Origin of the sequence: Sphingopyxis sp. (genome assembly GCF_035998965.1) — a bacterium.
In the GTDB taxonomy this organism is placed as follows: domain Bacteria; phylum Pseudomonadota; class Alphaproteobacteria; order Sphingomonadales; family Sphingomonadaceae; genus Sphingopyxis.
The window spans coordinates 1-91,965 of sequence record NZ_DASYHE010000093.1 but is presented as its reverse complement, the minus strand read 5'-3'; the positions used below and the strand labels follow the sequence as shown (position 1 = coordinate 91,965).

At 63.9% G+C, this 91,965-nt stretch carries 91 protein-coding genes, 3 tRNA genes and 1 other RNA gene; 43 read left to right on the top strand and 52 right to left on the bottom strand.

The annotated features are described in order from the left end of the window. Nucleotides 1-341 precede the first annotated feature (341 nt). The 3 genes from VGN68_RS16690 to aroA are packed head-to-tail and all read right to left on the bottom strand — an operon-like array spanning nucleotide 342 to nucleotide 2,826. On the bottom strand, nucleotides 342-971 hold the full coding sequence (locus tag VGN68_RS16690) for a d(CMP) kinase (RefSeq protein ID WP_327478176.1): 630 nt from the start codon (nucleotides 969-971) through the stop codon (nucleotides 342-344). Further along, a complete protein-coding gene (locus VGN68_RS16685; RefSeq protein WP_327478174.1) occupies nucleotides 971-1,501 on the bottom strand; it encodes a hypothetical protein in 531 nt (176 codons plus the stop codon). Before VGN68_RS16685 ends, VGN68_RS16690 begins: the two co-directional genes overlap by 1 nt. After that, entirely contained in the window at nucleotides 1,498-2,826 is a 1,329-nt protein-coding gene (gene aroA, locus VGN68_RS16680) for a 3-phosphoshikimate 1-carboxyvinyltransferase (protein WP_327478172.1), read from the bottom strand. Before aroA ends, VGN68_RS16685 begins: the two co-directional genes overlap by 4 nt. Nucleotides 2,827-2,950: 124 nt before the next feature. On the opposite strand from aroA, the gene VGN68_RS16675 reads away from it, so the two are divergent. After that, nucleotides 2,951-3,274, top strand: coding sequence for a TIGR02300 family protein (locus tag VGN68_RS16675; RefSeq protein ID WP_327478170.1), 324 nt, complete (start codon nucleotides 2,951-2,953; stop codon nucleotides 3,272-3,274). A 129-nt stretch (nucleotides 3,275-3,403) separates the two neighbouring features. Then, nucleotides 3,404-3,479: transfer RNA gene (locus tag VGN68_RS16670), tRNA-Ala, on the top strand. Between the two features lie 268 nt (nucleotides 3,480-3,747). Here VGN68_RS16670 and VGN68_RS16665 read toward each other — a convergent pair. The 4 genes from VGN68_RS16665 to VGN68_RS16650 all read right to left on the bottom strand — a co-directional run bounded on the left by VGN68_RS16665 (nucleotide 3,748) and on the right by VGN68_RS16650 (nucleotide 7,063). Continuing rightward, the gene (locus tag VGN68_RS16665) at nucleotides 3,748-4,149 is read right to left on the bottom strand and encodes a RidA family protein (RefSeq protein ID WP_327478167.1); all 402 of its coding nucleotides are present in this window, start codon (nucleotides 4,147-4,149) and stop codon (nucleotides 3,748-3,750) included. Between the two features lie 18 nt (nucleotides 4,150-4,167). Beyond that, nucleotides 4,168-5,319 carry an alanine racemase gene (locus VGN68_RS16660; protein WP_327478165.1) on the bottom strand — a complete coding sequence of 384 codons (1,152 nt, stop codon included), beginning with the start codon at nucleotides 5,317-5,319 and terminating at the stop codon, nucleotides 4,168-4,170. Next, nucleotides 5,316-5,948, bottom strand: coding sequence for an HAD-IA family hydrolase (locus VGN68_RS16655; RefSeq protein WP_327478163.1), 633 nt, complete (start codon nucleotides 5,946-5,948; stop codon nucleotides 5,316-5,318). Before VGN68_RS16655 ends, VGN68_RS16660 begins: the two co-directional genes overlap by 4 nt. Nucleotides 5,949-6,163: 215 nt before the next feature. Continuing rightward, nucleotides 6,164-7,063: a LysR family transcriptional regulator gene (locus tag VGN68_RS16650; RefSeq protein WP_327478161.1), complete on the bottom strand. Its 900-nt coding sequence runs from the start codon at nucleotides 7,061-7,063 to the stop codon at nucleotides 6,164-6,166. 191 nt (nucleotides 7,064-7,254) lie between these two features. Between VGN68_RS16650 and VGN68_RS16645 the strand changes: the two genes are divergently transcribed. Beyond that, nucleotides 7,255-9,336 carry a S9 family peptidase gene (locus tag VGN68_RS16645; RefSeq protein ID WP_327478159.1) on the top strand — a complete coding sequence of 694 codons (2,082 nt, stop codon included), beginning with the start codon at nucleotides 7,255-7,257 and terminating at the stop codon, nucleotides 9,334-9,336. 7 nt (nucleotides 9,337-9,343) lie between these two features. Here the strand turns inward: VGN68_RS16645 and VGN68_RS16640 are convergent, their stop codons facing one another. The 11 genes from VGN68_RS16640 to VGN68_RS16590 all read right to left on the bottom strand — a co-directional run bounded on the left by VGN68_RS16640 (nucleotide 9,344) and on the right by VGN68_RS16590 (nucleotide 22,833). Continuing rightward, a complete protein-coding gene (locus VGN68_RS16640) occupies nucleotides 9,344-10,738 on the bottom strand; it encodes an FAD-dependent oxidoreductase (protein ID WP_327478157.1) in 1,395 nt (464 codons plus the stop codon). Next, on the bottom strand, nucleotides 10,735-11,103 hold the full coding sequence (locus tag VGN68_RS16635; RefSeq protein WP_327478155.1) for a cupin domain-containing protein: 369 nt from the start codon (nucleotides 11,101-11,103) through the stop codon (nucleotides 10,735-10,737). The genes VGN68_RS16640 and VGN68_RS16635 overlap by 4 nt, the downstream gene beginning before the upstream one ends. Before the next feature lie 15 nt (nucleotides 11,104-11,118). Beyond that, complete coding sequence (locus VGN68_RS16630) at nucleotides 11,119-11,844, bottom strand: amino acid ABC transporter ATP-binding protein (protein ID WP_327478153.1); 726 nt, start codon at nucleotides 11,842-11,844, stop codon at nucleotides 11,119-11,121. Next, nucleotides 11,841-12,494 (bottom strand): amino acid ABC transporter permease, encoded by a 654-nt coding sequence (locus tag VGN68_RS16625; protein ID WP_327478151.1) that lies wholly within the window; start codon nucleotides 12,492-12,494, stop codon nucleotides 11,841-11,843. Before VGN68_RS16625 ends, VGN68_RS16630 begins: the two co-directional genes overlap by 4 nt. Then, nucleotides 12,494-13,273, bottom strand: coding sequence for a transporter substrate-binding domain-containing protein (locus VGN68_RS16620; RefSeq protein ID WP_327478149.1), 780 nt, complete (start codon nucleotides 13,271-13,273; stop codon nucleotides 12,494-12,496). The genes VGN68_RS16625 and VGN68_RS16620 overlap by 1 nt, the downstream gene beginning before the upstream one ends. Nucleotides 13,274-13,286: 13 nt before the next feature. Next, a complete protein-coding gene (locus VGN68_RS16615) occupies nucleotides 13,287-15,713 on the bottom strand; it encodes a penicillin acylase family protein (protein WP_327478147.1) in 2,427 nt (808 codons plus the stop codon). 21 nt (nucleotides 15,714-15,734) lie between these two features. Continuing rightward, nucleotides 15,735-16,931 carry a M20 aminoacylase family protein gene (locus VGN68_RS16610; RefSeq protein WP_327478145.1) on the bottom strand — a complete coding sequence of 399 codons (1,197 nt, stop codon included), beginning with the start codon at nucleotides 16,929-16,931 and terminating at the stop codon, nucleotides 15,735-15,737. A gap of 114 nt (nucleotides 16,932-17,045) precedes the next feature. After that, the gene (locus VGN68_RS16605; protein ID WP_327478143.1) at nucleotides 17,046-18,677 is read right to left on the bottom strand and encodes an AbgT family transporter; all 1,632 of its coding nucleotides are present in this window, start codon (nucleotides 18,675-18,677) and stop codon (nucleotides 17,046-17,048) included. A 76-nt stretch (nucleotides 18,678-18,753) separates the two neighbouring features. After that, nucleotides 18,754-20,130 (bottom strand): TonB-dependent receptor domain-containing protein, encoded by a 1,377-nt coding sequence (locus VGN68_RS16600; protein WP_327478141.1) that lies wholly within the window; start codon nucleotides 20,128-20,130, stop codon nucleotides 18,754-18,756. Next, a complete protein-coding gene (locus VGN68_RS16595; protein ID WP_327478139.1) occupies nucleotides 20,123-21,733 on the bottom strand; it encodes a TonB-dependent receptor plug domain-containing protein in 1,611 nt (536 codons plus the stop codon). Before VGN68_RS16595 ends, VGN68_RS16600 begins: the two co-directional genes overlap by 8 nt. Before the next feature lie 179 nt (nucleotides 21,734-21,912). Then, complete coding sequence (locus VGN68_RS16590) at nucleotides 21,913-22,833, bottom strand: LysR family transcriptional regulator (RefSeq protein ID WP_327478137.1); 921 nt, start codon at nucleotides 22,831-22,833, stop codon at nucleotides 21,913-21,915. 101 nt (nucleotides 22,834-22,934) lie between these two features. Between VGN68_RS16590 and leuC the strand changes: the two genes are divergently transcribed. The 5 genes from leuC (at nucleotide 22,935) to VGN68_RS16565 (ending at nucleotide 28,170) form a co-directional block, all read left to right on the top strand. Further along, nucleotides 22,935-24,371, top strand: coding sequence for a 3-isopropylmalate dehydratase large subunit (gene leuC / locus VGN68_RS16585; RefSeq protein ID WP_327478135.1), 1,437 nt, complete (start codon nucleotides 22,935-22,937; stop codon nucleotides 24,369-24,371). Beyond that, entirely contained in the window at nucleotides 24,371-25,000 is a 630-nt protein-coding gene (gene leuD, locus VGN68_RS16580) for a 3-isopropylmalate dehydratase small subunit (protein WP_327478132.1), read from the top strand. The genes leuC and leuD overlap by 1 nt, the downstream gene beginning before the upstream one ends. Then, complete coding sequence (locus tag VGN68_RS16575; RefSeq protein ID WP_327478130.1) at nucleotides 24,984-25,886, top strand: alpha/beta hydrolase; 903 nt, start codon at nucleotides 24,984-24,986, stop codon at nucleotides 25,884-25,886. The genes leuD and VGN68_RS16575 overlap by 17 nt, the downstream gene beginning before the upstream one ends. 26 nt (nucleotides 25,887-25,912) lie before the next feature. Beyond that, the gene (locus VGN68_RS16570; RefSeq protein WP_327478128.1) at nucleotides 25,913-26,716 is read left to right on the top strand and encodes an AraC family transcriptional regulator; all 804 of its coding nucleotides are present in this window, start codon (nucleotides 25,913-25,915) and stop codon (nucleotides 26,714-26,716) included. Nucleotides 26,717-26,964: 248 nt separating this feature from the next. Then, complete coding sequence (locus VGN68_RS16565; protein ID WP_327478126.1) at nucleotides 26,965-28,170, top strand: glycoside hydrolase family 6 protein; 1,206 nt, start codon at nucleotides 26,965-26,967, stop codon at nucleotides 28,168-28,170. A gap of 21 nt (nucleotides 28,171-28,191) precedes the next feature. On the opposite strand, the gene VGN68_RS16560 is transcribed toward VGN68_RS16565, so the two are convergent. Then, nucleotides 28,192-29,193: a LacI family DNA-binding transcriptional regulator gene (locus VGN68_RS16560; RefSeq protein WP_327478184.1), complete on the bottom strand. Its 1,002-nt coding sequence runs from the start codon at nucleotides 29,191-29,193 to the stop codon at nucleotides 28,192-28,194. A 178-nt stretch (nucleotides 29,194-29,371) separates the two neighbouring features. On the opposite strand from VGN68_RS16560, the gene VGN68_RS16555 reads away from it, so the two are divergent. The 6 genes from VGN68_RS16555 to VGN68_RS16530 all read left to right on the top strand — a co-directional run bounded on the left by VGN68_RS16555 (nucleotide 29,372) and on the right by VGN68_RS16530 (nucleotide 37,842). Next, nucleotides 29,372-31,882, top strand: a complete 2,511-nt coding sequence (locus VGN68_RS16555; RefSeq protein WP_327478124.1) for an exo 1,3/1,4-beta-D-glucan glucohydrolase — start codon at nucleotides 29,372-29,374, stop codon at nucleotides 31,880-31,882. A 23-nt stretch (nucleotides 31,883-31,905) separates the two neighbouring features. Continuing rightward, nucleotides 31,906-34,536 carry a TonB-dependent receptor gene (locus VGN68_RS16550; RefSeq protein ID WP_327478122.1) on the top strand — a complete coding sequence of 877 codons (2,631 nt, stop codon included), beginning with the start codon at nucleotides 31,906-31,908 and terminating at the stop codon, nucleotides 34,534-34,536. Between the two features lie 126 nt (nucleotides 34,537-34,662). Next, on the top strand, nucleotides 34,663-35,856 hold the full coding sequence (locus VGN68_RS16545) for an MFS transporter (RefSeq protein ID WP_327478120.1): 1,194 nt from the start codon (nucleotides 34,663-34,665) through the stop codon (nucleotides 35,854-35,856). A 117-nt stretch (nucleotides 35,857-35,973) separates the two neighbouring features. After that, the gene (locus tag VGN68_RS16540; RefSeq protein WP_327478118.1) at nucleotides 35,974-37,269 is read left to right on the top strand and encodes a sugar MFS transporter; all 1,296 of its coding nucleotides are present in this window, start codon (nucleotides 35,974-35,976) and stop codon (nucleotides 37,267-37,269) included. A 60-nt stretch (nucleotides 37,270-37,329) separates the two neighbouring features. Next, nucleotides 37,330-37,476 (top strand): hypothetical protein, encoded by a 147-nt coding sequence (locus VGN68_RS16535; RefSeq protein WP_327478116.1) that lies wholly within the window; start codon nucleotides 37,330-37,332, stop codon nucleotides 37,474-37,476. A gap of 24 nt (nucleotides 37,477-37,500) precedes the next feature. Continuing rightward, nucleotides 37,501-37,842 (top strand): glucokinase, encoded by a 342-nt coding sequence (locus VGN68_RS16530; protein WP_327478114.1) that lies wholly within the window; start codon nucleotides 37,501-37,503, stop codon nucleotides 37,840-37,842. Between the two features lie 593 nt (nucleotides 37,843-38,435). Here VGN68_RS16530 and VGN68_RS16525 read toward each other — a convergent pair. Next, nucleotides 38,436-38,876 (bottom strand): Rrf2 family transcriptional regulator, encoded by a 441-nt coding sequence (locus VGN68_RS16525; RefSeq protein WP_327478112.1) that lies wholly within the window; start codon nucleotides 38,874-38,876, stop codon nucleotides 38,436-38,438. Nucleotides 38,877-39,027: 151 nt separating this feature from the next. Between VGN68_RS16525 and VGN68_RS16520 the strand changes: the two genes are divergently transcribed. From VGN68_RS16520 to VGN68_RS16510, 3 genes are read left to right on the top strand one after another with little or no spacing between them, the layout of a single operon-like run. Beyond that, nucleotides 39,028-39,585, top strand: coding sequence for a hypothetical protein (locus tag VGN68_RS16520; protein ID WP_327478110.1), 558 nt, complete (start codon nucleotides 39,028-39,030; stop codon nucleotides 39,583-39,585). Further along, nucleotides 39,569-40,285, top strand: coding sequence for a hypothetical protein (locus VGN68_RS16515; RefSeq protein WP_327478108.1), 717 nt, complete (start codon nucleotides 39,569-39,571; stop codon nucleotides 40,283-40,285). Before VGN68_RS16520 ends, VGN68_RS16515 begins: the two co-directional genes overlap by 17 nt. 33 nt (nucleotides 40,286-40,318) lie before the next feature. Then, nucleotides 40,319-40,921, top strand: a complete 603-nt coding sequence (locus VGN68_RS16510; protein WP_327478107.1) for an HD domain-containing protein — start codon at nucleotides 40,319-40,321, stop codon at nucleotides 40,919-40,921. A 126-nt stretch (nucleotides 40,922-41,047) separates the two neighbouring features. On the opposite strand, the gene VGN68_RS16505 is transcribed toward VGN68_RS16510, so the two are convergent. The 4 genes from VGN68_RS16505 to VGN68_RS16490 all read right to left on the bottom strand — a co-directional run bounded on the left by VGN68_RS16505 (nucleotide 41,048) and on the right by VGN68_RS16490 (nucleotide 43,645). After that, nucleotides 41,048-41,851, bottom strand: coding sequence for an enoyl-CoA hydratase-related protein (locus VGN68_RS16505; RefSeq protein WP_327478105.1), 804 nt, complete (start codon nucleotides 41,849-41,851; stop codon nucleotides 41,048-41,050). An 88-nt stretch (nucleotides 41,852-41,939) separates the two neighbouring features. Then, on the bottom strand, nucleotides 41,940-42,392 hold the full coding sequence (locus VGN68_RS16500) for a cytidine deaminase (protein ID WP_327478103.1): 453 nt from the start codon (nucleotides 42,390-42,392) through the stop codon (nucleotides 41,940-41,942). A 2-nt stretch (nucleotides 42,393-42,394) separates the two neighbouring features. Next, nucleotides 42,395-43,144, bottom strand: coding sequence for a glycoside hydrolase family 25 protein (locus tag VGN68_RS16495; protein WP_327478101.1), 750 nt, complete (start codon nucleotides 43,142-43,144; stop codon nucleotides 42,395-42,397). A 3-nt stretch (nucleotides 43,145-43,147) separates the two neighbouring features. Further along, complete coding sequence (locus VGN68_RS16490) at nucleotides 43,148-43,645, bottom strand: UPF0262 family protein (protein ID WP_327478099.1); 498 nt, start codon at nucleotides 43,643-43,645, stop codon at nucleotides 43,148-43,150. 127 nt (nucleotides 43,646-43,772) lie between these two features. On the opposite strand from VGN68_RS16490, the gene VGN68_RS16485 reads away from it, so the two are divergent. Next, nucleotides 43,773-45,284, top strand: a complete 1,512-nt coding sequence (locus VGN68_RS16485; RefSeq protein ID WP_327478097.1) for a replicative DNA helicase — start codon at nucleotides 43,773-43,775, stop codon at nucleotides 45,282-45,284. A 127-nt stretch (nucleotides 45,285-45,411) separates the two neighbouring features. Here the strand turns inward: VGN68_RS16485 and VGN68_RS16480 are convergent, their stop codons facing one another. The 6 genes from VGN68_RS16480 to astD form a co-directional block, all read right to left on the bottom strand. Next, entirely contained in the window at nucleotides 45,412-46,290 is an 879-nt protein-coding gene (locus VGN68_RS16480; protein ID WP_327478095.1) for a phosphoadenylyl-sulfate reductase, read from the bottom strand. Then, nucleotides 46,283-46,696: a DUF934 domain-containing protein gene (locus VGN68_RS16475; RefSeq protein WP_327478093.1), complete on the bottom strand. Its 414-nt coding sequence runs from the start codon at nucleotides 46,694-46,696 to the stop codon at nucleotides 46,283-46,285. The genes VGN68_RS16480 and VGN68_RS16475 overlap by 8 nt, the downstream gene beginning before the upstream one ends. Next, a complete protein-coding gene (locus VGN68_RS16470) occupies nucleotides 46,689-48,320 on the bottom strand; it encodes a nitrite/sulfite reductase (protein WP_327478091.1) in 1,632 nt (543 codons plus the stop codon). Before VGN68_RS16470 ends, VGN68_RS16475 begins: the two co-directional genes overlap by 8 nt. A 1-nt stretch (nucleotide 48,321) precedes the next feature. Then, nucleotides 48,322-48,618, bottom strand: a complete 297-nt coding sequence (locus VGN68_RS16465) for a DUF2849 domain-containing protein (RefSeq protein ID WP_327478089.1) — start codon at nucleotides 48,616-48,618, stop codon at nucleotides 48,322-48,324. Beyond that, nucleotides 48,615-49,403: a uroporphyrinogen-III C-methyltransferase gene (gene cobA / locus VGN68_RS16460; RefSeq protein WP_327478087.1), complete on the bottom strand. Its 789-nt coding sequence runs from the start codon at nucleotides 49,401-49,403 to the stop codon at nucleotides 48,615-48,617. Before cobA ends, VGN68_RS16465 begins: the two co-directional genes overlap by 4 nt. Before the next feature lie 169 nt (nucleotides 49,404-49,572). Next, nucleotides 49,573-51,018: a succinylglutamate-semialdehyde dehydrogenase gene (gene astD / locus VGN68_RS16455; RefSeq protein WP_327478085.1), complete on the bottom strand. Its 1,446-nt coding sequence runs from the start codon at nucleotides 51,016-51,018 to the stop codon at nucleotides 49,573-49,575. A 157-nt stretch (nucleotides 51,019-51,175) separates the two neighbouring features. On the opposite strand from astD, the gene VGN68_RS16450 reads away from it, so the two are divergent. The 3 genes from VGN68_RS16450 to VGN68_RS16440 all read left to right on the top strand — a co-directional run bounded on the left by VGN68_RS16450 (nucleotide 51,176) and on the right by VGN68_RS16440 (nucleotide 54,723). Next, on the top strand, nucleotides 51,176-52,078 hold the full coding sequence (locus VGN68_RS16450) for an alpha/beta hydrolase (RefSeq protein WP_327478083.1): 903 nt from the start codon (nucleotides 51,176-51,178) through the stop codon (nucleotides 52,076-52,078). Between the two features lie 26 nt (nucleotides 52,079-52,104). Continuing rightward, the gene (locus VGN68_RS16445) at nucleotides 52,105-53,217 is read left to right on the top strand and encodes a glycosyltransferase family 4 protein (protein WP_327478081.1); all 1,113 of its coding nucleotides are present in this window, start codon (nucleotides 52,105-52,107) and stop codon (nucleotides 53,215-53,217) included. Nucleotides 53,218-53,319: 102 nt separating this feature from the next. Next, entirely contained in the window at nucleotides 53,320-54,723 is a 1,404-nt protein-coding gene (locus VGN68_RS16440; RefSeq protein WP_327478079.1) for an NAD(P)H-dependent flavin oxidoreductase, read from the top strand. An 88-nt stretch (nucleotides 54,724-54,811) separates the two neighbouring features. Here the strand turns inward: VGN68_RS16440 and VGN68_RS16435 are convergent, their stop codons facing one another. Beyond that, nucleotides 54,812-55,810, bottom strand: a complete 999-nt coding sequence (locus tag VGN68_RS16435) for a D-glycerate dehydrogenase (RefSeq protein WP_327478077.1) — start codon at nucleotides 55,808-55,810, stop codon at nucleotides 54,812-54,814. 137 nt (nucleotides 55,811-55,947) lie between these two features. Between VGN68_RS16435 and VGN68_RS16430 the strand changes: the two genes are divergently transcribed. After that, entirely contained in the window at nucleotides 55,948-56,409 is a 462-nt protein-coding gene (locus tag VGN68_RS16430; RefSeq protein ID WP_327478075.1) for an SH3 domain-containing protein, read from the top strand. A gap of 30 nt (nucleotides 56,410-56,439) precedes the next feature. On the opposite strand, the gene VGN68_RS16425 is transcribed toward VGN68_RS16430, so the two are convergent. The 4 genes from VGN68_RS16425 to VGN68_RS16410 all read right to left on the bottom strand — a co-directional run bounded on the left by VGN68_RS16425 (nucleotide 56,440) and on the right by VGN68_RS16410 (nucleotide 60,075). Then, nucleotides 56,440-56,832 carry a hypothetical protein gene (locus VGN68_RS16425; protein WP_327478073.1) on the bottom strand — a complete coding sequence of 131 codons (393 nt, stop codon included), beginning with the start codon at nucleotides 56,830-56,832 and terminating at the stop codon, nucleotides 56,440-56,442. 132 nt (nucleotides 56,833-56,964) lie between these two features. Continuing rightward, nucleotides 56,965-57,435, bottom strand: coding sequence for a DUF1090 family protein (locus tag VGN68_RS16420; protein ID WP_327478071.1), 471 nt, complete (start codon nucleotides 57,433-57,435; stop codon nucleotides 56,965-56,967). Nucleotides 57,436-57,746: 311 nt separating this feature from the next. Continuing rightward, the gene (locus VGN68_RS16415; protein ID WP_327478069.1) at nucleotides 57,747-58,934 is read right to left on the bottom strand and encodes an acetyl-CoA C-acyltransferase; all 1,188 of its coding nucleotides are present in this window, start codon (nucleotides 58,932-58,934) and stop codon (nucleotides 57,747-57,749) included. A 310-nt stretch (nucleotides 58,935-59,244) separates the two neighbouring features. Further along, nucleotides 59,245-60,075 carry a 23S rRNA (adenine(2030)-N(6))-methyltransferase RlmJ gene (locus VGN68_RS16410; RefSeq protein WP_327478067.1) on the bottom strand — a complete coding sequence of 277 codons (831 nt, stop codon included), beginning with the start codon at nucleotides 60,073-60,075 and terminating at the stop codon, nucleotides 59,245-59,247. A gap of 251 nt (nucleotides 60,076-60,326) precedes the next feature. On the opposite strand from VGN68_RS16410, the gene VGN68_RS16405 reads away from it, so the two are divergent. After that, entirely contained in the window at nucleotides 60,327-61,781 is a 1,455-nt protein-coding gene (locus VGN68_RS16405; RefSeq protein ID WP_327478065.1) for a coniferyl aldehyde dehydrogenase, read from the top strand. 121 nt (nucleotides 61,782-61,902) lie between these two features. On the opposite strand, the gene VGN68_RS16400 is transcribed toward VGN68_RS16405, so the two are convergent. After that, entirely contained in the window at nucleotides 61,903-62,994 is a 1,092-nt protein-coding gene (locus VGN68_RS16400) for an AI-2E family transporter (RefSeq protein ID WP_327478063.1), read from the bottom strand. A 119-nt stretch (nucleotides 62,995-63,113) separates the two neighbouring features. On the opposite strand from VGN68_RS16400, the gene VGN68_RS16395 reads away from it, so the two are divergent. Together VGN68_RS16395 and VGN68_RS16390 are read left to right on the top strand one after the other, a co-directional pair. Continuing rightward, a tRNA-Leu gene (locus tag VGN68_RS16395) sits at nucleotides 63,114-63,198 on the top strand. 344 nt (nucleotides 63,199-63,542) lie between these two features. Beyond that, a complete protein-coding gene (locus VGN68_RS16390; RefSeq protein WP_327478061.1) occupies nucleotides 63,543-64,157 on the top strand; it encodes a PilZ domain-containing protein in 615 nt (204 codons plus the stop codon). 14 nt (nucleotides 64,158-64,171) lie between these two features. On the opposite strand, the gene aguB is transcribed toward VGN68_RS16390, so the two are convergent. The 4 genes from aguB to rpsD all read right to left on the bottom strand — a co-directional run bounded on the left by aguB (nucleotide 64,172) and on the right by rpsD (nucleotide 68,565). Further along, nucleotides 64,172-65,023: an N-carbamoylputrescine amidase gene (gene aguB / locus VGN68_RS16385; RefSeq protein WP_327478059.1), complete on the bottom strand. Its 852-nt coding sequence runs from the start codon at nucleotides 65,021-65,023 to the stop codon at nucleotides 64,172-64,174. Nucleotides 65,024-65,030: 7 nt separating this feature from the next. Further along, a complete protein-coding gene (locus tag VGN68_RS16380; protein WP_327478057.1) occupies nucleotides 65,031-66,014 on the bottom strand; it encodes an agmatine deiminase family protein in 984 nt (327 codons plus the stop codon). Nucleotides 66,015-66,146: 132 nt separating this feature from the next. Continuing rightward, complete coding sequence (locus VGN68_RS16375; protein ID WP_327478055.1) at nucleotides 66,147-67,835, bottom strand: M28 family metallopeptidase; 1,689 nt, start codon at nucleotides 67,833-67,835, stop codon at nucleotides 66,147-66,149. Nucleotides 67,836-67,953: 118 nt separating this feature from the next. Continuing rightward, entirely contained in the window at nucleotides 67,954-68,565 is a 612-nt protein-coding gene (gene rpsD / locus VGN68_RS16370) for a 30S ribosomal protein S4 (protein WP_327478053.1), read from the bottom strand. Between the two features lie 212 nt (nucleotides 68,566-68,777). Here rpsD and VGN68_RS16365 point away from each other — a divergent pair, with 212 nt between their 5' ends. Further along, the gene (locus tag VGN68_RS16365) at nucleotides 68,778-69,092 is read left to right on the top strand and encodes a chorismate mutase (RefSeq protein WP_327478051.1); all 315 of its coding nucleotides are present in this window, start codon (nucleotides 68,778-68,780) and stop codon (nucleotides 69,090-69,092) included. 16 nt (nucleotides 69,093-69,108) lie between these two features. Here VGN68_RS16365 and VGN68_RS16360 read toward each other — a convergent pair whose 3' ends face one another. The 5 genes from VGN68_RS16360 to rpiB form a co-directional block, all read right to left on the bottom strand. Further along, the gene (locus tag VGN68_RS16360; protein ID WP_327478182.1) at nucleotides 69,109-70,242 is read right to left on the bottom strand and encodes a TrmH family RNA methyltransferase; all 1,134 of its coding nucleotides are present in this window, start codon (nucleotides 70,240-70,242) and stop codon (nucleotides 69,109-69,111) included. A gap of 101 nt (nucleotides 70,243-70,343) precedes the next feature. Next, nucleotides 70,344-70,808, bottom strand: a complete 465-nt coding sequence (nrdR, locus tag VGN68_RS16355; protein WP_327478049.1) for a transcriptional regulator NrdR — start codon at nucleotides 70,806-70,808, stop codon at nucleotides 70,344-70,346. A gap of 3 nt (nucleotides 70,809-70,811) precedes the next feature. Beyond that, on the bottom strand, nucleotides 70,812-71,030 hold the full coding sequence (locus VGN68_RS16350) for a hypothetical protein (protein ID WP_088441606.1): 219 nt from the start codon (nucleotides 71,028-71,030) through the stop codon (nucleotides 70,812-70,814). 4 nt (nucleotides 71,031-71,034) lie between these two features. After that, nucleotides 71,035-72,342, bottom strand: coding sequence for a serine hydroxymethyltransferase (gene glyA / locus VGN68_RS16345; protein ID WP_327478045.1), 1,308 nt, complete (start codon nucleotides 72,340-72,342; stop codon nucleotides 71,035-71,037). Continuing rightward, the gene (gene rpiB, locus VGN68_RS16340; RefSeq protein WP_327478043.1) at nucleotides 72,339-72,791 is read right to left on the bottom strand and encodes a ribose 5-phosphate isomerase B; all 453 of its coding nucleotides are present in this window, start codon (nucleotides 72,789-72,791) and stop codon (nucleotides 72,339-72,341) included. The genes glyA and rpiB overlap by 4 nt, the downstream gene beginning before the upstream one ends. A gap of 113 nt (nucleotides 72,792-72,904) precedes the next feature. Between rpiB and VGN68_RS16335 the strand changes: the two genes are divergently transcribed. After that, nucleotides 72,905-73,069, top strand: a complete 165-nt coding sequence (locus VGN68_RS16335) for a hypothetical protein (protein ID WP_327478041.1) — start codon at nucleotides 72,905-72,907, stop codon at nucleotides 73,067-73,069. A 141-nt stretch (nucleotides 73,070-73,210) separates the two neighbouring features. On the opposite strand, the gene VGN68_RS16330 is transcribed toward VGN68_RS16335, so the two are convergent. Beyond that, nucleotides 73,211-73,867, bottom strand: a complete 657-nt coding sequence (locus tag VGN68_RS16330; protein WP_088441609.1) for an alpha/beta hydrolase — start codon at nucleotides 73,865-73,867, stop codon at nucleotides 73,211-73,213. Between the two features lie 277 nt (nucleotides 73,868-74,144). Here VGN68_RS16330 and VGN68_RS16325 point away from each other — a divergent pair, with 277 nt between their 5' ends. The 12 genes from VGN68_RS16325 (at nucleotide 74,145) to VGN68_RS16270 (ending at nucleotide 84,889) form a co-directional block, all read left to right on the top strand. Then, complete coding sequence (locus VGN68_RS16325; RefSeq protein WP_327478180.1) at nucleotides 74,145-75,236, top strand: cysteine desulfurase family protein; 1,092 nt, start codon at nucleotides 74,145-74,147, stop codon at nucleotides 75,234-75,236. After that, the gene (locus VGN68_RS16320) at nucleotides 75,233-75,571 is read left to right on the top strand and encodes a 2Fe-2S iron-sulfur cluster-binding protein (protein ID WP_414713051.1); all 339 of its coding nucleotides are present in this window, start codon (nucleotides 75,233-75,235) and stop codon (nucleotides 75,569-75,571) included. The genes VGN68_RS16325 and VGN68_RS16320 overlap by 4 nt, the downstream gene beginning before the upstream one ends. Nucleotides 75,572-75,711: 140 nt before the next feature. Next, nucleotides 75,712-75,809: signal recognition particle sRNA small type (gene ffs, locus VGN68_RS16315), an RNA gene on the top strand. Between the two features lie 44 nt (nucleotides 75,810-75,853). After that, nucleotides 75,854-77,560, top strand: a complete 1,707-nt coding sequence (locus tag VGN68_RS16310; protein ID WP_327478034.1) for a DNA polymerase III subunit gamma/tau — start codon at nucleotides 75,854-75,856, stop codon at nucleotides 77,558-77,560. After that, on the top strand, nucleotides 77,557-77,892 hold the full coding sequence (locus VGN68_RS16305) for a YbaB/EbfC family nucleoid-associated protein (protein ID WP_327478032.1): 336 nt from the start codon (nucleotides 77,557-77,559) through the stop codon (nucleotides 77,890-77,892). Before VGN68_RS16310 ends, VGN68_RS16305 begins: the two co-directional genes overlap by 4 nt. Nucleotides 77,893-78,152: 260 nt before the next feature. Continuing rightward, a complete protein-coding gene (gene lon, locus VGN68_RS16300; protein ID WP_327478030.1) occupies nucleotides 78,153-80,549 on the top strand; it encodes an endopeptidase La in 2,397 nt (798 codons plus the stop codon). 166 nt (nucleotides 80,550-80,715) lie between these two features. Continuing rightward, a complete protein-coding gene (locus tag VGN68_RS16295) occupies nucleotides 80,716-80,988 on the top strand; it encodes an HU family DNA-binding protein (protein ID WP_327478028.1) in 273 nt (90 codons plus the stop codon). Nucleotides 80,989-81,165: 177 nt separating this feature from the next. After that, a tRNA-Val gene (locus tag VGN68_RS16290) sits at nucleotides 81,166-81,240 on the top strand. 88 nt (nucleotides 81,241-81,328) lie between these two features. Then, nucleotides 81,329-81,637, top strand: a complete 309-nt coding sequence (locus tag VGN68_RS16285) for a PepSY domain-containing protein (RefSeq protein ID WP_293697473.1) — start codon at nucleotides 81,329-81,331, stop codon at nucleotides 81,635-81,637. Between the two features lie 116 nt (nucleotides 81,638-81,753). After that, nucleotides 81,754-82,419, top strand: a complete 666-nt coding sequence (locus VGN68_RS16280; RefSeq protein WP_293697471.1) for a response regulator transcription factor — start codon at nucleotides 81,754-81,756, stop codon at nucleotides 82,417-82,419. A gap of 113 nt (nucleotides 82,420-82,532) precedes the next feature. Then, nucleotides 82,533-83,837 carry a HAMP domain-containing sensor histidine kinase gene (locus tag VGN68_RS16275; RefSeq protein WP_327478178.1) on the top strand — a complete coding sequence of 435 codons (1,305 nt, stop codon included), beginning with the start codon at nucleotides 82,533-82,535 and terminating at the stop codon, nucleotides 83,835-83,837. Between the two features lie 161 nt (nucleotides 83,838-83,998). Beyond that, nucleotides 83,999-84,889 carry an OmpA family protein gene (locus VGN68_RS16270; protein ID WP_327478025.1) on the top strand — a complete coding sequence of 297 codons (891 nt, stop codon included), beginning with the start codon at nucleotides 83,999-84,001 and terminating at the stop codon, nucleotides 84,887-84,889. A 51-nt stretch (nucleotides 84,890-84,940) separates the two neighbouring features. Here the strand turns inward: VGN68_RS16270 and VGN68_RS16265 are convergent, their stop codons facing one another. Beyond that, nucleotides 84,941-85,225, bottom strand: coding sequence for a chorismate mutase (locus tag VGN68_RS16265; protein ID WP_327478023.1), 285 nt, complete (start codon nucleotides 85,223-85,225; stop codon nucleotides 84,941-84,943). Nucleotides 85,226-85,333: 108 nt separating this feature from the next. Here VGN68_RS16265 and VGN68_RS16260 point away from each other — a divergent pair, with 108 nt between their 5' ends. From VGN68_RS16260 to VGN68_RS16245, 4 genes are all read left to right on the top strand, one after another. Then, on the top strand, nucleotides 85,334-86,347 hold the full coding sequence (locus tag VGN68_RS16260) for a polyprenyl synthetase family protein (RefSeq protein WP_327478021.1): 1,014 nt from the start codon (nucleotides 85,334-85,336) through the stop codon (nucleotides 86,345-86,347). A gap of 142 nt (nucleotides 86,348-86,489) precedes the next feature. After that, nucleotides 86,490-86,891 (top strand): DUF1801 domain-containing protein, encoded by a 402-nt coding sequence (locus VGN68_RS16255; RefSeq protein ID WP_327478019.1) that lies wholly within the window; start codon nucleotides 86,490-86,492, stop codon nucleotides 86,889-86,891. Then, on the top strand, nucleotides 86,891-89,353 hold the full coding sequence (hrpB, locus tag VGN68_RS16250) for an ATP-dependent helicase HrpB (protein WP_327478017.1): 2,463 nt from the start codon (nucleotides 86,891-86,893) through the stop codon (nucleotides 89,351-89,353). Before VGN68_RS16255 ends, hrpB begins: the two co-directional genes overlap by 1 nt. A 70-nt stretch (nucleotides 89,354-89,423) precedes the next feature. Then, entirely contained in the window at nucleotides 89,424-89,702 is a 279-nt protein-coding gene (locus VGN68_RS16245) for an ETC complex I subunit (protein ID WP_327478015.1), read from the top strand. 132 nt (nucleotides 89,703-89,834) lie between these two features. Here the strand turns inward: VGN68_RS16245 and VGN68_RS16240 are convergent, their stop codons facing one another. The 5 genes from VGN68_RS16240 to VGN68_RS16220 form a co-directional block, all read right to left on the bottom strand. Beyond that, nucleotides 89,835-90,050: a DUF4170 domain-containing protein gene (locus tag VGN68_RS16240; RefSeq protein ID WP_137753697.1), complete on the bottom strand. Its 216-nt coding sequence runs from the start codon at nucleotides 90,048-90,050 to the stop codon at nucleotides 89,835-89,837. Nucleotides 90,051-90,119: 69 nt separating this feature from the next. Further along, nucleotides 90,120-90,473 (bottom strand): hypothetical protein, encoded by a 354-nt coding sequence (locus tag VGN68_RS16235; protein WP_327478011.1) that lies wholly within the window; start codon nucleotides 90,471-90,473, stop codon nucleotides 90,120-90,122. After that, complete coding sequence (locus VGN68_RS16230) at nucleotides 90,457-90,864, bottom strand: DUF3618 domain-containing protein (protein ID WP_327478009.1); 408 nt, start codon at nucleotides 90,862-90,864, stop codon at nucleotides 90,457-90,459. The genes VGN68_RS16235 and VGN68_RS16230 overlap by 17 nt, the downstream gene beginning before the upstream one ends. Then, nucleotides 90,848-91,282 (bottom strand): phage holin family protein, encoded by a 435-nt coding sequence (locus VGN68_RS16225; RefSeq protein ID WP_327478007.1) that lies wholly within the window; start codon nucleotides 91,280-91,282, stop codon nucleotides 90,848-90,850. Before VGN68_RS16225 ends, VGN68_RS16230 begins: the two co-directional genes overlap by 17 nt. 37 nt (nucleotides 91,283-91,319) lie before the next feature. Continuing rightward, the gene (locus VGN68_RS16220; protein ID WP_327478005.1) at nucleotides 91,320-91,865 is read right to left on the bottom strand and encodes a hypothetical protein; all 546 of its coding nucleotides are present in this window, start codon (nucleotides 91,863-91,865) and stop codon (nucleotides 91,320-91,322) included. Between the last annotated feature and the right edge of the window lie 100 nt (nucleotides 91,866-91,965).

Sequence of the window (91,965 nt, the reverse complement as noted above, 5' to 3'; positions counted from 1 at the left end):
ACCACCAAGCGATTCATTGAGCATCGCGGCGAAATCGTCGCGCGTCGGAAAAGCCGTAGTGGCCATAGAGATATATTCCTTACTTCATTTGTTCCGGCCAAGCGGTTGGTTCCGCTGGTCTTAATGGCCGATCTGTCCTGCCCGCCGGATGCGATGCAGAACATCCTTCGAGCCAGTTCGGGCGGGGCAGGGGCAAAGCAAAAAGGGCGCGACGAGATCGCCTCGTCACGCCCGACGCCCGGTTGCGGGCGGCGGTTGTCCGTGCCTCGACCGGCTGAAAGGCCCGTCGGACGGGGCGCCTATAGTCCGCAAACCCCGCAAAGGCAAGGTCGAAAGCCCGTTTAGCCGCGGTCGTTCCGGCGCGCTTCGACAAAGGCGATGGCTGCGGCAATCGCGGCGTCGCGCGGCATGTCGCTGTTGTCGAGCAGCAGGGCGTCGGGCGCTTGCAGCAACGGGGCGTCGGCGCGCCCGGTGTCGCGGGCATCGCGGGCGTGAACGTCGGCGAGGACGGCGTCGAAGGTGACATCGACGCCGCGTGACAACATCTCGGCATGACGGCGGCGCGCGCGCACATCGGCGCTGGCGGTCACGAACAGCTTGGCATCGGCGTGGGGGGCGATGACGGTGCCGATATCGCGGCCGTCGAGGATCGCGCCGCCGGGCTGGTTGGCAAAGTCCACCTGCCGCTGCAACAGCGCCGCGCGCACCGGCGGGTGCACCGACACGCGGCTGGCGAGGCCGCCTGTCGTTTCATAGCGCAGTGCGGGATCGTCGAGCAGGCGATCCGGAAAATCACACGCGGCCAATGCATCAGCCGCATTGTCGGCGTCGCCATGGTTTAGCTGCGTCTGATAGCCGACCGCGCGATACAGCAAGCCGGTGTCGAGCACCGGCAACCCAAAATGTTCGGCGAGCGCGCGCGCGATGGTGCCTTTGCCCGATGCGGTCGGACCATCAACAGCAATGATCATCAGTTGATCTGGAACGCGTCGATGCGGGCGCTTGTCAGTCGGTTGTCGGGCCCGAACAGCAGTTTGATCCAGCCGCCTTTTTTGAAGGAGCCGCCGCAGGCGGCGATACCTTCGCCTTCACCGGCCTGCCCGGCTTCCAGGCAGTCGATCTTGATTTCCGGCAGGAAGGCGCGGACGCGGGTCAACACCGCCGAGCGGTCACGCGCCGTGCCGATGCCGAGCGCCGACAGCGCGCGGCGGTCGTCGGGGCGCACGGAAACCGACTTAATCGCCAGCAGCTTGCCGCCGAAACTGTGCGCAACCCCGGCCTTATCGACCCATTCGCATTCCCCGTCGAAACAATTGGCGGGCTTGCCGATCGCTTGCGGTCGAACAACGCGGTTGAGCCGGTGCGCCGAAAAACTGGCATCGGCACGCACAAATGGGTCCGCCGCGCGTTGCTGAGCCGCGACCGGCGACCCCGTTATCGCTGTAAAGGTCAGGGCAAGTGCGCCAAGCGCCATGATCCGGCGTCCGCGATGAGTCGTCATTTCTGGAGTTCCTCCAACAGGCGTTCAAAGTTCGGAAAGCTTGTCGCCACCGGCGCCATATCGTCAATCGTTACCGATGACCCGGTGACAAGTCCGGCGATGGCAAAGCTCATACAGATACGGTGGTCAAGGTGGCCCGCGACGGTCGCGCCACCGGGCAGCGGGTCGCCGCCGGTCCCGTCGATGATCAAGCCGTCCGCGGTCTCGGTGACGCGCACGCCTATGGCTTTCAAGCCTGCCGCCATCACAGCAAGGCGGTCGCTTTCCTTGACGCGCAGTTCGTCGAGGCCGGTGGTTGTCGTGCGCCCCTGTGCCAGCGCCGCGGCGACGAACAGGATCGGGAATTCATCGATCATGCTGGGAGCGACCGCGGGATCGACGTCGACGCCGGTCAGCGCGCTGTGGCGCACGTGCAGGTCAGCGACAGGCTCGCCGCCGACTTCGCGCGGATCGACCAGTTCGATGTCGCCGCCCATCTGGCGCAGTACATCGATCAGTCCGGCGCGGGTCGGGTTCAGCCCGACATTGGTGATGATGACGTCCGAGCCGGGTACGATCAACGCCGCGACGACGAAAAACGCCGCCGATGACGGATCGCCGGGGACGACAATCGTCTGCGGCTTCAGTTCGGCCTCGCCGACAATGCGGATATGGCGGGTGCCATCGGCATCGGTTTCGACCGTCAGCTCGGCGCCGAACCCGCGCAGCATGCGTTCGCTGTGGTCGCGGGTGGGAATAGGCTCGATGACCTCGGTGATACCCGGCGTGTTGAGGCCCGCGAGCAGCACCGCGCTTTTCACCTGCGCCGAGGCGACCGGCAGTCGATAGGCGAGGGGGATGGCAGGGGCGAGGCCGCGCACCATCAGCGGCAGGCGGCCGCCCGGCGACGACGTGATGTCGGCACCCATCTGCGCCAGCGGATCGATGACGCGGCCCATCGGGCGGCCCGACAGGCTGGCGTCGCCGATGAACGTCGCGATGATCGGATGGCTTGCGACCAGCCCCATCAGCAGCCGGGTCGAGGTGCCGCTGTTGCCCATGTCGAGCGCTTCGCGTGGCTGGAGCAACCCGCCGACCCCCACGCCATGGATGCGCCACTCGCCATCGGCCCCGCGCTCGATGGAGGCGCCCATCGCGCGCATCGCGGCGGCGGTGGCGAGCACGTCATGCCCCTCAAGCAGTCCGGTGACGCGGCTTTCGCCGACCGCGAGCGCCGACAGCATCAGCGAGCGATGCGAGATGCTTTTGTCGCCGGGAATCGCGATCCGGCCCTTGAGCGGAACGGAAGCGGAAAAGCTACGCGGGCGGGCGGTTTGATCGGTCATGGCGAGCGGCTTTTGACAGCGCCCTTACAATCTGGCAAGGCGCACGCCGATTTGATGGACGCCGCGCAGGCAGCTGTCGCTTTCCACACAATTTATTCTGTTTCCAGAAGGTTACGAGGAATTTATGATCAAGGCTGAATGGGGCACGAAACGCACCTGCCCGAAATGCGCCACCCGATTCTATGATTTGACCAAGGATGATCCGGTCAGCTGCATCAATTGCGGTTACAACTGGATTCCGGAATCGGTTTTGAAATCGAAACAGTCGACTCCGTTCGAAGCCGAAAAGCCCGGCAAGGTCGCCAAGGAAGAGGTCGTTGTCGACGAGGATCTGGATCTGGACGTCGATGTCGACGAGGATAATGACTCGCCGGACAATGACGTCGATCTGGGCGGCGACGACGATCTGGGCGTCGCGACGGCGGACGATGACGACGTCGAAACCTGATTTTTTGTTTCAGGGGGTCAAAAAGGCATCGTCCGATGCATTTGGCCCCTTGCATCGCCCGCCCGCACTGTTAAAGGCGGCAACCCGATCGCAGTAGCCACTCCGGTGAGCGCGATCGAATGAAGATGTGGGGCCTTAGCTCAGCTGGGAGAGCGCCTGCATGGCATGCAGGAGGTCAGCGGTTCGATCCCGCTAGGCTCCACCACTTCTTACCTAAAATATTGAAATTTTACATTTTTAATCATTCAGCCCCACATTATGGCCCACATTTGTAGCGGATTTTAGATGGGTAACGCTGATTTTTGATAAATGATTGTCTCCCGGAGATATGACCGCCGGTAAGATATGTCAGCTTTGCGCCTGATCCCTGCCGTTCCCGCCTTGATTGGCACGCGCCCGAAAGCGGTCATTCGGTTGATTCACGGATAGCGGTCGGTCCGCGCCTCGCTAATTGGCGTTCGGCCCTCCTCCCCTCAATGTTCGAGACCGACCGCCACGACAGCCTCGATCTCCACCAGCGCGCCGAAATGCAACGAGCCACATGGCACAATCGATCGGGCGGGTCGGTGCGTGCCGAAGAAAGCGGCGTAAGCCCGATTGACTTCGCTCCAATGCGCGACGTCGGTCACATAGATCGTGCATCGGACGACGTCGTCGAGCGAGGCACCCACGACGCGCGCGATCGCTTCGATATTGCCAAGCGCGAAGCCGACCTGATCGGCGATCGATCGGCTTTCGGGGTCTTGCGTCTCGCCGGTCACGCCGAGCTGACCCGAAACATAAAGGGTGTCGCGGTGTAATATCGCCTGGGCATAATGCCCGCCGGGCGGCGGTACCGCCGCGCACCGTATCTCCGTCATCTTATGATGTTTCATCTCGATCTTCCCTTGCGTTCACCAGCCGCCCGTTCGCGGCCATTCCTCGGTGATTTTCCCGCCGCGCAGCACATCGTAGGACGTGTAGGCCGCACAGGTCAGGCAGGCGTGATTGGGCAGGATGCGGACGACGCTGCCGATCGGGAGGCGTTTGAACCAGCTTTCGTCGGGCACGGGCACGCCGCCATGTTCCTGATGCACGGTCACGACCGTCAGCGACCCCAGCGCCTCGAGCGTCGCTGCATCGCAGACCAGGCCATATCCGGCGTTCGGCATGAAACGGTTGGCCCCGACATCCTTGGATAGCGCGAGCGCGCCCGCGTCGAGGATCAGGCTGGGGACAGCGCCGCGACGCTGGTGGCCGATGACGGTCGCCAACACTGAAACGGCAATATCCTCCGGCGCGCAGACGCCCCGCGACAATTGCGAAAGGTCGCAGAACAGGTAAATGCCCGCCCGCACTTCGGTGACACCGCGCAATTGCTCGGCGAACGCCAGCGTCGGGGTCGATCCGACGCTGACGATGGGGCAGGGGTAGCCGCCCGTGCGGAGCAATTCGGCCGATGCGACTGCGGCATGTCGTTCGACTTCGGCGAGGGCACGGATCGGCGCCGGGTCGTCGAATGCGTAGCTATGCCCGGCATGGGTCATCACGCCCATCAGTTCGAGATGCGGCGAACAGGCGGCAATCGCCCCGGCGATCGCGACAAGCTCCTCCGACGCGGGTTCAGTGCCGCTGCGGTGTTCGCCGCAATCGACCTCGATCAGGACGCCGAAGCGCGCGCCGAGCGCTGCCGCGGCTTGTCCCATGGCCGCGGCGGTCTTCGGGTCGTCGAGGACCAGCAGAAGCTGCGCGCCATGCTCGCGCTGGATATGATGGGCGCGCGCCAGTTTTGCGGGCGCGATCGCTGTCGTGTAGAGGATGTCGCGCCAGCCTGCTGCGGCGAAATATTCGGCCTCGGCCAGCGTCGACACGGTAATCGGCCCGCGCTCGCCGTTGGCCGCGACCAAGGCGACGTCGGTCGACTTTGCGGTCTTGAGGTGCGGGCGCAGCATGACGCCGAGCGCGTCGCAGCGGGCGCGCATGCGCGCGGCGTTGCGTTCCAGCCGGTCGGCGTCGAGAATCAGGCGCGGGGTGTTCAGTCCCGCGAACGTGGTGGTCGAACTCATGGGATTAACTCCCGGAGCGGATCGAGCGTGTCGGCAATCAGGAATGGCCGCGCCGCGTCAGCGATAAATGGCAGTCCGGCCCGGTTGTGCCAGAAAACCGGCATGCCGACGTCAGCCGCGCCGGGAATATCCGCCGGCGAGCCAGCCACGAAGAGCGTCCGCGCGGGATCGGTGCCGAGCCGGTCGAGGACCGCACGATATGCTTCGGGGCGTGGCTTGTAATATCCCGTTTCTTCGGAGGTCAGCATGACGGAAAAAGCCACTCCAACCCGCTCTGCCGCCTGCCGCCCCAGATCCGCCGAACAATTGGTTATGACACCGAGCGGGATGTTGCGCGCCGCGATCTCGGCGAGCACCCGCGGTGCCTCTGGCCAGGGCCGGAGCGTCTGCCAGTCCGCAACCAACGCGGCGGCGGCCGATGCAGCCACACCAGCTTTGGCGGTTGCCTCCCGGACAAGGTCTTCATAGGGGCGATAGGCGCCGCAGCCATAAGTCAGCTGGAGATAAGCGCGGCGCCAGCGCAGGCCGTCGGTTTCGGACCCCGCCGCACGGTTCCAGACCGACCATGAATCGAGAAGGGCCGTCAGAAGATCGAAGACCACGGCTTCGACGGGAGCTATTTGTTTCATCGATCGAGATCCCAATTTAGCAACTATGGCCAAGAACTGCCGCCAAGCGGCTTCCCGGACGGCAGCGATGCTGCTGTACGGCTAGAAGCGATTAGCAATCGCACGCTTCGGTCGGCAAATGCCCGTTGCGGATGGTTTCATGCCGCCCCGTATGAACATGGTGGTCAAAAATCCGCTCGGGCGATCGCGGTGTCCGATGCACCCGCCATGCTTCTCTACGCCTTCGCCAGACTCCAGAATATTTCGGCGGATGGAGATTGTCGGCCGCGCGGCCGATACAGTCTGACATCGACCGGAATGTCCCAGTGTGCATCGCCCGCCCGCACCAGCGCACCCTGTTGCAGATCATCAGCGACGATGCTCAGCGGCAACCAAGCCAGTCCTTTTGCGTCCTTTGCCATGCGCGCAAGGATCAGCGTGTGCGATGTGAACACCGTCGTAAAACGCCCGCGCGTCGCTGTTGCATCCAGCATCGCCGAAACGATGCGATCCATCCCTGATTCAGCGCCATAGGCTAACATATTGACCGGATGAGTGGCGTCATCCGTCAGCGCGTGCAGGGGAGCCCTGCCGGTTCCTCGTGGAGCGCTGACTGGTACCAGCGCATCGGACCTAAGCGAAATCGACTGGAAACCTGCGCCGTCGAGAACCGAGGGAGCGTCGGGATGGAAATAGCACAGACAAAATTGTGCTTTTCCGCTCAACATCATCTGTTCGGACGTCCCCATATTGTCAGCGGTGAGCTGGATCGGAATCTCGGTGTCGGTCTTTGTCTGAAGTGCCGCAAGCCATTGTGGAAAGAAGCTCAGCGTCAACGCGTGCGTAACGAGAATTTTGACCATCGACGCCGAAGTGCCGGCAATTTCCTGCACCTCGCGCCGACCATGCTCAATGTCGCGCAGCACCGTTTCTGCGATACTGGCGAAGCGTTTTCCGGCCGACGTCAGCACCATCTGATGCGTGCTGCGGTCAACAAGTTCGGCGCCGAGCCATTCTTCGAGCGCGCGAATGCGGCGGCTGAAGGCCGGCTGGGTAACGCAGCGTGCCGCGGCTGCGCGCGAGAAATTCCCCGCGTGGATCAGGGCGCCGAAATCCTCAAGCCACGCCAGTTCCATTTGCTTATGTTCCTTCGGCCGCTTGGAGCTTTTAACTCCGGGACACGCTGTGCCTACCCCTCCTGATCAGCATGGATTGATCCATATTGCGCATTGGAGCTGCGTTCGCCCAATTGGCAGGTTGCTGACAGCGCTGCGACTTGCATTGGCGGGCGTTGGCTTCGAAGACAGGCTGATTGAGGGAACAAGCGATGGGTTTCAACATTTTGCGGCAAGAACGACGAGGCTGGGCCCGTCAGGCGACGCTGTTGACGACCGCGATGCTTGGCGCAGGGATCATGCTCAGCTCTGTGCCGGTCGTCGGCGCCGAACCGGGGCCGACGCAGACGGCATCGCTGGTCCCGCGCGACGCTCTCTTTGCCTCGCTTGCCTATTCCGAACTGCAGATCAGCCCTGACGGGAGACAGCTTGCTTTTCTCCACCCGTTGAATGGCGTCCTGAACGTCTGGGTCGCGCCGCTCGACGATCCCAAGTCGGCAACCCCCGTCACCCGTTTTGATACCAGGCCGCCCGACAGCTTCCAGTGGAGCCCCGACGGGCGGTACATCGTGGTGCTCAAGGATGTCGGCGGCGAGGAGCATAGCCAGCTCTGGGTCGCAAACCTTGAAAAGCGGACGGTCACCAACATGACCGCCGATCCGGCCGTGCAGACGAAGATCGTGAAGCTTTCAAAGCGCCGCCCGGGCGAAATTCTGGTTGGCATGAACATTCGCGACCGCCGCTATCGCGACATCTACCGGATCGACCTGGCGACGGGGCAGCGGACCGAGGTGTTCCGCAACGAGAGAAACTATATCGACGTCGTCGCCGATCCCGAATTCAATATCCGGCTGGTCGTTCGTGGCAATGTCGACGGCTCGTCGACCTATCTCCGTCTTGACCCCGCTGGGCCAAGCGAGTTCATGAGGATCCCGCTCGCCTCGCTACGCAATTCCAGAATTTTGAGCCTCGATGGCAAGGGCAAGCTGTTGATGTTCGACAGCCGGACCAGCGACAAGGCGAACCTCGTCTCGGTCGATCTCGCCACGGGCAGGCAGGTCTTGCTCGCCGCATCGGGACGTGCCGATATCGTCGATCCGCTGTTCGACGAAGCCAGCGGCACGCTGCTCGCGACGCGCGAAGACCCGCTGGTCAGCGAATGGACGGTGCGATCGGAGGGCGTGCGGGCCGAGTTTGCCGCGCTTGAAGCAGCGGCCGCGGGGCCGTTCAGGATTGTCGATCAGACCGCCGACAACGCGCGCTGGCTGCTCCTCGAAACGGTTCCGAACCGCCCCGACCGCTATAGCTGGTGGAACCGCAACGACCGGACGCTCGTGCCGCTGCTGTCGACGCGGCCCGACCTCGACAAACAGGCGCTGGCCCGCCGCATCCCGGTCACGATCGCTTCGCGCGATGGCCTGACTCTGCCCAGCTACCTGACGCTTCCGACCAACGCCAAACGCGGCGCCGACGGGATGCCGGTGACGCCCGTTCCGATGGTGTTGCTTGTTCACGGCGGTCCCTGGCTGCGCGACGATCTGGCGTTCGACCCGCAGCACGCCTGGCTCGCCGACCGCGGCTATGCGGTGCTGTCGGTAAATTTTCGTGCGTCAGGGGGCTTCGGCAGCGACTTCATGGCGAAGGGCGACAGGAAATGGTCGGAAACGATGCACGACGACCTGCTCGACGGGGTGCAGTGGGCGATCGACAAAGGGGTAACGGCGAAGGATCGCGTCGCGGTGATGGGGCTGTCCTACGGCGGCTATTCGACGCTCGTCGGGCTAAGTTTTACCCCCGATACCTTTCAGTGCGGCGTCGACCTGGCCGGCCCCAGCAATCTGGTGCGACAAGTCGCCGCCATGCCTGATTGGTGGACGTGGCAACGTCCGCAGTTCGTCAACCGCGTCGGCGACCCGGCAACGCCAGAGGGTGCGGCGGACTTGATGCGTCGCTCACCGATCGCGCGCGTCGATGCGATCTCAAAGCCGCTGCTCGTTACCAATGGCGCCAACGATCCGCGAGTCTTCCCCAGCCAGTCGGAAGAGATCGTCGAGGCGTTGAAGGCGCGCGGCAAGCCGGTGACCTATGCTTTCTATCCCGACGAAGGACATGTCTATGCAAAGGATGGCACCAACATCTCGTTCGCCGCAATCGCCGAGCATTTCCTGTCGAAATGCCTTGGCGGACCGGCCGAACCCTATGGCGACGATCTGGTCGGGTCGCGCGTCGAATTGAAGGCAGGGGCGCAGTTCGTCCCCGGCCTCGAAGCGGCGCTGGCGGCCATGGCGAAGTGACGGGCCGCTAGGGTTCGCCAAGATATTTGGCGAGGCTCGCGTCGGGCGGCTGCGTCAGCCCGGCCGCTTCGGCCACGTCCATCCGCAAATAGGCATTTTGGACATAGCGGATGCCCGCCCAGCGCAGCGGTTCGACCTCCCAGTTCGGCGCTTGTTCGCGGACATAGGGCGCGTGCGGACCGGGTGCACGACCGTTCACCAACCCCGCGAGCGCCCGCGCGCAGATCGCGCTGGTGATGACGCCGTGGCCGGTATAGCCATAGCTGTGGCCGATGCGCTTCACGGGGTCGAAATGGACGGTCGGCAGCCAGTCGCGCGGAATACCGAGATAGCCCGCCCATTGGTGCGTGAATTCAAACCCGTCCAGCGCGGGCCACCATTCGGTGAGCCGGTCGCGGATCCAGCCGAAATTGGCGTTTTCGCGGAGCGCGGTCTCGTCCATGTCCGATCCATATCGATACGGCGCGCCGCGGCTGCCGAACAGGATGCGCCCGTCGGCGGTGCGGGTGAGATAGTTGGTGGTGTAGACATAGGACGACAGGCACTCGCCGCCGCTCCATCCTACGCTATCCCACTGTTCGGCGGTCAGCGGCGCGGTAAGCATGATCGTCGAGGCCATCGGGATCAACCGGCGCCGATAGCCGGGCTGCGCGGTCAGATAGGCCTCGCCCGCGAGCAGGATCGCGCGGCGGGCGCAAATGGTGCCGCCCGCAGTGACCAGCGCGGGCGCCGGTCCCTCGACCGTTTGCAGTACCTCGCTACGCTCATAAATGCGGACGCCGCGCCGTTCGAGCGCGCGCGCGAGGCCGCGCACAAGGCGGCCGGGATGGATGGTCGCGCCGGCGCGAAGGCGCAGCGCGCCATGGACGTCGGTTGCATGCACTGCTGCCTGCGCCTGACCGGCGTCAAGTAGCTCGCAAGCATCGGCCATCCCCAGTTTACAATACGCATCATAGGACTGTCGGATCGAGGGCAGTTGCTCTGCGCTGCGGGAAAGCGTCAGCACCCCGACCCGATTGAACTGGGCATCGATGCCTTCCTGGTCGCAAATCCGGCCGACCTCGTCGATCATCGCCTGCTGTGCGACCAGCATCGCGCGGGCGGTCGCGGCGCCGAAACGGCGGGTCAATGCCGCGGGGTTGATCGGGAAGCGCGGTGAACACCAACCGCCATTGCGCCCCGACGCGCCAAAACCGCAAAACTGACGCTCGACGATTGCGATCGACAGGTCCGGGTTGTCTTGCAGCAGATAATAGGCGGTCCATAGACCGGAGAAACCGCCGCCCATGATCGCAACGTCGACCGTATCGTCGCCAGAAACGGCAGGTCGTGGCGTCAGATCGTCGTTACAGCTCGCGAGCCAATAGCTGCCGATGTCTGCGGCTGAAATTGTTGCGCTCATCGGGCTGCTCCGACCTCGTCAAAGACAATGAAGATCTTTTCGCTATCGCGCAGGATTTCCCAGGTTCCGCCGGTACGCGGCGGAAAATAGACAGTGTCGCCGCCGGTGATGTGCAAAGGCTCGCCATCGTCGGGCCGGAAGATCGCTTCGCCGGTAAGGAAATGGCAGAACTCGGCCTCGACCACCTGTCGGCGCCAGACCCCAGGAGTGCAATGCCAAACGCCATGGCGGCTTGCGCCAACCCCCGGCATCGCGACTGAACGCACCTGCGAAACCGGTTCCCCCAGCGGCGCAGCGACGGGTGCAATTGCACCGATGGCGAGAAGTTCGTTAGAGCGGAATAGGCTGATCGCATCAGCGGTCATTTGCGGCTCCTTTGATCAAATGGGGTGGCGGACCCGGCTGAGGAAAAGGCGAGTGCGGTCGGTTTTCGGGTTTGAGAGAAATTCAGCGGCCGGTCCCTGCTCGGCGATCACGCCATTGTCGACGAAAAGGATGCTGTCCGCCGCCTCGCGTGCGAAGGCGATCTCGTGGGTCACGACGATCATCGTCATGCCGCCGTCGGCAAGATCGCGCATCACCCTCAGCACTTCACCGACGCGCTCGGGATCGAGCGCCGAGGTTGGCTCGTCGAGCAGGATTGCGCGGGGCTCCATCGCCAGCGCCCGCGCGATACCGATGCGCTGTTGCTGGCCGCCCGACAATTGACGCGGGAAGGCGTTGCCGTGCGACACCATGCCGACCTTTTCGAGCAGCGCCATCGCGCGTGCGGTCGCTTCGGCGATCGGCAGGCCGAGCACATGGACCGGACCTTCGATGATATTCTGGAGCGCGGTGCGGTGCGGGAACAGGTTGAAGCGCTGGAATACCATGCTCACCGCCGCGCGGACCTGCGGCAGCGCGTGCGGCGTCACTGGTACGCCGTCGACCTCGATCGTCCCCGCATCATGGGCTTCGAGCCCGTTGATGCAGCGGAGGATCGTCGACTTGCCCGACCCCGAGGGACCGATCAGACACGTGACCTCGCCCGCCGCGACCTCAAAGTTCACGTCGCGCAAGACGTCGCGCGCGCCGAAGGATTTGCGGACGCCGCGCAGCCGGATCATTTGCGCGCGAACCGGCGTTCGAGGGCGCGCACGCCCGCCGCCATCGGCAGGCTGGCGGCGAGGTAGAGCAGCGCGATAAGCAGATAGACGGTGCCGTTCTTGAAGGTCGAAATCGCGAGCAATTGCCCGGCGCGAGTCAGTTCGGCGATCGTGATCGTCGAGGCGATCGACGAATCTTTCAGCAGCATGATCGTCGTGTTGCCGAGTGACGGCAGTGCGGCGGGGATGCCGAGCGGCAGCACGACGCGGCGCATCAGCACCGGCCAGGTCATGCCCAGCGCGGTGCCCGCTTCGATCAGATCTTTATCGACCGATGACAGCCCGCCGCGGAAATTTTCGGCCTGATACACCGAATAGGCGAGGCCGAGGCCGAGCACGCCCGCTGCAAAGGGGGGCAGGTCGATGCCCCATTCGGGCAGGACGAAATAGATACAGAAGAGTTGGACGATGATCGGGATGCCGCGGATGACATTGATGATCGTGCGGCTGATCCAGCGCAGCGGGGCAAAGCGCGAGTAGCCCATCAGCACCCACACGAGACCGAGCGCGATGCTGACGATCAGTGCGGCGCCGGTGAGGAGGAGGGTGATGCCCAGGCCGCGGATAAGGACCGGCAGAAACAGCACGGCGTCCGCTATAAATTCCTGCATCAGCCAAGCTCCCAATGTTGCAGAATCGCGCGTATTTCCGCTGCCTTCAGGCGCAGAATCGCGGCGTTGAGGCGCGGAAGCAGCCGACTGCCCTTGGCGACAATCAGGCAAAGATCCTCCTCGACCGGCGGCGTGAACTCGCTGGCCATGCGAACGGGCCGCTTTGGGCCAACCCGAAGCTGGTAGCGCAGGATCGGTTCGTCGCCATAGCCGGCGTCAATCCGGCCGTTGGCCAGGTCGCGAACGATTTCGCCGAGCCCGTCATAGGTTTTGACGCGGGTGACGCCGGCACCGAGCAGCTGGTCGACGAAGCGCGTGCCGACCTGCGCGCCCACACGCATCTCGCGCACCGCAGCCAGCGCCGGATAGGAACCGCGGTCCTCCTTCCGAACGACAAGTCCGCCGCCATAGGAAAAGACCGGTGCGCTGAAGTCGACGATTTCGGCGCGTTCGGGGGTGCGCTGCATCGCCGCCGCGATCATGTCGATCCGCCCCGTCGTCAGCGACGGGATGAGCGCGGCAAAGGGCGCGGCGCGATAATCGCCATTCATCCCCAGTTCGCGCAAAACGATCTGCGCGATATCGATCATCGCGCCCGTCAGTTCGTTGGTCGCAGGATCGACATAGCTGAACGGAACGCCGGTCGGCGACGAGCCGACCCACAGTTCGCCCGGCGCACGCGGCTGACGCGCGCATGCGGAAAGCGGCAGCGTGGCGATCATCCCGAGCATCGCCCGTCGCTGGATCGGCAACGCCGCCGGTCGGGAGTGCTCGATCATCGCCGCTGCCGCGCTACCGGGTCTGCGACCGATATTCGAGCGTCGTCGTCGATCGCGCCGTCTCGCGTATCCTGTCTGGCGACAGTTCGATCTTTTTGAGCTCGTTGGTCTCGTGCATCATGGTCTGGTCGGTGAGGTGCGGGTTGCCCTTGCCGTCGGGACCGACGAACAGATTCTGCCCGCCCGCATCGACGACCGAATAGAGCGCACGCCGGTCGGCACCGATTTCCATCAAGCCGACCCAGCTTTCGCCGCCGTTGTGCGGTGCCATCGTCGGTCCGAGCCGCAGGATCGCGGACAGGCGGTTTTCGGGGGCATCCTCGGCCATCTGCGGCCGTTCGGGCGTTTCAAGTGACGCATCGAAGTATTTCCAAAAGATCGGCTGCTTCCATTCGGCCATATCTTTGCCGGGGAAGCGCGGTTTGATCTCGGCAAGCGTTGCTTTGATCGATTCAATCAGAACCTCGGCGCGGTCGCGCCCGTTGAAATAGTCAATGCCGAGCGGCAATCCCGCTTTGTCGCCCTGAAAGGCGCGCAACAGCAGGCTCGATTGATAGGTCAGGTACCGTCCCTCATCGATCGTCTTCCACCAGTCGCCCATATCGTCGCCAAACACGACACGCGGCGCGACCTGAAGCCAAGCGCGATAGAGCGTCAGGCCGGGATCGTCGTATTTATGGTCGCCGTCGCGGTCCTGATAGAGCCCGTTGAAGCCGAGCATATATTCACCCGCGCGCTTCACCTCGGGATCATCGCTTGTCTCGATCGCCTGGCGCAGATAGGGCGCGAAAAAGTCGGGGGCGGCCTGGTTGCGATCGACCGCGCCGAGCGCGTTGAAAATCTTGCCGTTGAACTCGCGCATGTCGAGTAAGGTCAGCGACTGGCCTTCCTTCGCGAGCCGGTCGCCGAGCCAGGTACGGAAGGTCGCGCCGATCCGCGCATTGTCGCCTTCCTGCGACCAGCCCGTCGCCTTGCTGTTCCAGGAAAAGAGATAGCCTTGCCGCGGGTTGATCATGTGCGGCTTTTCATCGCGCGTCAGAAAGCCGGTCCAGTCATATTCGCCGGTGCCCGGCGTCGGTAGGCGGGGATCGATCCCGGCGGCTTTTTTCGGCAGCGCCCCTGCTTCGAAATAGGCTATGGTGCCATCCTCTCCGCCGTAGCAGGCGCCAACGTTCCAGCCGAGCCGGTCGACTCCCTTTTCGCGGAATTCGTCGAGGCTTTTGGCGCGGCCCATTTCGGCAAAGGCGACCCAGGTGTCGAGCTCGCGCCCTTGCACGCCCATCTGCTGGGCATAAGCGGTGCCGTTTTCGGCGTCCCAGGCGATCACCGGGCCGTGGATGGTCCATGCGACTTCGTGCGTCACGGTTGCGCCGTCCTTGACCTTGAAGGTCTCGGTGCGGTGCTCCATCGGCTTCCACGCGCCCTTGTACCAATATTCATACCGGTTCTTCGGGTTGAGTTTTTCGGCGAACATGGTGCCGGCTTCGCTGCTGCCCGACACGAGCAGCCAGCCGTGCTGCGCGCCGCGTCCCATTGTCGGGACGCCCCAGCCGTTCGAGCCGAACCCGGCGTTGTCGAAGCCGCCGCCGTGGAGGTGGATTTCGGGGCCGTCGGCGGTCGCTTCGAGCATCAGCGCCTTGCCGCTCGCTGATTTTTCGGGGCCGATGACCAGGCAGCGGCTCGCGCCCTTCACCGGCTGGAGCGGCGCCACCTGCGCCGCGGCCGACGCGGCACCGCCGGAGGGTAGCTGTGCCGGCGCTCGTACCGGCGTGGGTATGGGGCGGGCAGGGGCAAGATCGTCGCCTGCGGGGATCGTCGTCGGCGAATCAGGGTCGGAGATCGGCACGACGTCGTTGAAAATCGCCCACGCCTTTTCCTGTCCATAGCGCGTAGTCATCGCTTGCAGGAATTTCAGGTTCTGGATTTCATAGCTTTCGCGGCCGAGCGGTGCGGCACTGATCAACGCGAGATATTCGGTGAGGCTCCAGCGCGTTGGCGTGATCCCCCAGCGGATGAATTCGAGCGGGGTCAGCCGTGCGGGGTCGGCATTCACTTCGTCGATACGCTTGTTGATGCCGTCGACCATCGCCTGGATCATCTGGCGGTGTTCGGTCGCGAGCGCCTTGTAGCGCAGCATGAGCGTCGCGTCGGAAAGTCGCCGACCGCGCATCATCTTGTCGCCTTCGAGCGCCGAGGCACCCAATAGTTCGGCGCGGCGGCCCTGCGTGTTGTGCCGCGCCAGTTCCATTGCGGCGAGCCGGTCGGACGCGATCGCATAGCCCGCGCCAAACATGACGGCGTCGGACGTCTCCGCCTGCACGTGCGGCACCCCGAAATCGTCGCGATAGATGCGGACCTTTTCGGCGGCGTTCGCCTGCGCGGCCACCGCGAGGAGCAAAATGGTCGAAGCATGAAGCAAGGCGGCAGTCGAACGGCGCATCAAAGCGTCTCCCCGTATTGGTTACTTCGGCAGGAATGTCTCGGCCAAGGCGACCCACAGCGCCGCCCCCGTCGGTGAAATGCTGTCGTCATAGGCGTAGTGCGAATTGTGGAGCATCACCGACCCCGGCCCCTCGTCGCCGTTGCCGAGCAGGAGGAAGCAGCCGGGAACGATGTCGAGATAGCGTGCAAAATCCTCGCCCCCCATGCCCGGTGCGTCGAGGTCGATGAAGCGATCGGGGCCGACAACGCCGATCGCGATGTCGCGGACCCTGGCGTAAAGATCGGCCCGATTGTGGAGGGCAGGGTAGCCGCGTTCGTAGTGAAGCTCGGCGGTCGCGCCGAACGATGCCGCGACCCCGGTGACGATTTCGCGCAGCCGCTGCTCGGTCGCGTCCTGGCTGGCGCGCGACAACGTGCGTACCGTTCCGCCCATGCGCGCCTCGTCCGCGATAATGTTGAATGCGGTGCCCGCCTCGACCTTGCAGATCGACACCACAGCGGCGTCCATCGGGTCGGTATTGCGCGCGACGATGCTCTGTACAGCGACGATGATCTGCGCCGCGACGAGAACGGGGTCGACCGTCAGGTGCGGGCGCGCGGCGTGGCCGCCCTTGCCCGACACGACAATCTCGAACTTGTCGGCGGCGGCATAAAGCGCGCCCGCACGTCCCGCGAGCTTGCCCGCGGCGAGGCCGGGGCGGTTGTGGATGCCGAAGATCGCGTCCATCGGAAAGCGATCGAACAATCCATCGCGGATCATCGCGCTGGCGCCGCCGTCGGGATCGCCGCCCGGCCCCTGATAGCCCAGCGATTCCTCTGCAGGCTGGAAGATCAGGTGGACCGCGCCGTCGAAGTTGCGCGTCGCGGCGAGATGTTTCGCGGCACCGAGCAGCATCGTCGTGTGGCCGTCGTGGCCGCAGGCGTGCATCACGCCCGGCGTGCAGGACTTATGATCGGATTCGGCGAGTTCGGTCATCGGCAGCGCGTCGATGTCGGCGCGGATGCCGATCGCGCGGTCCGACTCTCCGGCGCGGATCGTCGCGACGATGCCGGTCCCGCCGATCCCGGTCGCGACCTCGTCGACCCCGAAGCTTTCGAGAAGGTCGAGGATGAAGCGAACCGTGTTCTGTTCGTGAAAACCGAGTTCGGGGTGCTGATGGATATGCCGGCGCCAGGCGGTCATGTCAGCTTCGAGTAGTGTCAGGTCAACGGACATGGGGACGCACCTCCTGGCGCAGCGGCAAGATCAGGCTAGGACGCGGGCAGGTTCGACCCCAATGCTTATTGGACATGGTTGCATGTTTGGCGGCAAATTCCATTATTTGCTCCGTCATGGTGCCGCATGCGCCGCAACCTGATAAAAGACCTGCGCCCCGGGGCCGAGGGGCAGGTCGAAGGCGACCCAGGCGACAACCATAGCGATTCCCGTGGCCATGAAGCAAAGCGCATAGGGCAGCATCAGTGCGAGCAGCGAGCCGACCCCCATCGACTTATCCCACCGCTGGCAAAAGACCAGCACGAGCGGGAAATAGCTCATCAGCGGGGTCATGATGTTGGTATAGCTGTCGCCCATGCGATAGGCCGCGGTCGTCATTTCAGGGCTGATGCCGAGCAGCATGAACATCGGAACGACCACCGACGACAAGACGCTCCACTTGGCGGTCGCCGACCCGATGAACAGGTCCATCACTGACGAGAGGAGAAGCACGCAGACCAGCAGCAGCGGCGCGGGGAGTGCCATGGCCTGCAATTTTTCGGCGCCGCTGATGGCGATGATCGGACCGATACCCGACCAGTTGAACATCGCGACGAAATGCGCGGCGAAAAAGACGAAGACGAGATAGGGGGCGATCGTCTTGACCCCTTCGCGCATCATCGCGACGACGTCGTTTGATCCCTTCACCGTTCCGATAGCGCGCCCGAAAGCGATGCCGGTGAACAGGAACAGCAGGAACAGCGCCGCAATAATCGATCCGTAGAGCGGCTGTAGCCGTATCGGGCCGACGGCATCCTGGTCGATGAAGGGTGTGTATCCGGGCCACAGGCACAAAGCGGCAAACGCTGCAACGACCAGCAGTGCGGCGATCCCAGCGTGTCGGAGCCCCCGCCGCTCGTCGTTGCTGAGTTCGCCCTTTTCGAGGTCGGCGCGCAGTTCGTTGTCGATGGCTTCGTTCCAGACGCCAAGCCGTGGTTCGACAATCCGGTCGGTAACAAACCAGATGATTGGCGTGAAAAAGACGACGATGCCGAGAATGAAATACCAGTTACCCAGCGGATTCATCGTCCAGCCGGGATCGACGATGCGTGCTGCTTCTTGCGTGAAGCCGAACAGCAGCACGTCAAGCTGGCCGGGCATTATGTTGCCGGCATAGCCCCCCGACACCGCGGCGAGCGCGGCGGCGATCCCGGCGAGTGGGTGGCGGCCGACCGAGGCGAAGAGCACCGCCGCCATCGGGATGAGCACGACATAAGCGGCGTCGGCGGCGTGGTGCGAAACCATGCCCACCACTGCGATGATCGGGGTCATGTAGCGGCGCGGGGTGTTACGCAATGAACCGCGGATCAGCGCGAAGAACAATCCCGATCGCTCGGCCACCGCGGCGCCCATCATGATCGTAAGAATGATACCGAGCGGAGCGAAGCCGGCATAAGTGCGCGGCATCTCGGTAAACAGCCGCGCGATATTGTCGGCAGAGAACAGGCTCGAAGCGCGATAAGTCAGCACGCCGCCAGCAAGTTCAGCCCCGGGGGGCGCTTCCTTGCCCGAATAGGGCAAAGAAGCGGTCCAGCCTAGTGCCGCGCCGATTGCCGATATGATCATCAGCACTACGATCAGGTAGAGGAATATGATGGTCGGATCGGGCAGCAGATTGCCGACGCGCTCGACGACGCCGAGAAAGCCTCTCTGGCGCGCGGGGCGGACGGTTTCGGCACTCATGATCGCGGCTTCCGAACCGGGCAAGGTGGATTCTCCTTCGAAAACGACATGAGGCCCGCGTGCGCGAATATCACGCGGGCCTCATCTGCCGGAACCCGGATCAGAAATTCACTTCGAGCCCGGCGCGGATGACGGGCCCGAACTGTTCGAAACCGCCACCCGACGGATCGATGACCTGCACCGATTCCATCACCGGCAGCTTTTCGTTGAACAGGTTGGTAACTCCGAACGAGAATTTGGCTTCCTGTCTGCCGTTCATCGACAGCGTGTAGGATGCCGAGATGTCGTTGTAGAAACGCGATCCTGTGCGGTCGGGCGACAGCAATTCGCGGCTGATCCCCGGCGAGATATCGGTCAAGGCCTGGCTCGACTGATAGCGTCCCTGCCAGCCGAGTGTCAGCGGGCCGTTGCTGTAGGTCAGGCCGACGACGCCCTTGTATTTCGGGTAACCGTAAAAGCCTTCGAGCACCGTAAACAGGTCCGGCCGCGATTGGAAAGTATAGGTCCGCAGGCGGTGCAGATAGGTGAAGGCGAGGTTCGTCGAGATACGCCCGCCGCCGAGTGGAAGCGCATAGAATAACTGCGTGTCGAGTCCGGACGTTTCTAGCTTCGACGTGTTCACATAGGTGCTGTTGCCCGTCGTGATGCCAAAGAAGTTCGGGCTGGCGGTATTCGACTCGCGCGTGATGAGCGAGCAGAGCTCGAGATCGGGGCCACCGGCGCGATCGACGCAGTTTTCGGCGATCTGCTGGGGACTGAGGAAACTGATCGCATCGTCGATTTCGATGTTGAACCAGTCGGCCGAAATCTGGAGGCCGGGCAGGAAGTTGGGCGTCAGGACAATGCCGGCAGTCCAGCTGTCCGACACTTCGGGGCTGAGATCCTGGTTGCCCGACACGATGAAGGGGACCCCGACCCCGCCGTTCAGCGGCGTGAACCCGGCCGGGCGCCCGAGCGCGGCGCAGTTTGCGGCGCGGTTGGGGTTGAGGCCAAGGTTGGTCTGGGCGCAGGGGTCATTGACATTCGTCGTCTGCCCTTCGCTCGGACGGAAAGCCTCGAAGATGTTCGGGGCGCGGATGGCGCGGCTGATCGTTGCGCGCAGGCGCAGGCCGTCGGTGGGCTCCCAGATCGCGCCTGCTTTCCACGACGTCGCTTGTCCGGCATGGCTGTAATCGGCGTGGCGCACCGCGCCCTCGATCGACAGCAATTGAAAGAAGGGCATGTCGGTCAGGATCGGGACGCTGAGCTCGCCGAAAAATTCGGTAACGTCGTAGCCGCCTTCATAATCCTGCGTTGCCGCCTGGTTGGTCAGGCCCGCCTTGACCAGCGGGTCGGTCGTGCGGCCATTGCGCTCCTTGCGATATTCGGCGCCGAGAGCGAAGCCGACGGCACCGCCGCCCGGCAGGGTCAGGAATTTTTCGGTATCGCCCGCAAGTGAAAAGCCCGCGGTCGTCTGGCGGATGAATGCCTCAGACACGGTCGTCGTCTTGACGAAGTTGCGGGCTTCCGGCGAACTGGCGGTCGATCCAAAGGGGTTGAACGGGGCGCACATAGCCGACCGGCTGCAGCGCGGGAACGTCGGCGCGGCATCGGATCAGCCCGGACGCGGGATCGACCACTGCGTCGAGTGCGGCGAGGAAATTGGGAACGACGAGTCGGTTGTAGCCGATGAACTTCGCCTTGGTGCGACCATAGGTGCCGTAAACATCATAGCGAAGATCGGCAAAACCCGTTTCGAACTCTCCCTTGAGGCCGCCAACGAATGACAGGCTGTTGCGATCAACCTGGCTGAAGCGCAGGCCGACGTCGGTATAGAGACGGTCGAGGCGCAAGGTCGTCGCCCCCGCTGCGAGAAGACGTTGACGGAAGTCCTGATTGAGGAAGGCGTTTTGGGCGATGTTGATCGCAGCGCCCGAGCGGATCACTGGCTGGCCGCGGCCATAGCTTGAGGTGTTATTGTAATCGACGCCGAAATAGCCGCGCACGCTGTCACTGAAATCATAATGCGCACTAAGGTTGAGGTTGTATCGTTCGATATCGGGAACGATCGAAATCGAATCGTCGAAGCGGAAGCAGGCGACGCCGCAATTGTCGAAGATGCCGAACAGGCTACCGTCGGTCAGACTGGGTGTCGGGAAGGGGCGGGCGGTGCCGTCGTCGTTGAACACAAAGCGACCAAGGCCGCCGGTATCGTTGCCGAAGCCCACGACGCCATAGCCCGAGAAGCGCAGCGCCTCGCCGCCCGGGACGACGATCATGTCGGGGATACCGTCGTCCGGACCCGTGTCGGCAGGATTGAGCATCGCGACATAATTTTTCATATCGGCCTGGCGCGGCGTCAGTTCTTTGACCTTCGTATAGTCGCCAGCCACCGTGATGTTACCGCGGCCATCGCCAAAATTCATCCCGGCGATGAGGCTGGCGCCATAGGTCAGCCCTTCCGAGCCGCGCGCGGGCTGCGAGCCGTTGAACGACAGGCGAAAGCCGTCGAAATCATCCTTGGTGATGATGTTGACCACGCCCGATACCGCGTCCGAGCCATAAATCGCCGATGCACCGCCGGTAATGACCTCGATGCGCTCGATCAGATTGGGATTGATCGAATTGAGGTCGATGGCGGTGCTGTCAGTGGCGCCCGCGACGCGGCGCTTGCCGTTGACGAGCACCAGGGTGCGGTTCGACCCGAGGCTGCGCAGATCGACGAGAGCAAGGCCGCCGCTGTTTTCGCCGCGCGAACCCGAAGCGCCGGTCTGCTGGCTTTGCTGCATGCTGCCCGAAAAGCCGATCGACGGCTGCTGCGCGAGCGCGCGGCCAATGTCGAACTGGGCATTGTTATTGTCGAGGGCTTCCGAGGTCACGACGCCGACGGGGGTCGGCAGGTCGAGGACGGGTCGACCGATGCGCGACCCGGTCACAACGATGTCACTTCCACCCTCTATGGCCTGCTCATCGGCCGGTGCGACGATGGCGTCCTGAGCCTGCGCGGTGCCTGCCAAGCTCGCGCACAGCGCAATGGCGAAAAGCGACGTGGAAATTTTGAGCTGGCCGCTCTTGGCTGCCGTTGCCGGTCCCTGGATCATGTTTTTTCTCCGCCCTTAACCCTGCCAGAACCGTCCGTTCGTCGGTTAGTGCTAGGGTCCAGCCTGTCTATGGACATGCGGACATCGATCCCAATGCCGGTTCGACATAGAATCATTCGTGCGGCGTGAGCGGCGTCTGCGCAGCATTGTTGCGCAGTGCGCGTCGCCATACTGGCGTCCTACAGGGCGGCTTCGGCCTTCAAGCGATTCTTCAGCATCGTCCAGAAGGCCTCAACGCTCGGGCTCCGCCGCGCGATCGGTTTGTAGATGCGGATTTCGATCGGGACGTGCCAGCGGGCATCGCCCGCCGAGACGAGGCGGCCGCTTTCGAGGTCTGCGGCGGCGACGCTGAGCGGCGCCCAGCAGACCCCGCGCCCGTCACGCGCCATCGACAGCAGCGCGGTTGCCATATGCGATCGGAACACCGTGCGTAGTGACGCCGAACCCGCCGAAATCACCTGTGCCGCCTGCAAGATGCGGCCCATGCCCGACTTTTCCTCGAACTCCAGATAGGGGAGTTGCTGGTCGCCGCTGCCCGGCAGGATGTGTGTGGGGCTCCCGTCGCCGAGCGGGGCGGTCACGGGCAGCAGCACATCCTCACCGAGCGGAAGCGAGGCAAAGCCCGCTGGATCGAGCCTATGCTGCGCGGCCGTATGATGATGGCAGAGCAGGAAATCGGCCTTGCCTTCGAGCATGAAGCGTTCGCAAGCGACCATATGGTCGGCGATCAGCGTGATCGTGCCCGCCTCCTGCCCGTCGTGCAGGCTGCGGAGCCAGGCTGGAAAAAAGGTCGTCGACAGCGCGTGCGTCGATGCAGAACGGATTTCGTTGCTCAGCGTGCCGCCGATTTCGCGGACATGATCGCGGCCCAGCGTGAGGCGCCGCATGATTTCTTCGGCGAGGATGCGAAAGGCCTGCCCGGCCTCGGTCAACGCGATGCGGTGGGTATCGCGATCGACGAGCGTCGCACCCACCCAGTCCTCGAGCGCGCGGATACGGCGGCTGAAAGCCGGCTGGGTGAGGTTGCGCGCTTCGGCTGCGCGGGAAAAATTGCCTTCATCCGCTAACTTGATGAAGTCCTCGAGCCACATGATATCCATTTGATTCCACTCGTCGCATCAATTGATACTGTCCCGGCATTGGCTTCGTCCGAACCGCTGACGGTAATCCCTGCCCGCGAAACCGCAGAAGGGTATGAAGAATGTCGGCGCCAAAAACGCTCTATGACAAGATCGTCGACGAACACCGCATATTGTCTTTCGACGAATCCGGCGGCGCCGGCGAACGATTATTGCTCTATATCGATAGGACGGTGCTGAACGAATATACAAGCCCCCAAGCGTTCAGCGGTCTCCGTGCGGCCGGACGAGCCGTCTGGCGCCCTGCCGCGTCGCTGGGGGTCGTCGATCATGTCAATTCGACCAACCCCGACCGCGCGGCGGGCGAGCTCGACGACGGCGCGCGGCGGCAGATCGAATATCTGGGCGAGAATGGCCGCGATTTTGGCATTGAAATTTTCGACCTGTTCGACCCGCGGCAAGGGATCGAGCATGTCGTCATGCCCGAACTTGGCCTGGTGCTGCCGGGCATGGTGATTGCCGCGGGTGACAGCCATTCGACCACATACGGCGCGTTCGGCGTCGTCGGTTTCGGTATCGGCACGACAGACATCGAACATCTGCTTGCGACGCAGACGCTCGTCTATCGCCGGCTCAAAACGATGCGCATCACGATCGACGGGACGCTGGCGCCAGGCGTCACCGCAAAGGATCTGATCATGGACGTGATCCGGAAGATCGGCGCCGATGGCGCGACCGGCCATGCCGTCGAATTCGCCGGTCAGGCGATCGACGCGCTCGGTGTCGAGGCGCGCATGACGATCTGCAACATGGCGGTCGAATGCGGTGCGCGGGTCGCGCTGATGGCACCCGACGACAAGGTTGTCGATTATATCTCCGGCTGTCCGCGCGCGCCGTCGACAGAAATGCTCGCGCTCGCGCGCACCGATTGGCGGGCGCTGCGCAGCGATCTCGGCGCGCGATTCGACAAAGAAATCAAGCTCGAAGCCGGCGATGTCCCGCCGATGGTAAGCTGGGGAACAAGTCCGGATCAGTCGCTGGCGATCACCGGCGCTGTCCCCGATCCGGCGGAACTGCCTGCCGAGCGCCGCGCCGACGCGATCCGTGCCATGGCCTATATGGACCTTGCGCCGCGCACGCTGTTGCAAGACATCACGATTGATCGCGCCTTCATCGGATCATGCACCAACGCGCGTCTGACCGACCTGCGCGATGCCGCGCAGATCTTGAAAGGTCGCAAGGTCGCGCCGGGGGTTCGCGCGATGATATCGCCAGGCAGCAGCGGCGTCCGCCGGGCCGCCGAGGCGGAAGGAATCGATCGCATCTTCATTGACGCGGGTTTTGAGTGGCGCCGCTCGGGCTGTTCGCTCTGTCTCGCGATGAACGACGACAGCCTTGCGCCTGGCGAACGCTGCGCATCAAGCACCAACCGCAATTTCGAGGGGAGGCAGGGCATTGGCGGTCGCACGCATCTGATGAGTCCTGCGATGGTCGCGGCAGCAGCGGTCACCGGAAGGCTCGCCGATGTACGGGTGCTCGCGGCAGAGGATATTTCCTGATGGAGTGTTTCATCCGGCTGTCGGGCCGCGCCGCAGCGATGCCCGCCGCCAACATCGATACCGATGTCATCATGCCAAAAGCCTATCTGAAGGGGATCGACCGTTCGGGGCTGGCGATCGGCCTCTTCCATGATCTTCGTTTCGATGAAGATGACGCGGTGCGACGCGATTTCATTTTAAACCGCGCCGACATGGCGGAGACGCGGTTCCTGATCGTCGGACCCAATTTCGGCTGTGGCTCGTCGCGCGAACATGCGGTGTGGGGGATGCTGCAATATGGCATCCGCGGCATCATCGGCTCCTCCTATGGCGCGATTTTCGCCGACAATGCCGCGAACAACGGGCTGCTTCTCCTGTCGCTGCCCGCGACGGAAATCGCGGCTCTCACGGCAGAGCTCGACGAAGGCGCAGGGGATATGACCGTTGATCTCGAAACACAGCGCATCGAGATGGGTGGCTATGCCGCCGGTTTCGACATCGATCCCGCGACGCGGCAGGCGCTGATGCTAGGGCTCGACCGGATCGGTGAGACGCTGATGCACGCCGAGCGCATCCGCGCGTTCGAGAAGGCCTATCTCGGTCGCAAGCCCTGGCTTATGAGTGCCGACAGTGATGAGCATGAGACCTGAATATCCCGATCTTATGCCCGGTTTCCGCTGGCAGGACATCGACGCAGGCGGCGTGCGCATCCGGACCGCGGTTGGCGGGGTGGGGGCGCCGCTTCTGCTGCTCCACGGCCACCCGCAGACGCATCTGACCTGGCACAAGGTTGTGCCGGCTCTTGCAAGACGCTTCACCGTCGTCGCGACCGATCTGCGCGGTTATGGCGACAGCGAAAAGCTGCCGGGCGATCCGGCGCACGCGAATTATTCGAAGCGCGCGATGGCGGCTGACCAGATCGCGGTGATGGCCACGTTGGGCTTCGACCGCTTCGATGTCGTTGCCCACGATCGCGGCGCGCGTGTCGCGCACCGGATGGCGCTCGATCATCCGGACCGCGTTGCGCGGCTCGCCCTGCTCGATATCGCGCCCACAGCGACGATGTACGCAGAGACGAACCGCGAGTTCGCAACGCGCTATTTCTGGTGGTTCTTCCTGATTCAGCCGTTCGACCTGCCCGAACGGATGATCGCGGCCGACCCCGACCATTTTCTCGATTGCCACCTTGCGGGCCAGATCAAGATCGAAGGCTCGCTCGACCCGCGCGTCGTTGCCGAATATCGCCGCTGCTACCGCGACCCGGCGACGCGCCACGCGATCTGCGAGGATTATCGCGCCGCCGCGAGCATCGACCTGGACCATGACGCCGCCGACGTCGATCGTCGGATCGAGGCGCCGGTGCTTTTGTTGTGGGGCGAATATGGCACGGTCGGAACGCTCTTCGACGTCATGGCAAGCTGGCAATCGAAGGCCGTCGATACGCGCGGTCGCGCGCTGCCCTGCGGCCACAGTCCCCAGGAAGAGGTGCCCGAATTGTTGCTGACGGAACTGGACGCGTTTCTCTCTGAACCCTAGGGGGTGCGGGGAGGCTGGCAGGATCGATGATGCACAAACGCGCCACCATCATATCGGCGGAGTTCACGAGTTTCGTCGGGCGCGGCGCGCTGGATACGGCTTGCCTGCCGCCCGAGCCGATCGTCATCGGGTTTGGCGACATGGGCGAACCGGCGGTCAGTGTTTTGGCGGCCGATAATGTAAGCGAAGGCGCAAGCAGCCACATTCTCCTCTTCGCGATCAGCCGCCCTGCGTGCCTCCGCATGTTCGGCCTGTTGCCGAGCGTGACAGGGAGCTGGTATCTCGCCGCCGATCTCCGCGAGCTGGGCCGAGCGCTGGTGGCGGTCGAAGGGGAAAGCGAGGTGGCTAGCATGTTGCGCGTCGCGCGAAGCATGGAGTTGCTCTGCCGGTTGTTCGGTGCTCTCGAGCAGCATGAGATGGTCGAATATCATGGCAGGACGACGCTCAGCCTAGTCGACGCAAAGCGCGTCGCCGCTGCACACCAATTGGTCAGCGAAAGCTGGCAGGAATCGTTGACCGTTGCCGATGTCGCGCGGCGCTCGGGACTTGGTAAAACAAAGCTCACCCAAGGCTTTCGCGAAATGTACAAATGCACAGTCGCCGAGGCGGTGAGCGAGAGGCGATTGGCCAATGCCCGCTCGCTGTTGACGCTTAGCGACCTGCCTATCTCCAGCATCGGATATCGCTGCGGGTATCACAGCAACGCGAGTTTCACCCGCGCCTTCGCGCGCCGTTTTGGATTGACGCCGACCGCAGTGCGGCAGCGCGAAAAGACGTTCGCGGTTAGCCTTGGCGATCCTGACGACCTCGTCATTCGCGGCGATTCCTGAACGCTGCCAGTCAGCTCGCGGTCAGGGGAAACCGAAGAGTGGATCGGCAGCTAGGCGCCTGTTCTAGGCCGTTCGAGGGTATCTGACGCGATCTGAAACCGGCCATCCAGTCTATATGGCTTAGCCCGAATTTTGTTTGGCTTGGAAAGAAGAAATCGTGCTTGTCGCGAGGTGCGGTTGCGCGCGATGATAGAGCTGCCAGCTTTGCTTCGGCTCATGGGATGTGAAGGCTTTATACTGGGGGGATCATGAAGGGCTTTGCATTGGGGACCGCTCTCTCATTTGCCGCGTTATGCGCGCCGGCGTCGGGTGAGACGCCTCGCAGCGGGCGCATTTTTGTCGATCCCGATAGCACGACGTCTCAGGCCGCCGCGCGGCTAGAAGGTCAATCGCGGCACGACGCCCTTTTGTTGTCCCGCATCGCATCGGCGTCATGGTTCGCCGGTGGGACGCCCGACCTGGTGGAAGCCAAAGTTCGCGACATCGTAGATCGTGCTACGGCGGCGGGGCAGGTTCCGGTTCTTGTTGCGTACAACATTCCGTTTCGGGACTGTGCGCTCTATTCGGCCGGCGGTGCGTCGGACAGCGCGGCTTATCTTGCGTGGGTCAAGAGTTTCGCCGCCGGCATCGGCAAGCGTCACGCCATCGTCATTCTCGAACCCGATGGCCTGGGCATCATACCCTGGCACCGGACGCTCGACGAGACGGTCGAACATTGTCGGCCCGCCGGGCAGGACAGCCGAGCGGCTGATGCGCGATATGAACAATTGCGCGGCGCGGTCGCGATCCTTGCCGCCTTGCCCAATGCGCGCGTGTATCTCGATGGAACCGGTAGCAGCTGGCTTGCGCCTGGCGAAGCCGCAAACCGGCTGGTCAAGGCCGACGTTGCGCGCGCGACGGGTTTCTTCCTCAACGTTTCGAACTTCGAAAGCGACGCACGCGTTATTCCTTATGCGCGCTGGGTCAGCGACTGCATCGCGCTCGTGACGCGCGGCGGCCTCGATGCGCGCGCCTGTCCCAGCCAATATGCACCTGCGGATTTCAAGGATCATACGACTTGGGGCGCGACCGATGCCGCATTTGACCGCTTGTTCGAAAAAGCCGGGCTGAAGCGCGACCCCGCGTCGCAAAAACATGCGGTGATCGATACCAGCCGCAACGGCAGAGGATCCTGGCATCCGCCGGTCGGCAAATATTCGGATGCCGAAGTCTGGTGCAACCCGCCGAACCGGGGGCTGGGTCGCCAACCTACGCTTGAAACGGGCAGCCCCTATGTCGATGCGCTGCTGTGGATCAAGATTCCCGGGGAATCGGATGGCCAATGCCATCGCGGACGCGGTGGTCCGGCGGATCCAGAGCGCGGGCTGATAGCACCGTCGGCGGGGTCTTGGTTTCCGGAACAGGCGCGCGAATTGATCGAATTTGCGAACCCGCCGATCTCACAGGATCGATAGGCGGCACTATCGCGACTTTGATTATCCGGTCGAGGAGGGCGGGGCGGTTGAAGCGCGAACGAGCAATTCGTGCAGATGATCGCGGCGGCGCGGCGCGTCGCTATCGGTGTCCGCATCGAGCATGGCAATGAGCCGGTTGGCCGCGTCCCATGCCATTTCGCGCACGGGTTGATGGACGGTGGTGAGCGGCGGCCAAGCGGTTCGCGACACTTCCGAATTGTCGAACCCTGCGACCGAGAGATCTTGCGGAACGGAAAGACCAAGGTCGCGCGCCGCTGCAATCGCCGCGACCGCCATGTCGTCGTTCTGGGCAAGGATCGCGGTGGGGCGGAGCGGGCCGTCCAAGAGCTCCCGCGCGACCCGGTAACCGACGTCGTAGGTGAAGTCGCCCGTGCCGACGAGCGAATCGTCGATCGCAACCCCCGCTTCGTCAAATGCCTGCCGATAGCCTTCCAGTCGCCCGCGGCTTGCGGCGTGGGACGGGTCGCCCAGAATGATCCCGACGCGTCGATGCCCGAGCGACAGGATATGTGTGGCAACCGTATGGCCTGCCGCGACCTCGTCCATCGCAACCACCAGCCCGCGGTCGAGGTCGCTGTGCGGCGTGATACGAGCGTAAGGAAGTCTTTGCCGTTCGATCATGTCGAGCAGCACCGGCTGGTCGCATGCGGGCGGCGCCAGCAGCACCCCGTCGAGCCCGGCGCGCAACAGAAGTTTGCCGAGTTCCTCGGGCCGACTGGCGACATGATTGAAGGGAAGCACGACGAGGCGATAACGCTCGTTTTCAAGACGACCGAGCGCGCCGTTCTGCAGTTCGACGACATAGCTCGGGCTGGGACGTTCGTAGGTCAGCCCGATCAGATACGAGCGCCGCGCGATCAGGCTCTGCGCGGCGAGGTTGGGATGATAGTCGAGCGCGGCCGCCGCCTCCTTGACCTTGCGGCGCACCGCTTCGCTGACGTGCGGGGCGTCGTTGAGCGCGCGCGACACGGTCTTGGGCGTGACCCCGGCGACCCGCGCAATATCGACGATCGTTGATCGTTTCGAAATTTCCCTCTCCGATCAATTAGGTAGCTCGCCTCACGGCATCGCTGCCGCGTCCCACGCTTTCCCCTTAGCGCCTCTATTGACTTCTGTCGAGAATCGACGGTAAACGTTGACCGTCAAAACGGTAAACGTTGACATAAAATGGGGAGAGGAAATGAGTCTGTCACGCGCGGCTGTTCTGGCGCTGGGAGCGACGTCGCTCGTCGCGCTCGTTTCACCCAATTTTGTCGACCGCGCCGCTGCCCAAACGGTTGACGCAGCTCTGAACGCGCTGGCTACACCCGAAAACTGGCCCGCGCGCGCCGCGACGGTCGTTGCGGATCCGGCGGTGGAACGTCGGGTGGACGCGTTGCTCGCCGCGATGTCGATCGAGCAGAAGGTTGGCCAGATCATCCAGGCCGACATCGCCAGCGTCACGCCCGACGACGTATATCGCTATCATCTGGGTTCGGTGCTCAATGGCGGCAATTCCGATCCGGGCGGCCGCTACAATGCCCCGGCGAAGGACTGGCTGGCCGCCGCCGACGCCTTTTACGCCGCGTCGATGAAGCGCCACGGCACGCTGCCCCGCATCCCGGTGATCTGGGGAAGCGACGCGGTCCATGGCCACAACAATGTCGTCGGCGCGACGCTGTTTCCGCACAATATCGGGCTGGGCGCGGCGCGGAATCCCGATCTTATTCGCCGGATCGGCGCTGCGACGGCGATCGAGATGCGCGTCACCGGGCTCGACTGGACCTTTGCCCCGACACTGGCCGTCGTCCGCGACGACCGCTGGGGCCGCACTTACGAGGGTTTTGGCGAGACCCCCGAAATCGCGACCAGCTATGCTGCGCCGCTGATCGAAGGGTTGCAGGGCAGGATCGGCGACAAGGACTGGCTGCGCGGGCCGCATATTGTCGCCACCGCAAAACATTTCCTGGGCGATGGCGGCACCAGCGGCGGCAAGGATCAGGGCGACGCCGTGATGCCCGAAGCGCAACTCCGCGACCTGTTCAGCCCGCCCTATCTCCCCGCGCTCGACGCGGGCGTGCAGTCGGTGATGATCAGCTTCTCAAGCTGGAACGGCGTCAAAATGCATGGGCATCAGTCGCTGATGACCGGCGTGATGAAGGATCGCTGGAATTTCGACGGTTTCCTCGTCGGCGACTGGAATGGCCATGGCCAGGTCGCGGGCTGCACCGCCACCGATTGTCCCCAATCGGTGGCCGCCGGGCTCGATATGTATATGGCGCCCGACAGCTGGAAAGACCTGTATCGCACGACGCTCGCCCATGCGCAGAACGGAACGCTGCCGATGGCACGGCTCGATGATGCGGTGCGCCGTGTCCTGCGCGTCAAGGTCCGCGCCGGAATGTTCGAAGCGGGCAAGCCGTCGTCGCGGCCCTATGGCGGCCGGTTCGAACTGCTCGGTAGCAAGGAGCATCGCGCCCTGGCGCGCGAAGCGGTGCGCGAATCGCTCGTCCTGCTTAAAAACGCTGGCGGATTGCTGCCGCTCAAGGCGGGTGGCCACATATTGGTCGCGGGCGACGGCGCCGACAATCTGACCAAGCAGACCGGCGGCTGGACGCTCAGCTGGCAAGGCACCGGCACCAAGCGCAGCGACTTCCCCAATGCCCAGTCGATCTGGGAAGGGATCGACGAGGCGGTCAAGGCCGCTGGCGGTACCGCGACCCTCTCGGCCGACGGAACCTATGCGCGCAAGCCCGACGTCGCGATCGTCGTATTCGGCGAAGATCCCTATGCCGAATTTCAGGGCGATCGTCCCGATGTCGGCTATGACGACGCTAAAAACCTGGCCTTGCTGCGTTCGCTCAAGGCGGCAGGCGTGCCGACGGTTGCGGTTTTCCTGTCGGGGCGCGCCATGTGGGTCAATCCCTTCCTCAATACGTCCGACGCGTTCGTCGCCGCCTGGCTGCCGGGATCGGAAGGCGGCGGCGTGGCGGACATCCTGTTCGGCAAAGCCGATTTCCGCGGCAAGCTGCCCTATAGCTGGCCCCGGTCGAGCGATCAGACCGCGGTCAACGTCGGCGACGCCAATTATGATCCACTGTTTGCTTATGGCTTCGGCCTGACTTTTGCCGACAAGGGCAATCTCGCACCACTACCCGAACAACGCGCAACCGCGGCGATAGAGGATCCCGGCACTCTGTTCGCCGCCGGCAAGCCGGGGAGCGGCCGCCGCCTGTTGCTAGGCGCGCCCGGCGCGCTGTCGACCAATCCCGGCCCGCAATTGATCGAAGCGCGCGCCGCCGACCGCACCGCGCAGGAGGATTCGGTACGTCTTCGCTGGACGGGGGCGGGGCATGCCGTCGCGACAATCGCCCAGGACACGCCCGCTGACCTGACACGCCAGACCAACGGTGACCTGGCGCTCGAACTCGAGATGAAGGTCAACGCGGCGCCGTCCGCCGACGTCAGCCTGTTGATGGGCTGCGGCGCAAACTGTGCGGGGGGCATCCCGGTGCGCAGCCTGCTCACCGAAGCGGCGAAGACGGACAGATGGACGCGCATCGCGGTCCCGCTGCGCTGCTTTGAAAAGGCCGGGGTCGACATGGCCCGCGTAGAGATGCCGCTGACGTTCGCAACCGCCGGCAGTCTCGACATTACCTTGTCCTCGGCGCGGATCGTCTCGCCGTCGGGACCACAGCTTGCATGCAAATAAGAAGACAAATTAGGGAGGATGTTATGAACAAGGGAATTTTTGGGCGTTCGGCGCTTCTGGTACTGCTTTCCACCGTCGCCACCGTTCCGGCTTATGCGCAGGAGCCGGTGGCCGCCGAAACGGCCGCCGAGGATCGCGACGATGTGATCGTCGTCACGGCAAACCGCCGCGAGGAAAATCTGCAGGATGTGTCGGGCGTCGTGCAGACGCTGGGCGCCGATCAGTTGCGCCGCGATGGCATCAGCGATCTGCGCAATCTGCAGGTCGCTATCCCCGGCCTCAGCATCTCCAATCAGGAGGGCAATGTCGAAATCTTCATCCGCGGGGTGGGTTCGGCGAACAGCACCGAGCTTGGCGATCCCGGCGCAGCACCCCACCTCAACGGTACCTATATTCCGCGCCCGCGCGGGCTGGGCCTGATGTTCTACGACCTTGAACGGGTCGAGGTGAATAAGGGACCGCAAGGCACGCTCTATGGCCGCAACGCGGTGGCGGGGACACTGAACATCATCACCGCGAAACCGCGGCTCGGCGAATTTGGCGGCTATGCGCAGGCCGAGTTCGGCAACCGCTCGTCCTACGGCGCCGAGGGGGCGATCAATATCCCGCTCGGCGACACCTTCGCGCTGCGCGCCGCGGGCTATTACATCAATCGCGACTTTGGTTTTAAAAATGTCTCGACCGGCGCGCTCGCGAGCGGCCTGAAACCCGCAGGCCTCGAAGAGAATTACGCCGGCCGCCTGTCGCTGCTCTGGGAACCGAGCGACCAGCTCAGCATCTCGATCGTCGGCGACTATGGCAAGGAAACCGGTACTGGCTATCCCGGCGCGAACATCTTCAGCGCCGTTCAGGCGACCGGCCTCCGCCCCGACAAGCTCAACCTCAAAAATGTCGTCTATCGCGGCCTGCAGGGCGAGATGGAAAATGAGCTGTGGGGCGTGCAGGGCAAGATCAATTATGATTTCGGCAGCTTCGGTGCCGAACTGACCGGCAGCTATCGGTCGGTCGATTTCTACCAGGTCAATGCGTCGAGCGAAGGCATCGACTATCCGGGCCGCGACCTGTCGGCGGTCCTTTACGATAATTTCTCGGGCAATTTCTGGCAGACCAAGTCAAAAAGCCAAGTTTATGAGGCGCGGGTGTTTGCCAACGAGGACCAGCGTTTCCGCTGGAACCTCGGCGGCTTCTATTTTAATGAAGACCAGGCGGTCGGCTATCTCGCGCTCGCCGACCGGGGCTATTGCTGCTACTCCGGTACCGAGTTCACGATGCCCGACGTCAACGGCGAAAGCTATGCCTTCTATGCCGATGGCACCTTCGACGTCACCGACCGGCTACGCTTCCTCGGCGGCATTCGCTACACGGACGAGAAAAAGTCGCGTTATGGCATTGGCGGCAACTGGGCGCTGACGCTGGGCGGCGAAGATTTCGCCTGCTGCTTTGCGACCCGCCTCGGGACCGAAGGCTTCAAGCCCAACTTGCTCGACCGGCCCAATTTTGACGTCACGGGCATCAATACGCCGCGCGGTCTGGCGCAATTCCTGATCGAAGGCATCAAGACCCCGGGGCTCCGCGACACGCTGATCCAGCAGATCGGCGCGATCGCCAATGGCACCAACCCGAACGGCACCTGCATCGACCGCCCCGACATCGATAACGGCTTCGTCAATTGCCCGGCGCTCAATCCCTCCAACACGAACGGGGGTTTCAGCTATGCGAACCTGACCATCCCGGGCCAGCAAGTCGGCAGTTCGGCGTTCAACTTCGTTGACTGGCGCGCGGGCATCGAATTCGACGTCAGCGACGACAATATGCTCTATGCCAAGGTTTCGACCGGGCACAAATCGGGCGGCTTCAACGACAGCTTCAACGGATCGACGATCCCCGAAACCTTCAGCCCCGAAAAGCTGCTCGTGTACGAGGTCGGCAGCCGCAACAGCTTCGATGCCTTTGGACGGCGGGCGGTCTTCAACCTCACCGGCTTCTATTACGACTATTCGAACCAGGTGTTTCAGGATCTGACCTGTATCAACCTCGACAGCACCCAGACTCCGCCGGTCTGCAACGGCTATTCGCTGGTCAACCGCAACATCGGCGCATCGCGTATCTATGGCGCCGAAGCCGAGCTGCGCCTGAGTCTGCCGGGCAATTTCGGGCTCGACATCAATGCCGCCTATCTCGACACAAAGATCACGCGCGGCACCGTGGCCGATGCGCGCGCGCAGGATTTTGGCGCGGGCGGCAATTCGCCGCTGATCAGCCTGGTCGGAAACCGTTTGCCGCTGTCGTCGAAGATGAACGTCAGCGCGCGTCTGTCGCAATGGTTCGACGTCGGCCCGGGCCGTCTCGATTGGCAGGCGCTGCTCAACTACCGCTCGTCCTACTTCCTCAGCCAGTTCAACGAGGATGATATCGTGTTCCTGAGCGGGGCGCGGCAGACGTCGCTGGCGGCGGGTTTCCCCGACCGGCAAAAGGGCTATGCGACGCTCAATCTGGGGATCGGCTATACGATCGACAATTTCCGCCTCGAAGCCTGGGCGAGCAACTTCCTAAACGAAGAAGTCTCGCAAAAGGCGCTGGTCGGTTCGTCGCTCAACATCCGCTTCCTGAACGACGCGCGCAGCTATGGTCTGCGGGCGCGGGTGACCTTCTAAAAAAAGGGGCAGCCGCCTGGGCCGCGACGTGGTCTGGGCGGCTGTATTATGCCGGTTGGTACCGCTATGCAGGCTGTAGGTTGGCGAAGGGCGGCGTGCCCAAGCGGAGGCTTGAAAGCATTGGCGATGGACAATGGGGCCGGAGGAGCGGCGCGGCAGCCGCTTGGCTTCCTGCTTCTCTATGCGCTTGCCTATGCGGGCGGCGTTACGGCCTACACCCCCTTTCTCATGCTCGTCCTCCCGGCGCGGATCACCGAACTCGCCGGCGCCGACGATATTGTCTGGTTGGGGTATATCGTGTTCGCGGGCGCGGTCGCGGCCAGCGTTTCGGGCGTCCTGTCCGGATGGCTGAGCGACCGTACCAACAGCCGCCGTCTGTGGGTCGCGGTTGGCATGGTCGCGACGATCCTGCTCCAGCTTGCCATGACGCAGTGCGACAGCATCGGCGCCCTGCTCTGGCTGGTCGTGGCGTGGCAGCTGGCGCTCAACCTGATGCTCGTGCCGCTGATCGCCTGGGCGGGTGACTTTGTTCCGGACACGCAGAAGGGTCTGCTCGGCGGTCTGCTCTCGATTGCGCCCGCACTGGGGGCATGGTCGGGCATTTTGTTCGCCGCCGGGGCGGTGGCCTCGTTCGAGGGCAAAGCCGTGATTATCGCGGCGATGACCGCTGCGTTTATGCTGCCGTTGTTGCTTTTGGGCCAGCCGCGGCGTTTGACCGTGTCGCCGGGCGTATCACCGGCGAGCCAAGCCACGTCGCCGCACCTCACATCGGCGGCGGCCCGCATGTGGGTCGCCCGTCTCCTGATGCAGATTTCCGGCGCGGCGCTCGCCAGCTATCTCTATTTCTGGCTCCGCGCGCTCGACCCCGTGATGGGCGATGGGGAAAAGACCATCTTGTTCGCGGGCGGCCTGTCGGCGTCGATCGTCGTCGCGGTGTTCCTCGGCCGCTGGTCGGACAGATATGGTCATCCTTTTGCAGTCCTGTCCTTGATTTCGGCGCTCGCGGGTTTGGCACTCGCCGCGATGGCGCTTGCCGACGACCCGGCGATGGCAAAGCTTGCCTATGTCCTGTTCGTGATCGCTGGCGCGACCTTTCTGGCGCTGCATGCCAGCCAGACGCTTCGCGTCTTGCGCGACCCCGCACAGCGTGGGCTGGGCATCGGGCTGTTCAACCTCACCAACACCGCGCCGTCGCTCATCATGCCATGGATCGCCATCTCGGTGGTTCCGGGTTTCGGCTTCGGCAGGCTGTTTCTGGTGCTTGCCCTGCTCGCACTGTGCGCCGCCGCGCTGCTGGCGACGATGCCGCGCGATGTGTGATGCACCGGCAACCTTGCGTGGGCGAGCAATCGTGCCGCACGGACGAACCAGCAGACAAGCGAGACTTTGTTCGGATTCTCGGGCAGCATGCCCACGCCGTTTTAGGGAGACATAGACATGGCGATTATGCCGCAGGATAGCGCGATGGATGCGGGCAGCGGAACCGAGCCGGGCGGCCATGTCGATGCCCCCGAGCTGCGTCTGTTCGTGATGGGTCTCTTCTTCATCTTCGGCGGCATCACGTCGCTGAACGATGTGCTGATCCCCAAACTCAAGGAGCTGTTCACGCTCAACTACACCCAGGCGATGCTGGTGCAGTTCTGCTTCTTCACCGCCTATCTGCTGATCGGTATCCCGGGGGCGAAGCTGGTCAAAAAAATCGGCTATATGCGCGGCGCCGTCGCCGGACTGGTGACGATGATGGTCGGCTGCCTGCTCTTCATCCCGGCGTCGCAGACCGCGACCTACGGGCTGTTTCTCTTCGCGCTGTTCGTCCTCGCGAGCGGGGTGGTGATCGTGCAGGTCGTCGCCAATCCGCTGATCTCTCTGCTGGGCAAACCCCAGACCGCGCACAGCCGCCTGACCTTTGCGCAGGCGTTCAATTCACTCGGGACGACCATCTTTCCGCTCGTCGGCGCGGGGCTGATTCTCGGTTCGCTCAAGGATGTGTCGGCGGAGGATTTGTCGGGGGCAGCGCTGGACGCCTACCGCGTCGCCGAGAGCCAGGCGATCGTTCACGGCTATCTCGGGATCGCGGCGGCGCTCGCGGTCGTTGCCGTGGCGGTGTGGATGTTCCGGGGGCGGCTCAAGGACGAGAAGCATGACGCCAGCAGCGGCTTTGCGGGTCTCGATCTTCTGAAGCGGCCGCGCTTCAGCTTCGGCGCGCTGTGCATCTTCCTCTATGTCGGTGCCGAGGTGTCGATCGGCTCGCTGGTCATCAACTATCTCGCGCTCGAACGCGTGCTCGGCCAGCCCGAGTCCGCCATCGGCTGGATGATCGCGCTTTATTGGGGCGGCGCGATGATCGGGCGCTTCATCGGTTCGTGGATCATGTATCTCGGCGTCAGTCCGGGCAAATTGCTCGCGGCGGTGGCGGTCGGCGCCATCGCGCTGATCCTCGTCTCCGCCAGCACCAGCGGGGTCGTCGCGGCCTATTCGCTGCTCGCGATCGGCCTGACCAACGCGATCATGTTCCCGACGATCTTCAGCCTCGCGTCCGAAAAGCTCGGACCCCGCGCCGCCGACGGGTCGGGGATCATCAACATCGCGATCTTCGGCGGCGCCGTCGTCCCGCTCGCCACCGGCGCGCTCGCCGACCTGACCGGCAGTCTGGCGCTGGCGTTGTTGCTGCCCGCCCTTTGCTACGCGGTGATCGCATGTTTCGGCTATTACGCCCGGCGCCCGGCGGTATAGCGCGGCGTCTTGCAACTGAGTTTGGCGTCGGGGATTGACCCGACACCGAAGAGGAGCACTATGACCGAGACCGTAGTCGCAGTCGGTATCGGCGGCACCCATGCGCAACTGGTGATCGCGGAGGTGGCTGGCGGCCGTGTCGTGTCGCTGGGCGAAGCGACGAAGCTGCTCACCGCCCATCACGCCAGCTTCCAAGCCGCATGGTAAGCGTTCGCGCGCCGCGATGGCGGCGTGCCGCGCAGCATTGCGATCGCGGTGGCCGGACCGGTGCGCGGCGACGTCATCCGCTTCACCAACAACCCCTGGCTCATCCGCCCGGCGTTGATCGGCGAAAAGCTTCACGTTGACCGTCAGCAGCTCGTCAATGACTTCGATGCGGTGCGTCATGCCGTCGCAAAGGCCGACGAGGGTTATTTTGCGCGCCTGAGCGGCCCCGACGAGCCGCTACCGGCGACCGGTACCGCCAGCGACAGAGGTCCGGCCACCGAACTGGGGTTTAACCGTCAAAAACCGACATCGATTTCGCAACCGTCGCAAGCGAAGTTCCGGATGTCAGGGCGTCCGATTTCTTGAGTTGGCAGCAAAAAGGTGACTGACCGCTAACGGCCAAAACCTGATCATGATTTCAGTTTTGCGGGCGAGAAGCGGCAGAGCGATGATGTCCAACGCTTCAACACTTTGTTTTTACCTGACTGGGCCGTGATCGGGAAGAGGCCGCGATGTGACCTCGGTTTAACACTTTCAATATGGCAAGCCTATGCCACAATCTACCCCACACTTTGTACTGGATTTAGTCATTCAATGACGGACGGGGACAGATAGAGAAGGGCTTAAAGCATTATAATAGAATAATAAAATGGATGATAACGTCCGAAGTTAAATGAGTATGTCGTTGCGCTAGCCTCCACCACTTCTTCAAGAAGGCCTGCGCAAGCGGGCCTTTTTTGTTGGACGCTAGGGCATCATTGCACGCCGATCCCAACCCGTTCGGCCATTTCGGCATACCGGTTCACAAAATCTCTTTCCTACAATATCTTGCTATGCTTCAAGCTTGCTCATCGGCAGCGTCCGTCTTGCCCTCCACGCAGTCCAGTTGGAACGGGGGCGCGGTTGGGCTGAACTTTGCTGAACTTTGGATTGTCGCGGCAACCGGGCGGCGTCCGGCGCTATGCGGCAATCTCGTCGAACAGCGGTTCCAGCGCAATGGGGTCGGCCAGCGTGATGCGGTCGAGGATCGATGCGGTGTCGTCGCGGACCTTTAGCATCAGGCTGCGCAGGCGGCATTCGGCTTCGGGCAGGCAATTCTTGCAATGTTCGTGCGCGTTGCGCGACGCGCACGGAACGAGCGCCAGCGACCCGCGGGTCAGGCGGACGAGGTCGCCATAGCTGATGTCGATCGGTGGCAGGGCAAGCTGATAGCCCCCATCGCGGCCACGTTGCGAAATAAGCAGGCCCTCGCGCGCCATCTCCGACAGGATGACAGTCAGGAATTTGGGCGGGATATTCTGTGCCTCCGCAATATCCGCCAGCTGCACCTGCCCCTTGCCCCAATGGTCGGCCAGATGCTGGAAAGCGCGGATCGTATAGCGGGTCTTTTGCGAAAGCATGGCGAGTTAGTGTGACAAATTCAGGCTTAATTCAACCTGTCTGGATGAGATTTTGCCAAGAGTTGATGAAAATCACAGCGGATGGCATGAACGCCGCATACTAGTGCAGTCAGGATGCTGTTAGCGGCAAGGATTTGGGGTGGAGCGGATGATGCATAAAATCTGGGGTGCCCCTGCCGTGCTGGCAGCGTGTCTGCTGGCGATCGCCCCGGCGCAAGCCCAATTCGGCGGGTTGTTGCGCAAGGTGACGACGCCGGCGCCCAAGCCGAGCAGCGACGACAACGGCGGCTGTCCCAAGGGCAAGAAGGGCAGCAGCATCGGCCGCAATATCCTGGGCAATGTACTGAACGACGCGGTCGGCGATGCGGCGAGCAAGGCGGGCGTGTACAGCTATGTACCGATTGGCGAAGTCAGCGGGACACTGACCGACGCGATCGCCTGCCGCCTCGATCCCGCCGAGCAGGTGCAGGCGGCCGCCGCGACCGAGGAGGTGACACGCGGGGAGGAGGTCGGCGCCACGTCGAACTGGACCAGCGCGACGCGGCCCGAGGTTAACGGATCATCGACCGTTGCGGCGCGCAACGACCTCGCCGACGGCACCCGCTGCATGAACGTCACCGACATCATCATCGTCGAAGGCGAAGAAACGCGCGTCAGCAAACGGATGTGCAAGGAACCGGGTGCATCGCGCTATGTCCTTGCCGCATAAAGTCGTTCGCGTGGCGCTCGCGGCGGGGCTGCTCGCCAGCCTGACCGGCGCCGCGAAGGTCAAGATGGACCCGGCGAATCCAACCTGTCCGCTGACCCCTGATTGGTCGGCCAATACGACGATGCAGCTGACCCCGGTGGTCAAGGGCGGCGCCAAGGTCCTGCTGGCCGAGGGGCGGATCGACGCGGGGCTGCCCGACCGGTTGAAAGCTGCGCTGGCCGCGAATCCGGACGTTGGCGAGGTGTGGCTGCGCTCGCCTGGCGGCGATGCGCGGGCGGGCAATGCAGCGGGGCGGATCATCCGCTCGAACTTCGGTCTGACGACGCGCATCCCGTCGGGCTGGGCGTGTTTCAGCGCCTGCAATTTCATCTTCATGGGCGGGCAGCCGCGCGTGATCGACCCGGGCGGATTGTTCATCGTCCATATGTTCACGCGCACCGGCGACCGCAGCACGATCGACATGAGCGTCGCGATGGGGACCGAGGCGACGCGCGAACTGATCGGCGACATCGAGCAGGACGCGGCGCTGCTCGCCAGCGAGGACAATGATTTCCTGATCCGCATGGGCGTGTCGCGCAAACTGCTGACGGAGGTTATGTATCAGCAAAAGGCGCTCGCCAACGCCGACGACAAATCGACGCGCCGCTGCCTGACGCAGGCCGAGGTCAAATCGTACAACGTTGCAAATAACAACGAATAAGATAGGCTGACCTCAAATACAGGAGAGGCTGCCATGACCGATATGACGCACGATCACGCCACGTTCCGGTCGATGATCGACGGAACGCAGGAAGATTGGGACATCATTGCGCGCGAACAGAAAGAGTTTGCGCCGCAAAATGGCAAGCGCATCCTCGATCATCTCAAGCTGCTCGGCGGGGATTATGGCGGATTTCCGGTCGACCGTCTGGAGCATTGCCTGCAAACCGCGACGCGGGCGCACAGGGATGGCCGCGACGAGGAATATGTCGTGATGGCGCTGCTCCACGACATCGGTGACACGCTGGGGGCGTTCAACCACCCCGACGTCGCGGCGGCGATATTGAAGCCTTTCCTGTCAGAGGAAAATCTGTGGATCGTCCAGCACCACGGCATTTTCCAGGGCCATTATTTCTTCCACTATATCGGCCTCGACCGCGACATGCGCGACCAGTTCAAGGACAGTCCGCATTATGCGGCCTGCGCCGAATTCTGCGAAAAATATGACGCGCCGGCCTTCGACCCCGATTACGACAGTGAGCCGCTGGCGTTTTTCGAGCCTATGGTGATGCGGATCTGTTCCTATCCAAAAACGAGCATCTACAAGAAGGTGATGGTCGAGGAAGCGGCGGCGTAGGCCCTCAAGAAGACCGCCGCCGACTTTCCGATTCCGTTCGTGTCGAGCGAAGTCGAGACACCTCTCGGTTTTGCGCTGGCTTTCGGGGTGCCTCGAAATTGCTCGACACGGACGGTTTAGCTTGGGTTATTTCCCTTTGAACGCCGTCTTCCGCTTCTCGACGAACGCCAGTACGCCTTCGACCGCGTCGGCGCTGTTCCCTGCGATGAACTGGCCCTTCGCCTCGCCATCGAGCGTCTCGGCGTAGCTTTGCGACAGTCCGTCGCGCAGGATTTTGCGCATTGTGCCGAGTGACACGGTCGGCCCATTCGCAAGCCGCGCCGCCAGCGCGCGCGCTTCGCTCAGCAGGTCGGCATCGTCGACGCACTTGTAGACCATACCCCAATCGGCGGCCTGTTCGCCCGAGATTTTCTCACCCAGCATCATCATCTGCGTCGCGCGCGGCAGGCCGATCAGGCGCGGCAGCAGCCATGACGAACCGCCGTCGGGAACGAGCCCGATATTGACAAAGGCCTGAAGGAAATAGGCGCTTTTGCCCGCGATCGTGAAGTCACCTGACAAGGCGAAGCTGCACCCGACGCCTGCTGCCGGACCGTTGACAGCGGTGATGACCGGAATGTCGAGATTCGCGAGCGCGAGCAGCATCGGGTTATAATGGTTGCGCAGTGCCTTGCGGCTATTCGCGCCGCCGCCAACCGCCGACGCCGCTCGATCGCCGCCCAGATCGGCCCCCGAACAGAAGCCGCGCCCCTCGCCGGTGATGAGGAGCGCACGCACCCCAAGCCCGGGCAAATGGTCGAGCGCCTCCCGAATATCGTCGGCCATCGCGGGCGGCATCGAATTGAGCCGGTCAGGGCGATTGAGCGTGATCGTCGCGACATTGTCGGCGATTTCCAGCTTGATCGTGTCGAAGGTTGGGATGTCAGTCATGGGGAAGAAATCCTCTCGCGTCTTTACCTTTACGTTCACGTAAAGTTGTGACTCATTTGACTGACAAGCGCAAGGGGGAAGGGGGCAATCAGTCGTTGATAAGCCCCAAATCCTTGGGCCCGAACGCGGCCGGGAGTAACGCGCTGAGCTTGTAGGTGTTCACCGTCGCGCCATCGCCCGACGCGCAGTGAACGAGGATGTCGGTTTTTGAGCGCTCGGCGGCTTCGTTCAATATCTGGCGGCAGCGACCGCACGGATTGACGGGATCCGTCCCCAGCAGCGCATCGCCATCAGGACGACCTCCGATGATCGCGACTTCGGCGAGTTCGCCGATCCAGCCTTCGTTGGCGATTTTGGCCACCGCCGCGGTTTCGGCGCACAGCGTCAGGCCATAGCTGGCGTTCTCGACATTGGCGCCTGTGACGACGTCGCCGTTTTTGAGCAGCAGGGCGGCGCCGACATGGAAACCCGAATAAGGCGCATAGGCACGGCGCGCGGCATCGCGGGCGGCGGCGATCAGTTCATCACGGGCTTCGGTCATGGTCAATTTCCTTCCGGGCGGACGACGTTCCAGCCGACCGTGCCATCGGCGCCCGAAAGGCGCACATAGTCATTCGCCTGCCACATCGCCCAAGGATGCGCGGCATAATCGGGTTCGAAGAAATCGCGGCGCAGCCAGATGGTGCGCGCGATGCCTTTGGTCACCTGATAATCGCTCTCGAACGCAGGACCGGGGGCGATCAGGCTGCGCTTGCCCATATGCGCCTCGATCTGCGCCAGAAAGGTCGCCAGTTCGGACAGCAGCAAAGCGCGCGTTGGGCGGTCGGGGCAGCGGTCGTCATAATCGAGCCACACGACGGCGGGCAGCGCGTCGGCGCGGCGCGGCACGTGGCGGATGAAATTGGCCGCCTGATCAGTGGCGAGCTGGCAGAGGCTGTAGCGGTGGATCGCGCCGGTCTGCACCCCCGCCTCGCGCGCCGCAACCATGTTGCGGGTAAATTTGGCGTCGATGCCGCGGGTGCCGTCGGTGCCCATCACATAAGCAAAGTCGGCGCCTGCGGCCTTGATCGATCCCCATTGGACGTCGCCATTTCCCGCGTCGATCGTCACCCCCTGCGTCGGATAGATCGCCCGATCGGGGGTCCAGCGCGCCGCCCACCACAGCGCAAGGCCGGTCGCCAGTAGCAGCAGGACGATGGCGGCACCGATGCGCCGTAGCAGACGCGCAAGCGCTCCACGCCAATTGCCACCGGGGGTGGCCGAATCTTTGCGTTTGATGGCCCCCGTCGCCACGCCTCAACCCTTGATGTGCAGGACGCAGATCAGGGTGAACAAGCGCCGCGCGGTGTCGAAATCGACCGCGATCTTGCCGTCGAGCCGGTCCATCAGCATCTCGGCCGCTTCGTTGTGCAGGGCGCGGCGCGCCATATCAACAGTTTCAATCTGCTGCGCGGTCGAGGTCTTGATGGCCTGATAATAAGAATCGCAGATGGCGAAATAGTCGCGGATCGGACGACGGAACCGGCCCAGACCTAGGATGATCGCCTCGAGCGGCGATCCGTCCTCACGGCTGATTTCGAAAATGAGCCGCCCTTCCTCGACGCGCAGCATCAGGCGATAGGGGCCCGCATAGCCGTCGGCATGGCCGCGCTGCGGGACAAATTTGTTATCCTCGATCAGGTCGAAGATGGCGACGCGCCGTTCCTGCTCGACATCGGGATTGCGCCAGACGATCGAACCCTCGTCGAGTTCGACCGAAATGATGCGCTGTTTGGAAGGGTCTGCGTCGGCCATGCTGCCTGTGCTTCTACTTGGCGCGGGGCGAAGGGCAAGCCGACTTATTCACAGCATTCCACAGTTATGATAGGCTGATCGACATCGCCGGTTGCGCCTCATGGGGCACCGGCCCATTAAAGCGCCAATGCCAGAGCTAGCCATTTTTTCGACCCCGGTCGCCACCGGAAACGACCGCCAATTGCCCCGCAATATCGAGGCGGAGGCCGCGTTTCTTGGCGCGATTCTGATCGACAACCGAGTCGTCGAGGATCTGCCCGTCGCGCTGACCCCCGATCATTTCTTCGAGCCGCTCCATGGCCGCATTTTCCAGCAGACGATGGCGCTGATCGAACGCAACAGCATCGCGACGCCGGTGACGCTGAAGCCTTATTTCGAAGCCGACGAGGCGATGAAGGCGGTCGGCGGGGTCGGTTATCTGGCGCAGCTCACCGGCAGCGGTGCCGGGCTGATCGGCGCGCGCGACTTTGCCAAGCAGATTTACGACCTCGCCTTGCTCCGCGAACTCGCCGGCGTCGGGCGGGTGCTGGTCGAAAATGCGCTCGACACCAGCGAGCGCGTCGATCCGCAGGCGCAAATCGAAGAGGCGGAAACCGCACTGTACCGCGTCGCGGGCGGCGAGGCCGAAATGGGTTCGGTCAAAAGCTTCAGCCAGGCCAGCCTGACCGCGTTGCAGGCGGCCGAACGCGCGCTCAACTCGGGCGGCCATCTGTCGGGGATCACCACCGGGATTTCGAGCATGAACGCCAAGATCGGCGGCATGCACAATTCGGATCTGATGATCCTCGCCGGGCGTCCCGGCATGGGCAAGACCTCGCTCGCCACCAATATCGCCTATAATGCTGCCGAACGGTGGCGCCGCGACGAGGATGACGGAATACCGCCTGAAAAGAATATGGGCGCCAAGGTCGCCTTTTTCAGCCTCGAAATGTCCGCCGACCAGTTGGCGACGCGCGTCCTCGCCGAACAGTCGGGGGTATCGGGCGAGGCGCTGCGCATGGGCAAGATCAGCAAGGAGCAATTCCAGCAGCTGTCGCGTGCGGCACAGCAGCTCCAGACATTGCCGTTGTTCATCGACGACACCCCGGCGCTGACGATCGCGGGGCTGCGGACGCGCGCGCGGCGCCTCCAGCGGCGGCACGGCATCGGCCTGATCATCGTCGATTATCTCCAGTTGCTCGCGGGCAGCTCGAAAAGCGGCGACAATCGCGTGCAGGAAATTTCGGAAATTTCGCGTGGTTTGAAGACGCTGGCAAAGGAACTTCATGTCCCGGTGATGGCGCTGTCGCAGCTGAGCCGTGCGGTTGAACAGCGCGAAGACAAGCGTCCGATGCTGTCCGATCTGCGCGAATCGGGCTCGATCGAGCAGGACGCCGACATGGTGCTGTTCGTGTTTCGCGAGGATTATTACGTCGGTTCGCGCGAGCCCAAACGCCCGATGGAGGGCGATGATGTGAAGATCCACGCGGCGCACGAGGAATGGGCGGCCGAAATGGAGCGCGTATTCGGTCTGGCCGAAGTGATCGTTGCGAAATCACGCCATGGTTCGACGGGCAAGATCCGCCTGCACTTTGAGGCGAAGACGACGAAGTTCAGTGACCTAGCTGACGAAAGTCAGGCGTTTGCGGATTATGAGTAGCGAATAGCGCCAACCTAATTCCGCTCGTGTTGAGCGCTCGAAGGACCGTTCTTCCGTTCAACGTCGAAAGAAAGAACAGCCCTTCGACAAGCTCAAGGCAAACGGCGTTGGCTATGCGGTCGGCCTCTCAGAACGCCGGATCGTTCGCCGGGTCATCGCCAATCGGCGACACCGCTTCATGGATGCCGCATTCGGTCTTGTCCCAGCCGCGCCAGCGGCCCGAGCGCGGGTCTTCGCCCGGCAGAACCTTGGACGTGCAGGGTGAGCAGCCGATCGACGGGTAGCCTTGCGACTCCAGCGGATGGCGCGGCAGGTCGTGCGCTTCGAAATAGGCGTCGAGGTCGGCGCGCGTCCAGTTGGCGAGCGGGTTGAATTTCAACCGGCCGGTGCCGCCGTCGAGCTCAAAGCGCGGCAGGCCCTGGCGCGTCGATGACTGGAAGCCCTTGCGCCCGGTGATCGACGCATCGAAACCCGCCATCGCCTTTTCGAGCGGCTTGACCTTGCGGATTTCGCAGCAGCCGTCGGGATCATAGGACCAGCGCAGCTCGGTGGAGTCCTTAGCCGCCAGATCTTCGGGATCGGGGGTCAGGTTGACGATATTGAGCCCGAGCCGCGCCGCCAGCGTGTCGCGATATGCGAGCGTTTCGGGAAAATGCTTGCCGGTGTCGAGGAACAGCACAGGCATGTCGGGGGCAACTTGCGCGACGAGGTGCAGCAGCACCGCGCTTTCGGCGCCAAAGCTGGAGACGATCGCGGTATCGCCGAGCAACCCCGCGCCGAAGACGCTGGCGACGACTTCGGCGGCGTCCTGGCCGCGGAACAGATTGTTCAGGCGGATGACATCGGCGTCGGTGAAACGCGGCGCGACGTCGATGCGATCGCGGATTCGATCATTCCCAACCCCGTTCGCATCGAGCGCAGTCGAGATGCTGCGCGTCGGCGCGCTGCCGCCGGGTGTCTCGACTTCGCTCGACACGAACGGAATTCGCGGATCGGCTTTATCCATGCCGCAATTTCCAGATTGGCACCGCACCGTCGGCGGCGCCCTGATAATGTTCGGGCCAGCGCGACAGCGCCGCCTCGACATCGGCTGGGTTCAGGTCCTTTTCGGGCGCGAAGCTGTCGAAACCGCAGCGCTTCATATAGCCAATCTGGTCGACCAGAACGTCGCCCTGCGCGCGCAACTCGCCTGTGTAACCCGCCTCACGCAGGATGCGCGCCGACGAATAGCCGCGGCCATCGCGAAATTTCGGGAAGGCGACCTCAATCAATTTCAACCGGTCCAGATAGGGGATCAACGCGCGTGCATCCTCATCCGACTCGAGCCGGACCGCGGTCGCGTTCGACTGTTCGAGGAAGGCGTCGAGCGTGACGCAGGGTTCCTCGCCATCGGCTTGCAGATGCTCAACCATAGATCGCCTCCTTGAACGGCGCCATGCCGACGCGGCGATAGGTGTCGACGAAGCGCTCACCATCGGTGCGTTCGGCGAGATATTTGTCGGTCACACGCTCGATCGCATCGACGATACCGTCCTCGTCGAAACCGGGGCCGGTGATCGTGCCGAGCGACACATCCTCGGCGCCCGAACCACCGAGGAGAAGCTGGTAATTTTCCGTGCCTTTGCGATCGACGCCGAGGATGCCGATGTGGCCCGCGTGGTGATGCCCGCAGGCGTTGATACAGCCCGAAATTTTCAGCTTCAACTCGCCGAGATCGCGCTGCCGCGCCGGGTCGGAAAAGCGCTGCGCGATCTTCTGCGCGACCGGGATCGAACGCGCGTTGGCGAGGCTGCAATAATCGAGCCCGGGGCAGGCGATGATGTCGCTGATCAGGTCGAGGTTCGGCGTCGCGAGGTCCGCTGCGTCCAGCGCCTGCCAGATCGCGAACAGGTCGGCCTTGCGGACGTGCGGCAGTACGATGTTCTGCGCGTGGGTGACGCGCAGTTCGTCGTGGCTGTAGCGTTCGGCGAGGTCGGCCATCAGGTCGATTTGCGCCGAGCTCGCATCGCCGGGAATGCCGCCCAAGGGTTTCAGGCTGATGTTGACGATCGCGTGGCCCGGCACCTTGTGCGCCGCGACATTCTGGTCGACCCAGACCGCGAAGTCGGGGTCGCTGCGGTCGATCTCGTCGGGCGCACTGGCATCCAGCGGCGGCATCGCGAACTGCGCCGCGATGCGGTCAAATTCGGCCTTCGGCGGATCGATGCCGAGCGACTTCACATGGGCAAATTCTTCCTCAACCTGGCGGCGATATTCATCGGCACCCAGCTCGTGGATCAGGATCTTGATCCGCGCCTTGTAGATATTGTCGCGGCGACCATAGCGGTTGTACACGCGCAGGCACGCCTCGGTGTAGCTCAAGAGATCGTCGAGCGGCACGAAATCCTTGATCAGCGGCGCGATCATCGGGGTGCGGCCCATGCCGCCGCCGACATAGAAAGCGGCGCCGTGGACGCCGTCCTTCTCGACGATCTGGATGCCGATGTCGTGGAGGCGCATCGCAGCGCGATCTTCCTCGGCAGCGATCACCGCAATCTTGAACTTGCGCGGCAAATAGCTGAATTCTGGGTGGAAGCTCGACCATTGCCGCAGCAGCTCGGCCCAAGGGCGAGGATCGGTCAGCTCGTCGGCGGCGGCGCCCGCCCACTGGTCCGAACTGATGTTGCGGATGCAATTGCCGCTGGTCTGGATCGCATGCATTTCGACCGACGCTAGGTCGGCGAGAATATCGGGGGCATCCTCCAGCTTGATCCAGTTATACTGGATGTTCTGGCGGGTGGTGAAATGGCCGTAATCGCGGTCATATTTGCGCGCTATATGCGCGAGCATCCGCATCTGGCGGCTGTCGAGCGTGCCATAAGGGACCGCGACGCGCAGCATATAGGCGTGGAGCTGGAGGTAGAGGCCGTTCATCAGGCGCAGCGGCTTGAACTGATCCTCGGTGATCTCGCCCGCCAGACGGCGTTTCACCTGATCGGCGAATTCGGCGACGCGCGCATCGACCATCTGCTCGTCATATTCGTCATATTTATACATGTCAGATCACCCAGTCGCCGGCCGTGGGATCGGCGGGTTTCAATGTCAGGTCGGGACGCACGGTCGGGCCGAGCGCGCGGATGCGGTCCTTGATATGCGCGGGGCGCGGGCCGTCGGGGGTGGCTTCGCCAGCGATGATATAGGGCGCGTTGACGCGGCGCGCGGCTTCCTCGACCGCGAGGATCGCCTCGCCAGCCTCACCGACGTCAGCGGCATCTTCGATATGCAGCGACCAGTCGGTGCCGGTCCACCAGGTGACAAACCCTGTTTTCAGGTCGTTGCCGGTCAGCAGTTTCATGCAAAATTCCCCAATTTTTCAGCGACGCCGGGGGCGCCGAGGCAGTCGAGCGCGTCTGCGCGCACCGCGACCTTGCCGACGATGATCAGCGCCGGGCTCTTCACCGCTTCGCGCGCGACCAGATCGCCAAGGTCGGTGAGCAGCGTGCGCAGGACGCGCGCGTCGGCGGTCGTCCCACGCTCAATCACCGCGACGGGCAGGTCTGGCGACACGCCGTCGGCGATCAGCTTGTCGGCGATCGCGGTCGCGGTGGCGATGCCCATGTAGATGACGAGGGTGCGGCCATGGCCCGCGAGGCCCGACCAATCCTGTTCGCTCAAATCCTTGCACTGACCCGCGACAAAGCTGACCGCGCTCGCGTCGTCACGGTGGGTGAGGGGAAGGCCCGCCTGCGCGGCACAGCCCATTGCGGCGGTGATGCCGGGAACGACTTCGCAGGAGACGCCTGCTTTGCGCGCAGCATCGAGTTCCTCGCCGCCGCGCCCGAAGATGAACGGGTCGCCGCCTTTGAGCCGCACGACCTGTTTCCCGGCCAGCGTTTCGCGCACCAGCAGTTCGTTGATCAGTTCCTGCTTCATCGTGTGGCGGCTGCGCTGCTTGGCGACGCTGATGCGTTCGACATGCGGCGGGATCAGCGCGAGCACGTCGTCGCCGACCAGCCCGTCATGGACGACGAGATCGGCACTCGCCAGCAACCGCGCAGCACGCAACGTCAGCAGGTCGGGATCGCCGGGACCGGCGCCGACCAGCCATAACTTGCCCGAAGGAGAGGGGGTCTTTTCCATGCACGATAGATGATGGCGTGGCCGCCGAATGGCAAAGCAGGCTTTATTGACGCTGATGAAGGTAAAATTGCGCCGACATTCTTCCACTCGTCATTGCGAGCGCAGCGAAGCAATCCAGATCGAAATAGCCCAATCTGGATTGCTTCGCTTCGCTCGCAATGACGGGTTGCTAATTGTAGTTCTTCGGAATCAACCGCGCACCTTCGGGATCGCGCAAACCGACACCGATTGAAGCGCGCAGCGCGTCGCTTTCCGCACTCGCGACCGGATAAGCGCAATAATCGGCGGCGTAGAAGGCGCTCGGCCGATGATTGCCCGACAGGCCGATCCCGCCAAAGGGCGCGGCGGACGAGGCGCCGTTGGTCGGGCGATTCCAGTTGATCACCCCGGCGCGGGCGTTGGCCCAAAACTGGTCGTACAGCTGCGGGGTGCCGCCGACGAGGGCCGCCGACAGGCCGAACGCGGTGTTGTTCGCCTCGGCAATCGCTGCCTCGAACGTCTCGACCCGGATGACTTGCAGCAAGGGGCCGAACAGCTCGATATCGGGGCGTTCGGGCATCGATGTCACATCGATGATGCCGGGAGTCAGGAACGGTCGTCCGGCAATCGGGCGTGTCATGTGGCGGATCACCTGGCCGCCGTTCGACATCAGGATCAGGAAGCTTTCGGTCAGCCCGTCAGCCGCCTCATTGTCGATCACCGGCCCCATATAGGGCGCCGGGTCGGCGTGCGGATGGTCGACGATCAGCCGATTGGTCAGCGCCTTGACCTCTTCGATCAGCGCGTCGGCAAGGCTGTCGCGCACGATCAGCCGCCGCGCGTTGCTGCACCGCTGTCCGGCGCTGAGGAACGCCGATTGAACGACGATGATCGCGGCGGTGCGAGTGTCCGCGGTGTCCCACACGACGATCGGATTGTTGCCGCCCATCTCCAGCGCCAGCATCTTGCCGGGCTGGCCCGCGAACTGGCGGTTGAGCGCGAGCCCGGTGCGCGCCGAGCCGGTGAACAGCAGCCCGTCGATGCCTTGGTGTCCCGCCAGCGCCTTGCCGGTGTCGGGGCCGCCGACGATCAGCCGCAGCACCTCCTGCGGCACCCCGGCGCTGTGGAACAGCTCGACCAGCTTAGCGCCGACCGCTGGCGTTTTTTCGGACGGTTTGAACAGCACCGAATTGCCTGCGATCAGCGCCGGAACAATATGGCCATTCGGCAGATGGGCGGGGAAATTATACGGGCCGAGCACCGCCAGCGCGCCATGCGGTTTGTGGCGCACCGCGTTGCGCAGTCCCATCGCGCCCTCGATCCGCCGGTTCGGGGTGCGTTCGCCATAGGATTTCACCGAAATATCGACTTTGGCCACCACCGATTCGACCTCGGTGCGCGCTTCCCAGAGCGGCTTGCCGGTTTCGCGCGCGATGAGGTCGGCGAGCATTTCGCCCTCGGCTTTGACCCGATCGGCAAATCGGCGCAGCGTTTCAGTGCGGAAGGTGACCGCTTTGGCCGCCCATTCGGGCCAGGCGCGCCGTGCAATCGCGACCTCATCGTCGACATTGCTGACCGCGCCGCGCCACAGTTCTTCACCGGTTGCGGGTTCGAAGGAAAGCAGGGTGTCACTCATGGTCGCCCCGGTCTTATCGGCGAAAGCCGGTGGCGGCAACCTGCGCTGCTGCCTGGTACGATGGATTGCTTGCGCCGCGCGGCTGGGTTGGCGATACACGCGGACGGGTTCCGCGCGCCGGGACGGGCCACGACACGAACTAGAGGGATTCGCCATTTTGGCCAAGCTGGAGGCAAAGCAGGACGGGCGCCGTGACTGGTCCGACTATTATTGGTGGTCGGGCGATGGCGTGCGGCTTCACGCACGCGTCTATGCGGGGCCGACCAGCACCGAAAAAGCGCCGCCGATCCTGTGTATGCCGGGGTTGGCACGCAATGCGCGCGATTTTGAGTTGTTGGCGCCGCATGTCGCGCAGCACCGGAAGACGATCGTGATTGAGTTCCGCGGCCGCGGCGAAAGCGCTTATGCCAAGGATCCAATGACCTATGTTCCGCTGACCTATGTGCAGGACGTCGTTGCCTTGCTCGACGGCATGGCGATCGAGCGTTTTGCAACGATCGGGACATCGCTGGGCGGGCTGGTGTCAATGCTGATGGCGGCGACGCTGCCCGGACGCATCATTGGGGCTGTGCTCAACGATGTTGGCCCCGAACTCCAGACGAGCGGGCTTGAGCGGATCCGCGATTATATCGGGGCGGGGGGCAGCCAGCCGACGTGGATGCACGCGGCGCGCGCGATGTCCGAACTCAACGCCGCGATCTATCCGGGTTATGAAATCCACGACTGGCTGCGGATGACCAAGCGCACCCACCGACTGACCGCCGAGGGGCGGATCGTCACCGATTATGACAAGCAGATCGCGGCGCCGCTGCGCGCGCCGGGAGGCGACGCCGCATTCGATATGTGGCCAGTCTATCGCGCACTCGGCGAGGTTCCGCTGCTGATCCTGCGCGGCGAATTGTCGGACATCTTGGCGCGCTCGGCGGGCGAGAAAATGATTGCCGAACTCCCCCACGCGCGGCTGGTCGAAGTCCCCGGTGTCGGCCATGCCCCGACGATGGACGAACCGGACGCGGTGGCCGCGATCGATGCGTGGCTGGCGGAGCTGCCCGCCGCGTGACCGGCGTCAAGGCTCCTGTGCGCCTGTTGCACCTGCATTCCAGCTTTTCGCTGGGTGGCAAAGAGGCGCGCGCGGTGCGGCTGATGAATTTGATGGGACCGCGCGCGCGGCACACGATCCTGTCGGCGGTGCCCGAGGCGATGAGTGCGCGTGATGCCATTGACGCAGGGATCGACGTCGAATTTCCTGTCGATGCCCCGCTGCTGCACGGCAAGCCGGGGCTGGCGCGCTATCGCGACCTCGCCGCTTTCATGCAGCAGTTCGATCTGGTGCTCAGCTATAATTGGGGGTCAATGGACGGGGTGATGGCGCACCGCGTCTTTGCCCCGTTCCGCGACCTGCCGCCGCTCATCCACCACGAAGATGGGTTCAACGAGGATGAGAGCGTCCGGCGCAACTGGAAACGCAACGGCTTTCGCCGCCTCGCGCTGCCGACCGCCGACGCGCTGGTGGTGCCGTCGACACTCCTCGAACGGATCGCGGCGGACGAATGGCGCGCGCGGCGGCGCACGGTGTTGATTCGCAACGGCGTCGACACCGCCGCCTATGATGCACCCCCATCGATTGCGATTCCAGCGCTGGACCGGCGCGCGGGGGAGGTGGTGATCGGCACTGTCGCCGGGCTACGCAAGGTCAAGGATCTGCCACGGCTGGTTCGTGCGGTGGCGACTTTACCGACTAACGTCCGGCTGGTCATCGTCGGCGAGGGACCGGAGCGCGCGGCGATTGCAGCAGAGGCAGTGTCTTGCGGGATCGCCGACCGGCTGGTGCTTCCGGGGTTCATGGCCGAGCCGGCGCGCTGGATCGGCCATTTCGACCTGCTAGCGCTGTCGTCGCAGAGCGAGCAGGCGCCGATTGCGGTGATCGAGGCGATGGCGGCGGGCTTGCCGGTCGTCAGCCCTGATGTGGGCGATGTTGCCGCGATGGTCGCACCCGACAACCGGCACTTTGTCGCCGCCGACGAAACACGCTTTCGCACTGCACTGGCCGAGCTGACTGCGGATGGTGATCTGCGCGCGCGGATTGGCGCCGCGAACCGGCGCGTTGCTGCCGAACGGTTCGACGAATCGTCGATGGTCGCTGCGTATGAAAATCTCTATGGTCGGGCGCTTGACGGTCGCCGCCTGTTTGCGGGCTAGCCAGCCGCGGAACCATTGACTTTCGCCGCGCGCTTCCGCTTACGGAACCCAAACGGGGACTGGCCGGGACGTGGACGGCCGGTGGAGAGAAAGAGATTTAGAATGTTCAAAGGATTGAAGCCCATCCTTTACGGCGGACGTGAAGTCTGGCCGTTGGTCGAGGGCGGCAAGGGCGTGTCGGCGACCAACCATATGTCGAGCGGCGCCTGGGCCGCGGCAGGCGGGATCGGCACCGTGTCGGCGGTGAACGCCGACAGCTATGACGCCGAGGGCAAGATCATCCCGCAGCTTTACAGGGCGCTGACCCGTAAGGAACGCCACGAAGAGCTGATCCACTACGGCATCGAGGGCGCCGTCGCGCAGGTCGATCGCGCCTATGAGATCGCGGACGGCAAGGGCGCGATCAACATCAACGTGCTGTGGGAAATGGGCGGTGCGCAGCAAATCCTGGAAGGTGTGTTGGCACGGACCCAAGGCAAAATCGCCGGGGTCACCTGCGGCGCCGGAATGCCTTACAAGCTCAGCGAAATCGCAGAGCGCCACAATGTCATGTATCTGCCGATCATCAGCTCGGCGCGCGCTTTCCGCGCCCTGTGGAAACGCGCCTATCACAAGGTGCCGCAACTGTTGGGCGCCGTGGTATATGAGGATCCGTGGCTGGCCGGGGGGCATAACGGCCTGTCGAACGCCGAAGACCCGCTGGTCCCGCAGGATCCATACCCGCGCGTGAAGGCGCTGCGTGACGTCATGACGGCGGAAGGGATTGCAGACTCTGTACCAATCGTGATGGCGGGCGGCGTCTGGTATCTGCGCGACTGGAACGACTGGATCGACAATCCCGAGCTGGGCCAGATCGTTTTCCAATATGGCACGCGCCCGCTGTTGACCGAAGAAAGCCCGATCCCACAGGCGTGGAAGGATCGCCTCCGCACCCTCGACGACGGCGACGTGCTGCTCCACCGCTTCTCGCCGACCGGATTTTATTCGAGCGCGGTGCGCACGCCGTTCCTGCGCGACCTCGAAGCGCGCTCGGAGCGCCAGATTCCTTACTCGAAGCAGGAAGCGGGGGACCATATCGTCCAGCTCGACGTCGGGGTGAAGGGCAAGAATTTCTGGGTCACCCCACACGATCGCGCCCGCGCGCGCGATTGGGCGGCCGAAGGTTACACCGAGGCGCTGAAGACGCCCGACAATACGGTGGTATTCGTGACCGAGGCCGACAAGGCGGTGATCCGCAAGGACCAGACCGATTGCATGGGCTGTCTGTCGCATTGCGGCTTTTCGTCGTGGAAGGACCATGACGACTACACCACCGGCTACCTCGCCGACCCACGCAGCTTCTGCATCCAGAAGACGCTCCAGGACATCGCGCACGGCGGCGATCCCGAGCAAAATCTGATGTTTGCGGGCCATGCTGCGTTCAATTTCAAGACCGATCCCTTTTATTCGAACAACTTCACGCCGACGGTGAAGCAGCTGGTCGATCGGATTTTGACGGGGGATTAAGCCGATATGTCGTCCCAGCGAAAGCTGGGATCGCTATCGTGGCGACAGGTCGATGGAGGCCCCAGCTTTCGCTGGGATGACGGGCTGTTTAAACCCACCCCTCCAGCACCTGATCCTGCGGGCGGTGACCGTCGCACCAGGCGCGGATGTTGGCGATGACTTTTTCGCCCGACGCCTCGCGGCCCTCGATCGTCGCCGAGCCCAGGTGCGGCAGCAGCACGACATTGTCGAGCGCGAGCAGCGCTGGGTCGACCGCGGGTTCGTGGGTGTAGACGTCGAGCCCGGCGCCGGCGATGCGGCCGGTTTGCAGCGCCGCGATCAGCGCCTTTTCGTCGACGATTTCGCCGCGCGCGGTGTTGATCAGGTACGCGGTCGGCTTCATCGAACCGATGCGCGCGGCGCTCACCATCTCGTGCGTCTCGGCGGTGTGCGGGCAGTGCAGCGTCACGATGTCGCTGATCCGCAGCAGGGTATCGACGCTGGCGTGATAGCTGGCGCCCAATTCCTCCTCGATCGCTTCGGGAAGGCGGCGGCGGTTGTGATAATGGATCGACAGGCCAAAGGCGCGGGCGCGGCGGGCAACTGCGAGCCCGATGCGCCCCATGCCGATAATGCCGAGCAATTTGCCGCCGACCCGGTGACCGAGCATCGCGCTGGGCGCCCAACCGGCCCATTGCCCCGATCGCATCAATTTCTCGCCCTCGGCGAGCCGCCGCGGGACGCTGAGGATCAGCGCCATCGTCATGTCGGCGGTGTCCTCCGTAAACACGCCGGGGGTATTCGACACCATGATGCCCTTGGCGCGCGCCGCCGCCAGGTCGATATGGTCGACCCCTGCGCCGAAATTGGCGATAAGTTTGAGTCGTTCGCCCGCGGCGGCAATGACGTCGGCGTCGATCTCGTCGGTCACTGTCGGCACGAACACGTCACAGTCGGCGACCGCAGCCTTTAATTCGTCCTTGGTGAACGCCTGATCGTTTGCCGACAGCGCGACGTCGAACAATTCGGCCATGCGCGCCTCGACATGCGGCATCAATTGGCGGGTGACGATGACGCGCGGACGTTTGGGGCGGGATGAATCGGGCATGGCCGCCGATAGAGCGCGCCGCGGCGCAGCGGTCAAGAGCAGGGGTGCGGAAAGACATGCGAAAAGGCTGGGGATGAACGCAGCCTTTTGCGCGGCGAACGGTTGAATATCGAACCCGAGTTTGACAAGGCAATATGATGACCAGCCGCCTGATATTTGCAGCCGCTGCGCTGTTCGCCGTCGTGGGACCGGCCGCCGCGCAATCCGACCCCGTCAAGCTGCCCTATTGGGCATCGATCAGCGTCGATGAGGCGCGGATGCGCAAGGGGCCGTCGCCCGACGTGCCTGTGATCTGGGAGTATCGGCGCAAGGATTTGCCGGTGAAGGTTATCGCCCGGTTCGAAACCTGGCGCAAGATCGAAGATCCCGACGGCACGCAAGGTTGGATGGCGGCGCGGTTGCTCAGCCGCACTCGCACCGCGATTGTCACCGGCGAGGTCCGCCCGCTGCGCGAGGCGGCGAGCACCTCGGCCGCCGTCGCTTATCGCGCCGAACCGGGAGTCGTCGGGCGCATTATCGAATGTTCCGAAGGCTGGTGTATGCTCGACGTAAAGGGCCGAAAGGGCTGGATCCAGACCGACCATATCTGGGGCGACTAACGCCGCCCCCGATAGCGCCGATGATCGCGATCATTTTTTCTTGGGCGTGACAGTGACGGCCGTTCCGTCGGGTGCGGTGGCGGTAAAGCTGCCGTCGGCCGCGGTCGGCGACAGGCTCCAGCAGGCTTCGGCTTCGTCGCCATCGGGGTCAAAGCAGTCCTTGCCATCCTTGTGCGTCAATTTGCCTTTGACGGCTTTACCCTTGGGATCGGTATCGACGTAGGTTCCATCGGCATTGATCGTCGTCGACGCGATGGTGCCATCGGCCATCTTCACCTCATAATCGCCCGGCGGCGTCCCGGTGTTTGCCGGTGCGGCAGGTGCGATCGTTTCGGCGGGCGCGGCGGTTTCCTTTGTTTCCTCGGCTTGCTGCGAGCAGGCGGACAAAGCGGCGACGGCGGCAAGCAGAACGAATTTTTTCATGGCAAAATCTCCCCGTTAAGGCGCCCGCAGGCTAGGTGTTCCGTCCAGCGGCGACAATCCCTCGATAGGCGTACCAAAAAGGGCCGATGGTTGCCCATCGACCCTTCTCGGTTACCTTGTCTCGGCTAGCGCTTAGCGGCGCCAGTTGAAGTGGTTGCGGTATACCTTCACCACCCGGCCATTACGTTCGTTGACCAGCAGCAGGTCGTTGTAGTGACGCACGTAGGTCAGGTTGCGACCGGCGCGGGGCACGCCCCAGCGGCTGTCGTAGCTCGGACGATACGCCGGAGCGTAATAGTTCGGGCGGATCGTCGCGCCGACGCGGAACTGCTGATAGCGGAACGGCGCGCGATAATTTTGATAGCGGCGATCCTGACGCCAATCGCGGCGATCCTCGCGCAGCTCCTGACGCGCTTCACGCACGTCGCGGCGTTCTTCGCGAATATCGCCGCGGTCGCCGTAACGCTGAGCCTGACGCAACTCACGCTGCTCCTCGCGCAGATCCTGGCGGCTTTCGCGGACTTCGCCGCGGGTCTGGGCCGAGGCCGCAGCCGGAACCATCAGGGCCGCAATGAGCCCGACAGTGAGAAATTTGGTCTTCATTGGTCTATCCTTTCAATCCGTCAGGGGGAGGGGACTGCCCGATGACAAGGATAGGTTTACGCGAGTCGATTTGAATTGTTCCGGAACGGCGCGTTTATTTTCAGGACATTAGTGTCGCAATTTGTCGCCGTGATGCGGTGGATTGATGAGACAGTGCGGCATGTAGATGGAACTCTACCTGCGGGGCTTGCGTCCGTGTGAATTCAGGAGCCTATCACCCGACCCACTCTCCCGAAAACGGCCGCCGTTCGAAACCGGAAGGACCGGAGATGGGCCCCTGCTTTCGCAGGGGCACAGAACAGCTGACCGCGTTAAACCAGCTCGACCGCGACCGCCGTGGCTTCGCCACCACCAATGCACAGGCTGGCGATACCGCGCGTCTTGCCATGACGCTGGAGCGCCGCGATCAGCGTCGTAATGATGCGGGTGCCGCTGGCGCCGATCGGGTGGCCGAGCGCGGTTGCGCCGCCGTGGACGTTGATCTTGTCGTGCGGAATGCCGAGGTCGTGCATCGCGAACATGGCCACACAGGCAAAGGCTTCGTTTACTTCGAACAGATCAACGTCGGCGATGGTCCAGCCGGCTTTGGCCAGCACCTTGTTGATCGCGCCGACCGGGGCGATGGTGAAGTCCTTGGGTTCCTGCGCGTGCGCGGCGTGGGCGACGAGGCGCGCGACGGGCTTGGCGCCCTTGGCATCGGCGACCGACTGGCGGGTCAGCACCACTGCGGCAGCGCCGTCCGAAATCGAGCTGCTGGTCGCGGCAGTGATCGTGCCGTCCTTGGCAAAGGCCGGCTTCAGTGTCGGGATCTTGTCGGGCATCGCCTTGCCCGGGGCTTCGTCGGTATCGACGATCACGTCGCCCTTGCGACCAGAAATGGTGACGGGCGCGATCTCGTTGGCAAAGGCGCCGTCGGTGATCGCCGCCTTGGCGCGGCTTAGCGAGGCCAGCGTATAATCGTCCTGCGCCTGGCGGCTGAGCTGATAGGCGTCGGCAGTATCCTGCGCAAAAGTCCCCATCGCGCGGCCCGCCTCATAAGCGTCTTCCAGCCCGTCGAGGAACATATGGTCATAAGCGGTGTCGTGGCCGATGCGCGCACCGCCGCGATGCTTTTTGAGCAGATAGGGCGCGTTGGTCATCGATTCCATGCCGCCCGCGACGATGAGGTCGACGCTCCCCGCGGCGAGTGCTTCGGCGCCCATGATCACGGTCTGCATCCCCGAACCGCATACCTTGTTGACGGTGGTCGCCTGCACCGACTTGGGCAAGCCCGCCTTGATCGCGGCCTGCCGCGCGGGTGCCTGGCCGAGCCCGGCGGGCAGCACGCAGCCCATATAGATTCGCTCGATGTCGTCACCGGACACACCCGCGCGCTCAACCGCGGCCTTGACTGCCGTCGCGCCCAGATCGGTCGCGCTCGCGTCCGACAGGCTGCCCTGCATGCTACCCATCGGGGTGCGGGCATAGGACAGGAAGACGACGGGATCGGTGGCGGTCATGGAACAAGACTCCGTAAGGGAAACAGGATCGGCGGCCCGATTAGCGGAAATGCTGCAACTGCGAAAGGGGGTGATGTACCGCGCCGCTTTTGTCGGGACGAGGGGCGCCCCACCCGTGCGGTACGGGTTCAAAGTTCAGTAAAGTTCAGCCCAACAACGAGCCCAGCGGCCTTGCTGCCCGCGATTATATCGCGTGACTGAGCGGGCGTGTCGTCATTCTTCTGCCATATTGAAACATAGCGAAATATATTAGGAAAGCGGTTTTTCGTCGAGGGCTTTAACGGAGAGTGTCGAGAGCAACGGCAGTATTTCAACCGTCCAGCCAATTGCAGCTCATCTGTCCCCGATGCCCCTCTGGCGCCAGTGCGACCCGCATGGCTTCGAGCAGCGGTGGCAACGCCTGTATGAAGGCATAAGGCGGATTGACGATGAATAACCCCGCGCCGTTATAGATGTCGGGCTGATCGCGGTCGTACAGCCAATGCTCGACGACCAGAAACTTCGGGATACCGAGTTGCCGCAACTGCTGTTTCCAACGCATATGCGTCTCGCGGTCCTTCAGCGGATACCAGATCACCGTGACGCCATGCGCCCATTTGCGGTGCGCGGCGGCAAGGGTGGCGGCGATACGGGCGCGTTCATCGGTCTGCTCATAGGGTGGATCGACCACCACCACGCCGCGCGGGGTGCGCGTCGGCAGCAGCGCCAGCCAAAGTTCGTAGGCGTCGCGCTGATGCACGGCGGCGGTTGTGCCGCGCATGGCGCCGCGCAGGGCGTAGGCGTCATCGGGATGCTTTTCGTTGAGGATCAGGACATCCTGCGGACGCAGAAGCTGCGCCAGAACCTGCGGCGAGCCGGGGTAGAGGCGCGGCTCGGCCCCGGCATTCACCGCCTGTACGGCAGCGCGATAATCGTCCAGCAAGGGGTTCGAGTCGGTAAACGCCCGCAGCACGCCCTGCGTCGCCTCGCCAGTGCGCATCGCGTCCTCGCCGCCAAGGTCATACAGCCCTGAGCCGGCATGGGTGTCGATCAGCGTCAGCGCGCCCGGTTTTTGCTGCAACGCCTGCACGAGCGCGATCAGCAGGCCGTGCTTTACGACATCGGCGCTATTGCCAGCGTGAAAGCTATGGCGGTAATTCATTGTTGTTCAAAATCCTGGTGATCTGCCTTTGTACGAACGGCTGGGCGAACAAACCGAGCGCGAGGCGAGGGAAGCAACCAATCCGATGCCCGTATAGAGTCGGAGAGAAACCTTCAAAACATTCTGTGCGGACCCTAACGACGGCGCTGGCGATCATCACCCGAGGCGGCGATATCGCGGGTGCGGGTTTCAACTTGCAACGAACCGCGCGCCATGGTGAACTGTCGCAAATCCAAACAGGGAGACGGGTCATGGCCACCGCCATCAAGAAGGATATCGCCGGCGAAACCGCACGCATGCACGAGGTGCTCGCCGCGCAAAAGGCCAGCTTTACCGCGGCGATGCCGGAGAGCCTGAGCGTTCGTACCGATCGGATCGACCGCGCGATCGCGCTGCTGGTCGATCATGCCGAGGAATTTGCCAAAGCGGTGAGCGAAGATTTCGGGCATCGCAGCCGCGAGCAGACGCTGATGACCGACATCATGCCCTCGGTCAGCGCGCTGAAGCATGCCAAAAAGCATATGGCGGGCTGGGCGAAGGGGGAGAAGCGCAAGCCGACATTTCCGCTCGGGCTGCTCGGCGCGAAGGCCGAGGTGGTGTATCAACCCAAGGGTGTCGTCGGCGTCGTCGCGCCGTGGAATTTCCCGGTCGGCATGGTCTTCGTGCCGATGGCTGGCATTCTTGCCGCGGGCAACCGCGCGATGATCAAGCCGAGCGAGTTCACCGAAAATGTTTCGGCGCTGATCGCGCGGCTGGTGCCAGACTATTTCGACGAGACCGAGATGGCGGTGTTTACTGGCGATGCCGATGTCGGGGTCGCGTTCTCGAAACTCGCTTTCGATCATATGATCTTTACCGGGGCGACCAGCGTCGGGCGGCATATCATGCGCGCCGCGGCAGACAATCTGGTGCCGGTGACGCTGGAGCTGGGCGGCAAGTCGCCGACCTTTATCGGGCGCAGCGCGAACAAGGATCTGGTCGGGCAGCGCGTTGCGCTGGGGAAGATGATGAACGCGGGGCAAATCTGTCTCGCCCCCGATTATTTGCTGGTGGCCGAGGATCAGGAAGGCGAGGTGATCGACAGCGTCACCAAGGGCGCGACCGCGCTCTATCCGACGCTCCTCGCCAACGACGATTACACGTCAGTGGTCAACACGCGTAATTACGACCGGCTGCAATCTTATCTGACCGACGCGCGCGAAAAGGGCGCCGAGGTCATTGAGGTCAATCCGGGCAATGAGGATTTCGCGAGTTCGAACGGCCACAAGATGCCGCTGCACATCGTGCGCAACCCAACCGACGACATGAAGGTGATGCAGGAGGAAATCTTCGGACCCATCCTGCCGGTCAAAACCTACAAGAATATCGACGATGCGATCGACTATGTGAACGCGAACGACCGCCCGCTTGGTCTTTACTATTTCGGGCAGGACAAGAGCGAGGAGGATCGCGTGCTGTCGCGGACGATCTCCGGCGGGGTGACGGTGAACGACGTGTTGTTCCACAATGCGATGGAGGATCTGCCGTTTGGCGGGGTCGGGCCGTCGGGGATGGGCAATTATCACGGCGTCGACGGGTTCCGCACGTTTAGTCATGCGCGGGCAGTATATCGCCAGCCGAAGCTGGATGTCGCCGGACTGGCCGGGTTCAAGCCGCCTTATGGCAAGGCGACGGCGAAGACGTTGGCGAAGGAATTGAAGAAGTAGGGGCCAGCGAAAGCCCTTGACCCGTTCGCCCTGAGCTTTTCGAAGGGCCGTTCTTCTCTCTGCGGCGCTGAAGACAAGGGCGGCCCTTCGACAAGCTCGGGGCAAACGGATTTTGTGTTGATTAGCCCTGCCCCGCGATCTTGATGTCCTTGCCCAGCAACGTCTTCACATACACCCGCTGCACCAGCACATAGACCACGACCGTCAGCGGCGCCGCGAGCAGAACGCCGAGGAAGCCGAACAGCACCCCGGCCGCGACGACCGCGAACAGCAGCACCGCGGGTGGGACGTCGACCGCCTGTTTCTGGATCATCGGTTGCAGGAAATTTCCCTGCAACTGCTGGATCACCAGGAACAGCACCAGCGTCCACAGCGCGGTGGCGGGTGACACGGTAAAGGCGAGCAGCACCGCGGGGATGCCGGCGATGATCGGGCCGATCATCGGGATCACGTCGAGCAGGCCAGCGATCAGCCCCAGCCCGCCCGCCGCGGGAACGCCGAGCAACGCGAGACCCGCCCAGGTCAGCGCGGCGACGACCAGCGACGACACCGCTTGGCCGACCATCCAGCCCTTCAGCCCGCGTGCAGCATCGTCGAGCGCCAATTCTGCGGTCTTCTCGGCCTTGGCGGGCATCAGCAGGAGCAACCCGCGGCGATAGGTGGCAGGATCGCTGGCGAGAAAAATTGCCGCGACCAGCACCAGCACAAAATCGGCGATGCCGCTGCCCGCTGCGAGGGCATAGCCGCCCGCTTGCGAAACCAGCTGCGAGATGTCGTTGCCGCCGACTTCGGCAAGTTCGCGAACGCGGGTACCAAGCCCGTAGCGATCGAGGAACGCCTCGACCCCTTGCAGTGCGCGCGGCACCTGCTCGCGGATCGTATCGACCTCGCTGGCGAGCTGCGATCCGAACAGCACGAACGCGCCGGTAAAAATGGCGATGATGCCGACGACCGAACCGGCGAGCGCGAAGCCGCGTTTCATCTTGGTCCGGCGAACCAGCCAGCTGGCGATCGCGTCGAAAATTGCGCCCAGCACGATCGCCGCGAACACGAGCATGAAAAAGCGGGTCAGGGTGACCGCCAGCCACGCGACGCCGATGATCGCGATGACGACCACTGCCGCCAGTGCGATTTTGCCCGGGCTGAACGTGGCCGGGGCCGCGGGCGTGGCGCGTGCGGTCGGGGCAGGGGGCGCCTTGGTCGGTTCGGTCATATCGCCCTATTAGGCACGATGCTGCTTATCCACTAGACTAAAACCACCTTTCTGTGGCAACGGCTCCTCCGCATCGGTCGTCCGGCGGGAATCAGTTCCGGCCAGACCGCCGTCCACGGGCCCCTGTGGTGAAATTGGTAGACGCGCCGCACTCAAAATGCGGTTCCGCAAGGAGTGCTGGTTCGAGTCCGGCCAGGGGCACCATCGGCTTTTTCGACATTTCGACGGATGATGCGCTGCGCAGGACGCGGCGCATTCGAGACGCGTCGGCAATCGGGTGCTGCTGACGCGTCGGTGCTACCATTTTGGTGCTTAATGTCGCCGCTTTGGCACCGTTAAAATATGCAAACTACAAAATTTATTCATGGTTAGCGGTCAAGTTGGTCAAGGTTTGGATGGCGTTAACTGAACTTTCCTGACGACTATTGGCACGGGCATTGAAAAATAATGAAAAACATGATAGAAGAACCAAGACTAGTTTGTGTGTTTTGCAGCTTTTATCGCGATTTGCCGACTCTCTTTGACTCTGCTCCGATAAGGTGGATGCCATGAACCAACCACGCCCGAGCGACGAGCATGAATTTTCCGCCAATGCCGGTGATCGCCGCGGTGCGGATCGTTATCGTACCGTCTGGCGCATCGCAAAAATCATTCGCAATGGCGACGCCGGGTTGTGGCGGGTGCGCAATATATCCGACCGTGGAATGATGCTCGCCGCCGATGTACCGATCAGCATTGGCGAACAGCTCGAAATCGCGCTGTCCGATACGGTCACCCTGCGCGGCAAGGTTGTCTGGTCAGAGGACGGGCGTTGCGGCGTGGCTTTCGACCAGGAAGTCGATGTCGCCGATGTGCTCAAACAATTGGCCGCCGAACAGCGCGCCACTGGCTATCGCCAGCCGCGCCTGCCGGTGCACAGTCGCGCTCAGGCGGTGACCGATGAAGGGACGGGCAACATCGAGCTGGTCGACCTGTCGCAACATGGCGCGGGTTTCCTGCACGACGGCCATTTCGAGGTCGGCAAGGAGCTGGATCTGATCCTTCCCGGTGGGATCAAGCGCCGTGCCATCGTGCGCTGGTCGCGCGCCGGTCGCGGCGGGCTGTGGCTGACCCAGCCGCTGGATCGCGCCGACCTGGAAAGCATCCGCCGCTTCGAAAGCTGAGAGCCTTCGCGGCGTCAGATGTCCTCGACCAACCGTCCGTAAAGCTGTGGTCGGCGGTCGCGGAAAAACCCCATCCCTGCACGGTGCTTCGCCGCGCGGTCGAGGTCGATCGTTGCGATCAGCACGCCGGTTTCGCTGGCGCCAAACTCGTGGGTCAGATCGCCCCATTCGTCGCTGATGAAACTGTGGCCATAGAAATTGGCGTCGCCCTCGGTCCCGATGCGGTTGGCGGCGATTACCGGCATACAGTTTGACACGGCATGTCCCTGCATTGCGCGGCGCCACATGCGGCTGGTGTCGAGGTCGGCGTCATATGGCTCGCTGCCGATCGCGGTCGGATAGAAAAGCAATTCGGCGCCCATCAGCGCCATCGCGCGCGCACATTCGGGATACCATTGGTCCCAGCACACCCCGACGCCGATCCGCGCGCCGAACACATCCCAGACCTTGAAGCCGCTGTTGCCCGGACGGAAATAATATTTCTCTTCATAGCCGGGGCCGTCGGGGATGTGGCTTTTGCGGTATGTCCCCATGATCGCGCCGTCGGGGCCGATCATCGCGAGCGTATTGTAATAATGGTGCCCCTCGCGCTCGAAAAAGCTGGTCGGGATCGCGACCTTCAGTTTCGCGGCGAGCGTCTGCATTGCGATGACGCTGGGATGTTCAGCGGTCGGACGCGCCGATGCGAATAGTGCTTCATCCTCGACCTGACAGAAGTAGGGGCCTTCGAACAATTCGGGCGGCAGGATGACCTGCGCCCCTTGTGCTGCTGCTTCCTCGACAAGCGCGGTGACGGCGTCGATGTTGGGCTGGACGGGGCCGGGCAGGGGAAGCTGCAACGCGGCGACGGTGATGGTGCGGGTCATGGCGGCGCTATGCCGGAAGCTGCTGGCTGGAACAATGGAAACTGCCGCCACCCGCGATGATGCCGCGCGCAGGGACGCCGACGGCGCGCCGATCGGGGAAGAGGGCGGCGAGGGCGTCAACCGCCGCCTGATCGTTCGGAACGCCATAAGTGGGCACGACCACGACGCTGTTGCCGATGTAGAAGTTCATATAGCTCGCCGCCGCGATTTCGCCGTCGATCTCGACCCGTCCGGGCGAGGGCAGGTCGACGATTTCGACCCCGCCAAAGTCCGCAGTGCGCGCGCGCGCGTCGGCATAGATGTGCGCATTGGGGTCGTCATGACCGGCCGCAACGGGCAGCGCCAGTCGCCCTTCGCCAACAAAACGCGCGAGATTGTCGACATGGCCGTCGGTATGGTCGCCGACGAGCCCATTGCCGAGCCACAGCAGCCGGTCGATGCCGAGCGACTGGTGCAGCCGTACCGCGATGTCCTCGCGCGTCAGCGTGGGGTTGCGGTTGGGGTTGAGCAGACATTCCTCGGTGGTGACGCATAGCCCGGTGCCATCGACGTCGATGCCGCCGCCTTCGACTACCCAATCAAGATGCTGCGTCGGCAGGTCCGCGTGCGCGGCGAGGATCGCTCCGATTTCCCGGTCGCCGGGCATCACGAACTTGTTGCCCCACCAGTTGAAGTCGAAATTGCGCGCCTCGCGCGTGGTGCCGGTGCCGACGATGATGGGCCCTGTGTCGCGCAGCCAGATATCGCCGAAGGGAGCGACGAATAGCTGCACACCCTCATCGACGAGCGTCTCGGCAACATCGGCGTTGGCATGATCACGCACGAGCAGATGCACCGTCTCGCCGCGCCCGCCGTCATGGACGGCGTTGGCAAAGGCGGCGACGTCGCGCCGCGCCGCGTCGATCTGTCCCGCCCATTCGTCGGCCAAGTGCGGGAAACCGATCCACACCGCTTCGTGCGGCGCCCATTCGGCGGGCATACGTAGGGTCATCTGACGTCTCGTTCCAATTTTGCTTCAAATCCCGTTCGCCCTGAGCCTGTCGAAGGGCAGTACTTTCTTCCAATGCAGAAGAAGAACGGTGCTTCGACTAGCTCAGCACAAACGGAAAGGTTAGGCTCGCCGTTACTTCACCGCGCCGCGCGACTTGTCGCGGGCGGCGCGGAATTCGTCGCCGTCGTTCCAGTTCGGCCAAGCGTCGGTCATCGCCAGCATCCGGCCCACCGCATAATAGAGGCGAAGGTCGGCCATCATACCATCCCAGCTGGTGATCGCCGACATATCGTCCGACGGTGCGTGGTAACGGTCTTTGGTATAAGCCTCAGCCCACGCCTTGCCAGCGTCGGAGCCGCCGTCGACCAGATCCTCGCCGCCGTCGAAATAGATCATCGGCACGCCGAGCTTGGCGAGGCTGAAATGATCGGAGCGATAATAGAAGCCTTTCTCCGGCGTCGGTTCGTTGACGACCACGCGCTTCTCCTGCGCGACGGCCTTTTCCAGATAGGCATCGAGCTGCGACTTGCCGCGGCCGATCACGATGATGTCTTTGGCTGGACCGGAGCCCGACAAGGCGTCCATATTGACGCCGCCGACCGTCTGCGCGAGCGGGAACACCGGATTTTCGGCATAGTATTTGGAACCGAGCAGCCCCGATTCCTCGGCGGTTACCGCCAGAAACACCAGGCTGCGGTCGGGCGCGCCGGCCTTTTTTTGCGCTTCCGCGAGGGCGACGAGCGCTGCGGTCCCGGTCGCATTGTCGATCGCGCCGTTGCAGATGCCGTCGCCGTTCACCGGTTCGCATTTCCCCAGATGGTCCCAGTGGGCGGTATAGAGGACATATTCGTCGGGCCGCTTGGTGCCCGGCAGGACGCCGATGACGTTCCTGGACATTTTGCGCGCGATCTTGTTGTCGAAGTTCAGCGATGCCTTCACCCCGGTGAGCGGGACCGCCTTGAAGCCCTTTTTCTTCGCCGCTTCGCGCAGCGCGTCGAAATCCCGGCCGGCGCCGGCAAACAGCGCCTTCGCCTTGTCGAGCTGGATCCAGCCGTTGGCCGCCGTCTGGTCGGAGCCGTTATTCGCGCTCGCGGCCAGATATTGCGTGCCGGTCCAGCTCGACTGGACGACGTTCCAGCCATAAGCGGCGGGTTCGGTGTCGTGGACGATGAGTGCCGCCGCCGCGCCCTGGCGCGCCGCTTCCTCGAATTTATACGTCCAGCGGCCGTAATAGGTCATCGCCCGGCCATTGAACTCGCCCTTGGCATCGGCGACTTGCCAGTCCGGGTCGTTGACGAGGATGACCACCGTTTTGCCCTTGACGTCGAGCCCGGCATAATCATTCCAGCCTTTTTCGGGGGCGTTGATGCCGTAGCCGACGAAGACGACGTCGCTGTCCTTCACCGCGATTTTCGGCTGCACCCGATAGCTGCCCGCGACAAATTCGCTGCCATAGGCGAGCGACATCGGTGCCCCGCCGCCGGTAAAGGTCAGCGGCGACACATTTTCGGCGGTGATCTCGACCAGCGGCACGTCCTGCGTCCAGCTGCCCTTGTTGCCCGGCTCCAGCCCCGCCGCCTGGAAACGCTCGATCAGCAGCGCAACGGTCTTTTCCTCGCCCGGCGTCCCCGGCGCCCGCCCCTCGAATTCGTCCGACGCCAGCGCGCCGACGACGTCCTGCATTGTCTTGAGCGAGATTTCGGGGATGGCGACGTCGGGGATGGCGTCTGCCACATTCGTGCTCGCGGTATCGCTCGCATTGCAGGCGGCGACCGCGAAAAGCGCGGCCGCGGCGGCGAGAACCCTGGGGGAACGGATCATGGGGTTTCCTCGAATTGTCGTTGGTGATGCGCACTGTGTGCCAGCGTGGGTGCCCGCATGCAAGAAGGGCGGCCCGCATGGACCGCCCTTGATGATATCGTTGCTGCTTGAAAATCGATCAGCGCGAATAGAATTCGACGACCAGATTGGGTTCCATCTTCACCGGATAGGGCACTTCGTCGAGCGTCGGGACGCGGACATACGTGGCCTTGGTGCCGTCGATCGCCAGATATTCGGGCAGGTCCCGCTCGGGGAGGCTCTGCGCCTCGGCGACCAGCGCCATTTCCTGAGCCTTTTTGCCAAGGGTGATTTCGTCGCCCGGCTTGACCAGGCGGCTGGCGACGTTGCACTTCACGCCGTTCACATAGACGTGACCGTGGCTGACCAGCTGGCGCGCCGCGAAGATCGTCGGGGTGAACTTCGAGCGATAGACCACCGCGTCGAGGCGGCGTTCGAGCAGGCCGATCAGGTTCTGGCCGGTGTCGCCCTTCATCCGCGACGCTTCGAAATAGTTCTTCTTGAACTGCTTTTCGGTGATGTCGCCGTAATAGCCCTTCAGCTTCTGCTTCGCGCGGAGCTGGATGCCGAAGTCCGACACCTTGCCCTTGCGGCGCTGGCCGTGCTGGCCGGGGCCATATTCGCGGCGGTTGACCGGGCTCTTCGGGCGACCCCAGATGTTTTCACCCATCCGGCGGTCGAGTTTATACTTGGCGCTCTGGCGCTTCGACATTGTCGTCTCCAATATGCTGTGTGCCGAACAATTTCGGCGGTTCCCGGGTCGCACCATATGGGCAAGAGCCATATGCGACCGCCGCTTCACCGGGGTGCGGGGTCCATTGCGAAGGCGCGCGGTTAGACGGGGGACGGGGCAAAGTCAAGCGTTGCGGCCCTGTTCGGACGCGTGCCTCGACAGCATCGGAAAAACCGCTAAAGGCAGCGCGCATGACCGCTGCCAAATCTCCCGAAGCCTGCGAAACGATGATCGATGTCCGTGCCGGAGTCGATCAGGTTGACCGCGAACTTGTGGCGCTGCTCGTCCGTCGCTTTGGCTATATGAACGCGGCGGCACGGATCAAAACCGATCGCGCCACCGTCCGCGACGAGGCGCGCAAGGCGCAGGTGCTGGACAATGTGGCGCGCGAAGCGGCAGCCGCCGGGTTGGACCCTGCCCGGCTGCGCGCGGTGTGGAATGAGTTGGTCGAACAATCGATCGCCCATGAAGCCACCGAATGGGATCGCATCCGCGCCGGTCGTTGACCGCGGGAAGCACGGCCTATCGCGCTCGCGGCTTTCTGCCGAGACTGGTTATGATGCCATGCATCATCCTGATATCATTATGCGACCAGCCGGTCTTGGTCAGCGCGGTGCGCAATGTGCGTAGCGTCGCCTCAGTTCGTTCGGGCGGATTGAAATAACCGCTGGCGTCGAGATCGCGGACCAGATGCTGGATCAGTTCTTCCAGCTCGCCATGCGGCGCGACGGGGTTGAGTGTGACGGTCGGAGGACTAGCTAGCGCCACGCTCCCCTCTGCCCCGGTCGGAACGTGCTTCGACCATTCATAGGCGAGCAGGATCACTGCCTGCGCCAGGTTCAGCGATGCAAACGCCGGGTTGATCGGAACGGTCACGATAGCGTGGGCAAGCGCGACATCGTCGGTTTCGAGGCCGGATCGTTCGGCTCCAAAAATATAGGCCGAACGCCCGGCATCGGCGTGCACTGCGCGCGCTGCGGCTTCGGGGGTGAGCACCGGTTTCATCACGCCGCGTTTGCGCACGGTGGTAGCATAGATGGTGGTGCAATCGGCAACCGCGTCAGCGAGACTGGCGAACACCTGTGCTTCGGCGAGCACGATGTCGGCGCCCGCCGCCGCCGGTCCCGCATCGGGATTGGGCCAGCCATCGCGCGGGGCCACGAGGCGCAGCTCAGTCAGCCCGAAATTGAGCATCGCCCGCGCCGCTTTGCCGATATTTTCACCCAGCTGCGGACGGACGAGGACGATGACGGGGGGTGGGGTGGTGGTCCTTCGAGACGCGCCTTCGCCGGGGCTCAGTCGCTCCTCAGGACGAACGGGGTTTGTTAGTGTCCGTTTGTCCTGAGGAGAGGCAGAGACTGAGCTTGGCGAAGGCTCTGCCTCGTCTCGAAGGATATTCGCACGGCTTGCGAGCCGACGGATCGCGGGCCAGTCGCCGCGGATCAGTGCTTCCTTTTTTGCGCGAGACCAACCTTTGATCTGCCGTTCAGCTTCCAGGGCTTCGACCCGGGTCGAAAACTCGGCACTCCAGACCACTTCTACGGGCCGTCTCGTCGCAGTATAGCCTGGAATTTCTCCGGCCTGATGCTGCCCTACCCGATGCTCGAGATGGTCTGTGTGCCCGATGTAGTAGCTGCCATCCCGGCAGCGCAGCATATAGGTCCAAAACGTCATGGGCTGCCTGCTTTCGCGTTTCTCGCTGCGCTCGAAATAGTCCCTCGTCTTCCCTCGGGGAAACGGAGAAGGAGAAGATGTATTTAGCTTTTGTGCGCCGCCTCGGTCACCGACGAGGCAAATTCCTCAAAATCCTTGGCTTCGGTGAACTCGCGATAGACGCTGGCGAAGCGGATATAGGCGACGCTGTCGAAGCCCTTGAGCGCTTCCATCACCATCGCGCCGATCTGCGCCGCCGGCACTTCATTTTCGCCCGATGTCTCGAGCTGGCGCTGGATGCCCGACACCAGCCGTTCGATGCGGGCGCCGTCGATCGGGCGCTTGCGGCAGGCGATCTGGATGCTCCGCATCAGTTTTTCGCGGTCGAAGGGCTCGCGCCCGCCCCCGGCCTTGAGCACCGACACTTCGCGCAGCTGAATGCGCTCAAACGTCGTAAAGCGCGCGCCGCAATCTTCGCATTGACGGCGGCGGCGAATGGCGGCGCCGTCCTCGGTGGGACGGCTGTCCTTCACCTGGCTGTCTTCATGGCCGCAATAGGGGCAACGCATCGGTTAGCGTTTCACCCGCGAGTAAAGCGCGATTGCGGCGCCCGCGAGCAGCCCGACGGGCCAGCTGACCACCGGCAGGACGAGTCCGGCAACAGCGCCAATCGCGCCGCCGGTGAGCACCGGCTTGGTCGAGGGATGCGCCAGACCCTGCTTGCCCATCGCCTTGACCTCTTCGATCGTGACTTCAGCGAGGGTTGGTTCTTCGGGATGTTGGCGTGCCATCGGGTCAGCCCTGATAGATCGGGAAGCGTTCGCACAGCGCGCGGACGCGGCCACGCACATTGGCTTCGACATCGGCGTCGCCATGCTCGCCCTTGTCGCGCAATGCTTCGAGCACGTCGGCAACCATATCGCCGATTTCCTCGAACTCGGCGATGCCGAAGCCGCGCGTGGTGCCCGCGGGCGATCCGACGCGGATGCCGCTGGTCTTGACCGGCGGCAGCGGATCGAAGGGGATGCCATTCTTGTTGCAGGTGATCGCGCTGCGCTCAAGCGCCTCATCGGCGTCGCGGCCGGTGACGCCGAGCGGGCGCAGGTCGATCAGCGCAAGGTGGGTGTCGGTGCCGCCCGCGACCACATCGGCGCCGCGTGCCTTGAGGCGGCCAGCCAGCGCTTGCGCGTTGGCGACAGTGGCCTTGGCATAATCCTTGAAATCGGGACGCAGCGCTTCGCCGAACGCCACTGCCTTGGCGGCGATGACGTGCATCAGCGGGCCGCCCTGCAGCCCGGGGAAGACCGCCGAATTGATCCGCTTGGCGATCGCTTCGTCATTGGTCAGGATCATGCCGCCGCGGGGACCGCGCAGCGTCTTGTGCGTCGTCGTGGTCACGACATGCGCGTGCGGCAGCGGCGAAGGATGGACACCCCCTGCGACCAGCCCGGCGAAATGCGCCATGTCGACCATCAGCAGCGCGCCGACGTCATCGGCAATCGCCCGGAATCGCGCAAAGTCGAGTATGCGCGGATAGGCCGAACCGCCCGCGATGATCAGAGCAGGGCGATGTTCCTTGGCCAGCGCCTCGACCTGGTCGAAATCGACCAGATGATCGTCGGCGCGCACCCCGTACTGAACCGCATTGAACCATTTGCCCGACATCGCGGGCGGGGCGCCGTGGGTCAGGTGCCCGCCGGCGTCGAGGCTCATGCCGAGGATCGTCGCCCCGGGCTTGGTCAGCGCCAGCATCACCGCGCCGTTTGCCTGCGCGCCCGAATGCGGCTGGACATTGGCATAGCCGCAATCGAAGAGCTGCTTGGCGCGGTCGATCGCCAGCGTCTCGACCTCGTCCGACGGCGCGCAGCCCTGATAGTAACGGCGGCCCGGATAGCCTTCGGCATATTTGTTGGTGAAGACCGACCCCTGCGCTTCGAGCACTGCCTTCGAGACGATATTCTCGCTGGCGATCAGTTCGATCTGATAGCGTTCGCGTTCCAGCTCATGCTTCATCGCCGCCGCGACCGCGGGATCGACGGTGCCGACGCCGTCGGTGAAATAGCCGGCCGATTTGATGGGCTTGTCGAGCGTGTTGGTCGTCATCGGCTGGTCTCCAGTTGCGGCGGGTTTGAAAGTTTGTCGACGCGGCGCGCGTGGCGATCGCCGGCGAATTCGGTGTTCAGGAACGCGGCCAGGCACGCCTTGGCCATGTCGATGCCGGTCAGGCGCGCGCCCATCGCGATGACATTGGCGTCATTATGCTCGCGCGACAGCTTGGCCGACAGCGGCTCGGACACCAGCGCGCAGCGCGCCGCCGGGTTGCGGTTGACCGAAATCGAGATGCCGATCCCCGATCCGCACAGCGCTACACCGCGGTCAGCGCGGCCCTCGGCCATCGCTTGGCCAAGCGCATAGCCAAAATCGGGGTAATCGACGCTGTCGGGGCCGTTGGTGCCGAGATCCTCGACGTCATGGCCTTCGGCGCGCAGCCAATCCGCGAGCTGGGCTTTCAGCTCATAAGCGGCATGGTCAGAGGCAATGGCAATGCGCATCGGCGCGGCTCCCGCTGGGGTCAAGGGAATCGATGTCGGCGCTTTAGGCGACGCCGCCCGATTTGGCCATAAGCGAGGTGGCAAATTTGTGACGCGGCCGATAAAGCTGCGCCATGTCCGATACCGTCATATCCGTGCTGATGCTCACCGGGGTCGTCCTGACCGGCGGTGCTGCCTATGTCTTTCGTATGGGCGACAAGCGCCGCGCGCTGCTGATGCTGGTCGCGGCGCTGGTGATGTTCGCCAATGTGGCGGTGTGGCTGGTGCCAGTGAAATAATCCTCCCTGTCGCGAAGCGATGGGGAGGGGGACCGTCGCCGCGGGCGATGGTGGAGGGGCGACGACGGTGCGCCATGGCCCCTCCGTCAGCCCTGCGGGCTGCCACCTCCCCATGGCTTCGCCACAGGGAGGATATTTGAATCACCGAATCGGTGAATCCGGCGCCAACCGCATATCCAGATAATTATCGAGCGACTTCATCAGCTGGTCGAGCTCATGCTCGAAGAAGTGATTGGCGCGCGGGATTTCGTCGTGATGGATGGTGATGCCCTTTTGCGTGCGCAGCTTGTCGACCAGCTTTTGCACCGCAGACGGCGGCACGATCTCGTCCTGCCCGCCCGCGACGATGATCCCCGAAGAAGGGCAGGGGGCGAGGAAGCTGAAGTCGTACATGTTCGCCGGCGGCGCAACCGACAGGAAGCCGCGGATTTCGGGGCGGCGCATCAGCAATTGCATACCGATCCACGCGCCAAAGCTGAAGCCCGCGATCCACGTCGTCTGCGCCTCGGGATGGATCGACTGGACCCAATCGAGCGCCGATGCGGCATCGCTCAGCTCGCCGATCCCGTTGTCGAACGTCCCCTGACTGCGGCCGACGCCGCGAAAGTTGAAGCGCAGCACGGCAAAACCGCGCGCGACGAAGCTTTTGTACATCGCCTGCGTGATGCGATCGTTCATCGTGCCGCCGCCCTGCGGATGCGGGTGCAGGATCATCGCAACGGGCGCGCGGGGGCGCGGCGGGGGCGAGAAACGGCCTTCTATACGGCCCTCGGGGCCGGGGAAAATCACGTCGGGCATGGGAGCACCTCTTATCTTTTGCAGCTGACCGCCGAATCGCCGGAGTGGCAGGGTGGCGGAGCGAAGGTGGCGCCTATACAGAAAGTGCGTTGCAAGTTGCAACTTTTGCGAATCAGTCGCAATAAGGGCGTGAGGGATGCCGTCGCCCCCGCGAAGGCGGGGGCCGCCTTCGTTGGCACACGGCCTCGCTGCATAGGCATCTAGCGGCCCCCGCCTTCGCAGGGGCGACAACTATGGATCGCTCGACACGAACGGGATTTAGGGGCAGATGCCGCGCATGATTTACCTCGACTACCAAGCCACGACCCCGCTCGCCCCCGAGGCGCGCGCGGCGATGCTGCGCTGGCTGGAAGGGCCGGGCGAGGGCGATGGCTTTGCCAACCCGTCGAGCACCCATAAGGGCGGCCGCGCCGCGGCGGCGGCGGTCGAGGTGGCGCGTGATCAGGTTGCGGCGCTGCTGCCGAAAGGCGGGCGCGTATTCTTCACCTCGGGCGCGACCGAGGCGCTTAACTGGGCGCTGCTGCGCGGCGCCGAAGTCATGCCCGGCGGCGTCGCAGGCCTCAGCATCGAACATGCGGCGTCGCTACAATGTCTGGAACGGCTGCACGCAATCGTCCTGCCCGTCGATAGTGAAGGCGTCGCGCTGCCGCCTGACCCCGCACTGATCCCCGAAAATGGGATCGTAGCGGCGATGCTGGTGAACAACGAGGTGGGGACCATCCAGCCGGTCGCCGAATATGCCGCCGCGGCGCATGCGAAGAACAGCCTGCTGCTCTGCGACGCGGTGCAAGGCTTCGGTCGTGTGGAGATGCCGGAAGGCGCTGACTTGATCGCCATATCTGCGCACAAGATTCACGGCCCGAAAGGCATCGGCGCGCTGTGGATCAAGGACGGCATCGACCTGCCGCCGCTGATGTTCGGTGGTGCGCAGGAGCAGGGGATGCGCTCGGGCACCGTATCGCCCGCGCTGTGCGCCGGGTTCGGGGCCGCCGCGGCACTCGCGGCCGAGCGGCTCGACGAAGATGCGGCGCATGTCGAACGGCTATGGTCGCTGGCGCGCGACATGCTGCCCGAATGGACGATCAATGGCGCCGTCGACGCGCGCTACCACGGCAATCTCAACATCCGGCGCGAGGGCGTGAACGGCCTGCGCCTGATGTCCGACGCGCGCAATGTTGCGTTCTCGCTCGGCAGCGCGTGCGGCAGCGGGTCGGGCAAGGTCAGCCACGTGCTGCGCGCGATGGGGGTGAACGAAGCCGACGCGCGCGCGTCGATCCGCCTGGGCTGGGGCCGCTACACCAGCGAACAGGAACTGCGCGACGGACTGATCGCGATCAAGGACGCCGCGCGATTGCAGGGGGTCAATTGATGCGCGTCACCTTCATTCACGCCGATGGCAAGGGGCGCACCGACGCCGAAGCCGAACCCGGCAGCATCCTGCTCGACGTCGCGCAGGCGCATATGATGCCGCTGGAGGGGACGTGCGAGGGCCAGATGGCCTGTTCGACCTGCCATGTCATTGTCGCCAAAGAGGATTTCGACCGCCTGCCGCCCGCTACCGAGATGGAAGAGGATATGCTCGACCTTGCCGCCGGGGTACGTCGGACGAGCCGTCTTGCGTGCCAGATCTTGCTGACCGACGCGATGGACGGGCTGACCGTATCCATCCCGGGCGAAAGCCGCAATATGCAGGGGCCGCGCTGAACCCAACCCTCGTCATCCCGGCGAAGGCCGGGATCTCGAGCTCGCGGGCTGACGCACCGGCGAGATCCCGGCCTTCGCCGGGATGACGATTGGAGGGGGCAACACACCTTGCATTTCACCCCATCCCCCGCCATATGCGCCGCGGGAGTCGGGCGGACGTGGTCTTCGCCAACCCGGTCAGGTCCGGAAGGAAGCAGCCGCAACGAATTCGCCGCGGGTCGTTCCGGCTCCCACCCCATTTCCCCCTTCGACAAGATCGCGCGCCGTCCCTAAGACGATGGCATGAGCGATTCCGCGGACGATGAACCCCCGATGCTGGGAATGGACCTGCCCGAGGTGAAGCCGCAGGCGTCATCCGGCCCGTACCGCGTCCTCGCCCGCAAATATCGCCCGCAAACCTTTGCCGAACTGATCGGTCAGGATGCGATGGTCCGCACGCTCGGCAATGCGATTGCGCGCGACCGGCTGGCGCATGCGTTTCTGATGACCGGGGTGCGCGGGGTCGGCAAGACGTCGACCGCGCGCCTGATCGCCAAGGCGCTCAACTGCATCGGCCCCGACGGGCAGGGCGGGCCGACGATCGATCCCTGCGGGGTGTGCGAGCCGTGCCGCGCGATCACCGAAGGGCGCCATATCGACGTCATCGAGATGGACGCCGCGTCGAACACCGGCGTCGACGATGTCCGCGAGATTATCGAGGCGGTGCGCTATGCTGCGGTGTCGGCGCGCTATAAGATCTACATCATCGACGAAGTGCATATGTTGTCGCGCAACGCCTTCAATGCACTCCTGAAAACGCTCGAAGAACCGCCGCCGCACGTCAAATTCCTGTTCGCGACGACCGAGGTCAACAAGGTGCCGGTGACGGTGCTGTCGCGCTGCCAGCGTTTCGACCTCCGCCGCATCACCCCTGACATGCTGTTCGCGCATTTTAGTTCAATTTTGCAGAAAGAGGGCGTCGAGGCCGAGGCGCCGGCGATCTGGCTGATTGCCAACGCCGCCGAAGGCTCGGTTCGCGACGGTTTGTCGATTCTCGATCAGGCGATTGCGCATGCCGATCTTGATGGCGGCGGCAAGATCGGCGCCGATCAGGTGCGCGTGATGCTCGGCCTGTCCGACCGCACGTCGATCGCGCAGTTGATGGCGGCGATCCTGGACGGCGACAGCGGTGCCGCGATCGACCTGGCGCGGGCGCAATATGCGCTGGGCATCGAGCCGGTCGCGATGGTGCGCGGGCTGATGGACCTGACCCACGCGGTAACACTCGCCAAAGTGTCGCGCCACGATGATCCCGCGCTGGCCGAAGCGGATCGCGAACGCATCGGCGACTGGGCGCAAAAGCTGGGCTTCGCGCCGCTGAACCGGCTATGGCAATTGCTGCTCAAGGGCCATGACGAAGTGCTGCGTGCGAACAATCCGCTCGAGCATCTGGAAATGCTGTTGCTGCGGGTGATTTATGCCGCGTCGATGCCCGATCCCGGCGAACTGGCAAAACTGCTCGAATCGGGACGGTTGCCGACGATGCCGCTCGCATCGCCGCCTGCGACCGCTGGACAAGAAACCGCTGCGGCGGCGCCCGTTGCCGAGGCCGCCGCCGCCGCCGAGCTTCCGGCGACGTCGCTGACGATTGCGCAGATCCACCAATTGCTCGAGAGCAGCGGCAATCACCGCCTCGCGGTGCAGGTCCATGATCATTTGCGGGTTATCACCCTCGAGCCGGGCGAGCTGGTTTTTGCCGCCGTCCCGGCGCTGTCCGCGACGTTCCCGCGCGATCTGGGCGAGGCGCTGCTCGCCGCCACCGGCAGCCGATGGCACGTCCGCGCGGGTGAGGGCGATGCCCGGCCCAGCCTGGGCGAGATGCGCGCCGCGACCGCCGCGGACAATGAGGCGCGGATCCGCGAATTGCCGGTCGTCAAGGCCGCGCTCGCCGCTTTTCCCGACGCCAGCCTTGAAGACCCCGCCGACAATCGCCATAAGTCGTTTCCATGAAATCGATCGAAGACATGATGAAGGCGGCGCAGGAAGCTGCGGCCACGGTGCAGGCGCAGATGCAGGAGGCGCAGGCGAAGCTCGACAGTGTCGAGGTCGAGGGCGTGTCGGGCGGCGGGCTGGTGCGGATACTGGCGAGCGCCAAGGGCCGGATCAAGTCGATCAATATCGACGACAGCCTGATCGTTCCCGCCGACAAGCAGATGCTCGAGGATTTGCTCGCCGCAGCGTTTAATGATGCGCGCGAAAAGGCGGACCGGGTCAGCAACGAGGAAATGGGCAAGATGACCAGCGGATTGCCGCTGCCCCCGGGCTTCAAGCTGCCATTTTGAATGGAAATTATCCTCCCTGTGGCGAAGCCATGGGGAGGGGGACCGCCGCCGCAGGCGGTGGTGGAGGGGCCGCAACGTCGCGTCATCGCCCCTCCGTCAGCGCTTCGCGCTGCCACCTCCCCATCGCTTCGCGACAGGGAGGATTGTTCAACCCGTTCAGCACTCCGACATTGAATGCGTGCCAAGTTACGCCATATTAGCGATGAACACCCTATAAGAAGGGCGGAGCGTCCGGTCGTGGCGCCTGTCCAGGAGCCGTAATGACGCAATCTTTTCCGCTTTTGCCGCTGCGCGACATTGTCGTTTTCCCGCACATGATCGTGCCGCTGTTCGTCGGCCGCGACCGCTCGGTTGCCGCGCTCGAAACCGCGATGGAATCCGACAAGGAAATCTTCCTCGTGGCCCAGCTCGATCCGGGCGAGGACGATCCGCAGCGCGACGAACTGTATGACGTCGGCGTGATCGCCACCGTGCTCCAATTGCTTAAGCTGCCCGACGGCACCGTCCGTGTGCTCGTCGAGGGCAAGGAGCGCGCGAAACTGGTTGCGCTGACCAACGATGACAAGACGGTGATGGCGAGTGTCAAGCCGGTCGCCGACACGATGGATGACAGTGTCGATACCGCGGCGCTGATGCGCTCGGTCGTCGACCAGTTCGAAAATTATGCCAAGCTCAACAAGAAGATGCCCGCCGAAACCGCGGTGCAGCTGTCGCAGATCGACGACGCCTCGCGCCTTGCCGATTCGGTCGCCGGCAATCTCAACATCAAAGTGTCCGACAAACAGGCGCTGCTCGTCGAAGATACGCCGTCGAAGCGGCTCGAAATGGTGTTCGCCTTCATGGAGGGCGAGCTTGGCGTGTTGCAGGTCGAAAAGAAGATCCGCGGCCGCGTGAAGCGCCAGATGGAAAAGAGCCAGCGCGAATATTATCTGAATGAGCAATTGAAGGCGATCCAGCGCGAGCTGGGCAACGACAATGGCGAGGGCGGCGACGACCTGGCCGAGTTGCAGCAGAAAATCGACGGCCTGAAGATGTCGAAAGAGGCGAAGGCCAAGGCGAACGCCGAGCTGAAAAAGCTGCGCGCGATGGCGCCGATGTCGGCCGAGGCGACCGTTGTCCGCAACTATCTCGACACGCTGATCGGCCTGCCGTGGGGGAAGAAGTCTAAGCTGAAGAAAGATATTGCCGCCGCGCAGGCGGTGCTCGACGACGATCATTATGCGCTCGAAAAGGTCAAGGACCGCATCGTCGAATATCTGGCGGTGCAGGCGCGCACCAACAAGCTGAAGGGGCCGATCCTGTGCCTCGTCGGCCCGCCGGGCGTTGGCAAGACGAGCCTGGGCAAGTCAATCGCCAAGGCGACCGGGCGCGAGTTCATCCGCCAGTCGCTGGGCGGGGTGCGCGACGAGGCCGAGATCCGCGGTCATCGCCGCACCTATATCGGCTCGCTGCCGGGCAAGATCGTGACCAACCTGAAAAAGGCGGGTACGATGAACCCGCTGTTCCTGCTCGACGAGATCGACAAGCTGGGTCAGGATTTCCGCGGCGATCCGGCGTCGGCGCTTCTGGAAGTCCTCGACCCCGAACAGAATGGCAAATTCCAGGACCATTATCTGGAGATCGACGTCGATTTGTCCGACGTGATGTTCGTCACCACGGCCAATTCGCTCAATCTGCCGCAGCCTCTGCTCGATCGCATGGAGATCATCCGGCTCGAAGGCTACACCGAGGACGAGAAGGTCGAGATCGCCAAGCTCCACCTGATTGCCAAGCAGGTCGAGGCGCATGGCCTGAAGGACGGCGAATTCACCCTGACCGATGAAGGTCTGCGCGACCTGATCCGTTACTACACCCGCGAGGCGGGTGTGCGTACGCTGGAGCGCGAGATTGCACGGCTGGCGCGCAAGGCGCTGCGCCGCATTCTCGAGGGTAAGGCGGAAAGTATCACGATTACGTCCGAAAACCTCAACGAGTTTTCCGGCGTTCGCAAATATCGTCACGGCATGGGCGATCTGGAGGATCAGATCGGTGCCGTCACAGGCCTCGCGTGGACCGAAGTCGGCGGCGAATTGCTGACGATCGAGGCGGTCACCGCATCTGGCAAGGGGCAGGTGCGCACCACCGGCAAACTGGGCGAAGTAATGACCGAATCCGTCCAGGCGGCGCTGTCGTTCGTGAAAGCGCGCGCGCCGAGCTACGGCATCAAGCCCAGCCTCTTCGCGCGCAAGGACATCCATATCCATCTGCCCGAAGGGGCGGTGCCAAAGGACGGCCCGTCGGCGGGTGTCGGCATGGTCACCGCGATGATTTCGACCCTGACCGGGATTGCGGTGCGCCGCGATGTCGCGATGACCGGCGAGGTCACGTTGCGCGGCCGCGTGCTGGCGATCGGGGGCCTCAAGGAAAAGCTGCTCGCGGCGCTGCGCGGCGGCATCACGACCGTGCTGATCCCCGAAGAAAATGAAAAGGATCTGGTCGAAATTCCTGCCAACATCACGACGGGATTGAAGATCATTCCGGTCAGCCATGTCGATGAAGTGCTCGCCGTCGCTTTGGTCAGCCCGATCGAGCCGATCGAGTGGACCGAGGCGGATGAACTCGCCGCTTCGCCGCCGCATGTCCCCGGATCTGACCCGGAGACGACGATTCGCCACTGACCTTGGCGGACGACGCTTCGGGATCCCGCTTTTCGTCGCAAAAACGTTGTTTAGCGGCGGTTTTTGAGCCTTTTTGCTTTGACAACATGGGGCGAAACGGCGTTAGTGACGCGCCATGGCACGTCCATGAATCATTCAATCAACCAGAAGCAGGGGTTCCTTAGGCATGAACAAACAAGACCTGATCGCCGCCGTCGCTGATTCCAGCGGTCTGACGAAAGCCGACGCCAGCAAAGCCGTCGAAGCCGTTTTCGATGCGATCACCGGTTCGCTGAAAAAGGGCGGCGAAGTGCGTCTCGTCGGTTTCGGCACCTTTGCCGTCAGCAAGCGCAAGGCATCGACCGGTCGCAACCCGCGCACGGGCGAAACGATGACTATCGCGGCGTCGAACCAGCCCAAGTTCAAGGCCGGCAAGGCGCTCAAGGATGCGGTCAACTGATTGGCCAACCCTTTGGGTAAGACGATTTCGGGCCGCGGCGAAAGCTGCGGCCTGATTTGCATCGGCGCGGTAGCTTCGGCGAACGTGATGGCCTCGGTGAAATCGCCGTTGCAATCATCGGTGCAGCGGCTATGGACATCCGGCTTTCGGGCGTCGGCGATTGGGTCGAACCCGAACGGGCGCGTAGCTCAGTGGTAGAGCACACCCTTCACACGGGTGGGGTCGCAGGTTCAATCCCTGCCGCGCCCACCATGGCCCGGTCACCCGGCCGCGCAAGCGAAACGGGAGCTGACCGGACCATTCATCGCCTATTCAATGCCTTTGCATTAGAGAGACGGGCATGATCCGCACCCTGACCTTCTCGCTCATCTCGGCCCTGCTGCTTTCCGCCGGGGCACCGGCGGCCGCGCGCGGCAATCGTGATCAGGATCATTTGCGCGACGCGGCGGCGAAGGGACAGGTCATTCCGCTCAACCGCTTGATCGACGATGTCCGTTCGCGTGCACCCTATAGCGAGATGACCTATCTGGGCGGACCGCAGTTCGACGCCGGACGCATGATCTATGCGCTGAAATTCATGAACGGCAACCAGGTCGTCGTCGTCTATGTCGATGCGCGCACCGGGCGGATTGTCGGCCGTAAACCCTGATACCCCCTCATTGCCGACGATCCCGACGCAACGACATTTTGCGATGATCGTTCGGACTTGATACACAGTCGAAACATGCGGCTGGTTTCACCGGTCAGCAAAAGAAAGGCGTCCGAATGCGGATCTTGATTGTCGAAGACGAACCCACCCTCGGCCCGCAGCTGAAGGCGACGCTGGAAGGCGCAGGCTATGCCGTCGATCTGGCGACCGATGGCGAGGATGGCCATTTCCTCGGTTCGACGGAAAATTACGACGCCGCGATTCTCGATCTTGGCTTGCCGGAGATCGACGGGCTGACGGTGCTGGACCGCTGGCGCCGCGAAAAGCGCAATTTTCCCGTGCTGGTGCTGACCGCGCGTGACAGCTGGTCGGACAAGGTGGCGGGGCTGGATGCGGGCGCCGATGATTATCTCGCCAAGCCGTTCCAGACCGAAGAACTGATCGCTCGCCTGCGCGCGCTGATCCGCCGCGCCGCGGGCAATGCGTCGAGCGAACTGACCGCGGGCGACGTTCGGCTCGACACGCGTTCGGGCCGCGTGACGCTGGCGGGTGAACCGGTCAAGCTCACCGCCCAGGAATATAAGCTGCTGTCGTATCTGCTGCACCACAAGGGCAAGGTGGTGTCGCGTACCGAGCTGATCGAGCATATCTATGATCAGGATTTCGATCGCGATTCCAACACGATCGAGGTTTTCGTCACGCGCATCCGCAAAAAACTGGGCGCCGACATCATCACGACGATCCGCGGCCTGGGTTACCAGCTCGACGATCCCCAGGGCTGAACCGTTCGGCCATGGCCGATATGGAACCCAGTGCGGCAGGCGTAACGGCCCGCGAACCGGTAGAAAAGCCGGTCGCGCTGACCAGCCGCATCACCGGATCGCTGGCGCGGCGCATGATCGCCATCGCGGCGCTGTGGATTTCGGTGCTGCTCATCGGCGGCGGTTTTGCGCTCGACCGGGTACTGACCGGCGCGATCACGCGCAATTTCGATTCCAGCCTGGAATATGTGCTGATCGCGATGATCCGCTCGTCGGAAATCGGCCCCGACGGCGAAGTGCGGCTGGTCGAACCGCTCGGCGATCAGCGGTTCCTGGAGCCCTATAGCGGTCTTTATTGGCAGATTAGTGGCGGCACGCAGGAACCCTATCGCTCGCGGTCGCTGTGGGAACGGTCGCTGAAGGCGCCGACGCCGCATATCGACGACGACATCCATATCTATGACAGCAACCAGTTCCCTGACGAGGAACTGCGCGTGCTCGACCGCAATGTCATCCTGCCGGGCAGCAAGGTCAGCTGGCGCTACCAGATCGCCCAGTCGCGCGAGGCGCTCGATACGCAGGTCGGGGCGGTGCGGGCGACGCTGATCCCCAGCCTCGCGCTGCTCGGCCTCGGTCTCCTCATCCTCGCCGCGCTCCAGACCTTCTATGGCCTCTGGCCGCTGCGCCACATCCGGCGCGCAATCGCGGCGATGCGCGGCGGGCAGAACCGCCGCGTCGATGCGCCGCTGCCGTTGGAAGTGCAGCCGATGGTCGATGAGCTGAACGCGCTGCTCGCGCATAACGAGAAACAGGCGGAGGAAGCGCGGCTTCACGCAGGCAATCTTGCCCATGCGCTCAAGACCCCGCTCACGGTGTTGCTCAACAGTGCGACCAGCCAGACCTCGCCGCTCGCCGACACGGTCCGGCGCGAGGCGGCGACGATGCAGCGGCAGGTGGAACATCATCTGGCCCGCGCTCGCGCGGTCGGGCGCCGCGGTGCGGCGCAGGCGCGCGCCAATGTCCGCGAAAGCGTCGACAGTGTGACGCGCGCCGTGGCGCTGCTTTATCCCAAGGCGCGGCTCGACGCGGCCGGAGACAAGACACTGGTGGCGCGGGTCGAGCGCCAAGATCTCGACGAACTCATCGGCAATCTGCTCGAAAACGCCGCGAAATATGGCGGCGGCAGCGTGTTTGTCACGATCCAGCGTGACGGGGCGATGGCCGAAATCCTGGTCGAGGATGACGGCCCCGGCATTTCGCCCGCCGACCGGACACGCATCTTCGATCGCGGCGTCCGGCTCGACAGCGGCAAGCCGGGCACCGGGCTGGGCCTGGCGATCGTCCGCGATGTCGCCGAAATTTACGGCGGTAGCATCGCGCTCGAAGAGAGCGAGGATCTGGGCGGGCTGCTGGTCCGATTGCGGCTGCCGGCGGGCTAGATTCCCTCAAAACCTCCGCGACGCGGGGCGCTATCCGTCGGTTCACCGCACAATCCGCCCATATTGTCCATGCAACTGGCGGTCCCGTCTTGCCGCGCGAACCGAGTTGCCAGAAGGGGCGTCGGGAATTCGCGGGGGCGGCTCACTGAAGGAGTAGGGTCATGCTTACCGTTTCCAAAAGACCAAAATCGATATTGTTGTTCGCGGCGCTGGCGGCCGCCGCGCCCGCCGGCCTCGCTGCCCAATCGCAGGAGGCGCCGCCGCAGCAGGCCGACGGCGACGTCATGGCGACCGTATATGGTACGCTGCCGACCCCCGACCAGATGACCAAGGGGCCGCAGGTCGAGGGCATCATCTCGGCGCGCAGCGACGGCCGGATGCGTGTGCGTACCGCCGATGGCAATGACACGACCATCGCGATCGCCGATTATACCAAGATCAAGTCGAAGGGCGGCTTCCTGGGCCTCAACAGCGACAAACTGGCGGCGGACTCGCTGCTCAATGGCCTGCCGGTCACCGTCGAAACCTTGCAGTGGGATGGCGGGCTGGTTGCCAGCGAGGTCGACCTCAAGAGCAAGGATCTGCGCACCGCATCGATGATCCGCACTGGCACCGACCAGCGCTTTGCCGAGCAGACCGCGGCGACCGAAGCGCTGCGCAGCCGCGTCGGTGACATCGATCAATATAATGTCAAAAGCACGATCAATGTGAATTTCGACACCGGCAAAGCGGTGCTGTCGCCGCAGGCAAAGGCCGATCTGTGCGCGACCGCGACGCAGGCCGAGGCAATGGACAACGCGCTGCTGCTGGTCGTGGGGTATACCGATTCCACCGGCAGCGAAGAGCTTAATCAGGAGCTGAGCGAAAAGCGCGCGGGCCGCGTCGTCAATCACCTGCAACAGGCGTGCGGGTGGAAGCCCTATCGGATGCTCACCCCGACCGGCATGTCCGAAGCCGATCCGGCGGCGGACAACAGCACCCCCGAAGGCAAGGCGATGAATCGCCGCGTTGCGGTGAATGTGCTGGTCAGCAAGGGGCTGGACGGGATGTAGAGGCGTGTGCCGGGGGCGGGCCGACCCGTCCCCGGCTGCGCCTGGCGGGGCTCACGCGCCTGCGTCCCGCACCTGCTGGTGATGGCGGATCACTTCCTCGATGATGAAACGCAGGAATTTTTCGCTGAACTCGGGGTCGAGATCGGCATCGCGCGCCAGCGACCGCAGCCGTTCGATCTGGCGCTCCTCGCGGCCCGGATCGGCGGCGGGCAGGCCGTCGCGGGCCTTCAGTTCACCGACCGCTTTCGTCACCTTGAATCGCTCGGCCAGCATATAGACAAGCGCCGCATCGATATTGTCGATGCTCTGACGGTAACGGCTCAGCTGGTCGTCCATGGGTGCGCGGCTCCTCTTGCGTGCGGCACGCTTGGCACCGCGCGGGGGGCGCTGGCAAGCCGAAAGTCGTTGCAAAATCGCGGCCGCACGGCCAAGGCTCGCCGCATCATGACTGCCGAAATCCACCAGCTCCACGGCGAACGGCCCCCCTCGCTCGACCCGATGATGGCGCTTGTCGCCGCCGATATGAACGAGGTCAATTCGGTCATTCTCGACCGGATGCAATCCGAAGTGCCGCTGATCCCCGAGCTCGCCGGCCATCTGATCGCAGGCGGTGGCAAACGGATGCGGCCGATGCTGACTCTGGCGTGCGGCAAGCTGCTCGATTACCCGGGGCGCCGCCATTGCAAACTGGCGGCAGCGGTCGAATTCATCCACACCGCGACATTGCTTCACGACGATGTCGTCGACAAATCGGACCTGCGCCGAGGGCGCAAGACCGCAAACCTGATCTGGGGAAACAGCGCGTCGGTGCTGGTCGGCGATTTCCTGTTCAGCCGCGCTTTCGAGGTGATGGTCGAGGACGGCTCGCTCAAAGTGCTCAAGATCCTGTCGCGCGCGTCGGCGGTGATTGCCGAGGGCGAGGTCAACCAGTTGTCGGCGCAGCGGCGTATTGAGACGAGCGAAGACCAGTATCTGGCGATCATCAACGCCAAGACCGCCGAGTTGTTCGCCGCAGCGTGCAAGATCGCCGCAGTCGTCGCCGAACGCGATGAGGCGACCGAAGCCGCGCTCGACGCCTATGGCCGCAATCTGGGCATCGCGTTCCAGCTGGTCGACGATGCGATCGATTATGTTTCGGACGCCGAAACGATGGGCAAGGGGGTCGGCGACGACTTCCGCGATGGCAAGGTCACGCTGCCCGTCATCCTCGCCTATGCGCGCGGCAGCGCTGAGGAGCGCGAGTTCTGGAAGCTCGCGATCACCGGCCATCGCACTGCGGACGAAGACCTGCTGCATGCCACCAGCCTGCTCCACAAGCATGGCACGATCGAAGACACGCTGGCGCGCGCGCGGCATTATGGCCAGCGCGCCGTCGACGCGATCGGTGGCTTTCGCGCCAGCCAGGCCAAAGCGGCGCTGACCGAGGCGGTCGCGTTCGCCATCGCGCGGGCTTATTAGTATCGAAATCAACCCTCCCCTTCAGGGGAGGGCAGCGAGACGTGCCAGCTTGCTGGCTTAGTCGCAGCGGGTGGGGTCCATCGGCCTAGCGCAAAGCCGACAGACCCCACCCCAACCCCTCCCCTGAAGGGGAGGGGCTAATATGGAAGGAACGGATTTGTCGATGATGGGTCCGGCGGCGGAAACGCCCGACGCCTACATCGCCGCCCTGTCGGGCTGGCAGCGCGAGCGCTGTGACTTGATGCGCGCCGCGATCCTCTCCGCCGCCCCTTTTGAAGAAACGATCAAATGGACCAACCTCGTCTTCATGGCGAACGGCCCATGCATCCTGATCCGGGCCGAGGCGCAGCGCGTCCAGCTGGGCTTCTGGCGAGGCAAGCGGCTGCGTGACCTGGAACCGCGGATCAAGGCGAGCGGCAAATATGAACTCGGAAATCTGGCGTTGACCGAAGCGACCGGGGTGACGGCGAACCAGATCGCGACGCTCGCCGCCGAGGCGTATCGGCTCAACATCGAACTCGGCAACCCGGCGGCGCGGACCTGATGCAGCCGCTCCCGATCGATCAGGTGTTGCCCGATATTCTCGCGGCGCTGATCCTGAAACCCAATGCCGTCGTCGTCGCACCGCCGGGCGCGGGCAAGACGACGCGCGTCGCCCCTGCGCTGCTCGATCAACCTTGGTGCAAGGGGGCGGTCTGGCTGCTCTCGCCGCGCCGCCTTGCCGCGCGCGCGGCCGCCGAACGCATCGCCGAGGAAATGGACGAAGCGGTTGGCAGCACGGTCGGCTACGCGACGCGGCTCGACAGCAAGCAGTCGGCGGCGACGCGGCTGCTAGTGATGACCCCCGGGCTGTTTCGCAACCGCATCCTCGCCGATCCCGAACTCACCGGCGTGTCGGCGGTGCTGTTCGACGAGGTCCACGAGCGCAGCCTCGATGGCGATTTCGCGCTCGCGCTGGCGATCGATGCGCAGCAGGGGTTGCGCGACGATCTGCGGCTGATCGCCATGTCCGCGACGCTCGATGGCGCGCGCTTTGGGGCGCTGCTCGGCAACGCGCCGGTGGTGCGCAGCGAGGGCAAGATATTTCCGCTCGACCTGCGCCACATCGTCCGCCGGGTGGAGGATCGGCTGGAGGCGAGCATGCTTGTCGCGGTGCGGCAGGCGATGGCGGACGAACGTCAGGGCGACATTCTCGCTTTCTTGCCCGGCGCAGCCGACATCGAGCGCACCGCGGCGGCGGTCGAGGCATCGGGGCTGCCGCTCGTCGTCCACCGCCTCCACGGCCAGATCGACCCGGCGTTGCAGCGCAAAGCGCTCGTCCGCGATCCCGACGGCGGGCGCAAGCTGATCCTCGCGACGAGCATCGCCGAAACCAGCCTGACCATCGACGGGGTGCGAATTGTCATCGACGCCGGGCTGTCGCGGCGGCCGCGCTTCGACAAGGCGGCGGGGATTGCCCGGCTGGTCACCGAACGCGCCAGCCAGGCGTCGGCGACCCAGCGCGCCGGGCGCGCGGCGCGGCAGGGGCCGGGGGTTGCGTATCGCCTGTGGGAAGCGGCGGCGACCGCGGGCATGCCGCCGTTCGATCCGCCCGAAATCCACGAAAACGACCTGATGCCGGTCGTGCTCGACTGCGCCAGCTGGGGCATCATCGACCCGCGCCAATTGGGCTGGCTCGATCCCCCATCGCCCGCCGCGATTGCCGACGCGAAAGCGCGCTTGCAGGCGATCGGCGCGCTGGGCGACGACGGGCGGATCACCGCGCATGGCAAGGCGCTCGCCGCGATCCCGTTGCCGGTGCCGCTCGCGCATATGCTGCTCGACGCGGCGCGCGCAGGGGAGGGGGAACTAGCGGGACGCCTCGCGGTGCTGCTCACCGAACCGGGGCTCGGTGGGCGCGGCGTCGATGTCGAGGCGCGGCTCGGGCGCTGGCGCGGGCAGCGCGGCGACCGCAGCGAAGGCGCGGTCCGACTGGCGCGGCGGCTCGCGAGCATCGGCGACAAGCTGGCGGCAGGGACCGAAGACGTCGCACCGCGCTCGATCGGCGGCTGGATCGCGACGGCGTGGCCCGACCGCGTCGCGCGCCAGCGGGCGGGACAGCGCGGCGAATATCTCAGCGTCGGCGGCCGCGCCTATCGCATCGACCCGGTCGAACCGCTTGCGGGCAGCGAATGGCTCGCGATCGCCGACGCGCAGGGACATGCCGCCGGCGTTCGCATCCTCGCCGCGGCGCCAATCGAGCAGGCCGAGGTCGAGGCGATCTTCTCCGACCGCATCGTCGCGCACGCCGCGAGCAGCTATGACGCCGCCAGCGACCGCGTCGACCACCGCCGCGAACGGCGGCTCGGCGCGATTGCGCTGACCAGCGGGCAGGCCGGGCGCAGCGACAATGTCGAAGAGGACATCGCGCTGCGGCTCGCGGCGGTGCGCGACAAAGGGCTCGGGCTGATCGGTTGGGGACCGGCGGCGCAGGCGTTGCGCCAGCGAGCGAGCTTTGCGGGGATCGATACGCTGTCGACCGGTGCGCTCGCAGACAGCCTCGACATCTGGTTGCCGCCGCTGCTCGGCGGTTGCCGTGGGCTGCGTGACATTGGCGACCGCAAGCTGACCGAAGCGCTGATGGGCTTGCTCGACTGGCCGGCGCGGCAGTTGCTGGAAAAACATGCGCCCGCCGATTACACGACGCCGGTCGGCAGCCGCCATCCGATCGACTATGGCGCCGACGGCGGGCCGACGGTCAGCGTACGCGTGCAGGAATTGTTCGGGCTGGCGCGCCACCCCACGATCGGCGATCCGCCGGTGCCGCTGGTGCTCGCGCTCACTTCACCCGCGCATCGGCCGATCCAGACGACGCGCGATCTGGTCAGCTTTTGGGGCGGCAGCTGGCACGATGTCGCGCGCGAGATGCGGGGCCGCTATCCCAAGCACAGCTGGCCCGACGACCCCGCTACCGCGCGGCCGACGCTGATGACCAAGGCGGCGCAGGCGCGGCGCGACGGAGCATGAGGTTGGCCCTTTTCGCGAGGCCAGCAAGCCGCTAAGGCACGGGCAGCCCAACCAACGCAGGACAGTCCCGATGAAAGCGCGCATCTTCCAGAAACCCAAAAATGCGATGCAGTCGGGGCGCGCCGGTACGCAGCGCTGGATGCTGGAATTCGCTCCTGCCGAAGCGCGCAAGCCCGATCCGCTGATGGGCTGGGCGGGCAGCGGGGATACCCGGCGCCAGATCCGGTTGGGCTTTGCGACGCAGGAAGAAGCGGTGGCTTATGCCGAGCGCAATGGCATCGACGCCGAGGTGGTTGCGCCGCCGGTGCGGACGTTGAAAATTCAGGCTTACGCGGATAATTTCCGCTGAGGCGGCGGCAGAACCGACCCCCACCGTTCGTGCTGAGCTTGTCGAAGCACTGTTCTTCTTTTTGACGTCGCAAAGAAAGATCGGCCCTTCGACAAGCTCAGGGCGAACGGGGTTCAATCATTGCTTTAGCGCTTACTCGCTGTCCGGCTGCAACAGCTTGTGCAGATGCACCACCACATATTTCATTTCGGCATCGTCGACGGTGCGCTGCGCCGCGGCGCGCCAGGCCTTTTCCGCCGATTTATAATCGGGGAACAGCCCGACGACGTCGAGGTTGTGGAGGTCGACAAAGTCGGTGCCCTGCGGATCGCTGACGCGTCCACCGAACACGAGGTGCAATTTGCTCATGGCTGCTGTCCTTGCGGGTCGGGGAGAAGGCGCGGCCCCTAACAGCGCGGCGCCGCTACGGCAAGCCGGTCAATCGTCCTTGCGGCCCTTCGGCAGCAGCGAGCCGAGCAGCGCGCCGATCGCCACGGCCCCGGCGACGAGCGCCATGGGCTGCTTTTCGGCCGCTTCCTTCAGCTTGCTGTTCGCGCGCTTGGCCTGGACCTTGCCCTTTTCATAGACTTCGCCGGCGGCGTCACGGGCAACGCTCGCCTGTTCGCTGGCCTTGTGCGCCAAATCTTCGGTTGCGGCGCGCGCGCGGCCATAGCCGTCCTGAATCCGCGCCTTCGCCGCCTCGGCGGTCAGCCGGGCATTTTCGGCGGTTTTCTCGGCAAGTTCACTCGCTTTGGCGCGCGCGTCGCTGGCGGTTTCACTGAACGGCTTCATCGTCATTCTCCACTGGTTCGATCGGTTCGCCGTTATCGGCATATGATTCGTCGGCTGTTTCGTCGGCGGGGTGCAGGCGATCGGTGATCGCGTTTGCCATATCCTGAAGCTTTCGTGTCAGCCTCGGCGCATGGTCCTTGATCGGCTCGCGCAGCAGCCACGCCACCCCGGCCACGGCGGCGAGCGCAATCGGCAGGCGGTTGTTGCGAAACTCGCGGCGCACCGCATGTGCGGCATCGTCGACTTTGGCATTGAGGCGATATTTGCCGCGATCCACCAGCGCCCCGGGGCTCAATGCTGCCTTGGCGACGTCGAGCCGCCGGTGCAGTTCGGCGCGCTGGAGCATCGAGCGGCGCGCGGCCGCAATCAGCCGGTTACGCGTCCGCGCCATCGTCGATCCCCTCATTGGTCAGGTCGCGCCGGAGTGCGGTGCGAATGTCGCCATAGCTGATATGCGCGCGCCATGCGCCGATGCCTGCGACGACGAGCAGCACGCTGACGACCACCAAGGTCGCCAACAACGGTCCGATCTGCGGCGACAGCGCCAGGATCGCGCCGAAAGCCAACGCCAGCAGCGCCACACCCGCCGCCGTCGCGGCCACGCCGCCCCAGATTGCAGCCCGACTGGCGCCATGCAGCGCCAACTCGCCGCGCGCTTCGATCAGTGCGAACTCGGCCCGCGCCGTCGCCGACAGGTTGTCGACGACATCTCCGACAATCTGTCCAAGCGGTACGGGCGGCGGGTCGACCGGCGGCCCGTCGGGGGCATAACCGTGACTTATGCCGTCAAAGCTGCGCTCGTCGGACATGGGCGGGAGGATCGGATCTGCGGATGGCAAGACCTTGTCAATCGTTCGAGCCGCCCTTGAGCATGCGGGCGAGCACAAAGCCGATCACCGTGGCGGCGCCGACCGCGATCGCCGGGTTCTTCTTGACCATATCCTTGGTCGAAGCGGCGAGCTCGTCGAGATCCTTTTTGTCGAGCGTCGAGGCGAGGCCGGCGACGGTTGCGGCAGCCGAACGCGCATAGTCGCCATATTGCTTGCCGAATTTGGTATCGACGGTGCCGGCGCTGTCTTCCAGCATCTTGGCGAGGTTACCGACCGCGTCGGCGGCCTTGCCCTTGCCCTTGGTCGCGGCGTCGCGCGCCTTGGCCGATGCCTGATTGGCGAGCGTCGTCGCTTCACCCTTCAGCGAGGCAGCTTTCTTCGTCGCTTCCGACTTGATCGTTTCGCGCGTCGCGACCAGCTGGTCGCGGATCGGATGATCCTTGGCAGCTTTCACGCTTGCGGGCTTGCGCGCCGGGGCGGCCTTCGTGGCGCCAGCCTTTGCGGGTGCCTTGGGGCGCGGAGCGGCGGTTTTGGTCGTCGCGGGAGTAGCGGGCTTGGCCATGGCGTTGTCCTCTTCTTCTTTTGTCGGGCGCCGCATTGGCGAACATCCCTTTGGTCCTGCCTGAATATATAGCAAGAGCCGCCCATTGGTTCCATAGGCC

What these genes read in the sequence shown, in the direction of transcription:
- nrdR (WP_327478049.1), bottom strand. Translation starts at nt 70,808, where the DNA reads ATGCGTTGCCCCTATTGCGGCCATGAAGACAGCCAGGTGAAGGACAGC.
- VGN68_RS16555 (WP_327478124.1), top strand. Translation starts at nt 29,372, where the DNA reads ATGAGTCTGTCACGCGCGGCTGTTCTGGCGCTGGGAGCGACGTCGCTC.
- VGN68_RS16220 (WP_327478005.1), bottom strand. Translation starts at nt 91,865, where the DNA reads ATGGCCAAGCCCGCTACTCCCGCGACGACCAAAACCGCCGCTCCGCGC.
- VGN68_RS16510 (WP_327478107.1), top strand. Translation starts at nt 40,319, where the DNA reads ATGACCGATATGACGCACGATCACGCCACGTTCCGGTCGATGATCGAC.
- VGN68_RS16435 (WP_327478077.1), bottom strand. Translation starts at nt 55,810, where the DNA reads ATGCCCGATTCATCCCGCCCCAAACGTCCGCGCGTCATCGTCACCCGC.
- VGN68_RS16255 (WP_327478019.1), top strand. Translation starts at nt 86,490, where the DNA reads ATGGAAGGAACGGATTTGTCGATGATGGGTCCGGCGGCGGAAACGCCC.
- VGN68_RS16685 (WP_327478174.1), bottom strand. Translation starts at nt 1,501, where the DNA reads ATGACGACTCATCGCGGACGCCGGATCATGGCGCTTGGCGCACTTGCC.
- VGN68_RS16275 (WP_327478178.1), top strand. Translation starts at nt 82,533, where the DNA reads ATGATCGCCATCGCGGCGCTGTGGATTTCGGTGCTGCTCATCGGCGGC.
- VGN68_RS16400 (WP_327478063.1), bottom strand. Translation starts at nt 62,994, where the DNA reads ATGACCGAACCGACCAAGGCGCCCCCTGCCCCGACCGCACGCGCCACG.
- VGN68_RS16225 (WP_327478007.1), bottom strand. Translation starts at nt 91,282, where the DNA reads ATGTCCGACGAGCGCAGCTTTGACGGCATAAGTCACGGTTATGCCCCC.
- VGN68_RS16420 (WP_327478071.1), bottom strand. Translation starts at nt 57,435, where the DNA reads ATGAAGACCAAATTTCTCACTGTCGGGCTCATTGCGGCCCTGATGGTT.
- VGN68_RS16660 (WP_327478165.1), bottom strand. Translation starts at nt 5,319, where the DNA reads ATGAGTTCGACCACCACGTTCGCGGGACTGAACACCCCGCGCCTGATT.
- VGN68_RS16620 (WP_327478149.1), bottom strand. Translation starts at nt 13,273, where the DNA reads ATGATCGAGCACTCCCGACCGGCGGCGTTGCCGATCCAGCGACGGGCG.
- VGN68_RS16365 (WP_327478051.1), top strand. Translation starts at nt 68,778, where the DNA reads ATGACCGCTGCCAAATCTCCCGAAGCCTGCGAAACGATGATCGATGTC.
- VGN68_RS16640 (WP_327478157.1), bottom strand. Translation starts at nt 10,738, where the DNA reads ATGAGCGCAACAATTTCAGCCGCAGACATCGGCAGCTATTGGCTCGCG.
- VGN68_RS16305 (WP_327478032.1), top strand. Translation starts at nt 77,557, where the DNA reads ATGAAATCGATCGAAGACATGATGAAGGCGGCGCAGGAAGCTGCGGCC.
- VGN68_RS16375 (WP_327478055.1), bottom strand. Translation starts at nt 67,835, where the DNA reads ATGATCCGTTCCCCCAGGGTTCTCGCCGCCGCGGCCGCGCTTTTCGCG.
- VGN68_RS16245 (WP_327478015.1), top strand. Translation starts at nt 89,424, where the DNA reads ATGAAAGCGCGCATCTTCCAGAAACCCAAAAATGCGATGCAGTCGGGG.
- VGN68_RS16665 (WP_327478167.1), bottom strand. Translation starts at nt 4,149, where the DNA reads ATGAAACATCATAAGATGACGGAGATACGGTGCGCGGCGGTACCGCCG.
- VGN68_RS16485 (WP_327478097.1), top strand. Translation starts at nt 43,773, where the DNA reads ATGCCAGAGCTAGCCATTTTTTCGACCCCGGTCGCCACCGGAAACGAC.
- VGN68_RS16380 (WP_327478057.1), bottom strand. Translation starts at nt 66,014, where the DNA reads ATGACCCTACGTATGCCCGCCGAATGGGCGCCGCACGAAGCGGTGTGG.
- VGN68_RS16260 (WP_327478021.1), top strand. Translation starts at nt 85,334, where the DNA reads ATGACTGCCGAAATCCACCAGCTCCACGGCGAACGGCCCCCCTCGCTC.
- VGN68_RS16635 (WP_327478155.1), bottom strand. Translation starts at nt 11,103, where the DNA reads ATGACCGCTGATGCGATCAGCCTATTCCGCTCTAACGAACTTCTCGCC.
- VGN68_RS16655 (WP_327478163.1), bottom strand. Translation starts at nt 5,948, where the DNA reads ATGAAACAAATAGCTCCCGTCGAAGCCGTGGTCTTCGATCTTCTGACG.
- VGN68_RS16610 (WP_327478145.1), bottom strand. Translation starts at nt 16,931, where the DNA reads ATGTCCGTTGACCTGACACTACTCGAAGCTGACATGACCGCCTGGCGC.
- VGN68_RS16280 (WP_293697471.1), top strand. Translation starts at nt 81,754, where the DNA reads ATGCGGATCTTGATTGTCGAAGACGAACCCACCCTCGGCCCGCAGCTG.
- astD (WP_327478085.1), bottom strand. Translation starts at nt 51,018, where the DNA reads ATGAGTGACACCCTGCTTTCCTTCGAACCCGCAACCGGTGAAGAACTG.
- glyA (WP_327478045.1), bottom strand. Translation starts at nt 72,342, where the DNA reads ATGACGACCAACACGCTCGACAAGCCCATCAAATCGGCCGGCTATTTC.
- leuC (WP_327478135.1), top strand. Translation starts at nt 22,935, where the DNA reads ATGTCGGCGCCAAAAACGCTCTATGACAAGATCGTCGACGAACACCGC.
- VGN68_RS16690 (WP_327478176.1), bottom strand. Translation starts at nt 971, where the DNA reads ATGATCATTGCTGTTGATGGTCCGACCGCATCGGGCAAAGGCACCATC.
- VGN68_RS16295 (WP_327478028.1), top strand. Translation starts at nt 80,716, where the DNA reads ATGAACAAACAAGACCTGATCGCCGCCGTCGCTGATTCCAGCGGTCTG.
- VGN68_RS16440 (WP_327478079.1), top strand. Translation starts at nt 53,320, where the DNA reads ATGTTCAAAGGATTGAAGCCCATCCTTTACGGCGGACGTGAAGTCTGG.
- VGN68_RS16285 (WP_293697473.1), top strand. Translation starts at nt 81,329, where the DNA reads ATGATCCGCACCCTGACCTTCTCGCTCATCTCGGCCCTGCTGCTTTCC.
- VGN68_RS16350 (WP_088441606.1), bottom strand. Translation starts at nt 71,030, where the DNA reads ATGGCACGCCAACATCCCGAAGAACCAACCCTCGCTGAAGTCACGATC.
- VGN68_RS16625 (WP_327478151.1), bottom strand. Translation starts at nt 12,494, where the DNA reads ATGCAGGAATTTATAGCGGACGCCGTGCTGTTTCTGCCGGTCCTTATC.
- VGN68_RS16470 (WP_327478091.1), bottom strand. Translation starts at nt 48,320, where the DNA reads ATGTATAAATATGACGAATATGACGAGCAGATGGTCGATGCGCGCGTC.
- hrpB (WP_327478017.1), top strand. Translation starts at nt 86,891, where the DNA reads ATGCAGCCGCTCCCGATCGATCAGGTGTTGCCCGATATTCTCGCGGCG.
- VGN68_RS16565 (WP_327478126.1), top strand. Translation starts at nt 26,965, where the DNA reads ATGAAGGGCTTTGCATTGGGGACCGCTCTCTCATTTGCCGCGTTATGC.
- VGN68_RS16265 (WP_327478023.1), bottom strand. Translation starts at nt 85,225, where the DNA reads ATGGACGACCAGCTGAGCCGTTACCGTCAGAGCATCGACAATATCGAT.
- cobA (WP_327478087.1), bottom strand. Translation starts at nt 49,403, where the DNA reads ATGGAAAAGACCCCCTCTCCTTCGGGCAAGTTATGGCTGGTCGGCGCC.
- lon (WP_327478030.1), top strand. Translation starts at nt 78,153, where the DNA reads ATGACGCAATCTTTTCCGCTTTTGCCGCTGCGCGACATTGTCGTTTTC.
- VGN68_RS16550 (WP_327478122.1), top strand. Translation starts at nt 31,906, where the DNA reads ATGAACAAGGGAATTTTTGGGCGTTCGGCGCTTCTGGTACTGCTTTCC.
- VGN68_RS16480 (WP_327478095.1), bottom strand. Translation starts at nt 46,290, where the DNA reads ATGGATAAAGCCGATCCGCGAATTCCGTTCGTGTCGAGCGAAGTCGAG.
- VGN68_RS16570 (WP_327478128.1), top strand. Translation starts at nt 25,913, where the DNA reads ATGATGCACAAACGCGCCACCATCATATCGGCGGAGTTCACGAGTTTC.
- VGN68_RS16270 (WP_327478025.1), top strand. Translation starts at nt 83,999, where the DNA reads ATGCTTACCGTTTCCAAAAGACCAAAATCGATATTGTTGTTCGCGGCG.
- VGN68_RS16630 (WP_327478153.1), bottom strand. Translation starts at nt 11,844, where the DNA reads ATGATCCGGCTGCGCGGCGTCCGCAAATCCTTCGGCGCGCGCGACGTC.
- VGN68_RS16465 (WP_327478089.1), bottom strand. Translation starts at nt 48,618, where the DNA reads ATGAAACTGCTGACCGGCAACGACCTGAAAACAGGGTTTGTCACCTGG.
- VGN68_RS16490 (WP_327478099.1), bottom strand. Translation starts at nt 43,645, where the DNA reads ATGGCCGACGCAGACCCTTCCAAACAGCGCATCATTTCGGTCGAACTC.
- VGN68_RS16540 (WP_327478118.1), top strand. Translation starts at nt 35,974, where the DNA reads ATGGCGATTATGCCGCAGGATAGCGCGATGGATGCGGGCAGCGGAACC.
- VGN68_RS16590 (WP_327478137.1), bottom strand. Translation starts at nt 22,833, where the DNA reads ATGGATATCATGTGGCTCGAGGACTTCATCAAGTTAGCGGATGAAGGC.
- VGN68_RS16615 (WP_327478147.1), bottom strand. Translation starts at nt 15,713, where the DNA reads ATGCGCCGTTCGACTGCCGCCTTGCTTCATGCTTCGACCATTTTGCTC.
- VGN68_RS16325 (WP_327478180.1), top strand. Translation starts at nt 74,145, where the DNA reads ATGATTTACCTCGACTACCAAGCCACGACCCCGCTCGCCCCCGAGGCG.
- VGN68_RS16520 (WP_327478110.1), top strand. Translation starts at nt 39,028, where the DNA reads ATGCATAAAATCTGGGGTGCCCCTGCCGTGCTGGCAGCGTGTCTGCTG.
- VGN68_RS16675 (WP_327478170.1), top strand. Translation starts at nt 2,951, where the DNA reads ATGATCAAGGCTGAATGGGGCACGAAACGCACCTGCCCGAAATGCGCC.
- VGN68_RS16545 (WP_327478120.1), top strand. Translation starts at nt 34,663, where the DNA reads ATGGACAATGGGGCCGGAGGAGCGGCGCGGCAGCCGCTTGGCTTCCTG.
- rpsD (WP_327478053.1), bottom strand. Translation starts at nt 68,565, where the DNA reads ATGTCGAAGCGCCAGAGCGCCAAGTATAAACTCGACCGCCGGATGGGT.
- VGN68_RS16390 (WP_327478061.1), top strand. Translation starts at nt 63,543, where the DNA reads ATGAACCAACCACGCCCGAGCGACGAGCATGAATTTTCCGCCAATGCC.
- VGN68_RS16330 (WP_088441609.1), bottom strand. Translation starts at nt 73,867, where the DNA reads ATGCCCGACGTGATTTTCCCCGGCCCCGAGGGCCGTATAGAAGGCCGT.
- VGN68_RS16240 (WP_137753697.1), bottom strand. Translation starts at nt 90,050, where the DNA reads ATGAGCAAATTGCACCTCGTGTTCGGTGGACGCGTCAGCGATCCGCAG.
- VGN68_RS16430 (WP_327478075.1), top strand. Translation starts at nt 55,948, where the DNA reads ATGACCAGCCGCCTGATATTTGCAGCCGCTGCGCTGTTCGCCGTCGTG.
- rpiB (WP_327478043.1), bottom strand. Translation starts at nt 72,791, where the DNA reads ATGCGCATTGCCATTGCCTCTGACCATGCCGCTTATGAGCTGAAAGCC.
- VGN68_RS16575 (WP_327478130.1), top strand. Translation starts at nt 24,984, where the DNA reads ATGAGCATGAGACCTGAATATCCCGATCTTATGCCCGGTTTCCGCTGG.
- leuD (WP_327478132.1), top strand. Translation starts at nt 24,371, where the DNA reads ATGGAGTGTTTCATCCGGCTGTCGGGCCGCGCCGCAGCGATGCCCGCC.
- VGN68_RS16230 (WP_327478009.1), bottom strand. Translation starts at nt 90,864, where the DNA reads ATGGCGCGGACGCGTAACCGGCTGATTGCGGCCGCGCGCCGCTCGATG.
- VGN68_RS16500 (WP_327478103.1), bottom strand. Translation starts at nt 42,392, where the DNA reads ATGACCGAAGCCCGTGATGAACTGATCGCCGCCGCCCGCGATGCCGCG.
- VGN68_RS16535 (WP_327478116.1), top strand. Translation starts at nt 37,330, where the DNA reads ATGACCGAGACCGTAGTCGCAGTCGGTATCGGCGGCACCCATGCGCAA.
- VGN68_RS16595 (WP_327478139.1), bottom strand. Translation starts at nt 21,733, where the DNA reads ATGATCCAGGGACCGGCAACGGCAGCCAAGAGCGGCCAGCTCAAAATT.
- VGN68_RS16475 (WP_327478093.1), bottom strand. Translation starts at nt 46,696, where the DNA reads ATGGTTGAGCATCTGCAAGCCGATGGCGAGGAACCCTGCGTCACGCTC.
- VGN68_RS16410 (WP_327478067.1), bottom strand. Translation starts at nt 60,075, where the DNA reads ATGAATTACCGCCATAGCTTTCACGCTGGCAATAGCGCCGATGTCGTA.
- VGN68_RS16415 (WP_327478069.1), bottom strand. Translation starts at nt 58,934, where the DNA reads ATGACCGCCACCGATCCCGTCGTCTTCCTGTCCTATGCCCGCACCCCG.
- VGN68_RS16650 (WP_327478161.1), bottom strand. Translation starts at nt 7,063, where the DNA reads ATGGAACTGGCGTGGCTTGAGGATTTCGGCGCCCTGATCCACGCGGGG.
- VGN68_RS16515 (WP_327478108.1), top strand. Translation starts at nt 39,569, where the DNA reads ATGTCCTTGCCGCATAAAGTCGTTCGCGTGGCGCTCGCGGCGGGGCTG.
- VGN68_RS16525 (WP_327478112.1), bottom strand. Translation starts at nt 38,876, where the DNA reads ATGCTTTCGCAAAAGACCCGCTATACGATCCGCGCTTTCCAGCATCTG.
- VGN68_RS16425 (WP_327478073.1), bottom strand. Translation starts at nt 56,832, where the DNA reads ATGAAAAAATTCGTTCTGCTTGCCGCCGTCGCCGCTTTGTCCGCCTGC.
- VGN68_RS16235 (WP_327478011.1), bottom strand. Translation starts at nt 90,473, where the DNA reads ATGAAGCCGTTCAGTGAAACCGCCAGCGACGCGCGCGCCAAAGCGAGT.
- aroA (WP_327478172.1), bottom strand. Translation starts at nt 2,826, where the DNA reads ATGACCGATCAAACCGCCCGCCCGCGTAGCTTTTCCGCTTCCGTTCCG.
- VGN68_RS16405 (WP_327478065.1), top strand. Translation starts at nt 60,327, where the DNA reads ATGGCCACCGCCATCAAGAAGGATATCGCCGGCGAAACCGCACGCATG.
- VGN68_RS16645 (WP_327478159.1), top strand. Translation starts at nt 7,255, where the DNA reads ATGGGTTTCAACATTTTGCGGCAAGAACGACGAGGCTGGGCCCGTCAG.
- VGN68_RS16360 (WP_327478182.1), bottom strand. Translation starts at nt 70,242, where the DNA reads ATGCTGCGCTGCCGGGATGGCAGCTACTACATCGGGCACACAGACCAT.
- VGN68_RS16310 (WP_327478034.1), top strand. Translation starts at nt 75,854, where the DNA reads ATGAGCGATTCCGCGGACGATGAACCCCCGATGCTGGGAATGGACCTG.
- aguB (WP_327478059.1), bottom strand. Translation starts at nt 65,023, where the DNA reads ATGACCCGCACCATCACCGTCGCCGCGTTGCAGCTTCCCCTGCCCGGC.
- VGN68_RS16505 (WP_327478105.1), bottom strand. Translation starts at nt 41,851, where the DNA reads ATGACTGACATCCCAACCTTCGACACGATCAAGCTGGAAATCGCCGAC.
- VGN68_RS16335 (WP_327478041.1), top strand. Translation starts at nt 72,905, where the DNA reads ATGTCCGATACCGTCATATCCGTGCTGATGCTCACCGGGGTCGTCCTG.